Below are 112,570 nucleotides of genomic sequence, written 5' to 3'. Positions count from 1 at the left end.
GTCGGCGGGGTGCGGGGCGATCATGCCCTGCTTCGTCCTGGTCGCGCACAGCTCGGCCAGCCGCTCGTACGCGGCCGCGCCGATCAGGGCGGTCAGCTCCGGCCCGTACGACAGGTACATCGGCTCGGTGCCGACGTGCGCGTCCGTCGAGGAGGTGCACCACCAGTCCAGGTCGTGCCCGCCGGCTCCCCAGCCCCGCCTGTCGAACTCGGACAGCGTGGAGACCAGCACCTTGCTGTTGTCCGGCCGCTTCACCCAGTCCTGATCTCGGCGGATCGGCAGCTGCCAGCAGACGTCCGGCTTGTACTCCAATGGGTGCACCCCGTCGCGCAGTGCCTGGGCGTGCAGCGCGCAGCCGCCCCCGCCGGCGAAGTCGGCGTCGTTGAGGAAGACGCACGGACCGTCGGCGCCCTGGGTGGCGGTGCGGCGGGCCGGGTTCTTGCCGTCGATGGTGTCCTCGTCGGTCCAGTTCTTGAACCCGCGCCGGAAGTGCTGCCAGGTCGACGGGGTGAGCCGCCGGACGGCGTTGCGGACCCGCTTCTCGTCGTCCGAGTCGGTGAAGAACGCCCCGTGCGAGCAGCAACCGTCGGCGGCCCGGCCGGCGATGATGCCGTGGCAGCCCTTGCCGAAGATGCAGGTCCAGCGGGAGAGCAACCAGGTCAGGTCGGCCCGGATCAGGTGCGTCTCGTCGGCCGGGTCGGTGAACTCGATCCACTCCCGAGGGAAGTCCAGAGGCACCTCGCGGCTGCGCGGGTCACCCGGGTCGTCCACCAGCACACGGAGCTCCATCGTCACCCGGCCCAGCGTACGCGCGGTGTCGTCCGCAGGCCGGTGAGCCGCGCAAACGTGTTGCGCCTAGGGTCTTCATCATGCGACTGGGTGTCCTCGACGTCGGATCCAACACGGTGCACCTCCTTGTGGTGGACGCGCACCACGGCGCGCACCCGTGGCCGGCGCACTCCGAGAAGGTGGTGCTCCGGCTGGCCGAGCAGATCGGCCCCGACGGCGCGCTGACCGAGGCGGGCGCGGACGGCCTGGTCAAGGCGGTCGGCATGGCCAAGGCGGCGGCCGCCGGGCTGGAGGCCGACGACCTGATCGCGTTCGCCACGTCCGCGGTGCGCGACGCCACCAACGCGGCCGAGGTGCTGGCCCGGGTCCGGGACGAGACAGGCGTACGCCTGGCGGTGCTCTCCGGGGCGGACGAGGCGCGGTCGACGTTCCTGGCCGTACGGCGGTGGTTCGGCTGGTCGGCGGGCCGGCTGCTGGTGCTGGACATCGGTGGCGGCTCGTTGGAGATCGCCGCCGGCATCGACGAGGACCCGGACGTCGCGGTCTCCCTCCCGCTCGGTGCCGGTCGGCTGACCCGGGAGCGGCTGCGGATTGACCCGGCGAGCGCGGCACCGCCGTCGATGGAGGCCGTCGAGAAGCTCCGGGAGTACGTGGACGGCCGGCTGGACAAGGTCGTCGACCAGATCACCCAGGTCGGCTGGGACCGGACGGTGGCCACGTCGAAGACGTTCCGCACCCTGGCCCGGCTGGCCGGGGCGGCCCCGTCCGGTGCCGGACTGTGGGCGCGACGCAGCCTCACCCGGGCCGGCCTGCGGCAGGTCATCGGCTTCATCCGGCACATCCCACCGGCACAGTTGATGGAGCTGGAGGGGGTCAGCACGGGCCGGGCCCACCAGTTGCTGGCCGGTGCCGTGGTCGCCGAGGCGGTGATGCGCCGCCTGGACCTGGACTCGCTGGACATCTGCCCGTGGGCGCTGCGGGAGGGCGTCATCCTCCGCCGGCTCGATCAACTCGAACCGATCTGACCCGGCGGTCGTTTTCGGTCGGTTTGCCGGCGCTCGTCACGATGCCCCCGGCGCTGCCGGGCTACGCTGGCTGATGTGACTTCCCGCGTTCCCGTGCTCCTGTCCAGCTCGTCAGTCTTCCCCGAGCCGACAGCGGCGGCGTTCCAACTGGCCGCGGCGCTCGGCTACGACGGCGTCGAGGTGATGGTCTGGACCGACGTGGTCAGCCAGGACGCGGGCGCGCTGCGCGGCCTCTCCACGCACTACGACGTGCCGGTCCTCTCGGTGCACGCGCCCTGCCTGCTGGTCACCCAGCGGGTGTGGAGCCCGGACCCGTGGGAGCGCCTGCGCAAGGCCGCCGAGCTGGCCGAGACCCTTGGGGCGCCGACCGTCGTGGTGCACCCACCGTTCACCTGGCAGCGCGACTACGCGCGCAACTTCGCCGAGGGTCTGGCCACCGTCGCGGACCGGTTCACCGGGCTGCGCTTCGCGGTGGAGAACATGTATCCGGTGCGGATGGCTGGTCGGCAGTTCGTCCCGTACGTGCCCGGCTGGGATCCCACCGACGCCGGCTACCCGTCGTACACCCTGGATCTGTCGCACTGCGCCGCCTCGCACAGCGACCCGCTGGAGATGGCCGACCGGATGGGCGCCGGGCTGGCGCACGTGCACCTCGGTGACGGCACCGGCGAGGGCCGCGACGAGCACCTGGTGCCCGGGCGCGGCACCCAGCCCTGCGGGGAGCTGCTCTCCTCGCTGGCCGGCAGGGGTTTCACCGGGGCGGTGGCGGTGGAGGTCGCCACCCGGGGCGCGAAGAGCCGCGCGGTGCGCGAGGCGGACCTGCGCGCCGCGCTGGAGTTCGCCCGCCAGCATCTGACCGCGTCGTCACCCGTCGACGCCTGAGCCGCCGCCCACGCCGGGGCGGTGGCGGCGTCAGCTGACCGGTGAGAGCGAGTCGGTGGCGGAGGTCGGCTGCGGGGCGACCGTCACCTGCTCGCCGACCGCCGCCCGCTTGCGGGCCCGGTGCGCCGCGACGTGCGAGCGGGTCGCGCAGCGCTCCGAGCAGAACCGCCGGCAGCAGTTGGACGACGTGTCCAGGTAGACGTTGCCGCACCGCTCGTCGGCGCAGACCCCGAACCGGGCGCTGCCGTACTCGCAGAGCCAGACCGACAGCCCCCAGACCGCGCCGGCCAGGTATTCGGCGCTGACCGAGGCACCCCGGCTCGTCACGTGCATGTGCCAGTCGCTGGAGTCGTGCCCGGAGATGCGCGGCTGCACCGGGAACGCCTCAAGCAGCGCGTTCAGCTCGGTGACCGCCTGGGCGTCCCGCCCCGAGGTGCCGTACTCGAAGACGTCGCGCAACCGTTTCTGCGCCCGGCGGAAGATGGCGACGTCCCGGTCCGCGACCTCGTCGCGCATCCAGGCGTTGTCGTCGGGGAAGAGGGCCCGCAGGTCGTCGAGGTCGTCCAGGCGGGCGTTGACCAGGTCAACGCCGGTCCGGGCGTACGCGTCGAAGTTCACGCCCCAACGGTAGACGACTCAGGGGGTGCGCGGCGCGTCGATGTAGTGCGGCAGGAACCGCGCGTAGCCGTCGGTGATCAGACTCGCGCTCTCCCGCACGCCCACGCCTGCCGATTCGCCGTCGACGACCCAGCTGCCCAGCACCGTGTGGTTGCCGGCGAACTGCGGCAGCGCCCGGAACTCCTGGTAGCACCAGCCCTCGTCGCCGTAGATCCCCGGGTTGGTGATTTCCGCATCGGCGGTGACGATGCGTACCGATCCGCCCTCGCGGCCGAGCAGTGGCTTGGCGACGTACTCCGGCATGCCGCGCGGCGAGTCGAGGTACGCGGGGAGCAGGTAGTCGTGACCGGGGTACAGCTCCCAGAGGACCGCGAGCAGCGCCTTGTTGGAGAGCAGCAGTTTCCAGGCCGGCTCGATCCAGGTGGTCGGGGTGCCGGGGGCCAGGGCCGCCGGCCCGTACGGCTCGGCCACCATCCACTCCCAGGGGTAGAGCTTGAAGCAGGTGGTCACCGGGCGGTCGTCGGCGTCGACGAAGCGTCGACCGTCCCAGCCGATTTCCTGAATGGGCTGGAGCGCGACGTCCAGGCCGGCCTGCCGGGCGGTCTCGGCGAGGTAACCGGCGGTCATGTGGTCCTCGCCGGACTCCTCCTCGTTCGACCAGAGCACGTGCACCCGGGGCTCGTGCAGCCCGGCGCCGATCTTGGCCCACGCGCCGACCAGCCGCTCGTGCAGGCTGTTCCACTGGTCCCGGTCCGGCCGGGTCTGCTCCAACCAGTACCACTGGATGATGCTCGCCTCGACGAGCGCGGTGGGGGTGTCCGCGTTGTACTCCAGCATCTTCGGGGGCCAGGTGCCGTCGTACGCGAGGTCGAAGCGCCCGTAGAGGGTCGGCGGCGCTTCCCGCAGCGACCGGGCCACCGCCTCGGCCGCCCACTCCGGGATGCCGAACTCGGCGTACCGGCGCTGCGCCACCACGTGCTCGGCGGCGGCCACCGACATCCGGTGCAACTCCTCGGTGGCCTCTTCCAGCCGCAGCACCTCATCGAGGTCGAAGGCGTACGCGGCGGTCTCGTCCCAGTACGACATGATCCCGCCGTCGGGCAGCTCGGTGTCGACGTAGACCAGCCCCTGCGACCGGATGGTGGCGTCCCAGTCGGGGCGTGGCGTGACCGTCTCGCGGCGCACGTCAGCCGCCGCAGGCGGCGAGGTGGGTGCCGAATCCGCCCCGCTCGGGCAGGGCCGCGGTGGTCGGCTCGGGGGCGGCGCGACCGGCGGACGGGTCGCTCACCCGCATCGCCAGCGCGACAGTCTCGCCACCGCCGACCGGCCCGAGGGCGCAGTCGTCGTCATCGTCGTCGTCCGAGGTCATGTTGCAGCCGGAGAGGGCGAGCGCGAGAGCGGTGAGCGCGCCGAGCTGCACGGAGGCCGACCGGAGCCGGCGGCGGGGGCGTTGGTCCACGGCATCGTTGTAGCCGATCGACGCCACCGCCGCCGCCCCGCCCCCAGGTCGAGGTGGCCCGGCCGCCCCTCGGCGAGGGCCCTGGCAGGGGCGTTACGCTCGGCTCATGCTCCGTTCCGTCATCCTCGCCGCCTCCCGGTCATCCCAGGTCGAGCGGCTCGTCGCGACAGCCCCGTACACCCGGGACGTCGTACGCCGGTTCGTCGCCGGCGCCGCCACCGACGACGCGTTGCGCGCGACCCGCGCGCTCGTCGACGACGGCCTCACGGTCACCCTCGACCACCTCGGTGAGGACACCGTCCGCCCCGAGCAGGCCACCGCCACCCGGGACGAATACCTGAGACTGCTGAAGATGCTCGCCGCCGCGGGGCTCACCCCGGCCGCCGAGGTGAGCGTGAAGCTCTCCGCCCTCGGCCAGATGTTCGACGAGCAGTTGGCGTACGACAACGCGCGGGCGATCTGCGCGGCGGCCGACGCGGCGGGCACCACTGTCACCCTGGACATGGAGGACCACACCACCACTGACTCGACGCTGGAGGTGCTGAGCCGGCTGCGCAAGGACTTCCCGTCGACAGGTGCGGTGCTCCAGGCGTACCTGCGCCGGACCGAGTCGGACTGCCGGGAGCTCTCCTCGGCCGGGTCGCGGGTGCGGCTGTGCAAGGGCGCCTACAAGGAGCCGGAGTCGGTGGCGTACCAGTCGGCCCGTGAGGTGGACAAGTCGTACGTACGCTGCATGAACATCCTGATGTCCGGCGACGGGTACCCGATGCTGGCCACCCACGACCCCCGGATGATCGCCATCGGTGAGGACCGGGCCCGGTGGTTCGACCGGGGGCCGGAGCGCTTCGAGTTCCAGATGCTCTACGGCATCCGCCCCGAGGAGCAGGCCCGGCTGGTCGGCGAGGGCTACACCGTGCGCACCTACGTCCCGTACGGCGACGAGTGGTACGGCTACCTGATGCGTCGGCTCGCCGAGCGCCCCGCCAACCTGGTCTTCTTCGGCCGTGCCCTGATCTCCAAGAAGTAACCTCTCCGCTTCGGCCGACGGGCCGGTGGGCGACCCTCGGGTCACCGCCGGCCCGTTTCGTGTTTCCGACTTGCCAAGCTTGGCTAAGTGCCTTAGCTTTAAGGCTATGACAACTAGCCAGGTGCGGCGGGACGGCGGACACATCGCGTACGAGGCGCAGGGCGAGGGGCCGCTTGTCGTCCTCGCGCACGGCATGGGCGAGAACAGGGCGAGCTTCCGGCACCTCGCGCCCCTGCTGGTGGCCGCCGGCCACCGGGTCGCCTCGGTCGACGTCCGGGGGCACGGCGAGTCCAGCACCGGCTGGCCCACGTACGCCCCGGCCGAGGTCGGCGCGGACCTGCTGGCCGTGGTCCGCGACCTCGACGCCGGCCCGGCCGTGCTGGTCGGCAGTTCGTCCGCCGCAGCGGCGGTGGTCTTCGCCGCCACCGACGCGCCCGAGCTGGTCACCGGCATCGTGCAGATCGGCGCGTTCGTCGGCCAGCCGAAGCTCAACCCGCTGCTGCGGATGGCGATGTGGTCAGTGCTGCACAGCCCCAGACTCTTCGGGATGTTCCACAAGACCCTGTTTCCGGTGCACCGGCCCGCCGACGACGCGGCGTACCGCCGCTCGATGGTGGCCAACCTGCGCGAGCCCGGCCGGATGGCCGCGACGCGCGGCGTGATCGCACCGGCCGAGCCGCACTGGACCGCCCGCGCCCCGCAGGTGCGGCAGCCGGTGTTGGTGCTGATGGGCTCCAAGGACCCGGACTTCCCCGACCCGGGAGCCGAGGCGCGGGCCGCCCGGCGTCTCTTCGGCACCGCCGAGGCCCGCATGATCGAGGAGTCCGGCCACTACCCGCACGCCGACCAGCCGCAGCGCACCGCCGAGGAGCTGCTCGGCTTCCTGGCGGTGTGCACCGGTGCCTAGGGTCGGCCTCAACCAGCAGACCGTCGTACGGGAGGCGGCCCGGCTGGCCGACGAGGTCGGCTTCCAACAGCTCACCCTCGCCGCGCTCGCCAGCCGGCTCGGGGTCGCGTTGCCCAGCCTCTACAAGCACGTGCGGGGGGCGGACGCCCTGGCCCAGAAGCTTGCCGCCCTGGCCACCGCCGAGCTGGCCACCGAGATGACCACCGCCGCCGTCGGCCGCTCCGGTGGCGACGCGCTGCGGGCGATGGCGGACGCCTACCGTGACTACGCCCACCGGCACCCCGGCCGCTACCCGGCCACGCAGCGGGTGCCCGACCCGGCCGACCCGGGGCACGTCGAGGCGGGCGACCGTGCCGTCGGCGCCATCTTCGCGGTGCTGCGCGGGTACGGGCTCACCGGCGACGACGCGGTGGACGCGACCCGCGCGCTGCGCAGCGCCCTGCACGGCTTCGTGACCCTGGAGGCCGCGGGCGGCTTCGGCCTGCCCCGCGACGTCGACCGCTCGTACCACCAGTTGGTCGCGAGCATGGACATCTCGTTCCGGTCCTGGCCGAGCACCGGCGGGTGAGCGAGCGGCCCGGCGATCGAGCCGGGGCGGCCTCGCCGCACCCAGCCAGTGGTCGTACCCTTCGGCGGGTGACTGACGAGGTGCAGCAGCCAGCACCACGGCGGCTCTGGCCGCTGTGGACGGTGCTCGTGGTGGTCGTCCTGCTGCTGGGCTGCGGCCTGCCGGCGGCGCTCGTCGTCGGCGTGATCCGGGAGACAGGCGCGCGCCCCACGGTCAGCCGGGTCGGTGCCTCGACGGCCGACGACCCGGCCACCGCCGTGGCCCGTGGGCTGTCCGACCGGATCACCGCCCAGCTCCACAGGCAGTCCGCGGCGCTCCTCGGTGGCGACCGCGCCGGGTTCCTCGCCGTCGCCGATCCCGCCGCCCACAAGGACCTGCGCCGACGCTTCGCCGCACTACGCGAGCTCAAGGTGACCGGCTGGCGGGCCGAGCCGAGTGGTCTGCCCGTACCGATAATCGGCAAGCCCGGCGAGTGGCGGCTGCTGGTGCGCTTCCAGTACTGCTTCGTCACGCCGAACTGCCGGCCCAGCCCGGTGCTGATCGGCACCCGGTGGCGGGAGAACGGTGACCAGCCCCTGATGGTCGCCATGGAGGAATCCAGGTCGGTGGAGACCGGCACCCGACCGTGGGAGATCAGCGACCTGGTGGTCGCCATCGGCGCGCGGACCATCGTGGCCACCACCCCGGTGCTGCGCGGCAAACTGCCCGGCCTGCTCGCGCAGGCCGAGGCGGCGGCGAAGGTCGCCGACGGGTACGCGGTGACCGGATCACCGCCGGACCGGTACCGGGTCTTCTACGCCGGGCGCGCCGAGTGGCAGCGCTGGTACGGCGGGGAGCGCCCGGAGTGGACCGGCGGCTACGCGGTGACAGTGGGCGGCGGCCACCACGAGGTGGTGCTCAACGCCGACGGGCTCTCCAACAGTGGCGCGGACGACCTGCTCCGGCACGAGCTGACCCACGCGGCGTCGTTGCCGGAGCGCGGCTACCCGGGCAAGACCACCTGGTGGTTGGTGGAGGGGCTGGCCGAGTTCGCCGGTGCGGGCGGTCAGGCGGTCGACAGGTACGAGGGCATCGCCGACGTGCGCAAGATGGTCCGGGGCGGCTGGGACGGCAGGTTGGAGGGCGTCAACCCCGCCGACGACGCCTCCGCCGAACGGGTCGCGGCCAGCTACGGCATCGGCTACCTGGCCATTCGGCACCTCGTCGACAGGTACGGGCCGCTGCGACTGCTCAGCTTCTTCAAGACAGTGGTGCACGACCGCAGGACCATCGAGGAGGCCTCCGAGAAGGCGTTCGGTGAGCAGTGGTCGACGCTGCACGACGAGTGCGTGGCGTACGTCCGCGCCACCGCCTCCTGACGCAGCTCGGGGGTGGTGCGGCGGTGCGCCGTACCATCGATGGGTGCGCCGCCCTCAGTCGTCACGGCCCGCCAGCACCACGCGGCCCCGCCTGCTCATCGCCCTGACCGCCGTCGTCGTCCTCACCGCCACCACCGCTGCCTCCTGCGGCGACGATGATCCCGACCTCGCGCTGGCGTCGGCCGTCCGCAACCCGGTCACCGAGGTGATCGACGCTCCGGCCACGGTGACGGCCCGCGCCGCCGCCACCCTCACCGCTCCCGCCGACGGCACCCTCGCGAGCCTGCGCGTCCAGCCTGGACAGCGGGTCAAGCGTGGTCAGGTGCTGGCCGTGGTCGACGCGCCGAACGCGCAACAGCGTCTCCGGCAGGCGAAGGAGGCGCTCACCGCCGCGAAGCGCGCTGGCCGGGGCGTCGGATCGGGCAGCCTGACCAGCAGCCGGCGCGGCACCGACAAGGCGGCCGACGAGGCGTTCGACGCGGCCCGTAAGGCCGCCGAGAAGATCGCCGACCCGCAGCTGCGGGACGCGCTGCTGACCCAGGTGACGTCCGCGCAACGCCAGTACACGGCCGCCGCGCGCAGCGCCGACCAGGCGGTGCGCGCGGTGCAGCGGGGAATCAACGGGTTGAGCTCCGCCGTCGGCGCGCTCTCCGCCGCGCAGCGGCTCCAGGCGCAACAGGCGTACGACCTGGCGAAGGCGACTGTCGACGCGCTCACCCTGCGCGCCCCGATCGCCGGGGTCGTGCAGCCGGGTGGCACCCGGGCCGGCGGTGGCGCGAACGCCGGTCTGGCCGGCCTGTTGGAGCAGGCCGGTGGCGCGCAGGCGGCCGGCCTCGACCCGTCCGTACTGGCCCCCGGCCAGGGTGGGCCGCCGGCCGGCGTGGACGACGCGGTAGCGGTCGGCGGTCAGGTCACCGCCGGCACGCCGGTGCTGACGGTGGTGGACACCGGGCAGCTGGGCCTGCTCGCCGAGGTGGACGAGACCGACGTGCTGCTGGTCAAGGCAGGCGTGACGGCCACTGTCGAGTTGGACGCCATCACCGGCGCCAGCTACGACGCCACCGTCCGGTCGGTCGACGTGCTGCCCACCAGCTCCGCACAGGGCGGGGTCACCTATCGGGTACGCCTCGCGCTGGGCGCCGGGAAGCTGGCCGAGGACGAGCCGGCTCCGACGCCCCGCCCCGGCATGAACGCGATCGTGCACCTGCGGGTACGTGAGGCCGTCGACGCGGTGACCGTCCCCGCCTCGGCGGTGTTCTCCGCCGACGGTAAGGACGCGGTCTGGGTGGTCCGGGACGGTAGGGCGGACCGGGCGGCGGTGACAGTGGGCGTCCAGGGGTCCGACCTGGTGCAGATCCTCAACGGCGTGCAGCCCGGCGACCGGATCGTGGTGCGCGGCGCCGACCAGGTCCGCGACGGCCAGGAAGTCCGGTGACCGGAGCTGCCGTGGCGGATCCGGGCGGCGACCGGCCGGCAGGGGAGCGGGTCCCGGCCATCGAGGCGGTGAACGTGTCCCGGACGTACCAGCTCGACGGGGTGTCGGTGGAGGCGCTGCGCGGGGTGTCGCTCACCGTGCAGCCGGGGGACTACGTGGCCCTGGTCGGTCCGTCCGGCTCGGGCAAGTCCACCCTCATGCACCTCCTCGGTGGGCTGGACCGGCCCACCGGCGGCCGCCTGGTGATCGGCGGGCGGGACGTCAACGCCCTCGCCCCGCCGGAGATGGCGACCCTGCGCAACGAGACGATCGGCTTCGTCTTCCAGGCGTTCCACCTGCTGCCGCGTACCTCGGCCGTGGAGAACGTGGCGTTGCCGCTGGTCTACCGGGGGGTGTCGGCCCGGCAGCGGCGGGAGCGGGCGGCGGCGATGCTGGGCCGGGTCGGCCTCGGGCACCGGCTGGACCACCGGCCCAACCAGATGTCCGGCGGCGAGCAGCAGCGGGTGGCGATCGCCCGCGCGTTGGTCACCGAGCCGACGGTGCTGCTTGCCGACGAACCCACTGGCAACCTGGACAGCGTCACCGGCGCCGCCGTGCTGGAGCTGTTGGAGCAGTTGAACGCGGAGTCCGGGGTGGCGCTGGTGATGGTCACCCACGACCAGGAGGTGGCGGCCCGGGCCCAGCGGCGGATCACCATGCGCGACGGAGTGGTGGTGGCGGACAGCGCCGCGAGCGCACACCCGTCCAGCGCGGACACCGACGACCCGCGCTCCACCCATGATCGACCGCCATCCGTTGATCACGGTCGACCTGCGACACTGGTCCCCGCTCCCAGCGCGGAGCCCCGGTCCGCGTCCGGAAGCGGCCCGGGGCACCCGTCCGGTGGCTCCGGTGGCGCCGCCGGAGCCACCGGGCGCCTTCCGCGCGAGGTCGAGCAGCCCGGAGGTACGCCGTGAGGGTCGCCGAGGCGTGGCGGGTGGCGTTGGACGCCCTGCGGGCCAACCGGCTGCGCAGCGCGCTGACCATGCTCGGGGTGATCATCGGGGTGGCCTCGGTGGTCCTGCTGGTGGCCATCGGCACCGGCACCAAACAGAAGGTCGAGCAACAGGTCGAGGGCCTCGGCTCCAACCTGTTGCTCGTCGTGCCCGGCCGCATCGAGGTGGGCAACGCGCCTGTCGTCTCGCCGTTGACCCTGAAGGACGTGGACGCGGTGACCCGGGTGGTCGGCGACCCCGATCGGGTGGCGGTCACCGTCGCCTCCGGGGCGACCGCACGGGCCGGCGCCCGTTCCGACTTCACCACAGTGCAGGGCGTCCTGGAGACGACCCCGGCGGTGTTCACCAGATCGCTGGCGCGGGGGCGCTACCTCACCGGCACCGACGTGGACACCAGCCGGCGGGTGGCGGTGCTCGGCGACTCGGTCGCCCGTGCGCTATTCCCCGACCGGGACCCGCTCGGCCAGCAGGTGGCGCTGGCCGGGGTGCGGTTCCGGGTGATCGGTGTCTTCACACCCCTCGGGCAGAGCCTCGGCGTCGACCGCGACGACGAGGTGCACGTCCCGGTGACCGCCGCGCAGCGACTCTGGGGCACCCAGCGGGTCGACGGCATCGCGGTGAAGGCGCCGGACCGGGAGCGGATCGACGAGCTGGGCGAACGGATCGTCGCCGAGCTGAACCGCCGCCACCCGGACACCGAGTTCAGCGCGGTCACCCAGCAGCAGATCCTCGGTGTGCTCGGCGACATCCTCGGTGTCCTCACCGGGGTGCTGGCGGCGATCGCCGGCATTTCGCTGCTCGTCGGCGGCGTCGGCGTCTCCAACATCATGCTGGTCAGCGTCCGGGAGCGGACCCGGGAGATCGGGCTGCGGAAGGCGGTCGGCGCGCGGCCCCGCGACATCGGCGTGCAGTTCCTGCTGGAAGCGGTGCTGCTCACCACGATCGGCGGGCTCACCGGCATGGCGCTGGGCGTGGGCACCGCCCTGCTCGTCGACGCGCTGTCGCCGATCCCGGCCGCGATCACCTGGTGGTCGTTGGCGCTCGCCTTCGGCGTGTCGGCGGTGGTGGGCATCGTCTTCGGGGTGGTCCCCGCGCAGCGCGCCGGCCGTCTCGACCCGGTGGTCGCGTTGCGCACCGAATGAGCAGCGGCGCAACAACCGGACGGCGGACGCGGACGGGCGGATACCGGGAGCACGGATCGGGTGAACCGGCCACCGAAACATGATCAGTTGCAGGAAGGGATCGCGCCGGTCACAACCGCCCCGCTACCGTACTGGTAACACGCGCGTCGTCGGCCCGGCCCGGAGCATCCGTCGGGTTGGCACGCGCCGGGCATGGGATGGGTCGGTGAGCCATGGCCGGGTCACAGTCCGACGGACGGCTGTCGGAGGTCAAGTTCCTGACCGTCGCGGAGGTGGCGACGGTCATGCGGGTGTCAAAGATGACTGTCTATCGCCTGGTGCACAGCGGTGAGCTCACCGCCGTCCGGGTCGGCCGGTCATTCCGGGTGCCTGAGCATGCGGTGCACGAATATCTCCGGGGTGCTTTTCAGGAGACCGCCTGAGCCACCGTCTGGCCCTCCGATCGCCGGTTGACAGGCATCGGTGGGCGTGCGGAGTGAGCTTTCGGGCCCCGCAGTCGCGCGCCGTCGAGTGCCGCGACGGGGGCGCGTTGGTCCGGCTGACGCCCTGCGGCTACCCTGGAGCCCGACCGAGACCCCACCGGTGCGCCCCGCCGCCCAGACTGGTCCGGTCCGTTGTCCGCAAGCGGTCGCCGTCGCCACCTGCGTGGTGTCATCCGGTCCGCCCCGCACGTTGTATCGAAAGGCTGTCGTATGGGCTCGGTGGTCAAGAAGCGCCGTAAGCGCATGGCTAAGAAGAAGCACCGCAAGCTGCTGCGCAAGACCCGCGTCCAGCGTCGCCGTCTCGGCAAGTGATCGCCGCCGGGCTCAGCGCCCGGCGTTCGGCATCACTTGCCAAACTGTCGACCTCCGGAGGCTCAGGTGATCAGGCCGTGGTCGTCCCGGCTCGGTCCATCCTGCCGGGGTAGGTGTGTCAGATGACCCCCGGTGGCACCTCAGGTGCTCCGGGGGTCGTCGTCGTCACCGGAGTGGGTCGTTACCTGGGTGCCCACGTGGCGGCCCGACTGGCCGCCGACCCGCGCATCGAACGGGTCATCGGGGTCGACGCACCGGACTCCGGCACCGAGTTCCCCGACCTGCTGGACCGGGTCGAACGGATCCGCGTCGACAGCGGTTCCCTCGGTGGCCTCCTCGCCGACCTGGATGTCGACGCGGTGGTGCACCTCGCGCTGGTCACGTCACCCGACCCGCAGCATGGTGGCCGGTCCGGGATGAAGGACCAGAACGTCATCGGCAGCATGCAGATGCTCGCCGCCTGCCAGCGGGCACCCCGGTTGCGCAAGCTCGTGGTCCGGTCGTCGACCGCCGCGTACGGGGTGTCGTTCCGGGATCCGGCGGTCTTCACCGAGGAGACCGAGCCCCGCGAGGTGCCGCGCGGCGGTTTCGGCCGCGACATCCTCGACCTCGAGGGGTACGTCCGCGGCTTCCGTCGCCGCCGGTCCGACGTCACCGCCACGGTGCTGCGCTTCGCCCCGTTCATCGGCTCGACCGCCGACACCACGTTGACCCGCTACTTCTCGCAGCCGTTCGTGCCGACAGTCTTCGGCCGTGACCCCCGCCTGCAGTTCCTGCACTTCGACGACGCGTTGGAGGTCCTGCACCTGTCGATCGTGGAGGACCATCCCGGCACGTACAACGTCGCCGGCCCGGGGGTGCTGTCGCTGTCCCAGGCGATCAGGCGCGCCGGCCGGGTGGCCGTGCCGGTGCTGGAGCCGGGTCTCTCCGGGGCCGCCGCGCTGGCCCGCACCATGGGCTTCGGCCGCTACGGCCTGGACCAGGTCGACCTCTTCGTGCACGGCCGCGTGGTCGACACCAGCCGGCTCGAGCAGGAGTACGGCTTCACACCCCGGTCGACGGCCGAGGCCTTCGAGGACTTCATCCGGGCCCATCACGGTGGTGTGGTGGTCACGCGGGATCAGCTGGCCGCTGCCGAGCAACTCGTCCTGGACGGCATCCGGCAGGTCCGTTCAGCGGTACGGGACCGGACGTCGTGAGCGCGAGGAGTGAGCCGGTCTTGCGAGCCCCGCAGTCGCGAACCCAGGTGACGCTGTGAGCGGGCCGGAGGAGGGGCGCGACCCGCAGTCGGTCGGGCGTTTCGACGTACCTGAGCAGGTGCCCGCGCCGGACGCGGAGCCGGCCCGGCGCAACGGACATCGCCCGACCGCGCCTGTCGCGCCGACGCCGACCCCGACCGCGACGCCCACCCCGACCCCGGCCGACCAGGTCGACGTCGGGATGCCGGGTGGCACCGAGCCGGCCGTGTCGGACCGGCCCGGTGACCACTGGGACCGCAAGGTCGCGAACGGGTTGGCGTTCCTCCGCCGACGGCTCTCCGGCGACTACGAGGTGGACGAGTTCGGCTTCGACTCGGAGCTGACCGACGCGGTCTTCCACCCGCTGCTGCGGCTGCTCTACCGGGACTGGTTCCGCACCGAGGTCAGCGGGGTGGAGCACGTGCCCGTGGACGGGCCCGCCCTGGTGGTCGGCAACCACTCCGGGACTGTCGCACTGGACGCCCTGATCCTCTCGGCGGCGCTGCACGACAAGCATCCCGCCCACCGCTACCTGCGGCTGCTCGGCGCCGACCTGGTCTTCCGGATGCCTGTGGTCTCCGAGCTGGCCCGCAAGACCGGTGGCACGGTGGCCTGCAACCCGGACGCCGAGCGGCTGCTCGGCGGCGGCGATCTGGTCGGCGTGTTCCCCGAGGGCTTCAAGGGCATCGGCAAGCTCTACGCCGACCGCTACAAGCTGCAACGCTTCGGGCGGGGCGGGTTCGTCTCGGCGGCGCTGCGCACCGGCACCCCGATCGTGCCCGTCGCTATCGTCGGCGGCGAGGAGATCTACCCGATGCTCGCCGACATCAAGCCCCTGGCGCGGCTGCTCAAGCTGCCCTACTTCCCGGTCACGCCGACGTTCCCGCTGCTCGGCCCGCTGGGCATGGTGCCGTTGCCCAGCAAGTGGCTCATCGAGTTCTGCCCGCCGATCCCCACCGCACACCTGACCGACTCGGCGGACGACCCGCTCGTGGTCTTCAACCTCGCCGACCAGGTGCGGGAGACCATCCAGCAGACGCTGCACACGCTGCTGGAGCGACGGCCCGACCCGTTCGGCCCCTAGACGAGCAGGTCCCTCAGCCGGCGCGTCGGCGGCGCTGCAGGGCCAGGCCGGCGGTGACCGCGCCGGCGACCAGCCCGGCCGCAGCGGTCGACGGTACGGCGATCTTGACCGCTCGCCGGCCACTGCGAAAGTCCCGCACCTCCCAGCCGTGCTGGCGGGCCTGCCGCAGCAGAGCGCCGTCCGGGTTCACGGCCACCGCCCGGCCCACCGCGCAGAGCAGCGGCAGGTCGTTCGCCGAGTCGCTGTAGGCCGCGCAGCGGGCCAGGTCGAGCCCTTCCACGGCGGCGAGCTGGGTGACCGCCTCGGCCTTGGCCGGCCCGTGCATCAGGTCACCCACCAACCGCCCGGTGTACGCCCCGTCCACCACCTCGGCCACCGTGCCGATGGCACCGGTCAGGCCCAGCCGGGCGGCGATCACCCGGCCGATCTCGACGGGGGCGGCGCTGACCAGCCAGACCCGCTGACCGGCGTCCAGGTGACGCTGCGCGAGCTGGTGGGTGCCGGCCCAGATCCGGGGGGCCATCATCTCGTCGAAGATCTCCTCGGCGAGATGCTCGACCTCGTTGACCCGCCAGCCCTCGACGAAGGCCAGCGCCGCCTCCTTGGCCAGCGACATGTCACCGGCGTGCTCCCGGGCCAGCAGCCGGAAGCGGAGCTGCTGCCAGGCGAATCGGGCCAGGTCAGCGGTGGTCACGTAGTTCCGGGAGGCGAGCCCACGCGCGAACCAGTAGATCGACGCGCCCTGCATCATCGTGTTGTCCACGTCGAAGAACGCCGCGGCGGTCGGGTCGGGTGCGCTGACCGGGGCCAGGTCGGTCTCCGCCCAGGCTGCGGTGTGCCCCTCGGCGTCGGTGCTGACCGTCACCTTACGGCTACGCGCCACGCGATTCCCTTCCTCACCGGTACGACTGATGCTCCCTCGCGAGGGTATCCGCCGCAGACGGTCGACCGGCCGGGCACACAACGAACTGTGGCGCGGCCGGTCGGACGTGCGGTATAGGGGCCGGGTCAGCGAGCGCCGGGGCAGGCGCTCGGGTTCGGGCCGAGCGCGTCGCTGGCGGTCGGTGCCGGCAGGCCGCAGGCGATCGCCGCCCGCAGGTCGTCCGAGCGTTCCCGGATGCTGTCCAGCAGCAGCAGCGACCGCTGGGTCCGTTCCCGGTCGACGCGGGTGCTCCCGTCGAGCAGACCGCGTACGGCCCGGCGCTGGCTCGTCACGAAGGTGTTGAGGGTGTCCAGGCTGCCCGGCTCGGCCCGCTGCACGGCGGCCGAGGTCAACAGGCGAACTCCCTGCCGGCTGTCGGCGTCCATGTCGTCGAGGACCGCGCTGTAGCCGATCCGGTCACCGCGCAGCTTGGCGGCTTCGCCAACTCTGGTCCGGGCGAAGTCCAGGAAGAGCTGACCTCGGCTGATGTCGGAGCTGGCCAGGGCGAGTTGAGCCCGTTCGGTCGAGCGCTTCATCCCGTACAGCGCGTCACCGGGCACCGCGTTCTCGCTGGCGGCGGAGATCCCGGAGACGGCGATGGCCCCGGCGGCGATGCCGATCAGGATCGCGCCCCGGGCTCGGGCCCGCCGGGCGGTGACCGCCGGCAGTAGCCGCCCGCGGGTGGTCGTGGCTGCCGGCTCGCTGACCGCCGCCGGTGTGGTGCCCAGCCCTTCCCGCTCGGCGGTTGCGAGCAGCATCGCCCGCAGGCCGGTACGGAAGTCCTGGTCCACCTCGACAGCCGGGGGGTCGACGCTGAGCCGCTGACCCACTGCGACGAGCGGTGCGAGTTGACCGTCCACACGGGACCGCACGTGGTGTCGCCGAGCGCCGTTGGCCTCGTCGAGAAGCTGCGCGAAGCGCTCCGCGCGCCGGCGGGAGAAGAGGGTGTTGTCCACCGCAGGCACCTCCTCTCGCTGGTCACGGCCGGTCGGCCGCCGTCGTTGCCAGCGACCGGGCGGCAGTGTGACACCACGGAGGTGAGGTGCCGCCGGCGTGCCGGTCGGACCTCGGTGACCCGGGCCTGCCGGGACATCCACCGGTCGCACCCGGAGAAACGCGGCGGACCGGGCACGGGTTACGGGCCTGGCGGAGCGGAAATTACAGAAAGTGATGGTCATCACCGGGCGGGACCGACCCTGAGCTGCGCGGACGTTGATCGACGTCCGTCGGTCCCGCCGAAACGAACTACGGCTGGAAGCCGTCGGGCAGCAGCCGGGCCAGGGCGCGGACGGCGCGGTACTGGAGGGCCTTGATGGCCCCCTCGTTCTTGCCCATCGCGCGGGCCGTCTCGGCGACCGAGAAGCCCTGGAGGAAGCGGAGCACGATGCACTCCTGCTGCTCCGGGTTGAGCTGCTTCACGGCGGTGAGGAGTGCGACGTTGGTGATGTGCTCCACCACCGCCGCCTCCGGGCTGCCCTCCGGGCCCCGGTCCTCCCGGTCGGCGTCGAGCACGTCGCCGGTGGTGACCTCCAGCCGGTACCGGCCCGACTTGAAGTGGTCCGCGACGAGGTTGCGGGCGATCGTCACCAACCAGGCGCCGAGGTCGCGGCCCTGCCAGGTGAAGCTGCCGATCCGCTTGAGCGCGCGCAGGAAGGTGTCCGAGGTGAGGTCCTCGGCGAGTTGCCGGTTGCCGACCCGGAAGTAGACGAACCGGAAGACGGTGTCCACGTACCGGTCGTAGATCAGGCCGAACGCCTCGGACTCGCCGGCCTGGGCCCGCTCGATGAGCGTCCAGACCTCGGTTGCCGGGTCGGACGGGTCCGGGCGGCTCGGGAAGCCGGTCGGGGTGGTGGCGGTGGTGGCCGGCACCGCCGGGATCACCGCTGTCTCACCCGCTGCCGGGTCGGTGGTGACCGCCGGTGTGTCGCTTATCCGACGCCCCTGCACGGGCATGGTGGGTCGGGCCGGTACGGCGACCCGGCCGCCGGCCGGCTTCGCGTTTCCACCGGGCACCGCGGGCCGCGGCGGTGGCTCGTTGTGGTGTGGCCGGCTGCGGATCCGCTGCGCCGCGCCGTCACCCCGCACGACGCCGCCGTGCTGCTCGTCCATGGGAGCGCGGGCTGCTGGCCGTTCGTTGACGTGGGAGCGGGCCGGCTGGCCGGTCAGGCCGACCGGGCGTTCCGCGTAACCGAAGGTGGTCACCGTGTTGCCCCCGTCCCGTCGGTCGCCGGGCGGGCCGGTCTGGGTCTCGTCGGGGCGGACCGACCGGGTGATCGGTCGGGCAGGACGGTCGCGGGGGTTGCCGACGGGCGGCAATTCCCCTGGAGGTGCTGGTCCAATGCGCTCACAGGCACGGGGGCCTCCTCGGGCTGAGGGGTGTCGACTCACGGCAAATGGGGTGACCCGACCCGAGTGATGATAGGGCCAACGTCACCCGCGCGTGGCAAGTCCGTTACACAAGGCGGAAGTATTTCCCGCTCCCTCGCACCGGCGGCGGACCGGTTGTCCGTCGTGTGCGATTGACTTTCCGCCGACACGGTGATCCAGGATGGATGCCCAGGTCGGAGGCATCCCGGCCGTTCGGTCGACCCGGCGCGCCGGCCGGTCGGACGGGGCGGCCGAACTGCCCGTGAACGACGTCGCACGTCCCATCGACAGGACCTGATCGGATCGCCGATGGCACAGCGGACAGTCCCGTACATGGGACTGTCGCGCGGCCGTCCTCGGCGCGTGGCCGCGACCGTCGGGCGTGGCCCGTCGCCGTCCGCTGTGCCAGACTCGATCACCGTGCAGGACGACTCGGAAAGCCCCGCGCCGAACCTCGCCGACCGGGTCCGCCGGGCGGCTCTCGACAGCGCCGACCGGCCCGCGCTGCACTGGCGTGAGCACACCCTCAGCTGGTCCGAACTGGACGCCGCGGTGGACGCCGCCGCCCGCGGCCTGGCCGCCGTCGCGCCACCCACCGACCCCGGCGGTACGCCGCCACGCGTCGCCATCGCACTGCCCAACACGCCGGACTTCGTGATCGCCTGGCTGGGCGCCCTCCGTGCCGGGCTGGTCACCGTGCCGGTCAACCCCGGCTTCACCGCCCCGGAGTTACGGCACGTGCTGGCCGACTCCGGCGCGTCGGTGCTCATCGCCGGCGACCGCGTTCGGGCACTGGTCGCCGACGTGGCCGCCGAGCTGCCCGCGCTCGCCTCCGTGTACGGCACGCCACCGACCGCCGAGGCGCCCGGACCGGCACCCCGCCCCCGACGAGGCGGTGCCGACCTGGCTGTACTGCTCTACACCTCCGGCACCGAGGGGCGGCCCAAGGGAGCGATGCTCTCGCACCAGGCGCTGCTCGCCAACCACGAACAGGTAGCGGAGATCGAGCCGCCGGTCGTCGGGTCGACGGACACCGTTCTCCTCGCGTTGCCGCTGTTCCACGCGTACGGGCTCAACTCGGGGCTCGGCGCGGTCGTGCACCACGGCGCGACAGGCGTGCTGCTCGACGAGCCGGGCCCGACGGCGGGGCTGGACGAGATCGCGCGGCACCGGGTCAGCGTGCTTGTCGGCGTACCGTCGATGTTCCTGACCTGGGCCGGTGCTACCACGGCCCGCGCGGCGACCGCGTCGGTGCGGGTCGCGGTCTGCGGCGCGGCGCCGCTCGAACCCGCGGTCGCGGCGCGCTTCACCGAGGTCACCGGGCATCAGGTGCACATCGGGTACGGCCTCACCGAGACCGCGCCGGTGCTCACCTCCACCCTGGTCGGCGGTGTGGCCAAGCCGGGTTCGATCGGCCGGCCGCTGCCCGGTGTGCGGCTGCGCCTGGTCGGCGCCGACGGGGTGGACCTGTGGCGCGACGGGCTGGCCGTCCCCGACGACGACCCGGATGACCTGGACATCTCCGACGTGGCGCCGGGCACCGACCCGGGGCAGATCGTCGTGTGCGGCCCCAACGTCTTCACCGGCTACTGGCCCGACGGTCGGGGCGGCCCGGACGCCGACGGTTGGTGGGGCACCGGCGACATCGCGTACGCCGACGAGGACGGCGACCTCTTCCTGGTCGACAGGCTCGGCGAGTTGATCCTGGTCAACGGGTTCAACGTCTATCCGCACGAGGTCGAGCTGGTGCTCGCCGGGCACCCCGGGGTGGTCGAGTCGGCGGTACTGGGTGTGCCGCACCCGCGGACCGGCGAGACTGTGCGGGCGTACGTGGTGCCGGTGCAGGGCCGAACGGTGACCAGCGAGGAGTTGCTCGCCCACTGCGCACGGAACCTGGCCCGGTTCAAGTGCCCGACCGCCGTCGAGTTCGTCGACGCCCTGCCGCACTCGGCGATCGGCAAGGTACGCAAGACCCAGCTCCGGTCGGCGACGCCGGCCGACCGCACGGAGGTAACAGATGTCCACTGACGCCCGGCTCGCCCTGATCACCCGACCCGGCTGCCACCTGTGCGACGACGCCAAGGCGGCGCTCGACCGGGTGGTGGCGGTCACCGGCGACAAGTGGGTCGAGTGGGACGTCACCGGCGACGAGGGGCTGGAGCGGGAGTACGGGGACCGGCTGCCGGTGGTGATGCTCGACGGCAAGGAGCACGGCTACTGGCGGGTCGAGGAGGACCGGCTGCTGCGGGACCTGACCACGCCGCAGCTCTGAGCGGTGCCTAAGGTGCTCTGATGACCTCTGCGCCCCCGCACCTCGTCTGGGACTGGAACGGCACCCTGCTCAACGACCTCAGCCTTGTGGTGTCCGCCACCAACGTGGTGTTCGCGAGCCTGGGCGGGCCGACTGTCACCCCGGACGAGCACCGGTCGCGGTTCCGCAGGCCGATCGCCGAGTACTACGCCGAGGTGCTCGGGCAGGCCGTGGACGACGACGAGTTCGGCCGACTGGACAAGATCTTCCACGACGCGTACCGGACCGGGTTGACCACCTGTGAGCTGGCCGCCGACGCGCGTGACGCGATGGCCGCCTGGCCGGGCAGCCAGAGCCTGCTGTCCATGTGGTTCCACGAGGAGCTGGTCCCGACCGTGCACACGTACGGGTTGACCGGCCACTTCACCCGCGTCGACGGGCTGCGGGCAACGGTCGGCGGCGATCGCAAGGCCGAGTCGCTTCGGCAGCACCTGGCCGAGCTGGGCGTGGACGGCGCCTCGGTGGTGCTGATCGGCGACTCCATCGACGACGCGGACGCGGCGCTCGCGGTGGGCGGCCGTCCCGTGCTCTACACCGGCGGGTTCACCGACCCGGCCCGGCTGCGCGCCTCCGGTCACCCGGTGGCCGACACCCTCACCGACGCGGTGGCCCTGGCCCGGGAGGTCAGTTCCGCAGGTAGGTGAGGACGGCCAGCACCCGCCGGTGCTGTTCGGTGTCCGGAGGCAGGGTGAGCTTGGTGAAGATGTTGCGCACGTGCTTCTCCACCGCCCCGTCGCTGACCACGAGGGCGCGCGCGATGGCGGTGTTCGAGCGCCCCTCGGCCATCAGGGCGAGCACCTCGCGCTCGCGGGGGGTCAGCTCGCGCAGCGGGTCGTCCCGGCGACGCCTGGCGAAGAGCTGACCGACCACCTCGGGGTCGAGAACAGTGCCGCCGCCGGCCACCCGGCGCAGCGCGTCCAGGAACTCGTCGATCGCGGCCACCCGGTCCTTGAGCAGGTAGCCGATCCCGCCGCCGGCGCCGCCGGTGGTGGCGAGCAGATCATCGGCGTACGAGACCTCGACGTACTGGGAGAGCACCAGGATCGGGGTACGCGGCACCAGCCGGCGTGCCTCCACCGCGGCCCGCAGCCCCTCGTCGGTGTGCGACGGCGGCATCCGGACGTCGACGATCGACACGTCGGGCCGGTGCTCGACCACCGCCTCGACCAGGGCGTCACCGTCCCCGACGGCGGCCACCACCTGGTGCCCGCTCTCGGTCAGCAGCCGGACCAGCCCCTCCCGGAGCAGGACGGCGTCGTCGGCGATCACGATGCGCATGGCTGTGTTGTCTACCACGTCCGGCCCGTCGTGCGGGCTCGGCGCGGTGCCGGAGCGCTCACAGTGGCAACTCGGCGCGGATCTCGGTGGGGCCGCCGGTCGGGCTGACCACCACCAGTTCGCCACCGGCGGCCCGGACCCGGTCGGCGATGCCGGCCAGCCCGTGCCCCTTCGCCAGGTGCGCGCCCCCTTGCCCGTCGTCGCCCACCCGGACCTGGAGGTGGGTGCCCTGCCGGGCCACGGCCACGGTGGCCTCGGTGGCCCGGCTGTGCTTGGCGACGTTCGTCAGCGCCTCGGACACCACGAAGTACGCGGTGTTCTCCACCGCCGGGTCGAGCCGCCCGGCCGGCGTGCCGAGCTGCGGGTCCACCTGAAGCTCGATCGGGATCAGCCCACGGCCGGCGATCGCGGCCAGGGCGCTGGGTAGACCCCGGTCGACCAGGATCGGCGGGGCGATGCCCCGGGACAGCGCCCGCAGCTCGGCCAGGGTGTCCCGGGTCTGGGTGACCGCCTCGTCGATGGTGCGGCCGGCCGCCTCCGGGTCAGAGGAGAGCTGCATCCGGGCCCGGCTGAGGTCCATCGCCAGCCGGACCAGGCGCTGCTGGGGGCCGTCGTGGATGTCACGTTCCAACCGGCGTAGCGCGGAGGCCTCGGCGGATACGGCGGCCCGCTTCTGCTCCTCCAGCACGGTGATCCGGTCGCGCATCTCGGCCACCCCGGTCAGCATGGCCTTGGCGAAGCTGGCCTGGAGCAGTGCGCAGCCCCGCACCACGATCGGCAGCGTGATCAGGAAGAACACTCCGAGCGCGGTGTAGAGGCCGATCCGGGCGGTGGTCGAGTCGCCCAGGCCGAGCAACTGCGCCAGGTCCTGGTCACCCTCGCCGTCGGCCCGGGGCAGGGCCCAGTCGTACGCCCAGTAGAGCGAGCCGGTGATCGCCGCGGCCCACCAGGACAGCGTCACCACGAAGGTGCCCGCCGCCGCGATCAGTCGCAGGATGCCGTGCGCCAGGTCGAGCCAGGACTGGGCGTCCCGCATCGGCACGAAGATCCGCCGCCAGGCGTTCGCGCCCGCCTCGGGCAGCCGGTAGTGCGGCCGGATCCGGGGTTGGTGGAGCACCGCGGGCAGCCGCAGCCGCTCGACGTCGGCCAGCCCACGGGCGGCGTACAGGGTGCCGCTGAGGATCGGCAGGCCGATCACCGTGACCACCAGGCCGATGCCGACAGCGAGGCCGACGATGAGGACGACGAAGCTGGCCAGCGCCAGGGGCAGGCCGAGCACCACGTACCCGGAGTCGACGAAAAGCTGGCGGGGGATGCTCGGTGCCAGCGTCGGTCGGTCGCTGGTGGCGGCAACGGCGGTCATGCCCAAAGGCTAGGCATCTGGGCTCGGTGTCCCCATCCCGAAACCCCGCCTCTCCTCCGTAGTGCTGCCCCTACCTCCAACCCCGCCCCCACCCCCAACCGCGTCGATCTTGCACTTGCTGTTGTGGGTTTGCCCCATTACAGGCGGAAGGCGGGGACAGCAAGCGCAAGATCGCGGAGCGTGGCGATGGCCCGGCGCGGGATTGGTCAGAGAAGTCGGGATTGAGCAATAATCGCCCGGGGCCGTGGGTGGACCTGGGCGTTCAATCGATCTTGTGGAATGGAGGTGCTGGTGAGGTCGCGCCACGCAGCGGCAAGATCGCGATTTGTGCACGTCTTCACAAGCGCCTACGCTGTGACTCCGACGCGCCCTGCTAGCACAGCCGGCAACCTCGGTCGCCAGCGGGAGTCCACAAACGGCCGACCAGCGGAGTTGGCCGAGGATCGCACCGCACGGAGTCTCATGAGTCAGCACCGTCACCCAGGCGCGCCCGGCCGCGCCGGTGCCGTACCGGCGCTCCCGGATCTGCCCGAGGCGACCGTCGCTCGGCTCCCGGAGTACCTGCGCGCGCTGCACAACCTCGCCGACGCCGGGCACGAGACGGTCTCCAGCGAGGGCCTCTCCGCCGCCGCCGGGGTCAACTCCGCCAAGCTCCGCAAGGACCTCTCGCACCTCGGCTCGTACGGCACCCGGGGCGTCGGCTACGACGTCGCGCTGCTGATCGAGCAGATCGAGTATGTGCTCGGGCTCACCCAACGCAGGGCGGTCGCCCTGGTCGGCGTGGGTAATCTCGGTCACGCTCTGGCCGGTTACGACGGCTTCGCCAGCCGGGGCTTCCGGATCGCCGCACTGCTCGACGCCGATCCCTCCCGGGTCGGTGAGGAGATCAACGGCCTGGTAGTCAGGCATGTCGACGACCTGCCGACTGTCGCCGCGGAGGAATCCCTCGCGATCGGCGTGATCGCCACCCCGGCCGCCGCCGCCCAGCAGGTCGCCGACCAACTGGTCGCCGTCGGCGTGACGAGCATCCTCAACTTCGCGCCGTGCGTACTCTCGGTTCCGGAGGGGGTCGACGTGCGCAAGGTCGACCTCGCCATCGAGCTGCAGATTCTGTCCTTCCACGAGCACCGCAAGGCGTCGCTGACCGCGCTGCCCGCCACCGGCGGGTCCGCTCTCACCGCCCTGCCGGGCGGGTTCGCGGCCACCGATACCCAGGAGGCGATCGGCACGTGAAACTGCTCGTCGTCGGCGCGTCCTACCGGACCGCCCCGGTCGCCACGCTGGAGCAGCTGGCCGTGCCCCCCGCCGACCTGACCCGCACACTTGACCGCCTGGTCGCCCAGCCGTACGTGGCCGAGGCGGTGATCGTCTCCACCTGCAACCGGGTGGAGGTCTACGCCGCCGTGTCCGGTTTCCACGGCGGGCTCGGTGACGTCTGCGCCGTGCTGGCCGAGCAGGCCGGCAGTTCGCCGACGGCGCTCGCCAGCCACCTGTACGTGCACTACGACACCGCCGCCGTGGACCACGTCTTCCGGGTCGCCACCGGTCTGGACTCGATGGTGGTGGGCGAGGCGCAGATCCTCGGCCAGCTGCGCGACGCGTACCACTGGGCCACCGGCGCCGACTCGGCCGGCCGCCTGCTGCACGAGCTGATGCAGCAGGCGTTGCGGGTCGGCAAGCGGGCCCACGCCGAGACCGGCATCGACCGGGCCGGCCAGAGCGTCGTCACCGCGGCGCTGGAGCTGGCCGCCGGGCACCTCGACGGTGACCTCGTCGGCCACCCGGCCCTGGTGGTCGGCGCCGGTGCGATGGGTTCGCTCGGGGTGGCCACGCTGTCCCGGCTGGGCGCCGGGCCACTCACCGTCAGTAACCGGGGCGCCGACCGGGCCGTCCGGCTCGCCGAGTCGTACGGGGCGAGTGCCGCGCCGATGACCGAGCTGGCCGACACCCTCTCCACAGTGGACATCGTAGTGGCCGCCACCGCGTCCACCGAGCCGGTCCTCACCCGGGCGGTGGTCACCACGGCGCTGGCCGAGCGCGACCCGGCCCGGGGCCCACTGGTCCTGCTCGACCTGGCCGTCCCGCGCGACGTCGAGGAGGGTGTCGCCGAGCTGCCCGGCGTCGAGGTGATCGACATCGACCGGATGGCGGCGCTGCTCGCCGACGGTCCGGCGGCCGCCGACGCCGCAGCCGTCGAACGCATCGTGCTCGGCGAGGTGGAGGGCTTCCTCACCTGGCTGCGCGGCGCCGACGTGGCACCCACCGTGGCCGCGCTGCGTGGCCGGGCCGACGACGTGGTCACCGCCGAGCTGCGCCGGCTGGCCCAGCGTCGCCCCGACCTCGGTGACGAGCTGCGGGCAGAGGTGGCCCGCACCGTGCACCGGGTCGTGCAGCGGCTGCTGCACCAGCCCACCGTCAAGGTCCGCCAGTTGGCTGCGGAGCCCGGCGGCGACCAGTACGCGGCACTGCTGCGCGAGCTGTTCGACCTTGAGGTGCCGCAGACCTCGCCGGTGGACACCGTCCCGGACGTGCTGACCCCCGACCTCGGCATGGCGCTCCCCGGCACCGACCCGGTGTCCGGAGCCGACGCCGCCGAGCCGACCCCACCCACCGGAGGTGCGCGATGACCGCCCCCCTGCGCCTCGGCACCAGGGGCAGCGCCCTGGCGATGGCCCAGTCGGGCCAGATCGCCGAGGCAGTGACCGCCGCCACCGGCCGTCCCGTCGAGCTGGTCGAGGTGGTCACCGCGGGCGACCGCTCCAGCGCGCCCGTGCACCGGCTCGGTGTCGGGGTGTTCGTCTCCGCCCTGCGCGACGCGCTGACCGCCGGGACGATCGACTTCGCTGTGCACTCGTACAAGGACCTGCCCACGGCTGCCGCCGGCGGGCTGCACATCGCCGCGGTGCCGGCCCGGCAGGACCCGCGCGACGCGCTGATCGCCCGCGACGGCCGGACGCTCGCCGAGCTGCCCCCCGGGGCGACAGTGGGCACCGGCGCGCTGCGCCGGATCGCCCAGTTGCACGCCCTCGGCCTGCAACTGGAGGTCACCCCGGTCCGCGGCAACGTCGACACCCGCCTGGCGCGGGTGCTCGGCCCCGAGGCCGACCTCGACGCCGTCGTCCTGGCTCGGGCCGGTCTGGCCCGACTCGGCCGGGTCGACGTGATCACCGAGACGCTGGACCCGATGCTCATGCTGCCCGCGCCCGCCCAGGGTGCGTTGGCAGTGGAGTGCCGGGTCGACGACCAGGACCTGGTCGAGCTGCTGGCGGTGCTCGACCACGCACCGTCGCGTGCCGCGGTCATCGCCGAACGCGCGTTTCTGGCAACCCTGGAGGCCGGGTGCAGCGCACCCGTCGCCGCCTATGCCGAGCTCGCCGAAGGCGAGACCGGCGATGAGATCTACCTGCGCGGGGCGGTGATCAGCCCGGACGGCACTCGTGACCTCCGGCTGTCCCGCACCGGAACGCCCGCCGACGCGGCGGAGATCGGTAAGGCACTCGCCGCCGAACTCCTCGACCTCGGCGCCGACTCGATCCTCGGCCACGAAGGACACACCGGCCCGGGGACCCAGCAATTTGGGAGCACAGAATGACCCGCACCCGTAAGCCCGTCGGCCGTATCGCGTTCGTCGGGGCTGGCCCCGGTGACCCGGGCCTGCTGACCCGTCGGGCCCACGACGCCCTGGTCGACGCCGACCAGGTGATCTACGACCGGGGAGTCCCGGAGTCGTTGCTCGCCGTCGTTCGCGCCGAGGCCAGGGACGATGCCGAGTTCACCCCGGCCGAGGGCGCGCCGGGGGACGTGGCGAAGGTGCTGATCTCCGCGGCCCGCTCCGGGCTGAACGCGGTGCACCTGGTTGCCGGCGACCCGTTCGGGCACGACTCGGTGGTCAAGGAGGTGCAGGCCGTGGCCCGCACCGCCGCCCACTTCGAGGTGGTGCCCGGCGTCGGCCAGGCCGAGGGCGTGGCCACCTACGCCGGGGTCCCGCTGCCGGGTGTGCGTACGGCCGCCGACGTCGAGGACGTCAGCGCACTGGACTTCGAGGCGCTGGCCACGGCTGTCGGCCGGGGTTCGCTCGCGCTCGCCGTGGACGCCGGTGACCTCGCCGCCGTCCGGGACGGGCTGCTCGCCGCCGGGGTCGACGGCACCACGGGCGTCGGAGTGACCGGCGACGGCACCGGCGAGACCCAGTACACGACCACGTCGACCGTGGACAGCTTCGTGGCCGCGGCGCTCGGCTTCACCGGCCGGGTGGTGCTCACCGTCGGTGTCGGCGTGGGGCAGCGCGACAAGCTGAGCTGGTGGGAGAACCGCCCGCTGTACGGCTGGAAGGTGCTCGTACCCCGCACCAAGGAGCAGGCCGGCGCGATGAGCGCCCGACTGCGCGCGTACGGGGCGATCCCGTGCGAGGTGCCGACCATCGCGGTCGAGCCGCCGCGTACGCCGGCGCAGATGGAGCGGGCCGTCAAGGGCCTGGTCGACGGCCGGTACGCCTGGGTGATCTTCACGTCGGTGAACGCGGTCCGCGCGGTCTGGGAGAAGTTCGCCGAGCACGGCCTCGACGCCCGGCACTTCGGCGGCGTCAAGATCGCCTGCATCGGTGAGGCCACTGCGGACGCGGTCCGCGCGTTCGGCATCCAGCCGGAGCTGATCCCCGCCGGGGAGCAGTCCTCCGAGGGTCTGCTGGCCGAGTTCTCGCCGCACGACGAGATCCTCGACCCGGTGGGCCGGGTGCTGCTGCCGCGCGCCGACATCGCCACCGAGACGCTCGCCGCCGGGCTCACCGAGCGCGGCTGGGAGGTCGACGACGTGACCGCGTACCGGACGGTGCGGGCCGCGCCGCCGCCCGCCGAGATCCGCGACGCGATCAAGTCGGGCGGGTTCGACGCGGTGCTCTTCACCTCGTCCTCCACCGTGCGCAATCTGGTCGGCATCGCCGGGAAGCCGCACGCCCGGACAGTTGTTGCCGTCATTGGGCCCAAGACGGCGGAGACCGCGACGGAGTTCGGCCTGCGGGTCGACGTCCAGCCGCCGCACGCCTCGGTGCCCGACCTGGTGGAGGCGCTCGCCGCCTACGCCGTCGAGCTGCGCGAGAAGCTGGCCGCCATGCCGGCCAAGCAGCGCCGTGGCTCGAAGGTGCAGGGGCCGACCGCCCTGCGCTTCCGGTAGTCGTTCGAGGAGGGCCTGCCATGTCGTACCCCGAGATCCGGCCCCGCCGGCTGCGCCGCAACCCGGCGGTCCGCCGGCTGGTGTCCGAGACCCGGGTCGACCCGGCCGAGCTGGTCGTGCCGATGTTCGTCAAGGAGGGGCTGACCGAGCCCCGTGCCATCGCGTCGCTCCCGGGGGTGCTCCAGCACTCCCGGGACTCGCTGCGCAAGGCGGCGGCCGAGGCGGTCCAGGCCGGTGTCGGCGGGATCATGCTCTTCGGCGTGCCGGAACAGCGGGACCCGACCGGCTCCGGTGGCATCGACCCGAACGGCATCCTCAACGTCGCCATCCGCGACGTGGTGGCCGAGGTCGGCGACGCCACGGTGGTGATGAGCGACCTGTGCCTGGACGAGTTCACCTCGCACGGGCACTGCGGGCTGCTCACCCCCGACGGCGAGGTCGACAACGACTCCACCCTGGCCGCGTACGCCGAGATGGCGGTGGCCCAGGCCGCCGCCGGGGTCGGCATGGTCGGGCCGTCCGGGATGATGGACGGCCAGGTCGGCGTGGTACGCCGGGCGCTCGACGCCGCCGGGTACCAGGACGTCTCCGTGCTGGCGTACGCCGTGAAGTACGCCTCAGCGTTCTACGGCCCGTTCCGCGACGCGGTGGAGTCGGCGCTGGAGGGCGACCGGCGCACCTACCAGCAGGACCCGGCCAATCTGCGTGAGTCGCTGCGCGAGGTGGCGCTCGACGTCGCCGAGGGCGCCGACCTGGTGATGGTCAAGCCGGCGCTGCCGTACCTCGACGTGGTGTCGGCGGTGCGGGCAGCGGTGGACGTCCCGGTCGCCGCCTACCAGGTCTCCGGCGAGTACGCGATGGTCGAGGCGGCCGCCGCGAACGGCTGGATCGACCGGGAGCGGGTGATGCTGGAGACGCTCACCTCGATCAAGCGGGCCGGCGCGCAGGTCATCCTCACCTACTGGGCCGTCGAGGCCGCCAACCTGCTCCGCCAGCGCTACTGAGTAGCCCCGTACGCGCGCTCCGATCGCGCTGAAACAAGGAAATAGTGGCCTCTCTTGCCGAGAAGGCCACTATTTCCTGGTTCGAGCACGATCATGCGCGGCTGAGCCGCAACCCTCAGTCGTCGTTGGTGATCGTTCCGGTGGCGAGGGGGTCGGTCAGCCGCAGGCCGGGCACGCCGGCCACCAGCAGGGTCAGCTTCTCGTCCGACTCCCGCTTCCGGTCACCACGCACCGCCACCGGGAACGCCACCGACGTCTGCCCGGCGGCCAGCACCTTGCAGCCGGCGTACGGGTCGAAGTCCGAGCCCGCCTGCGCCGTGAGGCCGACGGTGGCGGCGCAGAGCAGCACCGGCTGGGACAGCGGCCGGGACACGGTGGCGCTGAAGGTGAGCTGCCGGGTGCCCTGGTTGCCCTCGGCCACCGTCACGTCGGCCACTGTCAACGACGCCCGGGACCGGAACCGCGCCACCTGCGGGTCGTGGTCACTGGAACCCCGTGACCCGTCACCGGCGAACTCCGCCGGCCAGTCGGCGTTGATGTGCGCCGCCCGCACCTGCACCAGGTCGCCGTAGAACGCGTCATTGACGAACAGGTGGTCGAGAGTCTGCGCCTGCCCCTCGAAACTGTACGAGTAGGCGGAGGCCGGCACGTCCGCGACGAGGTTGTCCCACAGGTTGTGCAGGCCCGCCTCGTAGAGCGGGGCGAGCTGGTCCGACGGCGTGGGCTGGTCGCCGGTGGCGATGGGGTCGTCCGGGCGGGGGAAGACGTTCAGGTCCCCGCCGTAGACCACCCGGGCGGTCTGGTCGGCAGCCTCGATCGCGGTGACGATCGCCGCGCCGTAGCGCGCCTGCTCCCGCCGCTGCCCGACCCGGCTGTCCGGGCCGGAGGAGTAGTGGTTGCTGAGCGCGTACAGGGTGAACCGCTCGGTCGAGCCGGGTGCCGCGGCCACGCTGAACTTGCCCAACTGCGGGGCACGGGTGAAGACGTTGTTGCCGTCCCGACCGGTCGAGGTGTCCACGTCCGACGGCAACACCGCGTTGAGGGCCTTCGGGTTCTGCACGTCCGCGTTGGCCGGCAGCCCCGGAGCCCGGTACTCAACTGTCGGTGCCGAGCCCAGCAGGGGATCGGCCGCCGTCGCGGCCGCCAGCGACACCCGGTCGGTGCGGTACAGGAAGGCCGCGGTGATACCGCGCGCGTCCGCGCCGGTCCGGTCATAAGCAGCGGCGTACGCGGGCCCACCGGCCGCCGCCACCGTGAGCGCCAGCTCCTGGATGCTGTCCGGAGCGCCATCGGCGTTGTTGGTGTCACCGCAGCTCAGCGCCGCCCCGGAGACCGTGCAGATGTCCTGGTCCTCGGCCTCCTGCACCAGGATCAGGTCCGGTGCGTGCAGGTCCTTGACGATCTGGTCGGCGAGCGCGGCCAACTGCTCGCGGTACTCCGCCTCGCTGCCCGGGACGTAGTCGAACGGCGGGTCGACGCCCACGCAGCCGGCGTTGCCGGCGAAGTCGCAGCCGTCGAACGGGTCGTCGCGGTAGTCGTACAGGTTCTCCACGTTGTAGGTGGCCACCGCCACCTCCTGCGACCGGTCGGCAGGCTTGGGCGGGTTGTTCTTCGACGGGTCGGCCCCGGCGGCGAACTCCGCCCGCTCGACCTGGACGCCGTACTTCTCGAACGAGTAGTAGACCCCGCCCACCGAGTCCGCCCGCAGCGTGTCGAAGGTGTGCGCCGGCGGGAGCAGCGCGGCGCTGTCCCCGGCGGTGGCCTTGACGCCCATACTGCCGAGCAGCGTCCGCTGGCCGTTGCCGTCGTCGAAGCGGCGGGTCGGGTCGTTGTCCAGCGGGTGCGAGTCACGGAAGACCCGCCGCGAGTACGGGTCGGCGCGGTCCAGCAGCGGGTCGTCGCGGTCGACCACCCACAGCTCCGCGTCGGCGGTGGAGGAGAAGACGTCCCGGCCGCTCACCGCGCCGCTGCCCGCTCGTACCCGCATCCGGGAACCCTCGTGCCGCTCCCAGAAACGCTGCGCGTCGGTGAACACGGCCGGCGGCACCGCGTCGGTCACCGCGACAGCGGTGTCCACGGCCAGGCCCCCGCCGATCCGGCGGACCAGCGACGCGCCGGAGAGCTGGGTGAAGTTGTAGTACTCCGACACCCGGGCCCGCAGCACGACCTCGTCGCCGACGGTCGGCACGTAGCCGCCGATCAGCGAGGTGAACGCGCCCATGAACACGAAGATGCCGTCGGAGCTGGTCGGGTCGCCGTCGGTGTTACCAACGCGGCTCTGCAGGAAGAACCCGTGCTGGTCCGCCCCGGCCGAGGTGCGGGCCAGCGTCAACTGGGTGATCACGCCGCGTACGTCGTACAGCGTGCTGCTCGTGCCGTTGCCGCTCGCCGGTGCGAGCGGCGACCTGTCGGTCGCACCGGACTCGGCGTCGGTGGTCGGGCCCTGCACCTCGCCGACTGTCAGCTCCCGGGTCACCTGTACGGCGAGCGCGCAGCTCGCGGTGCCGCCGCCCGCGTCGGTCGCGGTCAGCGTGACGGTGTACGCCCCGGCGGAGAGGTCGGCGCTCACGCCGACCGTGGCGCGGGCGGTGCCGCCCAACCCGTCGGCCGGTGTGAACGCGGTACGGGTGATCGAGCCGAAGGTCGGGCTCGGGCTGATCGCGGTCACCGACAGGTCGACGATCGTGTCGTCGGGGTCGGCGGCTGTCACCTCGCGGCTCGCGGCCGTGCCGGCGGCGGTGACCAGCGGCCCGCCACAGGTCAGCGTGGCCGGCACGTCGACCGGGCCGCCGCCGTCGACGGTGTGCGCGCCGAGCCCGTCGAAGGTGTCGACCGGGAGGCCGGCCCACTGCGCGGCCGGGTCGAACGCGTCCGACGGGTCCGTGTCGCCGGCGGCCACAGTCGGCAGCCGGCGCAGGGTGTTGTCGGCGGTGCTGGTCGTACCGGCCCCCCACTCGGTGCCCGGGTCGACGCCGACCTGGCCGATCGAGTCGAGCACCGTGGTGCCCCGGCGCAGCACGATCGCGTCGTCACCGTTGAAGAGGCTGGCCCCGGTGGTCTGGTCGGCCTGGGCGAGGATGGCGGCCCCGGCCGAGGCGCTGGCGAACACGAACGCGTCACCGGCAGCCACGCTGCCGGTCAGGGCGATCGTGGTGGCCGTGGTGGAGCCGTTGAAGTAGAGCTGCAACTGGTAGCCACCGGCCGTCAGGTCGACGGCTGCGCCAGTGCCGTTGAACAGCTCGATGGCCTTGTTGTTCGACGAACCCTCGACGTACTCCGAGATGAACAGGTCGGTGGGCGCGGCGCTGGCCGCGGTGGGTGCGACGCCGAGCGCCGTGACTGTCACGGCGGCGGTGGCGGTCGCGAGCGCGGCGATTGAGCGGCGCGGGCGCATAGGGCCTCCACGATGGGTGGATGGGGTCAACGCACGTTAAGGTGCGCGACTGTCCACCGTCCATCCCCTAATGGACAGTTTCGTGAATTCCTAGCGCGGTGGATCGAGACGGTGCACCAGCTCGGCGACGTCGACGCTGTATTCGCACCAGTCCCGGTCGGAGCGGTAGCCCAGCTCCGCGTTGACCTTCAGCATCGCCTCGTTGGCCTGCGCGTTCCAGGTCTGCACCTCGATCAGCTCCGGCTCGGCGGAGCGCAGCTCCAGCAGCATTCGGGCCTTGATCGCCCGATCGATGCCGTAGCCCCGGTGGTCCTGCGCCACGATCGTGTCGTACTGGTCGGCGCGGGTCGGGTGCTGTGCCGGCACCACCACCTCGGTCAGGCCGGCCACCTCGCCGCTCTGCTCGTGCCGGGCGAGCACGATGTACGGCTTCATGCCCCGCCGGTGCAGCGTGTCGAGGCTGTCGCGCAGCCGCTCCGGGTCGTAGGAGCTGGGTCGCAGCTCACCGTCGTCGACGTCGCGCACCTCGGCCTTGGCCCGCGCGTACGCCTCGATCAGGTCGTCCGGCGGCCCGCCCGGGAAGAACTCCAGCTGGTAGCCCGCCCCGATGCCGGTGGCCATCTCGGCCAGCTCGGCCCAGTCGACAGCGGTCAGATCGAGCACGCTGCGGGTCTCCACGTACTCGCGGGTGAAGCCGAGCGCCTCGTAGAACCCGACGGCGGGCGTGTCGCCGACGACCTCGACCCCGATCGACCGGAAGCCCTCCTGGTAGACCCGGCGCGCGGCGCGCATCACCAGGTCACGACCGAGGCCGCTGCGCCGGGCGGACGGGTGCACCAGCACCTCGAGCACGCCGATGTCACCCAGAAGGAGCACGTGCACCTGGCCGAGCACCGCGCCCGTGTCGCCCGGGGCGGTCGGCTCGGCCTGGGCGATCCAGGAGATCCGCCGCTCGCCCGGCATCACCTCGGCGAGGTATTCCCGCAGCGAAGTCTCCCGCCAGGGCGGGTCCTGCGGCAGATCGGCCGCCAGAACCGCGTTCAGCGTGGCCAGCAGCGACGCGATCTCGGCGGACGACGCGGTCCTGGGGTCCCACTCGCGCACCATCACCCGTCTAGCTTGCCGCTAACAGAGGCCCGGGGGAAGTGTCCAGTTCTCCAACGTATCGAGACGATCACTTCACGACCGACTGGCCCGTCCGTACCGGTTCGCGGTGTCGTAGACGTCCTGGGCGTACCGCCGTACATCGTTGTAGGAGAGGATCGCGTTCCACCAGTCGCCCGGGATGCTCAGGTTCCGGCCGCCCTTGCAGAGGTAATTCCCCGCTGCCAGCGCGGCGTCGTCCAGGTCGTGGGGGTCCTTGCGGCCGTCGTTGTCGGCGTCCGCGCCGATTTCCTGCCAGGTGGTCGGGATGAACTGCATCGGCCCGATGGCGCGGTCGAGGGTCGCGTCCCCGTCGAGCGCCCCACGGTCGGTGTCGATGATCCGCATCCGACCTTCCTTCCCGTCCAGCGGCAGCCCGATGATGTTGGGCACCGCCTTGCCGTCCTGCCCCAACTGCGCGCGGTTGGCCGAGCCGTGCCCCGACTCGACCTGGCCGATCGCGGCCAGCGTGGTCCAGCTCAACGCGCAGCTGCGGTTGGTCTGGGCGAGCACCAGTTCGGCGTAGCCGTACGCCTGCATGGCGACTGCGGGGACACCGACCTTGGCGCCGACCTGCTGCGCCCAGCCGGCCAGGGCGTCCGACGGTCGACCACCGATCACCGACCCGGTCGGCAGCCCGTTGCCGGGCAACCCGCCGCTGGGCAGTGGGAGGGTCGGCAGCGGCCCGGTGGGCAGCGGGCCGGTGGGCAGGCCGGACGGCGCCCCCGGCGGTGCGACAGCGGTCGGCGCGGCCGAGGCGTCGACCGCGACCGGGCGCGGTGCGCGGATCGCCGCCGGTACGAGCAGCGCTCCCACCGCGGCGGTCGCCGCCACCAGCGCCAGCAGGAAGACGCCGGGCAGGGTCAGCCGACCACTCGGCCGGCGAGCCCACGCACGGGTCGCCCGCGCCGCGGAGGCCGCTGCCCGGCGCGGCGGCAGACGTACCGCGTGCGCGAACTGCACCCGCCGCCGACGGGCCGGGTCGGACGCCGGCACGACCGGCATCTCATCCACAGTGGTCTTCGCCGGATCCGCGGCACCGGTCTTCGCCTCGCCAGCCGGCGCGTCGGCGCTCGCCCCGTCGGTCGGCTTCGGCGCGCCCGGGTCACTGGCGCTGCCGTCCACCTTCGGGGCGTCGGGCTTCGGGGCGTCGGCCTTCGGGGCGTCGCCCTTCGGGTCCTCGGCCTTTGGAGCGTCGGCCTTCGTGTCCTCGGCCTTGGGGACGTCGGCCTCGGGGGTGTCGGTCTTCTTGTCTTCGGTCTTCGCGACCGCGGCCTCGGGCGCCTCGGCGGGCGCTGTGGCCGGTGGCGTGGTTGGCGCATCCGCCGGACGCCCGCTCAGCCAGGGGCGGCGGGGGCGGGGCACCTTCCGCACCGGATCGGGCGCGGCCCCCGAGCCTTCGAGCGGCCCGTCCAGCGGCGCGGCCGGTCGTAACGGTTGCACACGCGTGTCGTCCTCGCCGTCCACCACCTGTCGAGTATCACCCATGCTCCGCCAACCGCCAGATCCACGTACCCTGGTTGGCATGCCCCGGTACGAGTTCCGCTGCCGCGCCTGCGGCGACACTTTCGAGGTCAACCGTTCGATGGCGGCGGCCGGTGAGCCGGCCAGTTGCCCACAGGGACACGCCGACACGGTCAAGCTTCTTTCCGCGATAGCGGTCACCGGCAGGAGCGGCGCCGCCGGTGGTGCCCCAGCGCCGTCCGCTGGTGGCTGCTGCGGCGGTTCCTGCGGCTGCTGATCGGGCCAATTCGCGGCCGCCTGGTGGGCCAGCCTTGCCGGGAGCGGGTCCGAGTGGCACGTTGAGGCGGCACTTGCCCGGCCGTTCTCACGATGTGTGATCGTTCGGACTCAGGCAGCATGAACCCGACGTCACGGGCGGAGGTTCCTCGCATGTCGCCACGGATCCAGCTCCCGAGCGGTTGGGTGACCTTCGTGTTCACCGATATCGAGGGCTCGACCCGGCTGGCCCAGCTGCTCGGCCCGGACTACCGCCCGGTGCTCGCCGAGCATCGACGGTTGCTGCGCCGCACGCTGGCCAGCACGGGTGGCGCGGAGCTGCTGACCGAGGGCGACTCGTTCTTCCTGGCCTTCGAGGACGCGACGGCGGCGATGACCGCGTGCCTGACCGCCCAACGGGCACTGTCCAGCCACGACTGGCCCACCTCGGAAGCCGCGCCCCGGGTGCGGATGGGCCTGCACACCGGCTATGCCGAGCCACGCGACGGCGAGTACGCCAGCCCCGAGGTGCACCGCGCCGCCCGGGTGGCCGCCGCCGCGCACGGCGGGCAGGTGCTCTGCACGGCGTCCACCGCACGTCGGGCCGAGCCGTTGCCGCCCGGTGCGACCCTGCTCGACCTGGGCCTGCACCGCCTGCGCGGCTTCGACGACCGGGAACGATTGTTCCAACTGGTCGCCCCCGGTCTGGAACGGCAGTTCCCGCGGCCCCGCACCGCCGACGCGGTGGCGCACAACCTGCCCACCCAGGTGACCTCGTTCGTCGGCCGGCAGGCCGAGCGCATCGAGCTGGGCCTGCTGGTACGGCAGCACCGCCTGGTCACCGTGCTGGGCGCGGGCGGCGCGGGCAAGACCCGGCTCGCGGTGGAGTTGGCCAGCGGAGTTGTCGAGGCGTACCCGGACGGGGTCTGGTTCGTCGATATCGCCTCGGTGACCGACCCGGGGCTTGTGGCGTTCGCCATCGCCGCCGTGCTCGGCCTGCGCCCCGAGCCCGGCCGGCCGATGCTGGACACCCTCGTCGAGTACGCGGCCGGCCGCCGGATGCTTGTCGTACTGGACACCTGCGACACCCAACCGGCCGCCTGCGCGGAGGTGATCGCACGGTTGCTGTCCGGCGGAAGCGGCGTTCGGGTGCTGGCGACCAGTCGTGAGTCGTTCAGCCTGCCCGGTGAGGTGGTGTGGCGGATTCCGCCGCTCTCGGTCGACCCGCGCGCTGACGGTGCGGAGAGCGACGCGGTGGCGCTGCTGCTGGACCGCACGGCGGCTGCACGCGGTGGTCGGCAGCCGGACCCGGCCGAGTCCGCCGACCTGCGCCGGGTCGTGCAGCGGCTGGACGGCCTTCCGCTCGCCATCGAGTTGGCCGCCGCCCGGCTGCGGGTGCTCTCCGTCGGCCAACTCGCCGAGCGGCTGGACGACGTCCTCGGCACCCTGGACGCCGGCCGTGAGGACCCGGACCCGCCGCCGGTGGAGCGGGGCTGGTCCGGCAACCAGCAGGACACCGTGGACCTGGTCGCGGCGGCTGCCGGTGCGTCACCGCCGACCGCGGCGAGCCGGGCGGTGCAGCGCTCGGCCACCGAACGGCATCTGACCATGCAGGCCACCGTCACCTGGTCGTACCGGACGCTGGGGCCCCGGGCCGCCCGTCTGCTGCGGTGGCTGGCGGTCTTCGCCGGTCCGGTGGATCTGGAGACGGTGGAGTGGCTGCTGGGTGACGATCCGCTGGACCCGCTGTCGGTCCTGGTGGACAAGTCGATGGTGTTGGCCGAGCCGCGGGCCGCCGGCAGCACCTACCGGATGCTCGACCCGATCCGGGCGTACGCGGCGCGACGGCTGGCCGAGGCGGGCGAGGAGCAGGCCGCTCGGGACCGGCACGTGGCCTGGTCGGCGCACGCGTTGGACCGGGCCCACCTGGGCCAGGACGGCCGGCCGGTGACGCTGTCGTTGTACGCCCTCGATCCGCTGGCCGGGGAGCTGCGCGCCGCGCTGCGGTGGTGCGCCACCGGCGGCAGCGCCCGTGCCGGTCTCGGTCTGGCGGGCGGGCTGGACCAGTGGTGGCTGGAGCGGGGTCTGGCCCGGGAGGGGCGGCTGTGGCTGTTCCGGCTGTACGGGCGGATCGCCGAGACGGGGGAGCGGATCCCGGAGGGGGAGCTGGCGGCGGCGTACCACATGCATTCGCTGCATGCGAGCGCCGACGGTGAGTTCGCCGAGGAGTTGCGCTACTCGCAGCGGGCGGAGGCAGCCGCCCGGCAGGCCGGCGACGCCGGGTTGCTGGCCCGGGTGCTCGCCGGTAGGGCAGCGCCGCTGGTGGACATGGGGCAGTTCGTCGAGGCCGAGCGGGTGTGCCGGGAGGTCATCGACTGGGCACACGGGCAGGACGTGGTCGGCGAGGCGCTCTTCGCGGTGTTCAGCCTGGCCGAGCTGCTCTGGCGGCGGGGCGCCCTGGAGGAGGCGGCGGAGCTGCTGGGCGCGGTGCGTCCGGTGGAGGCGGCCCGGCCGGTGGAGCGGGGCCGGCGTTCGGTGGACATGCTGCTCGGCATGGTCGCGCTGGCCCGGGGCGACGTGATCGCCGCGCACGAGCATCTGCTGGTGGCGCTGCGCTCCCGGATGGGCCACGGCTACCACGGCCGGGCGTGCGACACCTTGAACGCGGTAGCGGTGCGCTGCGCGATCGGCGGGGAGCGGTTGACAGCCGCCCGGCTGTTCGGTGCGGCGCAGGCCACCCGGGCGAGCATGCGCGCCACCCCGGGCATCTACGGCGGCTACTGGGCCGAACAGCAGGCGGAGTTGCGCGCGGTGCTCGGCGACGCGGCCTTCGACGACGCGTACGGCGAGGGCGCCGAACTGGGGCTGGACGAGGCCGCGGCGCTGGCACTGGACGTGGAACACCCGGATCTGGCAGCGGACTCGACCCGCTTCAGCACCGGCCTGTCCCAACCAACCCCCCGCCGTCCCGCCGACCCCGACCGCCACCCGGCCACCCGAACCGAACGCGCCTAACCCCGCCCTCCCGCGCGCCCCCGCCCCCGCTGTCGATCATGAAGTTATTGCCGCGACACGCCGTGCCGACGGGCAATAACTTCATGATCAACGGGGCGGGGGCGGGGGCGGGGGGCGGGGGGGGTGGGGGACAGGGTGGGGGTGGGGGTTAGCGGGTTGCGGCCTTGGCTTCGGCTTCGGCCTTCATTCGGGCGGCGCGGTCGATGTCGGCCTGCTGGACGGCCGCTACCGAACCGAAGATGCTGACCGCCTGGTAGTAGGTCCAGGCCAGGCTGTAGCAGGCCGGCCGGACGACAGTGTTGTACGTGGCGCAGACGCGCTTCAGGTCCTCGTAGAAGGCGCTGTCGAGGCGTGACTTGTTGGCGGGGAACTGGCCGACGGCCTTGTAGTTGCGGTAGCCGAAGTCGTGCCGGTAGCAGCCCAGGTTGAAGGTGAACCCGAGCGGGTTGTCCGGGCTGGACGAGCAGTAGTCGGTGGACCAGTTGAAGTTGTACTCGGCCCAGGGGGCCCGGTTGACCCGGGCGCTGTTCCACGAGTTGTAGCTGGACGCGCTGGTCTGGGTCCAACTGGACAGCACGGAGAGCCGTTGGGCGGGGGTGACGGCGGCGGCGGGGGAGGCGACGGTGAGGGTGGCGAGCAGCGCTAACGCGCCCGAGGCGAGCAGGGTGGCGAGACGTCGGGGCACGGTTTACCTCCGCGGGGGTGGGCGGGTGGGACGGAAGTTACCGGCGGGTTACCGGATGTTGATGAGTGTCGATTACCTGATCAACTAGGCGGTATGCGCATCGCCAACTATTGGTGACATACGTTGAAACAGACGAATGCCCCGGACGCGCGGGGCGTCCGGGGCATTCGGAGAAGCGGGTCAGCGCAGAACGAAGGCCGGCGGGCTCGCGGGGCTCTCGTTGGCCGACCGGTCCACGGCGGTCAGTTGGTAGGTGTAGCGCCGACCAGGCTCGGCCGAGGTGTCCACCCAGGACTGGCTGCCGCCGGGCGTGGCTCGGACGGTGTCGACAAGGTGCGCGGCGTCGGCCGTGGCGCAGCGACCGGGCAGTGCGGTGCCGTCGAACCGGTAGATCGCGTACGAGGTGGCGGTGCCGAGCGGGCCGACGCCGTCGGCGGGCTGCCGCCAGGTGAGCCGGACCCCGTCGGCCTGCCGGGTCGCCTTGGTGACCACCGGGAAGAGCAGCGGCCGGGCCGGCAGGTGGGGCATGGCCGGCACCAGCGCCGGGCGGGAGTAGTGCTCGGCCGCGTAGATGTCGGTGGCGCCGAGCCGGTTGGCCCGTACCTGCACCGCGGAGAAGTGCACGTTGCCCTGCACCTCCGGGTACGACCGGTTGAGCGTCAGGTGGTCGGACAGCTCACGCGGGTTCTGCCAGTACGGCCCGTACGCCGGGTCGCCGCTCTTGTAGTCGGCCTGGCCGATGTAGAGCTGCACGCGGGTGCCGCGCACCGTCTCGGCCCACCATGGCACGAGGCGCGCGTAGTCGGCCGCCGGGTACTGGCCGATGTACCAGTAGAGCTGCGGCACCACGTAGTCGATCCACTCCTGCTTGATCCACTTGCGGGTGTCGGCGGAGATGATGTCGTACGACTGGCTGCCGGTGGTGTCCGAGCCGAGCGGGTCGGCGGTCTTGTTGCGCCAGATGCCGAACGGGCTGACGCCGAACTTCACCCACGGCTTCGCCGCCTTGATCTTGCCGTTCATCTCCTGGATCAGCAGGTTGATGTTGTCCCGCCGCCAGTCGGCCCGGTCGGTGAAGCCCCGGTTGTGTGCCGCGAAGGTCGCGTCGTCCGGCACCTGGTACGTGCCGCTGGGGTAGGGGTAGAAGTAGTCGTCGAAGTGCACGCCGTCGATGTCGTACCGCTTGACCGCGTCCATCATGGCGGTCTGGACGAACTCGCGGACCTCGGGGATGCCCGGGTTGTAGTAGAGCCGGCTGCCGGCCACGCCCGCCGGTGGGTAGGCGAAGGTCCAGTCCGGGTGCTGCTGGGCCGGGTGGCCGGGGGCGAGTTGGGCGAGGTCGGCGCCCGCGCCGCCGGGGGCCGGCATGGACACACGGTACGGGTTGAACCAGGCGTGGAACTCCAGGTTCCGCTTGTGCGACTCGTCGACCAGGAAGGCCAGCGGGTCCCAGCCCGGGTCCTGGCCGCGTACGCCGGTCAGGTACTCCGACCAGGGCTCGTACGGCGAGGGCCAGAGCGCGTCGGCGGTGGGCCGGACCTGCACCACGACGGCGTTGTGGTGCAGTCGCCCGGCCAGGTCGAGCAGTTCGCGGTACTCGGCCTGCTGGGCCGCGATCCGGTCCGGGCTGGTCTGGGACGCCTTGCTGGGCCAGTCGATGTTGACCACCGACGAGATCCACATGGCCCGGAACTGCCGCTTCGGGGTGGCCGGGTCGGTGGCGCAGGTGGCGGTGGTGGTCTCGGCCGCGCTGGGCGCGGCGCTCGCGGGGGTGGCGCTGACAAACGTGCCGAGCAGGGCTGCGACCAGCCCGGCGACTCCGAGTCGGGTGGCTTTCATGCGGTGTGTCCCTTCGTTGGGGCTCCCGGATGGTCCGCGGGGCGCTCGGCAAGATTCGCCGCCGATGTCCGCGTTGCTGGTAGGAAATTTTCACAATCTGGCCATCGCCGCAAGGGTTCGTGGTTGACCAATCGCGCCGCTGGGTAGCAACGCCGGTCACCGGCCGCCACGGAGGTGGTCGCACGGTGGGAGGGGTGACCGGGTGTCCGTGCTGCGTACGAAACCAATCAAGGACGTGATAGCCCAAGGTGAGGCGGACGGGAGCGACGGCCAGCTCGGGCTGAAGAGACGGCTCGGCGCGGTCGACCTCACCGGCTTCGGCATCGGCATCGTGATCGGCACCGGCATCTTCACGCTCACCGGGATCGAGGCGCGGGACAGCGCCGGCCCCGGCGTGGTGATCTCCTTCGCCATCGCCGGCGTGGTGGCCCTGCTCGCCGCCCTCTGCTACGCCGAACTGGCCTCCAGCGTGCCGACCGCCGGCAGCGCCTACACCTACGCGTACGCCACGATGGGCGAGATCGTCGCCTGGATCATCGGCTGGGACCTGCTGCTGGAGTTCGCGCTCGGCGCCGCAGTGGTGGCCCGAGGCTGGTCCGGCTACCTCGCTGAACTGCTCGACCTGCCGACCCGCTGGTTCGGTGAGGAGGGCAGCACTGTCAACGTGGGTGCCATCGCCATCGTGCTGATCCTCGGCATCGTGGCGATCGTCGGCATCCGGGAGTCCGCCCGGATCACCAACCTGCTGGTGCTGGTCAAGGTGGCCATCTGCGTCTTCGTGGTGGTCGCCGGGCTGTTCTTCGTCAAGGCCGCCAACCTCACCCCGTTCATTCCGCCGGCCGAGCCCGCCGGGAGCGGCGACGACGGCATCAAGCAACCTGTCACGCAGGCGCTCTTCGGGCTGGAGCCCTCAGTCTTCGGCTTCGTCGGGGTGCTCAGCGCCGCCGCAGTGGTCTTCTTCGCGTACACCGGCTTCGAGGCCGTGGCGAACCTGGGCGAGGAGACGAGGAAGCCCAAGCGGGACCTCACCCTGGGCCTGCTCGGCACGCTGCTGATCTCCACCGTGCTCTACATCGGAGTCTCGCTGGTGGTGGTCGGAATGGTGCCGTACACCGAGATCGACCGGGGCGCCCCGATCGCGTCGGCCTTCGAGTCGGTCGGCGCGGGCTGGGCGGCCGTGCTGGTCTCCATCGCCGCGGTCGCGGGCCTGACCAGCGTCATCCTGGTCGACCTGGTGGCGATGGGCCGGATCGGCTTCGCCATCGCCCGGGACGGGTTGATCCCGCCCTCGATCGCGAAGGTGCATCCGCGCTGGGGCACCCCGTACCGGATCTCGGCGATCATGACGGTGGCGGTCGCGCTGCTGGCCGGCTTCCTGCCGCTGTCCGCCCTGGCCGACCTGGTCAGCATCGGCGCGCTCTGCGCCTTCGTGCTCGTGTCGGTGGCGGTGCCGATCCTGCGCCGCAAGCGCCCGGACCTGGAGCGCCCGTTCCGGGTGCCGTTCTCGCCGGTGCTGCCGATCGTCTCGGCGTTGGCCTGCTTCTACCTGATGCTCAACCTGTCGGTGGAGACCTGGCTGCGGTTCCTGGCCTGGATGCTGCTCGGCGCGTTGATCTACTTCGGTTACGGCTACCGCCGCAACCGGCTGGCCCGACACGAGCCCGCCGTGCAGGAGGGTCGCTGACGGTATGGTGCGCCCGTCACCTCGGGGAGGGTGCGGCGTGCGACACAGACTCAAGGACGTGGCCGAGCGGGCCGGCGTCTCCGTCAAGACCGTCTCCAACGTCGTGAACGGCCACGTGCACGTGCGACCGGACACCCGTGCCCGCGTCGAGGAGGCGATCGCCGAACTCAACTACCGGCCCAACCTCTCCGCCCGTCACCTCCGCAAGGGACGCACCGGCGTGATCGCGCTGGCCGTCCCGAAACTGGACGTCCCGTACGTCGCCGAACTGGCCCGCCACGTGGTCACCGCCGCAGCCGAGCGCGGCTGGACGGTGCTCATCGACCAGACCGGCGGTCGGCGTGAGCAGGAACGGGTGGTGGCCGCCGGTATCACCGACCACCTGATCGACGGGCTCATCCTCAGCCCGACGGCGCTCACCGCGGAGGACCTGGCCGGCCTGGACGGCATCCCGACGGTGCTGCTCGGCGAGCGGATCGCACACGGCCCGGCGGACCGCGTGGTGATCGACAACGTGGCGGCGGCCCGGGAGATCACCAGCCACCTGATCCAGCTCGGTCGCCGCCGGATCGCGGCCGTCGGCGCGCAGCCCACCGACGAGGGCGCCAGCGCCCGGCTGCGGCTGGCCGGCTACCGCGACGCGCTGCGCGCCGCCGGGCTCGACTACGACCAGGCCCTGGTGGCGTCCGCACCGGCCTGGCACCGCGCCGACGGCGCGGCCGCGATGAGCGGCCTGCTCACCTCCGGGGTACGCCCCGACGCCGTCTTCTGCTTCAACGACACGTTGGCCCTCGGTGCCCTGCGCGCACTGCACGAGGCCGGCGTGCGGGTGCCCGAGGACGTGGCGGTGGTCGGCTTCGACGACATCGAGGACGGCAGGTTCGCCATCCCGACCCTGAGCACCGTCGCCCCGGACAAGGAGCGGATCGCCCGACTGGCGGTCCAACTCCTTGCCGACCGCCTGGACGGCGACCGCACCGTCCCCGCGCGGGAACTCTCCGCCCCCTATCGCCTGCAACTCCGCGAGTCCACCCGGACCCGCTAGTCGAAGAAGCGGGCCAGGTGGGACCGGGGTGCCGGGTCGGCGTCCGGGGGGAGGGGGGTCAGGTCGGCGAAGATCGAGGCGCCGTCGCAGCCGGCGTGCAACGGGTACCAGCGCGGCGTGCCCGGTGGCCGGAGCTGGCAGATCCCCTTGAACGTCTGCACGTCCATCAGCCGGACGTGGGTCGGGTCGGCCACCGCGTTCACATGGCCCCACCAGGGGCTCATCACATGGAGGACACCGCCGGGGCGGAGCACCCGATGACACTCGTCGACGAGCGGCAGAAAGTCGATCAGGTGCTCCAGGATGTGCACCGCGAAGAGGACGTCCACCGAGTTGTCGGCGAGCGGCAGCGAGCCGGACAGGTCCGCGACGGCGTCCACACCGGGTGCCGGGTAGATGTCCAGCCCCAGGTTGCTCGACCACTGCTTGGACGGCCCACAACCGAGGTCCACGACCACCGGCGCCCGCCCGCCGATGCCGACCCGGCACCAGACGCCGTAGACACCGGCAAGCTGCCCCACCAGGTCCCGCACCAGCCGTAGCTGGGCGGGGTCGGCCACCTCACCGCTCAGGTGGGCCACCCCCCGGTCGAACCGCACCTCGACCGCCAGGTCCCGCAACCGGTCATCGTGGCGGACCTGGTCCGCCCACGCCTGAGCGAGGAAATCGTCGATCGCCCGCAGCCGGTCGGCCGAGGGCGGAGTCTGTGCCAAAGCGACCATTCGGGTCACCTCCCGCCGCGCGATACCCGCAATCGCGCCCGTTATGCCCCGCCCGCCCGCCTTGTCGGCCCGGCCCACGCTTCCGCGGGGTCGGCCCGCCCGGGTCAGCCGGAGAGGGTGCGGCGGCCCCCGCGGATCCGCTGGCGCGGCGGTGGGTCGGCGGGCTTCGGTCGCTTGAGGTGGTAGCGGTGCAGTTCGTGGTTGCCGGGCAGGGACGGGTCCTCGCTCATCGCGACCAACTCCCAGCCCTGGTCGCCGGCCCGGTTCAGGTGGGCCAGCGAGGTGTCGCCGTACGGCGTCACGTCGACCATCGAGCCGTCCGGGCCGTACCAGACGAAGACGACCTCCCAGCCGAGGTCGTTGGTCGCGGCCTGGCGGCGGCGGACCAGCAGGGCGTACTCCCACTTGAGCATGGCGTCATTCTCACCCCGCGCCGGCCCGTGGGCACGGATCAATCCTCGGCGATCCGCCCGGCGTCGACCCGCAGTCGTCGGTTGGTCTCGATCGCGGCGAGCATCCGCCGGTCGTGGGTGACCAGCAGCAGCGTTCCGGGGTAGCTGGCCAGCGCCGATTCGAGCTGCTCGATGGCGGGCAGATCCAGGTGGTTGGTGGGCTCGTCCAGCACCAGCAGGTTGACCCCACGGCCCTGGAGCAGGGCCAGCGCGGCCCGGGTCCGCTCACCGGGGGAGAGGGTGGCCGCCGGTCGGGGCACGTGCGCCGCACGCAGACCGAACTTGGCCAGCAGGGTCCGCGCGTCCGCCGGTGACAGATGGGGTACGGCCGCCTCGAACGCGTCGATCAGCGGCACGTCGCCGAGGAACAGCCCTCGCGCCTGGTCCACCTCGCCGATCACCACACCCGGCCCGAGCGAGGCGGTGCCGGCGTCCAGCGGCAGCCGGCCCAGCAGCGCGGCCAACAGGGTGGACTTGCCCGAGCCGTTCGCCCCGGTCACCGCGACCCGGTCCGCCCAGTCGATCTGGAGGTCGACCGGGCCGAGGGTGAAGCCACCCCGGCGTACCACAGCTCCGCGCAGCGTCGCCACGACGGCGCCGGCGCGGGGCGCGGCGGCGATCTCCATCCGCAGCTCCCACTCCTTGCGGGGCTCCTCGACCACGTCGAGCCGTTCGATGAGCCGTTCGGTCTGCTTGGCCTTGGCGGCCTGCTTCTCGCTCGACTCGCTGCGGAACTTGCGGCCGATCTTGTCGTTGTCGGTGGCCTTGCGGCGGGCGTTCCGCACGCCTTTCTCCATCCACCCACGCTGGGTGCGGGCCCGCGCCTCCAGCCCAGCCTTGGTGTCGGCGTACTCCTCGAAGTCCGCGCGGGCGTGCCGGCGGGCCACCTCGCGCTCCTCCAGGTAGGCCGCGTAGCCGCCGCCAAAGTGGTTGACCTGCTGCTGCGGCAGGTCCAGCTCCAGTACCCGGGTGACCGTGCGGGTGAGGAACTCCCGGTCGTGGCTGACCAGCACCGTGCCGGCCCGCAGCCCGGTTACGAACTCCTCCAGCCGCTCCAACCCGGCCAGGTCCAGGTCGTTCGTCGGCTCGTCGAGCAGGAACACGTCGTACCGGCTGAGCAGCAGCGACGCGAGCCCGGCGCGGGCCGCCTGGCCGCCGGACAGCCCCGTCGTCGGGTGGTCCAGGTCGACCGCGAGCCCCAGGTCGGCGCTCACCTGCTCCGCGCGTTCGTCCAGGTCCGCACCGCCGAGGGCGAGCCAGCGCTCCAGCGCGTCGCCGTACGCGTCGTCGGCGCCCGCCGCCCCGGCGGTCAGCGCCTCGGTCGCCGCGTCCAACGCCACCTGCGCGGCGGTCACCCCGGTTCGGCGGGCCAGGAAGTCGCGTACCGTCTCGCCAGGTCGCCGTTCCGGCTCCTGCGGCAGGTGTCCGACGCTCGCGGTGGGCGGGCTGAGCCGCACGCTGCCGGCTTCGACAGGCAACAACCCGGCGAGGGTACGCAGCAGCGTCGACTTGCCGGCCCCGTTCGGCCCGACCAGCCCGACCACGTCGCCGGGGGCGACCACCAGGTCCAATCCGGCGAAGAGCGGGCGGTCGCCGTGCCCGGCGGCCAGGTCCTTGACGATCATCGTGGCGCTCATCAGGACGGCAGCCTATCCGGCCCGCCGCATAGGACCGGCCGGCAGCGGGCAGACTCAACGACGTGGTGACCACACTGGCGATCGACTGTGGCGGCGGAGGCATCAAGGCGTCCGTGCTCGACGAGGCGGGAACGATGCGGGCCCGGCCGTTGCGGGTGCCGACCCCGTACCCGTTGCCGCCCGCGTTGTTTGTCCGGACCCTGCTGGATCTGGGCGGGCGCCTGCCGACGGCGGACCGGCTCACGGTCGGCGTACCCGGGATGATCCGGCACGGAGTGGTCGTCAGCACGCCGCACTACGTGACCCGCAGCGGCCCCCGCAGCCGGGTCGACCCGGACCTGGTCGCCGAGTGGTCCGGCTGGGACGCCCGGGGTGCCCTGGCCGACGCGTTCGGGGTGCCGGCGCTGGTGCTCAACGACGCCGAGGTGCACGGTGCCGGAGTGGTCGCCGGCACCGGCTGCGAGCTGGTGCTGACCCTGGGGACGGGGCTGGGCAGCGCGCTCTTCGACGGCGGGGTGCTCGCACCGCACCTGGAGCTGTCGCACGCGCCGGTGCGCTGGGGCACCACCTACGACACGTACGTCGGCGAGCCGGAACGCCGACGGCTCGGCGACGCCTTCTGGTCCCGTCGGATCCGGCAGGTGGTGGACGGGCTCCGCCCGGTTTTCCGCTGGGACCGGCTCTACCTGGGCGGGGGCAACTCCCGACTGATCCGGCCCGAGCAACTGGCCCGGATGGGCGACGATGTCGTGGTGGTGCCGAACACCGCCGGAATCGTCGGCGGTGTCCGGGCCTGGGAGCTCTCCGCCGGCCGCCGGGACGCCCGCACCTGACCGGATCTCGTCTGATCTCGACTCCGGGAACAGTCGCCAAACGCGCGGTGTTGTGCCAGCGTCGGAACAGGTGACGGTGCGACCCGAGGAGGTGGCAGATGGATCTTCTGGCGGACTACCGGCGGGCGACCATGTTCTTCGAAACCGGTGACCCCAGCGGGGCGGCCCGACTGCTGGAGCCGATCATCGACGCCGAACCCGGCAACGCGGCGGTCCGGCAGTTGCTGGCCCGGGCGTACTTCCAGTCGGCCCAGCTCAACCGGGCCGAGGAGCACCTGCGCGAGTTGGTCGAGCGGGACCCGAGCGACCACTACGCGCACCACGTGCTCGGTCGGACGCTGGAGCGGCTGAACCGGCACACCGACGCGCTGCGGCACCTGCGGATCGCCGCAGCGATGTACGCGGCCAACGACGACTACCGGACCGCGCTGGAGCGGGTGGAGACCCGACTGGGCGGCCGGCGCTGAACGTGGCCCGTAACGTGACGGGGGCGGTCCTTCGGGGCCGCCCCTTCGTCGTCGGGCAACCTGCTGGACGTGCCTAGGATGGCGGACATGGGACCTGACCGGCCGGGGGCTGCGGCATGAAGCTCAAGCTGGACCTGCACGAGATCTTCAACAAGGGCCAGGACATCGACCGCGCGCTGCGCGGGATCATGGACGAGGCGGTGGCGAAGAAGGCCACCCTCGTCGAGATCATCCCCGGCAAGGGGTCCGGCCAGCTCAAGAAGCGCGTGCTGCGGTTCCTCGACCAGAAGGACGTCAAGCAGCTCTACCACCGCGTGGAGAAGGACTCGAAGAACTTCGGCCGCCTCTTCGTCCACTTCCGCTGGAAGTAGCGCCGAACGGCCAGTGTTCTGAGGCGACCGGCCCACGCGGCCATCGACCCTTGGTTTAGGTAGATCGCGTCGAAGTTAGATTCCATCTAGCTTCGGAGGGATCGGTTCGGTTTGGCGTCGAATGGATCTTCGTCGTGAGGTGCGGCGATGCGTCTGCGCCAGTGGTCGGATACTGGGCGGGTGACGGAGGAGCAGGCTGCCGAGCCGACGCGGTGGAGTGGCCATGAGCAAGGCGATCAGCAGACCGGCTCCGAGCGCTACGTTGCCACCGACTCGACTCGATCCACTGCGGCTGTACAGGGGATCCAAGCGGCACACCATAGTGAGGCGGATGAGCCCAGAGTGCCCCTGCAGAGGCGGGCCTTTGCTGCGAACGTGTCCGCTGCGATGCGATCGAAAGAGTCGCCTCCAGCACACAGCGCCGTGATCTATTTGGAAGGCGGGTTGGCGACGTACACGCCCTTGCCCTGCCGCCCGTCGATCAAGCCCTCGGCTTTGAGTAAGAGCATGGAGGCGCGGATCACCGTGTTGCTGACGTCGTAGTGCTCGCACAGGGCGGCGAAGGACGGCAGCTTGTCGCCCGGCTTCAACTGGCCGGAGCTGATCTGCTCGCGGATATCTCGGGCGACCTGTAGGTACGCGGCTTCAGACATAGGTGGTGCTCCCAGCTTGGCGGCTGGTGCAAGCAGACCACATCTTCGGCTCGACTTACAACGCTATGTGTCGTAGCTGTTGACCCTGCGTACATTGCGTCCTAAGTTGCTTGTGGGGCTACCCAGCTTGGCGGCCGGGTCGTCCTGCCGTGGGTGCCCTGTCTCCGTGCACGGGTGGCCGGGTGCCCACGGAACCCCAGGCATCGGCGGGAGGCACTGTGACCAGACCGAACGATGCTGCCTCATCCGGACGCTTCGCCCGTGCGGCTGGGGATCTCGGCGATCGGCAGCGAAGGGCGGAGAACAACCAGCATCGGGTGTCCTACGACGAGTACGTCATCGCAGTGGCGCTCACCCTCGCGCGCCGCCATCGGCCCCACTGGTCGTGGCGGCACTGGCGACGCATCTGTCGCTGCGGCGCCGACCTGCCATGCAGAAGCCGCCATCGCATCCCGATCAGTCGCCGTCACTGGCCGAGTCAGGACGAAACGCAATGACGAGCCATCTCGCGATTACCCCGACCTGGATCTGCGCCGGGTGTGGTGCTGACTGGCCCTGCTGCACCCGCCGTCGGGAGTTGCAAGCGGAGTACGACGGGGCCCCAGTGTCACTCGCCCTCTACCTGGCCGCCCAACTGATTGACGCGGCCCAGGACTTGGTCCATGTTCCCGCCGGCCATCTGCACTTTCGCTTCCTTGGTTGGACCCGGTGAGCATCCTTCGTGCGGGTGACGAGAAGTTCCACTACAGCGACGGCTCCCACAAGTGGATCCCGCCGGACCCCGACTACGACCAAGACGTCTGGGACGAGCAGATTCGTCAGCACAAACATGGCCACCTGCGAAACGAGCGCCCGAAAGTCCGCATCCAGCGGCTGATCTGATGCGAGTAGCGGCGGTCAGAGGCTGGCCATGAGGAGTCCGCACACGGCCAGCGGAAGCACCGTGGACAGCCTGCCCAGCGCGGCCGACGAGCCGATCCGGGTACGGGCGACGAGGACCGCGAGCATTGCCAGGCTGGCCAGCAGTGGCGCGGGCCAGGTCAGCTCTGTGGGCGCTGCGCCCAGAAGAGGGCGTGCCCGCTGCTGCCTTCCGGGACGAAATCCTCGGCGACGATCGTCAGCCCCGCCTGTTGCAGCCATGAGCGGTAACTGGAGGCGTCGGCATGGCTCCACCACATGGTGGCGCGGCCATCGAGCCAGTTGTCATCGGTGCCTGTCCAGGCGGTGTTGCCGACGGTGGTGAGCAGCCAGCCGCCGGGGCGTAACCAGGTGGCGATGCTCTTGATGAGCTGCGGCTGGTCGGCCAAGGGCATGTGGATGAAGGCGTACAGGCACACCACGGCGTCGAACGAGGCCGGCGGCAGGTCGAGCCGGGTGGCGTCGGCGCGGAGAAAGGTGCCGGTGGGCACCAGGCGGCGCGCCCGCTCAATCTGCACGTCGCTGATGTCAACGCCGGTGACGTGGTGTCCGGCGTCGGCGAGGAAGCGGGCGACCGGCACCCCGCAGCCGCATCCGAGGTCGAGGACTGCCGCTGAGGCAGGTAGGCGCTGGTGCAGGTCGGCCAGCCAGGGACCGTACTGGCCGTCGTCAGCGTCGTTTGATCGATAGTGGTAGGAGAGTGCGTCGTACCCGCGTCGGACCACGTCGCGCTCGTCGCTCCTGCTCATTCCGGGAACGCTACGAGGCTCGGTGCCACTTTGCCGATCCATTCATCGCGGTACGGCTTCGTCCTGCCAGCGGTAGAGGTCGCGCAGCAGGGAGATCTCGGCGCCGTGATGGATCAGCTCCCGGTTGACGTGCAGGACGATGCCCTCCATGGGGAACCGCTCGGGACCCACCGTGGGTGGATTCTCCAGGTCGGCGTCCGAGAGTTCGCGGACCCCCGCGTTCCATCTTGCGTACATCTCATCGAGCTGTTTCAGCGCCTCGTCTGCGGTGCCCGCGTAGGCGAAGGTCTGGGAGTCGACGTCCTGGCCGCCGAAGTGCCACCCGACCCGATAACCCAGGCAGGAGACGATGATGTGCGCCAGCCGCCAGGCAATTGTGGTGACCGGCGCCGGCACCGGATCAGGGGACGCGGAGTCCATCGCCCATTCCCCCGAACCTACCGACATCGGTGCGGCCGACGTGCCCTGTGGGCGGATGCTCCAGCAGCCACGCACCGGCTCCCAGAAGTACTCCTCATCGGCAAGACCGTGCAGCCGCGGACGCAGGTTCTTCTGCCAGTGCCGGTCCAGTTGGTCCGCGATTCGCTCGCTCCTTGTCATTTCCGCACGCTACAGAGAGCGGAGGACGGCAGTGGCCGGCGGGAGCGGTCAGCGTGCGGAGGTGCACACGACCGTCGCGGGCGTCGACGGCGGTCGTTGACCCCTAGGGTGTCCTGATGTCGACGGTTAACCTGCGGCGATCGGCGCGTGCGGTCGTCGTCGACGAAGACGACCGTGTTCTGCTGCTCCGACTCGCCATTCCCGATCCGGCCGGCACCATCGTTGTGTGGATTACTCCCGCGGGTGGCGTCGAAGACGGTGAGACGCCACTGGTCGCCCTGCGGCGAGAGCTGCGCGAAGAGGTTGGTCTTGCTCTCCATGTCGACCCGCCTCAGGTCTGGCGGCAGGAGATAGTCGCCTCCGGGCACGCACCCGGCCACGATGGCGTCGTAAACGACTACTTCCTCGTTCGGACCGCGTCGTTCGTGCCGCGCGGCTCGATGACCGATGAGGAACTCGCCGCCGAGCACGTCGTCGGCTGGCGTTGGTGGTCGCTGTCCGAATTCAGGGAACACCGCGGCCCGGAGCTGTTCTCGCCCCGCGACCTCGCCACCCCGTTGGCCGCATTGCTCGCTGACGGAGTGCCACCCCGGCCCGTCCCGCTCGGCCTCTAGGTGACCGGATTAGGTGAAGAGGGTGGTCCGGCGGGAACTACCGCCGGGCCACCCCTTTCGGTCAGATGGGATAGGTACGGGCGACCGCCAGCATCTCCGAGCTGTGCGACCCGACGACGCCGACGGCCGACGGCCGGGGGCGGAAGCCGGGCAGCGCGTCCAACCCGTCACTGGCGTCCATCGCCCGCAGCGCAACCTGCCCGGCGATCGGTCGCAGGGTCAGCGTGACCTCGACGCCCTCCGTCGGCGGGGCGTGGAACACCAGCCCGAAGCCCCACTTCCCGGCCCGGGGCTCCACCGGCACCGACCGCCCCGCCACCTCGGCGCGCAGCACGGTGGCTGTCGACGTGTCGACGTGCAGGGTGGCGAGCCGGGCTGCCCGCTGCGGGATGAGCCGCAGCCGCAGCGTGCGCTCGCCACCCGAGGTGGCGTCGGCCACCACCTCCAGCTTCGGGGCCGGCAGGTTCGCCGACTGCGCCGGGCCGGTCCGCAGCTCGCCGTCGCCGAGCCCGGGGAAGTCGTCGCCGACGTCGGTCACCCCGTCCACGTAGCCGTCCGTCCACGGCTGCGGGTCGCTCTCGTGGCTGAGCCAACGGGCCTGGCCGGTGCCGGCGTCCATGGCGTACATCAGATGGGTGGGCGCGGGGTGGGCCGCGTCGAAGCGGTCCACACCCAGGCCGACCCCGGCGAGCACCACAGCCGCCACGGCCGCAGCGCCGGCCGGCAGCACCGCGAGCCGCCGGGCCCGTAGCGCGAGCAGGCCGCGCTGGCCGCCGGCCTGCGGGTGCAGCAGGTCCACCACCGGCAGGGCGACCAGGCCGAGCAGCACCGCGACAAGTGCGGCCACCCCGCCCATGGCCATCCCCAGCGCCGGAAAGAGCAGCACCACTGTGGGCAGCAGGATGACCACACCCACGGCCGCGGCGGCCGTCACCGCCACCACCGGCCACGGTCCGGTCTGCCGGGTACGCAACGCGACCAGCCCGCCGAGGGCCCCGGCCAACGCCGGCACTGTGGTGAGGTACGCCCCGCCCGGCACCGCCACGGCGAGGAGCACCCCGAGCAGGGCCAGCCAGGCCAGCCCGCCGACGGCGAGCGCGGCTGGGCCGATCCGGCGGCGGGTCAGCGCGTACCAGGTGAACAGGATGGCGGTGGCGAGCGCCAGGACGGCCAGCCGGTACCAGGTCGGCCGGTACGGGTCGAGCAGCTCCGCGTACCCCGGTCGGATCGTGGTGATCGCGAGCCAGAGCAGTTGGGCGGCGACCGGCCCGGCGACGATGGGCACCAGGGCCAGCGCGAAGCCGGCGGCCATCCGGCCGGCGCTGGCCCGGCCGCTGCGGCGGGTCAGCCAGCCCAGGGCGGCCACCGCGGCCACCGCGAGCAGGGCCAGCGGCAGGGTGAGCCAGCCGGGGTAGCGGACCAGCCCACCGGGGACGGGGAAGTAGGTGGCGTCGTGCCCGGAGCGCAGGTCGGTCAGGTCGGTGCCACCGAACTCCCGGGCCAGGCCCAACGCGTTGTCGCCGTGCTGCTGGAGGCTGCCCCGGTCCATGGCGGCCGGAGTGTCCAACGGCGTGTGGTAGATCGCGCCGCCGTCGATGTACGCCGAGTTCAGCCCGACGAACTTCTGATCGAGGAAGGCGGTGAAGTCGGTGTCGTTGGGCAGCGCGCGGTAGATCTCCACAGCGAACGAGGTGCCGACCGGGTGCGGGGCGGCCCGACCGAAGATGTCCACGAGCTTCGCGTTGTTCCGGGACGTCTCGAACATGATCACCGGCCCGGTGGAGCCCCGCGCCTCCAGGTTGAGAACCACACCGCCGTCGGCGGCCAGCGGGTGACTGGCGGCGAACGCGGACGCGCCGCAGAGGCACGCCTCCTCGGCGTCGGTCAGCACGAAGACGATGTCGTTGCGGGGCCGGGGGCCGGTGGTCAGCGCGCGGGCCACCTCCAGGATCGTCGACGTGCCGGCCGCGTCGTCGTTGCCACCCGGCCCGGTCTGTACCGAGTCGTAGTGGGCGACCAGGAAGACCCGTCCCGTCGAGTCGGTGCCGGGCAGCCGGGCCACCACGTTGCGGACCCGGGCCAGGGTCGCCCCACCCGCCGCCCCGCTGAGCTGACCGGCCTCCGGTGCCACGGTGTCCTGCACCTCGGTCTCCAGGCCCAGCCCCCGCAACTGCTCCTCGAGGTGCGCGCGGACCTGCTCGTTGGCCGGGCTGCCGGCGACGTGCGTCCGGGCGGCGATCACCTTCACGTCCTCGTACGCCCGGCCGGCACTGAACGCGCCAGCCGGCGCGTCGGCCGGCTTCGGGGCCGGGGTGCGCAGGTCGAGCAGACTGCCGGCGCCGACCGCGGCCAGCGCGACCAGAGCCGCCGCGGCGGCCACGAGCCGCCGACGCGGCCGGGTCAGCGCGCGGTTGGCAGGGAGTACGCCCGGAATCGGACGGGGCGGCTTGCCCGTCGTGGCCGGGGTGGCGGGTGCGCCCACGGGAACTCCTCGGGGGTGGTGGGGCCTGGGGTGGGATCATCCTGCCCGTCAGCGGCTGCGGATGGGATGGCCGGTCCGTCAGGCATCACCAGCCGCCCGGTTTGTCATCGGACGGGCAGTGATGCGGCCCATCCCCGCCCGCGCCGGAGGCATCGTGTTGTGTGCGACCGTTGTCTAATACAGGATCAGCAGGGCACTCGGAAGGAGCCCGACATCACCAGCGAACTCCCGCGTCTCGCGGCGGTGACCCGGCCGCACCGGGGGGCCGGCCTGGCCGGTTCCCCAGTTGTGCCGTACCCGCACGGTGGCCTGGCGCGGCACGCCAACCTTCCGCCGGGTGAGCGGTTGCGGGTGCTGTTGGTGGAGGACGACGAGGGCGACGCCTTCCTGGTCGGTGAGCTGCTCGCCGAGACCAACTCGATGATCGACCTGCTGGTCGCCACGAGCCTGCGGGAGGCGCGGCAGCGGATCGGCGACGTGGACTGCGTCCTGCTCGACCTGGGCCTGCCCGACGCGCAGGGGCTGGACGGGCTGCGCCAGGTGCTGGAGATGTCCAGCGGCGCCGCGGTCTGCGTGCTGACCGGCCGCACGGACGAGCATCTCGGCGTCGTGGCGGTCGCCGAGGGTGCCCAGGACTACCTGGTCAAGGGTCAGGTCGACGGGGTGCTGCTGACCCGGGCGCTGCGCTACGCCGTGGAGCGGAAGCGCGCCGACGAGAACGCCCGCCGGTTGCGCGAGGTCGAGCTGCGCCAGGCCGAGTCGGCCCGACTCGAACGCGGCCTGCTGCCCCAACCGCTGATGACGACCGACCAGGTGGCGGTGCACACCTTCTACCGGCCCGGCCGGCACGCCGCGTTGATCGGCGGGGACTTCTTCGACGTGGTGCAGACCCACCCGGACCGTCTCGACCTGATCGTCGGCGACGTCTGCGGGCACGGGGTGGACGAGGCCGCGCTCGGGGTCGAGTTGCGGGTGGCCTGGCGGGCCCTGGTGCTCGCCCGAGTGCCTGACGACGAGGTGCTGCCCGCCCTGGAGCAGGTGCTGATGAGTGAGCGCCGCCTCCAGGAGATCTTCGCGACGGTGGCCACCATCAGATTGGACCTGGACGCCAACCGGGCCACCGTCCGACTGGCCGGGCACCCGCCACCGCTGCTGCTCTCCGGCGGCCAGGTCACCCCCGTGCCCGCACCCGGCGGCCTGCTGCTGGGCGTACGACCTCGCCGGCCGATCGCCTACGACCTGGAGTTCGACACCGATGACTGGTCCCTGCTGATGTACACCGACGGCCTGATCGAGGGGCGGGTGGGTGCCGGCAACGAACGGCTCGACGTGCCGGGCCTCAGTGGGTTGCTGGACGAGCCGGACAACCGTTCGGTGTCGCTGCCCGAGCTGCCCGCCTGGCTGGTCGGTCGGGCCGAGCGGCTCAACGGTGGTCCGCTCGCCGACGACGTGGCCATGCTGCTGGTCAGCCGGGGCGGTGGCCGGTGAAGCCGGTGGTCGGCGGCTGGAGTCTGCGCCGCCGGGTGATCACCCTGCTCACCGTCGTGGGTGTGTTGCTGATCGGCCTGGCCACCGCCGAGGCGGCCATGGCGGCCCGCAACCGCACCCAGATCGACGCCATCCTGAACCAGACCGGCCCGTTGCGGGTGCAGTCGCAGGAGCTGCTCAACGCATTGCTCGACCAGGAGACGGCGGTCCGGGGGTACGCGGTCAGTGGTGACCTGGCCGACCTGAACCCCTACCGGGAGGGGCTGGAGCGGGAGAAGAGCGTCGTCGCCTCGATGCGGGCGCTGCTCGAGGACTATCCGCAGATCGGCCAGGAGCTGCTGATCGTCGAGGAGCAGACGGCGCAGTGGCGGCAGTCGGTGGCGGAGCCGGTGATCACCACCACCGAGCAGAGCGGCACCAGCGCCGGCCAGGCGTTGGTCACCGAACGGGCCCGGCAACAGTTCGACCAGGTGCGATCGGCGGTGAACGACCTCCAGGAGGAGATCCTGGTCGCCCGGGAGCAGGCCGCCGCCAACGTGCGCACCAGCAGCAACGTGCTGGTCGTCCTCCTGATCGTCGCCGCGCTCGTGGTGGCCGCCGCCGGGGCGCTGCTGCTGCTCTCCCTGGACCGGATGGTCATCCGTCCCCTGATCGGGCTGGCCGACCAGGTCCGGGAGGTCGCCGAGGGTGACTACCAGCACGGCATCGCCACCACCGGCCCGCCGGAGTTCATCCGGCTCGGTGAGGACGTGGACGCGATGCGGCAGAAGATCGCTGCCGACCTGGCCGAAGTTCGGGCCGCCCGCGAGCGCATCGAGTGGGTGAACACCCAACTTCAGAAGCAGGCCGAGGAGCTGACCCGGTCCAACCGTGACCTGGAGCAGTTCGCGTACGTGGCCTCGCACGATCTGCAGGAGCCGCTGCGCAAGGTCGCCAGCTTCTGCCAGCTGCTCCAGCGCCGTTACGCAGGGCAGCTCGACGAGCGGGCCGACCAGTACATCGCCTTCGCGGTGGACGGCGCGCAACGGATGCAGCGCCTGATCAACGACCTGCTCGCGTTCTCCCGGATCGGGCGGCTCACCACCGGCTTCGTCGAGGTCGACCTCAACAAGGTGATGGGCGACGTGGCCGGCCAGACCGAGGCCGCCCGGCAGTACGCGGACGCCGAGCTGACCTGGACCGACCTGCCGGTGATCTCGGGTGAGGAGCCGCTGCTCACCAATCTGCTGGCCAACCTGGTCAGCAACTCGATCAAGTTCCGCCGTCCGGACGTGACGTCGAAGGTGCATGTCTCGGCCCGGTTGGTGGGTGCCGAGTGGGAGATCACCTGCCAGGACAACGGCATCGGGATCGAGCCGGAGTTCGCCGACAAGATCTTTGTGATCTTCCAGCGGCTGCACTCGAAGGACGCGTACCCGGGCACCGGCATCGGGTTGGCGATCGTCAAGAAGATCGTCGAGTACCACGGCGGCCGCGTCTGGGTGGACACCGACGTGCCGGAGGGCACCGCGATCCGGTTCACCCTGCCGGCACGTCCCGAGGACGTCGAGGCGGCTGCGGCTGCCGATTCTGCGGAGCCGCGTGCTCTCGGCGCGGACGACACGCCGCGCTCGACCGAGGCTCCGGCAGCGCTGGCGGAGCAGGCTGGCGGGTCGGACCAGCCGGACCGGGCCGACGAGGGGCCGGAAAGCGGTAGAACAGGTGACATGAAGGAGACGGTGGGATGACCGCGCCGGCGGATGGCAAGAGCCCGATCGAGGTCCTGCTCGTGGAGGACGACCCGGGTGACGTGCTGATGACCCAGGAGGCGTTCGAGGAGCACAAGCTGCGGAACCGGCTGACCGTCGTCTCCGACGGCGCCGAGGCGCTCGCCTACCTGCGACGGGAGGGCCAGTACGCCGACGCGGTGGCGCCCGATCTGATCCTGCTCGACCTGAACCTGCCCCGGCGCGACGGCCGGGAGGTGCTGGAAGAGATCAAGAAGGACGAGGAACTGCGTCGGATCCCGGTGGTGGTGCTCACCACCTCACAGGCCGACGAGGACATCCTGCGCAGCTACCAGCTGCACGCCAACGCCTACGTGACCAAGCCGGTGGACTTCGAGCGCTTCATCTCGGTGGTCCGTCAGATCGACGAGTTCTTCGTCAGCGTGGTCAAGCTGCCGCCGCGTGGCTGACACTCTGCTGGACGACGTGAGCGGCCTGCTCTGGGAGGCCGCCGACCAGGTCGTGCTGCCACTGTTCCGCAAGCTCGACGACGATGACGTGTCGGAGAAGGCGCCCGGTGAGGTGGTCACCGTCGCCGACCGCCGGGCCGAGGAGTTGCTCTCGGCGGGGTTGCGCCGGCTGCGGCCAGGCTCGATGGTGGTCGGCGAGGAGGGTGTCGCCGACGATCCGGGGTTGCTGCGGCACCTGCGCGACGGTGGGGACGTCTGGCTTGTCGACCCGGTCGACGGCACCGCCAACTTCGCCGCCGGTCGCCGGCCGTTCGCCCTGATGGTGTCGCTGCTGAGCGACGGGCGGCCGACCGCCGGCTGGATCCTCGACCCGCTCGCCGACACTCTCGCCGCCGGTTCGGCGGACGAGGGCACCCTGCTCAACGGTCGGCCGGTGGACGGCAGCGGCTCGGTGCCGCCGCTCGGCGAGCTGCGCGGCGCGGCGATGACCAAGTTCCTGCCACCGGAGACCCGCGACCGGGTCCGCGCCGGCGGTCGGCGGCTCGGTGAGCTGCTGCCCGGCCAGCACTGCGCCGGTCGGGAGTACCTGGACATCCTCACCGGCGAGCAGCAGTTCGCCCTCTTCTGGCGCACCCTGCCGTGGGACCATGCCCCGGGCACCCTGCTGGTCCGTGCCGCCGGGGGCGTCGCCCGCCGGTTCGACGGCGTCGACTACCACCCCGCCGATGACGGCCACGGTCTGCTCGTCGCGGCCAACGAGCAGGTCTGGGCCGAGGTGCGCGACGCTCTCCTCAGCACCTGATCCGTGCCCTGCGCAACCGCGTTGGCACGCTCCGTCGACATCGAGACAGCTCAAGGGGTAGAGGGCTGGTCAGCGGCCCACAGTCCGGTATCGTGACCGGCGGTCTCCGCCAGCAGGCCGCCGACCGGCGCCGCCGTGCAGTGTTCATCGGGGGCCGGCGGTCGACGGAAGGACGCTTTCGTGCCCAGGACCAGGCTCAGCCCGCGGCTCGGTCGCCGCACTCTGTTCGCAGTGCTCGCCGCCGTCGCGCTGGTGCTCGGCGGTGCCGCTGTGCCGGCGTACGCGGAGCCTGGCGAGGGGGGCAGCAAGAAGCTGCAGGACGCGCTGGAGCTGACCGCCAAGGGCCACATTGAGGCCAAGGCCAAACTGGACAACTCCAAGCGTCGCCAGACGGCGCTGACCGGTGAGCTGACGACGCTCGAGGGGCGGATGGTCGGGCTCACCAGCCAGGTGGGCGAGGTGGCTGCCCAGTCGTACCGCGTGGGTCGGCTGAGCGCGGTCTCGATGCTGCTCAACACCGCCACGCCGGAGGCGTTCCTGCAACGCGCGGGCGACCTCGACCTGATGGCCCAGCGGGACAGCAAGCGGCTGCGTGACCTCACCGACGCCCGGCAGCAGGCGCAGCAGGCCAAGGTCGCCATCGACGCCGAGGTCCGCGAGCAGCAGAAGCAACTCGCCGTGATGGCGAAGAAGAAGAAGGAAGCCGAGGAGGCGCTCGCCGAGGTCAGCTCCGGCGGCAGCAACGGTTTCAGCGGTGGCAGCTCCGCCTCGGCGAAGCCGGCGCCGCGCAACTCCGACGGCTCCTGGCCGTCGGAGTCCTGCTCGGTGAAGGACCCGACCACCTCGGGATGCATCACCCCGCGCACCCTGAACGCGCTCAAGCAGACCCAGGCGGCCGGCTACAAGCGGCACGTGTCCTGCAAGCGCAGCGGTGGCGGCGGTGAGCACCCGAAGGGACGGGCCTGCGACTTCTCGGCCGCCACGAACGGCTTCGAGGACAAGAACGCGACAGGCGGCGACAAGTCGTACGGGGACAGCCTGGCCGCCTGGCACGTACGCAACGCCGACCGCCTGGGCGTGCTCTACGTGATCTGGTACCGGCAGATCTGGCATCCCGGCACCGGGTGGCGCTCGTACAGTGGGAGTGGCAGTCCAGCGGCCTCCCACACGAACCATGTTCATCTCTCGATGTACTGACCCGGAGCACCAGCTTCGCTGCGTACCATCGCGACGATGAGTTCCCCACCGTCCGACGTAACGGCCCCGCCAGCTTCCCTGGCCCCGCCCGTGCCGGTCACCGGCCGGGCGCTGCCCAACGGCCTGGCCGCCTTCCTCGTCTTCTTCTCCAGCGGTGCCGTGCTGGTGCTGGAGACCGTCGCGCTGCGCCTGGTCGGCCCGTACGTCGGGGTGACCCTCCAGGTGACCAGCTCGGTGATCGGCATCGCGCTGGCCGCTATCGCGTACGGGGCGTGGTCCGGCGGTTGGCTGGCCGACCGGCGCAACCCGCGGGGCCTGCTCGCGCCGGCGTTGGTGCTGGCCGGCATCGCCACAGCGGTCACCCTGCCCGTCGTCCGGTACGCCGGTGAGGTGCTGCGCGGTGGTGCGGCCAGCGGCATCCTGCTGCTCGTCGCGCTGGCGGTGTTCGTGCCAGCCGCGCTGTTGGCCGCGGTCACCCCGTTGGTCGTGAAACTCCAGCTCGCCGACCTGCGACGCACCGGCCAGGTGGTCGGTCGACTCTCCGGGATCGGCACCCTGGGTGGCATCACCGCGACCCTGCTCACCGGATTCGTGCTTGTCGCCGCCCTGCGCAGCACAGTCATCCTGCTGGCACTGGCGCTCGCGCTCGGGCTGGTCGGTATCGGTCTCGGCTGGTACCTGCGCCGGCAGGAGCCCACCGAGCTTCCCGGTCCGGCTCGGGCCCGGGCCGCGCTGGCCGTCCTCGGCCTGGTCGGGGCGGGGCTGTCGACAGTGGCCCCCAACCCGTGCGACATCGAGACGGCGTACCACTGCGCCCGGGTCACCTCGGACCCGTCCCGGCCAAGCGGGCGGACGTTGCTGCTCAACTCGGCCCAGCACTCGTACGTGGACCTTGCCGACCCGAAGCACCTGGAGTACGCGTACACGAAGTGGATCGGCGCGGTCGCCGACGTGGCGGGGCCGTCCGGTCAGCGCCTGGACGCGCTGCACCTGGGCGGCGGTGGCTTCACCGTGCCGGGCTACCTGACCGCCACCCGACCGGGCACCGACAACCTGGTGTTCGAGATCGACGGCGGGCTGGTCGAGCTGGGCGAGCAGGAGCTGGGCGTACGGCCGGGGCCGGAGCTGCGGGCGGTGGTGGGTGACGCCCGGATGCTTGTCGCAGGCGAGCCGACCGACAGCCGTGACCTGGTGGTCGGTGACGCGTTCGGGCATCTGGTGGTGCCCTGGCACCTGGCCACCCGGGAGATGGCCGCCGACGTCCGGCGGGTGACACGCCCCGGCGGCGTGTACGTGCAGAACGTGATCGACTACCCGCCGCTGCGGTTCATCCGGGCCGAGCTGGCCACGGTGGCCGCCGAGTTCCGGCACGTCGCGTTGATCGCCCCGCCGGAGGCGCTCGCCGAGGAGCAGGGCTCCAACTTCCTCATCGTCGGCTCCGACGCGCCGCTGCCGCTGGAAGCCCTCCGGGCCCGGCTGGCCGAGGTGGACCCGAAGGTCAGCCTGCTCTCCGGCGCGGCGCTGACGGACTTCGTCGGCGAGGCGATGGTGTTGACCGACGACTACGCCCCGGTGGACCAACTGCTGGCCACCGCCTGAACGGGTGACAATCCTGACCGATTCCGATACTCCAGGTGTAGGCGGGCAGTTCCTGGGCAACAACGCTCACCATGGGTGGTGGGGACCGGAACGGCGCGCAACTGCTCGATGAGCGGTACCGGCTGATCGAGCAGCTCGGCGCGGGCGGGATGTCGGTGGTCTGGCGTGGCTACGACGAGGTGCTGGGCCGCCAGGTCGCGGTGAAGGTGCTGGCGTCCCGGTTGGCCAGCGACCGGGCCTTCCGCCACCGCATCCGGATCGAGGCGCAGGCCGCCGCGCGGCTCTGCCACCCCAACATCACCAACGTGTACGACTATGGCGAGTCCGAGCAGGTCGGCCTGACCATGCCGTACGTGGTGATGGAGTTGGTCGACGGCGCTTCGCTGGCCAGCCGGTTGGGTCGGGAGAGCCGGCTGCCGTGGCGTGAGGCGGTGACCATCGGCGCCGAGGTCAGCTCCGCGCTGGCCACCGCGCACGCCCGAGGTGTCGTGCACCGCGACGTCACCCCGGGCAACGTCATGCTCACGTCGACCGGGGTCAAGGTGGTCGACTTCGGGATCTCCGCGCTCGTCGGGGAGAGCGAGAAGGGGCCGGACGGCGCGCTGTTGGGCACTCCCGCGTACCTCGCCCCGGAGCGGCTGGACAACGGCCAGGTCTCCCCGGCCACCGACGTGTACGCCGTGGGACTGCTGCTCTACCGGATGCTCACCGGCAGGCTGCCGTGGCGGGCCAGCACGACCACCCAGATGCTGCGCGCCCACATGTACAACGACCCGGAGCCGATGCCCACCGTCGAGGGGCTGCCCGACGGGGTGGCCGAGCTGGTCGGACGCTGCCTGGCCAAGCGGCCAGCGGACCGACCGGTCACCGCCGAGCTGACCCGGACGCTCGCCGACGCGGCCGGCATGCTCGCGGCGGTCCCGGTCTCCCCGGCCGGCGGGCCGCTGGACGAAGCCATGCTCGGTAGTGCGCGTACCACGATCCTGCCCTGGTCGGCGGCGACCGACGCGTTGCCGTTCTCGCGGACCCGCAACCGTCGGACGCGGCAGCGGGTGACCCGGCGTCGGCGGGTGGAGGCCGGCGTGGCGGCCGTCGGGCTGATCGCGGTCACCGGGGCGATGTGGGGGTTCACGTCGCGCAGCCCGGCCAGCGGCGGGGACCGGCCGACGACCGAGGCCCGGATGGGTCTGCCGGCGGCGGCCCCCTGCGAGGTGGCGTACGCGCTGCGCGCCGACTCCGGGACCGAGTTCGCCGCAGAGCTGACCCTTACCAACACCGGTGGCCGTGAGCTGCGGGACTGGACGATGAGCTTCACCTTCCCCGGGCAGCAGAAGGTGACGAAGGCGGAGCCCGCACCAGTGCACCAGCAGGGGAGCACGGTGCTGATCCGGCCGGCGGCCCAGCGCGCCACGCTGGCCCCGGGTGCGGCCGAGAAGGTGACCCTCACAGGTAAGTACAGCGGGGCGAACCCGTTGCCTGTCGAGTTCCGGCTCGGCGAGGCGACCTGCGGGGTCCGGGTGTCCGGGGTCGCCGGCAGCGTGCCGTCCACGGCCCCGCCGAGCAAGGCCGCCGCGACGAAGGCCCCGCCGAAGGCTGCGACGGTGCGTAGCGGCTCCGGTTCGGGCGGCGGTGCCACGAAGGCCAAGCCGCCGAAGGCCCCCAAGGTTCCCGCGAAGCCGAAGGCCGCGGGTGGTGGTCCGGGAAAAGCGGAAAGGTGACCAAGGGGCCGGGTGGTCACCGGAAGTGACTGGGCCACGCAGTGTCGACACGTGTCAGGGCCGTCAGACCATGTGGTCTGACGGCCCTGGTCGGTCCCGCCCCGCGCTCGTGCCGTTCAGAGGCTGCGGGCGGTGATGTCGCCGTACGCGGTGGTGGCGTGGATGGTCAGCTCGGCGGTGCCGTCGGTGTTCCTGAGCGCGTTGTGGATCCGGCCGTAGCTGGTGCCGGCGTCCAGCGAGGCCGAGACGCCGTGGGCGGCGCCGACCGACACCGCTCCGGCGTCGGTCCGCAGGACCACCGAGCCGCGCACGGCCTCGGTGATCTGGATGTCGCCCTTTTGGGTGGTGATCTCCGCGGGGCCGTTGAGGCGACCGACCGAGATGTCGCCGGCGGTGGTGGTGATTCGGACGCTGGCAGCCTCGTCGAGCTTGATCTGCCCCTGTGCGCCGTCGAAGGTGACGTCGCCGAGTCGGCCGACGGCCCGGAGTTCCGCGCTGGCGGCCTTGGCCTGCACCCGGGAACCGGCGGGCAGTTGGACAGTCACCTCGAGGGAGCCGGAGCTTCCGAAGAGCTGGTTCTTCGCCGAGGTCTCGATCCGTAGGACGCCGTCGCGGTAGTCGACGGTGGTCCGCTCGGCGACCTTCACGTCGCGGCCGTTGGTGGCGTCGGCGGGGTGGATCTCGACGACGGTGTCGACGCGGTCGGCGGCGATGAACCGCACCCGCCCGGCGGGGATGTCGAGGATGGCGGAGATCGGGGTCGGGCTGTCGAACTGCTGCATCATGCTCTCCTTGTGGCCTGTCGTTTCGAACAACGGAAACGCTACGTAGCTTTCCAATATTCTTCAACTAGACCGTTGCTCTGCAAGGGCATTTGCGCAGCTCATGACCCTGAAATCATTGCAACCGACATGGGATCAACGCAACTTTTCGAGCCTGCCTCGTTGCGATGAGTTGCACTGAACGCTCCGCGGGTCGGGTGGCGCACACCAGGTCAGCGCATCCCCGCGAACCGCTGCACCTGGTCGATCCCGCCCTCGACGATGAGCACCCCACCCTGGGGAAGCGCGGTGTCGTCGGACGTGTACCGGAAGCGTTCGCCGGGCAGCTTGGCGCCGACCACGCGTACCCCGTAACGCTCCTCCGGCTTCAGGTCGAGCAGGGTGCGCCCGACCAGGGACTCCGGCACCCGGACGGTGGCGATGGCGAAGTCGTCGTCGAACTCGATGAAGTCGAGCAACCGGCTCACGATCAGGTGCGCGACCCGGTCCCCGGTCTCCGCCTCCGGGAAGATCACGTGGTGCGCGCCCACCGACGCCAGGATCTTGGCGTGCTTCTGCGAGGTGGCCCGAGCCCAGATCTGGGGCACACCCAGCTCGACCAGCGCCAACACGGTGAGCACACTCGCCTCCACCGAGGCCCCGATGGCCACCACCGCCCGTCCGAAACTGGTGATGCCCAGCTGTCGCAGCGCCCCCTCCTCGGTCGCGTCCGCCTGAACCACCCGGTCGAGCTCCGCCGACCAGCGCTGCACCTTCGCCGGGCTGCGGTCGATGGCCAACACCTCGCGGTTCATCCGGGTCAGCGACCCGGCCAGGTGGCAGCCGAATCGACCCAGCCCGATCACCACGATGCCGCCGCTGTCCGCCCGTCTAGCCGACACCTCGGCCCTCCTCCCTGCTAGCCGACAATGGGTTGCTCCTGGGGGTAGCGGTAGAGCCGGCGTCGGGTGTTCAGGGCAATCGCCGACCCCAGGGTCAGCGTCCCGACCCGGCCGATGAACATCAGCACGGTCAGCGCCAGTTGGCCGCCGGCCGGTAGTTCGGCGGCCAGGCCGACGGTCAGACCTGTGGTGCTGAACGCTGAGGTGATCTCGAACAGGGCCGCGACGAAGCGGACGCCCTCGGTGAGCAGCAGCAACAACATGGTTCCGGCCATCACCAACGCGACGCTGAGCAGCGCCACGGTAACCGCCTGCCGCTGGCTCGCGGTGGCCACCCGGCGGTGCCCGATCGTCACGTCGGGCTCGCCCCGCAGCTCCGCCCGGATGGTGAACGCCAGCAGGAAGAACGTGGAGACCTTGATGCCACCGGCCGTGCTGGCGCTGCCGCCGCCGATGAACATCAACACGATGAGCAGGGGATAGCTCTCCTCCTGCAGGTCGGCGATGTTCAGGACACTGAAGCCGCCGGTGCGGCTCAGCGCGATCTGGGTGAACGACGCGAGGATCTTGCCGGGTACGTCGTACTGGCCGATCGTGCCCGCGTTGGTCCACTCGGCGGCGAGCAGACCGGCGAAGCCGACAAGCAGCAGCACCACGCTGCCCCAGATGGTCAACTTCGTCGCCACCGCCCAGTGCGCCGGCTGACGCCACTCGCGGACCGCCTCGAACAGCGCGGGAAACCCGAGACCGCCGATGATCGCGCCGATCGCCAGCGGCAGCGACACCCACGGGTCACGGCTGAAGGCCAACAGGCCGTCCGAGTAGAGCGCGAAGCCACCGTTGTTGAACGCCTGCACGGCGTGGAAGACGCCCGACCAGAGGGCCTGCCCGAACGGGTAGTCGTAGGTCAGCCAGAGCCGACCGGCGACCAGCACTGTCATCACCGCCTCGCAGGCGAAGACGGTCAGCGCGATCCGGCGGAGCAACCGGCCCACGTCACCGATGCCGAACTCGGCGGTCTCGGCCTGCACGAGCAACCGGTTGCGCAGCCCGAGCTGACTGGAGACCACCAGGATGACCAGTGCCGCGACGGTGAGGATGCCCAGGCCGCCGAGCTGGGTGAGCAGGGTGATCACCAGCAGTCCCCAGCCGGACCAGTAGTTCGGCGTGTCGGTGATCGCCATGCCGGTGACCGACACGGCCGAGGTGGCGGTGAAGAGCGCGGTGACCACTGATGGACGTTCGTGTTCGGCGGTCGCCCAGCGCGCCATGAGCAACCCGGTACCGAACAGGATCGGCACCAGGAACGCGAACGGCACCAGCCGCACGGGATTGCGGAAAAACCGGCGCACCAGACAATCTTCCTGTCCGCCCGCGACCCTGGAGCGGGAACGGCCATTCCGGAGATTCATCTGCCGGTCAGCCATCGACCAACTCCTGGCAAATCACGAACGGTCTGCTTACCCGGACCATCGATGACAGGAGACGGCGTTGCGACGTACCCTCTCGACCCTCGGCGTGGCCAGCGCTCTGCTCGCCGCCGCCGTGGCCCTGCCGACCATCGCCGAGGCCGAACCGGCCGCGAACGCCGAGCGTTCCCGGGCGAACGACCGACCAATCGTGATCGGTCACCGTGGCGCCAGCGGCTACCGGCCGGAGCACACGCTGGAGGCGTACCGGTTGGCGATCCGGATGGGTGCCGACTACATCGAGCCGGACCTGGTCTCCACCTCCGACGGCGTGCTGGTCGCCCGGCACGAGAACGAGATCTCCGGCACCACCGACGTGTCGACCCGACCGGAGTTCGCGGCCCGGAAGGCGACGAAGACCATCGACGGCGTCGCGGTGACCGGCTGGTTCACCGAGGACTTCACCCTCGCCGAGCTGAAGACGCTGCGTGCCAAGGAGCGGCTGCCGCAGGTACGCGTGGCGAACACCGCCTTCGACGGCCGTTTCGAGGTGCCCACCCTCCAGGAAGTCATCGACCTGGCCCGGACCGAGGGGCGGGCACGGGGCCGCACCATCGGCATCTACCCGGAGACCAAGCACCCGAGTTACTTTTCCTCGATCAAACTGCCGTTGGAGGAGCCGCTGCTCCGCGTGCTGCGGCAGAACAAGCTGGACCGGAAGAACTCGCCTGTCTTCATCCAGTCGTTCGAGACGGCCAACCTGCGTCGCCTGAGCCGGCTGACCGACGTGAAGCTGGTCCAACTGCTCGACGCGACCGGCCGCCCGTACGACTTCACCGCCGCCGGTGACGCCCGCACCTACCAGGATCTGGCCACGTCGGCCGGGCTGAAGTGGATCGCCGGGTACGCCGACGGCATCGGCGCGAACAAGAACCTGATCGTCCCCCGGAACGCCGCCGGCGCCCTGCTCGCCCCGACCAACGTGGTACGCGACGCGCACCGGGAGCACCTGCTCGTGCACTCCTGGACGTTCCGCGCCGAGAACCAGTTCCTCCCGGTGGACTTCCGGATCGGCACCGACCCGAACGCGCGCGGCGACATCACCGCCGAGTACGAACTCTTCCTCGGCCTGGGCCTCGACGGTGTCTTCAGCGACCACCCGGACACCGCCGTCGCCGCCCGCGCCGGCCTCTGACCCGAAACTCGGTGCAGGCAGCCCCACCGAGCTGACTTCGGCCCGGAGCCGATCCGCTCCGAGCCGACCACCGGGCCGACACGCCCGGCCCACACGCTGGCCCGTCGTCCGCCACCCGGACGACGGGCCAGCGGCACATCCAGGGCTGCCGCCCAAGAAGGAGCGAGATGCTCGTCCGCCCGCCAGGAGTAGTTCATGGCGGCAACTTCACTGATGTTGCTGCCTCGACTCGCCCCGAGGCAACAACATCAGGGAAGTTGCGGCGATCTTGGCCGCTACGGGCGGGCGGGCAGGCGAGTGCTAACGGCCGGGGTGTTCGGCGACATAGGTGCCGCGGCCAGGCTGACCGGTGATCAGCTCGCGGTCGTGCAGCAGGGAAAGCGCCCGCGAGGCCGTGTTCATGTGTACGGCGTAGGTCTCGGCGAGTTCCCGGGTGGAAGGAAGCTTGTCGCCCGGCTGCAGCTCGCCGCTCTTGATCTTCGCGGCGATCTCGTTGGCGATGCGACGATATGGGGCTTCTGCTGTTGGCATGGTGAGGACTCCGGTCGGTTCGGCGTCTTCGATCATGCCGGCCTACACCAGTTACTGCAACAGGCTGTGGTGTCGCTACTTCGGAGGGTCGACCTACACAAGTATTTGGGGTAGGTTGCCTGTGTCCGGCTCCGGTTGGTTCGGCAAACCCTCGGGGGCGGGCGTGAGGTGGGCTCCGCGTTCATACCGCCGCCGACGAGGCTGCGGGCGTGGGGCCGGGCGGTCCGGTGGGCGTCCCCTACCCGCGCACCGGACCGCCCATCAGGTCGACGAGTCGAGAGTGATGGCTGTGCGCATGGAGAGAGAGCGGTTCGTGGTGCACCTGCCGGTGGTCGCGGCAGACCTGACGGGGGCGCTGCGGTTCGCGCGGGTGATCACCCGAGCGCTGGGTTTCCTGGCCGACATCGATCGAGCCGAGACGACGGTGTCCGAGGAGGACGCTCAGTGCGTACGTCATCGGGTCTTCTGCGACAGCTTGGTCGACGGTCGCCGGCGCTGCCCGCGCGCGGCGGCCCACGACGGGCCCTGCGGCTGACCGATCCGGGCGAATGGTGCGGGGCGACACACGGTTCGGGTGGTCCGTGGGGGTTCGGGCCATCGAGGGAGTGGGCTCCCGGCTGGTAGTGCGGCCCGTTGTAACCCTCGGCCACCTCATTCCTGTTACTTGTGTGTTTCCGCCACATAGCTCGTGGGTGACGTCACTTCTAGCGTGAGCCGTCACGAAGAAGTTCTCTCCCTCTGAGTCCTCATGTGGAGTCGCAATGACGGTCCGGACGACGCGGCGGGCGTTCCTCTCCGCCGCCACGATGATGGCCGCGGCGTTGGCCGCCACGGCCTGTGGCAGCCCGCAGGACACCGCCACCGGCGGCGGCGACAGTGCCGCACCGGTCAAGGTCGGCCTGGTGTACTCCCAGTCGGGAGCCCTGGCCAGCTACGGAAAGCAGTACATCGAGGGGTTCAAGGCGGGGCTTGACTTCGCCACCCAGGGCACCGGCAAGGTCGGTGACCGGAAGATCGAGCTGACCGAGGTCGACGACGCGGGCGATCCGGCCAAGGCGGTCTCCGCGGCGAAGGACCTGATCGGCAAGGGTACGAAGATCATCGCCGGCTCCACCGCCTCCGGTGTGGCGCTCCAGGTCGCGCCGATCGCGGCGCAGAACAAGGTCCTGTTCATCTCCGGCCCGGCCGCCACGGACGCGGTGACCGGCGCGAACAAGTACACCTTCCGCTCCGGTCGGCAGTCCTACCAGGATGTGGTGACCGCCAAGTCGTTCATCGGTGACCCGGCCGGTAAGAAGGTCGTGGTCTTCGCGCAGGACGGCGCGTTCGGCGACGCCAACGAGGCGGCCGTCAAGGCCGTCATCGGCAGCGCGGGCGCGACCGTGAGCAGTGTCCGGGCCCCGGCCAGTGCCACCGAGTTCACCCCGTTCGCCAGCCAGATCAAGGCCGCCAAGCCGGACCTGCTCTTCGTGGCGTGGGCGGGCACGACCGCCCCGGCCATGTGGCAGACCCTCGACCAGCAGGGCGTCCTCTCGTCCACCACTGTCGTCACCGGCCTTGACATCCGCGCCTCGTGGCCGACCTTCGGTGCCGCCGGCGCGAAGATCTCCTTCCTGTCGCACTACTTCGACGGTGCCAGCGACACCGAGGCCAGCAAGGCGCTGAAGGCAAAGGTCAGCACCATCGACCTGTTCCACCCGGACGGCTTCGCCGCCGCGCAGATGGTGGTCCGTGCCGCGCAGGAGGGCGGAGACGACGTCGACAAGATGGTCACCGCGCTGGAGGGCTGGAGCTTCGACGGAGTCAAGGGCAAGATGACCATCCGGGCCGCCGACCACGCGCTGCTCCAGCCGATGTTCCAGGCCAAGCTGACCGGCAGCGGCACCGCGTTCACCGCGAGCGCGCAGAAGAGCCTCACCGGTGACGAGACCGCGCCGCCGGCCGTGGCCATGAAGGGCTGACCATGCTCGCCACCCGCGGTCTGACCTGGCGGATCGGTGAGGTCGCCATCGTCGACAGCGTCTACCTCGACCTGGCGCCCGGGGAGTTCCTGGGCGTCATCGGGCCGAACGGCGCCGGTAAGACCTCACTGTTCAACCTGATCACCGGTCTGCGCCGGGCCACGGAGGGCCGGGTCGTTCTGGACGGGCAGGACATCGGGGCGCTCCCGCCGCACCGGCGGGCCCGCCTCGGCCTGGGCCGTACCTTCCAGGCGTCCTCGGTCTTCGGCTCGCTGAGCGTGCGGGAGAACGTCCGGCTCGCCGTGCAGGCGCACCGCGGGGGCTCGATGGCGCTGTGGCGGCGGGCGGCGGCCGACCGGGAGGTCGCCACCGCCGCCGACGCGGCGCTCGACCGGGTCGGCCTCGCCCACCGGGGTACGGCCCTCGCCGGCACCCTGGCCCACGGCGAGAAGCGCAAGCTGGAGATCGCCCTGCTGCTCGCCGGTGAACCGCGGGTGATGCTGCTGGACGAGCCGATGGCCGGGGTCAGCGCCGAGGACGTGCCGGAGCTGGTCGCCGTCATCAAGTCGTTGACCGGTGACAGCGGCCGGGCGGTGCTGATGGTGGAACACCACATGGACGTCATCCTGGAACTTGCCGACCGCATCGCCGTCATGCACCACGGCGCGCTGCTGGCCTGCGACACCCCGGAGACGGTGATGGCCAACCCCACAGTGCAAGAGGCCTACCTGGGGGAGTCGCTCTGATGGAACCCATTCTCACCGTGGAGGAGCTGTCGGTCCGGATCTCCGGCCTGCACATCCTCCAGGGGGTGTCCTTCACCGTCGCCCCCACCGGCGTGACAGTGCTGCTCGGTCGCAACGGTGTCGGCAAGACCACCACGCTGCGCGCGATCGTCGGCCTCACCCCGCCCGCCGGGGAGGTCCGCGGCACCATCCGGATGGGCGCGCAGAGTCTGCTGGCCCGGCCGACGCACCGGCTGGTCCGGGGCGGGCTCGGCTACGTACCCGAGGACCGCTGCGTGTTCGCCGGGCTCACCGTCGCCGAGAACCTGCGGCTCGCCGAGCGGCGCGGCACCAGCCCGGCGTACGACAAGGTCTTCGCGCTCTTTCCGGAGCTGGACCGGCGCGGACGGCAACGGGCCGGTTCGCTCTCCGGCGGGCAGCAGCAGATGCTCGCCATCGGTCGGGTGCTGCTCAACGACAACAGGCTGCTGCTCGTCGACGAGCCGACCAAGGGGTTGGCGCCGAAGGTGGTGACCGAGGTGGCCGAGGTGTTGGAACGGGTCGCGGAGTCGGTGCCGGTGCTGCTCGTCGAGCAGAACCTCGCCGTCGTACGCCGGCTGGCCCGCGACGCGGTCGTGCTGGCCGCCGGCAAGGTGGCCTGGACCGGCGACGCCAGTGAACTGCTGCTGGAGACCGCGCTGACCAAGTCACTGCTCGGCGTGGGCACCGGCGAGGCACACCGCCCGGCCGGGTCGGACCGGACTCCGGTGGCCGGGAAGGACGCGCACTGATGGGGACCGTGATCCTGTTGGCGTTGACCGGGCTCGGCCTGGCGGCGCTGTACTTCCTTGTCGCCTCCGGCCTGTCCCTGGTCTTCGGCCTGGCCGACGTGCTCAACTTCGCGCACGGGCTGTTCCTCGGCGTCGGCGCGTACGGCACCTGGTGGGCGGCGGGCAACCTGCCGGGCGCCGGCCCGGACGGGTTCGGTTTCGTGTTCGCTGTCGCCTTCGGGGTGGCCGCCGGCACGCTCGTCGCGATCCTGGTCGAGCTGGTGCTGATCCGCCCGCTGTACTCCCGCACCATCGAGCAGGTGCTGGTCACCGTCGGGCTGTCGCTGGCCGGGGTGGCGTTGCTCCAGGCCACCTGGGGTGCGGACGCCCGTCCGTTCCCGCGTCCGGACTGGACCCGGCAGGTGACCGGGATCCTCGGCGCGCAGGTGCCCAACGGCGGCCTGCTGCTGATCATCGCGGCGGTGCTGGTGCTCGGCGCGATCCTGGCGTTCCTGCGCTGGACGCGGTACGGCCTGGTGATCCGGGCCGGGGTGGAGAACCGGGAGATGGTGACCGCGCTGGGCATCGACGTGCGCAAGGCGTTCACCCTGGTCTTCGCGATCGGTGGGGCGGCCGCCGCGCTCGCCGGGGCGCTCGGCGGGGTCTACTTCGGCACCGTCTCGCCCGGGCAGGGCGGCTCGCTGCTGATCTTCGCGTTCATCGTGGTGGTGATCGGCGGGATGGGCTCGGTGGTCGGCTCCGCGTACGCGGCGGTCGTGGTCGGGCTGGTGCAGCAGTTCGTCAACTACTACGGCACGTCCGGGCTGGGCGACATCTGCGTGGTCGGGCTGCTGGCCGTGGTGCTGCTGCTGCGCCCGCAGGGCATCGCCGGAAAGGTGGCAACGGCATGACGGTGATCGACGCGCCCCGCGCGCAGGTGCCCGACGAACTGAGCCCGCAGCGGGGGCGGTGGCACCGGGTCCGCCCGTTCCTGCCGCTTGTCGCGCTTGTCGTGCTGGCGATCCTGCCGTACTCGACGATCTCCCTGCCGGGGATCTTCGAGGGGCCGGTCAACTCGCCCGGCACCCTGCAACTGCTCGCCATCTGCCTGATCTTCGGCGGCCTGGCGGCCGGGTACGACCTGCTGTTCGGTCGGACCGGGATGCTCTCCTTCGGGCACGCGCTGTACTTCGCCGCCGGTGTCTACGGCACCGACATCCTCGTCACCCGGGCCGGCCTGCCGCTGTGGCAGGCGGCGCTGTTGACGATCACCGGCGGCACCATCCTCGCGGCGCTGCTCGGCGCGGTGGCGCTGCGGACTGTCGGCATCGCGTTCGCCATGGTCACGTTGGCGTTCGCCCAGGTGGGCGCGATCCTGGTGGCACGGGACTTCGGCGGGCTCACAGGTGGCGAGGAGGGGCTGCCGCTGGACGTGTCCGGGCTGCCCGCCGGGCTGGTGGGGGTGACCAACACGGTCAACCTGTACTGGTTGGCGCTGGCGTACCTGACGCTCGTGGTCTTCGTGGTGCACCGGGTGAGCGGGTCGCCGACCGGGCGGGTGCTCGCCGGGCTGCGCGACGACGAGCGGCGGATCGGCGTGCTCGGGCTGGACCCGTACCGCTACAAGCTTGTGGCGTTCACCCTGGCCGGCGGCCTGGCGTCGGCGGGCGGGGTGGTCTACGTCCTGATCGTCGGCGGGGCGTCACCGCACATCACGTCCTCCGAGCTGACCCTGTCGCTGCTGGTCATGGTGGTGCTCGGCGGGCCGGGCACCCGGTGGGGGCCGGTGCTCGGCGGTGTCCTCTACATGTACCTGGATCACCGGCTCACCGCCTTCGGCACGAGCGACGCGGTGGACAACCTGCCGGCCGTCCTCAGCCGTCCGCTGAGCCAGCCGCTGTTCGTCCTGGGGACGGTCTTCATCCTGGCCGTCTACTTCTTCCCCGGCGGCCTGACCAGCCTGGCCCCCCGCCTGTCCCACCTGACCCGCTCCCTCCGCCCCCGCCGATAACCTCGTTGATCAAGAGGTTTGCGTCAGAATCCACCCGAAGGATGACGCAAACCTCTTGATCAACAGGGGCCTGACGCACGGCGCTGGTAGAAATGCCGGGTGGAGACAGTCGAGCGGGCAGCGGTACGGGAGCGGGCCGAGGCGGTGCTGCGCCGGCTGGCCGGTGACCACGCCCGGCTGCGCGAGGATCAGTGGCGGGCCATCGAGGCACTTGTCGTCGACCGGCGACGGGTGCTCTGCGTCCAGCGCACCGGTTGGGGCAAGTCGGCCGTCTACTTCGTGGCCACCGCCCTTCTCCGCGACAGCGGGCAGGGCGACCAGGCCGGGCCGACGGTCATCGTCTCGCCGCTGCTGGCGTTGATGCGTAACCAGGTCGAGGCGGCCGCACGGGCCGGCATCCGGGCCCGCACGATCAACTCGGCGAACCTCGACGAGTGGGACGAGATCACCGCCGAGATCCAGACCGGCGCGGTGGACGTGCTGCTGATCAGCCCGGAACGGCTCAACAACCCGGACTTCCGCGACGGCGTCCTGCCGAAGCTGGCCGCGACCACCGGCCTGCTGGTGGTCGACGAGGCGCACTGCGTCTCCGACTGGGGGCACGACTTCCGCCCGGACTACCGGCGGCTGCGGACGTTCCTCGCCGAGCTGCCCGAGCGCACCCCCGTGCTGGCGACCACCGCCACCGCCAACGCCCGGGTCACCCAGGACGTGGCCGAGCAGCTCGGCGACGCCCTCATCCTGCGCGGCACCCTGGACCGCGAGTCGCTGCGCCTCGGGGTGCTCGACCTGCCCAGCCCGGCGCACCGGCTGGCCTGGCTCGCCGACCACCTGGACCAGCTGCCCGGCTCCGGCATCGTCTACACGCTGACCGTGGCGGCAGCGGGGGAGACTGCCGAATTCCTGCGCTCCCGGGGCTACCCGGTCGCCTCGTACAGCGGGCAGTCCGACGACGCCGACCGGCGGGCCGCCGAGCAGGACCTGCTCGACAACAAGATCAAGGCGTTGGTCGCCACCAGCGCCCTCGGCATGGGGTTCGACAAGCCCGACCTGGGCTTCGTCGTCCACCTCGGCGCGCCGCCCTCGCCGATCGCGTACTACCAGCAGGTCGGCCGCGCCGGCCGCGCCGTCGAGCACGCCGAGGTGCTGCTGCTGCCCGGCGTCGAGGACGCGGCGATCTGGCGCTACTTCGCCTCGCTGGCGTTCCCCCCGGAGCAGCAGGTCCGGGCCGTGCTGGCCGCCCTGCACAGCGACCGCCCGCTCTCCACCCAGGCCCTCGAACCCCTCGTCGACCTGCGCCGGGCCCGGTTGGAGCTGATGCTCAAGGTGCTCGACGTGGACGGCGCGGTCCGCCGGGTGCGCGGTGGGTGGCTCGCCACCGGCGAGCCGTGGGTCTACGACGAGGCCCGGTTGCGCCGCGTCGCCGAGGCGCGCACCGTCGAGCAACAGGCCATGCGGGAGTACGCGACCACGTCCGACTGCCGGATGCGGTATCTACGGGAACGCCTGGACGACACCGAGGCGGCCGACTGCGGCCGGTGCGACAGGTGCGCCGACCCACTCTTCGCCGCCGAGGTGTCGACGGCCGCGCTCGCCGCCGCGCAGACCTTCCTGGGCCGACCCGGTGTGGAGATCGCGCCGAAGAAGCTCTGGCCGACCGGGCTCGACGCGGTGGGCGTACCCCTCAAGGGCCGGATCGCCCCCGCGGAGCAGGCCCTGCCGGGCCGGGCCGTCGGGCGTCTCTCCGACCTGGGCTGGGGTGGCCGGTTGCGTGATCTCGTCGGTCCGGAAGCGCCGGACGCGCCGGTGCCCGACGACGTCGCCGGCGCGGTCGTGGAGGTGCTGAAGGCGTGGGCGCACGGCGACGACCCGTGGCCCCGCAGGCCGGTGGCGGTGGTCGCTGTCGGTTCCCGGCGGCGGCCCCGGCTGCTCGGCTCGCTCGCCGAGCGGATCGCCACCGTGGGCCGGCTGCCGTTGCTCGGCGAGGTCACCGCGGCCGGCACCGGCGGCCCAGCCGGGCCGCGCGGCAACAGCGCCCAACGGGTACGCGCGCTGCACGACACCTTCACCGTGCCGACCGACCTGGCCGACGCGCTGGCCGGGCTGGACGGCCCGGTGCTGCTCGTCGACGACCTGATCGACTCGGGCTGGACGATGACGCTTGTGGCCCGGGCCCTGCGCCGGGCCGGCGCGACAGGCGTGCTCCCGCTCGCCCTCGCCGTGGCCGGCTGAACCCGCTGCCGGTCGCGGTGGCCGGGGCCGGCCGGCCGTGCTGCCCGCACCGGTGGCCCCGGTCTCGCCCGTCGGGCGGGAGAGTTCCCGGGCACCGCCGAATGCGACGGGCGCCACGCCGTCCGGGCGTCGGCCCGGACGAACCCGCTGCGGCGGTACCGTGGGCGGCATGACCGACCAGCACCCCGCCGCCGTGCCGGTGCTGTCTGACCAGGTCTCCGCCGCGCCGGACGAGCTGTCTGCCGTGCCGGCGGTGCCGGACGAGGTTGCTGCCGCGCCGGACCGGAGCACCATCCGGCTGGCGCTCGTGGTCGGTGGGCTGGTGCTGGCGGTGCTGCTCGGCTTCGGCCTCGGCCGGCTGAACGCCAACGGTGCAGCCACTGGCAGCCCGTCGTTGGCCGCCGAGCACACCGACCCACCGGGCGTCGCGCCGCACAGCCACGGCTCCGCCACGGGCACCGATCAGGGCACCCCCACCGAGCCGGGCGGTCTGGCGGTCAGCGCGGCCGGGTTCACTCTGGCCCCCCTGGCCACCGAGTTCGCGGCGGGTCGCCCCGGTCAGCTCCGCTTCCAGGTGCGCGACGCGCAGCGCCGGCCGGTCACCCGGTTCGCCATCGTGCACGACAAGCCGATGCACCTCATCGTCGTCCGACGGGACCTGACCGGTTACCAGCACCTGCACCCGACCATGGCGGCCGACGGCACCTGGTCGGTGCCGCTGACCCTCGCGCAGCCCGGCCTCTGGCGCGCGTACGCCGACTTCACAGTCGTTGCCGACGACGGTGCGCAGACCGCGGTGACCCTCGGCACGGACCTGGTCGCGCCCGGCGACTACCAGCCCCGGCCGCTGCCGGGGCCGGCCACCTCGACGACCGTGGACGGCTTCACCGTCGGCTACCAGGGCACCCCGCAGGCCGGGGCGACAGTGCCGCTGACCTTCCGGGTCGACGGCGCTGGCGGTGCCGCGCCGCTGGAGCGGTACCTCGGTGCGTACGGGCACCTGGTGGCGTTGCGCGAGGGCGACCTCGGCTACCTGCACGTGCACCCGGAGACCGAGCTGGTGGACGGTCAGGTCAAGTTCTGGTTGACCACCCCCGGCCCCGGCCGCTACCGCCTCTACCTCGACTTCCAGGTCAACGCCGAAGTCCGAACCGCCGAGTTCACCCTGACCGTCCCCTAAATCCCATCCCCCCGCACCCCTCCGCGCACCCCCTCCGCGGTGATCATGAAGTTATTGCCCTCCGCCTCGGCGTGTCGTGGCAATAACTTCATGATCAACGGCGCCAGGAGCGGGGGTGGGGTTAGCCGGCTCGGCGGATGGGGCGGCGGGCCAGGTAGCGGAGCAGGTCGCGGATGTGGTGCTTCTCTTCGGCGGGGACCGTGGGGTCGGCCAGCCGGTCCAGGATGGCCCGGACGTCGGCCTCGACCGGGCCGTCGTCGTGGCGTCGGCGGGGCGCGGGGCCGGCGTCGGGCAGCCCGAGCGCGCGGAACGCGGCGGCGACCGGCAGATCCAGTGCGGCGCAGAAGCCGCGCACCTTGGCCAACTCGGGATAGTCCTGCCAATCGCCGGCCAGCCAGCGGAACACCGTGGAGCGACCCACGCCCGTGTGCGAGGCAAGATCAGTCACGGTCCAGCCACGTTCGTCGCGAGCGTCATCGATGGCGCGCCGGACGAAGCGGGCGAAGGCCATCTGCGGTGATACGTCGGCTGATCCCATCCCTGTGTGTCTTCCCCTCCTGCCGGAGCACCGGGACGATGCGCCTTCCGAGGGTAGTACGCCCAGAGCCGGAAACAATTGACTGACCGCACAAACTGTCCCGTGGACGAGACTTTTCTCTGGAAGCGTGTGTGCAGAACGAAAATTGCATCGAGCGATCATCGTCGTTCTTCCATTAAGCTCGGTGCCCGTCCCGACCTGGCGTCCGTCGCCTGCCGCGTCCGACCGGACCATCGCCGAGGAGCACCATGGCCGAATCGAGCCGCCCCCAGCCGTACCAGCCCGGTGCGGTGAGCCTCTTCTTCGTCGCCAAGGCCGGCGTCTTCGCTGCCGCGTTCTGGATCTGGTTGCTGGTCCTGGTGCTCCGCACCGACTCCGCGACCGGTCTCCAGGTGCTGGCGGCCACCGGCACCATCACCACCACGCTGGTCGCGGTCCTGCTCGGCGCCCGGATGGCGTTGCAACACAACGCCGCCATCCGGCACGCCGAGGTGAAGAAGCTGCTCGTGGACATCTCCTGGAACGCCTTCGCGGCGGCCGGCAACGCCGAGACCGGGGGCAAGGTCGTGCCATTCCCGACCGCCCCGGGCGACGGCGAGTGGGCCGCCCAGCGGCCCGCTGCCGACCGGGTGTCGGTCCTCGACCTCGGTGCCAGCGAGCGCAACGGTGGCCGGGAACGCGGGGATCGGCGGCGTCAGCCACCCAGGAGTTAGGAGGCGGGCACCTCGTCGCCGGCCAGCAGGGTCTCCAGCCGGGGGGTGACCTGCCACTGGTCCACCAGCTCGCGGTACTCCGCGCGCTGCGGCTCGGTGGCTCCAGCACCGGTACGACGTGCGCGGATCAGCAGGTTACGTGGCGTGTGCTGCGAATCCACGAACTCCACCACCTCGGCCCGGTACCCGTGCACCCGCAGCAGCCCGGCGCGCAGGGCGTCGGTGAGCACGTCGGCGAAGCGCTCGCGCAGGATGCCCTGCCGGGTCAGCAGCTCGTACGGGGCCGGGGTGGGGTGGGCGCGCAGCTGCTTCGCCAGATCGTGGTGGCAGCACGGCGCGGCCAGCACCCAGCGGGCCTCCCAGCGCACAGCGCGGGCCAGCGCCTCGTCGGTGGCCGTGTCGCAGGCGTGCAGCGCCAGCACCAGGTCGGGGGCCGGGTCGACGACGGCTTCGGCGATCGTCCCGGCCACGAAGCTGACCTGGTCGGCCCAGCCCATCCGCTGCGCCAGCTCGGTGTTGCGCCGCCGCTGGTCCTCCCGGACGTCCACGCCGACGAGCTGGACGTCGAGCCCACGACTCGTCAGGTAGCGGTACGCGGCGAACGTCAGGTAGGCGTTGCCGCAGCCCAGGTCGACCACCCGCAGCGGACCGGTCAGATCGTCGGGCAGGGTGGCGGCCAGGGCACGCAGGAACGCGTCCACCTGGCGGCGCTTGGCCGCCGAGCCACCGATCTCGGCGAAGATCGGGTCACCGGGGTCGAGCAGGTACTCCTTGGCCCGGTCATTGCCGGTGGGCGTCGCCGCCGGGCGGGCCGTCGCGGCCCGGTGCACCTGCGCCTCGCCGGACTTGGTCACCCGTAGCTGGAGCGTCGCGTCGGCCGTCTCGACGTGCCAGTTGCCGAACGGCTCGGCCAGCAGTTCGTCGACCGCCGCAGCGGCCTCCGGACCGGAGACGAGGTTGCGGGTGTACGGGCGGACGCCGTCGGACGTGGTGATCTGCATCCGGGGCCCGGCCTTGAGCCGCACCGGCCGCAGCTCGGCCCGCTCAACGGTGGGGCGGCGACCGCGTCGACGTCCGGCGGCGACCGCCCGGGTCAGCGCGGGGTCGAGCAGCAGCGCCCGAACCTCGGTCAGTGCGGCGTCCAGTGGTTGCGGCATCGTTCCATTTTCAGCAGGTGGGGTGGGAGAAGGGAACATCCCCCGCACCGCGCGAGGCGGTGCGGGGGATGTCAGGTGTGGCTGGTGATCAGTCGGCGGTCGCCTCGGCCGGCGTACCCGCACCGGAACCGCCACCACGGCGGCGCCGGCGGCGACGCGGCTTGGACGACTCGCCGTCGGACGCGGTGGCCGGCTCGGCCGGACCGGCGTCGGCCGAGATCACCGCGGTCGCCTCGCCCGCGACCACCTCGCCGGCGCGGCGGCGACGCCGGCGGCGGGGGTACGGGAGCCTTCGTCGGCGGCGTCGGCAGCGTCGGCCGCTGGTGCCTCGGCGACGGCAGGCGTGCCGGCGTCGGAGCGGTCGCGGCGGCCATCGCCCCGACCACGGCGCTCGCCGCGACCTTCACCGCGACCCTCGCCACGGCTCTCACCGCGTCGGGGGCCCCGACCACCGCTGTCGCCCCGGCGGGAGCGCGTCGTCCCACCCAGGTCCTCTTCGATCTCGGCGGACAGCCCGGCCCTGGTGCGCTCGGCCGTGGGCAGCGTGCCGCTGACCTCGGTGGAGATGTGCAGGTCGGTGTAGAGGTGCGGCGACGTGTGGTACGTCTCCGGCGGCTCCGGCATCTCCAGACCGAGGGTCTTGTCGATGATCCGCCAGCGCGGCATGTCGTCCCAGTCGACGAAGGTCACCGCGACACCCGTGGCGCCGGCCCGGCCGGTACGACCGATCCGGTGGGTGTAGGTGTCCTGGTCTTCCGGGCAGTCGTAGTTGATGACGTGGGTGACGCCTGTGACGTCCAGCCCACGGGCCGCCACGTCGGTGGCGACCAGGATGTCGATCTTGCCGGCCCGGAAGGCCCGCAGCGCCCGCTCGCGGGCACCCTGGCCGAGGTCACCGTGCACCGCGGCGACCGCGAACCCGCGGAAGTCGAGGTCCTCGGCGACCCGGTCGGCAGCCCGCTTGGTACGCGTGAAGATCATGGTCAGCCCACGCCCCTCCGCCTGGAGGATGCGCGCCACCACCTCGACCTTGTTCATCGAGTGGGTGCGGTAGACCAGCTGCTGCGTCTGCGGCGACGGGCCGGTCTCGGCGGTGTGCCCGGCGTGGATCGTCATCGGCTGGCGCAGGAAGCGCCGCGACAGGGTGACGATCGGGTCCGGCATGGTGGCCGAGAAGAGCATCGTCTGCCGGTCTTCCGGGAGCATCGCCAGGATCTTCTCGACGTCGTCGAGGAAGCCCAGGTCGAGCATCCGGTCGGCCTCGTCGAGAACGAGTGCGTGCACCCGGTCCAGACGGAGGTGCTTCTGCTTCTGCAGGTCCATCAGACGGCCGGGCGTGCCGACCAGGATCTCGACGCCCTTGCGCAGCGCGTCGATCTGCGGCTCGTATGCCACGCCACCGTAGATCGGCAGCACCCGGACACCACGCGTCCGGCCGGCGGCGGCCAGGTCCTTGGCGACCTGGATGCCCAGCTCACGGGTGGGTACGACGACAAGCGCCTGAGGGACGCCGTCGCTGCCCTCGCCCGGGGCGAAGACCCGGTCGAGCAGCGGTACGCCGAAGCCGAGGGTCTTGCCGGTGCCGGTGGGGGCCTGACCGATCAGGTCGACGCCGCGCAGCGCGATCGGGATCGCGTACTCCTGGATGGCGAAGGCGCGGGTGATGCCGGCCGAGGCCAGGGCCTCGACGGTCTCGGCGCGGGCGCCGAGTGCGGCGAAAGTGGGGGCCTCCGGTCGAACCGGGGCGGTGGGGGCCAGTTCCTGGCCGTCCAGCAAATCTTGAGTCACGTCGCTCATGTGGATGTGGGGGTGCCCTCTCGTGGGTGCGCCCGTCATGTCCTCAGGGCGCGTTCGGTATGACGCGGGCCACACGGTCGGCGGCAGACTGCCGAGCCGGACCGGGCCGCACGCGCGCCGCGGGCTGAGCTTCGATCAGATCGGCGCCCACGGCAACTGCTCCATGTTACCTGAACAGGCAGGCCCCCGTCCCGATTCCCGGTCGGCCACCCGCCACGCGGGGCAAGTAAATGTGACACATGCCACACCAACTGCCGTCGATCATGGGGGGTGCGGGGGTCCGGAATTCGCGGGCACGCGCGTTGGTCGGCACGCGGTAGCCTGCCGCTCGTGTCTGATTTCGCCCTCGCTGACCTTCTGGGTCTCGTCGCCTTCGGGGAGCTGCTCGCCTTCGAGCGCATGGCCGGCGATGCCCGGCTCGCCCCTGACCTGCGCCGTCGGGCAGCGCTGAACGAGATGGCCGCGGCCGAGATCGCCAACTACCGGCGTCTCGCCGACCGGCTCACCGCGCTGGGCGTACCGCCCGAGGATGCGATGGCGCCCTACGTCGAGCCGTTGCAGGCGTACCACGACTCGACCGAGCCGCGGGACTGGGCGGAAGTGGTCACCAAGGCGTACGTCGGCGACGCGATCACCGACGACTTCGTTCGCGAGATCGCCGATGCGCTGGAGGAACCGGACCGGGCGCTGGTGCTGGATGTCCTGCACGACTCCCGGTACGCGGACTTCGCCGCGGCGGAGATCCGGGTGGCCGTCGCCGACGACCCCCGGGTGGCTGGTCGGCTCTCGATGTGGGCCCGGCGGTTGGTCGGCGAGGCGTTGTCCCAGGCCGGCCGCGTCGCCGCCGAGCGGGCCGCGCTCATCGCGCTGATCGCGCGGGACGGCCGGGTCGACGTGCCTGGGCTGTTCGGCAGGCTCACCACAGCGCACACCGCGCGGATGGCCGCCGCCGGGCTGAACAACTGACCAGCTTGCTGGTCGGGGCCGGCGCCGGCCTGCGGCAGGTGGGCCGATTGCCGACCTGCCGCGATGGCCGGACCGGTCAGCGGACGGTGAACCCGACCGCCCGGGGAGACGCCTCGGCGATCTCGACGTAGGCGACCTTCTCGACCGGAACGATGACCCGCCGGCCCTTCTCGTCGGTCAGGGAGAGCGTGCCGCCGTTGCCGGCGAAGGCGTCGGTCACGATCTGCTCGATCTCGGCCGGCGACTGCGCGCTGTCCACTACCAGCTCGCGCGGCGCGTACTGCACGCCGATCTTGACCTCCACTGTGCCTCCTCAACTGGGGCTAAAGAACCGCCAGGCGAAGGCTATCCGATCACGGGGTCGGCGGTCAGGCTGACTCACCTTGCAGCGGGAAGCTCGCGATGCCCCGCCACGACAGCGCGGCCACCAACGCCTCGGCCTCGGCCTTCGGCACCTGCCGGCCTCCGGCCAGCCAGAACTGCGCTGCCGTCTCCGCCGCGCCGACCAGCCCGGAGGCGAGCAACTCGGCGTGCGCCCGGCTCACTCCGGTGTCGGAGATGATGGTGTCGGTGATCGCCGCGATGCAGCCCTGCTCGACCCGCTCCACCCGCTGCCGAACCGCCGGATCGTTACGCAGATCCGACTCGAAGACGAGCCGGAACGCCTCGCTCTCGTGGTCGACGAAGTCGAAGTACGCCCGCACCGACGCGCCGACGCGTTCCTTGTTGTCACTGGTGCCGCGCATGGCATCTTGCACCTGAGCGACGATGGCGTCACAGTGCGTGTCGAGCAGCGCCAGGTAGAGATCCATCTTTCCGGGAAAGTGTTGGTAGAGCACCGGCTTCGAGACCCCGGCCCGCTCGGCGATGTCGTCCATCGCGGCGGCGTGGTAGCCCTGCGCGACGAACACCTCCTGCGCCGCAGCGAGAAGCTGCTTACGGCGCGCGGAGCGGGGCAGGCGGGTTGGCCGGCCAGCGGTCTGTGCACCGTTCCCCGCAGCGGTCATGGGATCCTCCGAGTTCTCCGTACGAGCCGGCATTTTCCCCCCAGACCGGGCGAGGCCCGTGACCTCCGTCGTGGAAATGGCCCGCCGCTGTAACTTATCGCCACTCTCGGCACACGGTAGCCTCAGCGGGGGCGACCAAGGAGCGCGCGGTGAGTGAAACAGGGCAACCCGGAGCCGCCACCCCGGGAGAGCACGGTGACGGAACGGGTCAGCACGACGACCCGAGCCGTTCCGTGAGCGGGTGGGCGCCTCCGGCGGCTGGGTGGCCTCGAGCCGCCGACCGCGAGGCCGCCCGGGACGAGGCGCCGCGCTGGCAGCCCGACCCCGCGTCGGGCTGGCGGACCTCGTCGACGCGACACGGCGACCTGCCATCGCCGCTGGTCGGGCGGTCGGGGGGCGACCCGGAGTCACCGGCCCGCACCAACGGCCACCACGTCAACGGCACGCACCCCCCGGCGGACGTCAACGGCGTCCAGCCCCCCGGTCTCGAACCGCCGGTGGGACGTCCCACACCGGTGAGCGCGCCGCCCGGGCTGCCCGCCGAGGGTCGCCCCGGGGCGGCCGGCGACCGGCTCGTCGTGCCCGCCCAACGTCCCGCGCCGCCGACGGAGCAGGGTGCCGCCGAGCCCGACACGGGCCCCGCCGCGCACTCCACCGTCGATCCGGCCGCAGCGCACCGCGCCCGCTGGGCCGAGCCCGGTCTGCCCACCTCGGCCCCGCCGGCCGTCCAGGTGCCGCCGGTCGGCACCGCCGCGTCGGGCTTCGAGGTGCCACCCGGCTTCCACGCGCCGACCGGCGAGCGGCTGGCCGCCGACGACGCTCCGGCCGCGCCCCGCGACTGGCGGGACCCGCTCGCACCGGAGCACGCGGCGACCTCGGGACGCACCCTGGCCCGGCCGGGCCCGCCGACGACGGCGAGCCAGGCCGCGCAACCGAGGGTCCCCGGCCGGCAGAGACCCATCGCGCCGGGGACGCGCACCGTCCCGGCGAGACGCACCGTGCCGGCGAGTCGCCGGCCATCGAGCCCGACTGGTCGGGGCCGAGCTGGAACCGTCCGAGTTGGGGTGGCGGCTGGGCGCCGCCCTGGTCCCGCCAGGACGACGAGCCGGCTGGCCCGCCAGCACGGGACGAGTCCGCGCCGGGCTGGGTCGCCGAGCCCAACCAGCCGTACGAGCCGGTGCGCGCCGAGGTGCCCCGCCCGTACGAGCCGGTGCGCGCCGAGCCGCCACGTGCGTACGAGCCCACCCGGGGCGAATCCGAGCCCACGCCGGAGCGCCCCGCCGAGCCGACCAGTGGTCCGCCGGCTGACCGGCCGTCCTGGGCTGGTGGTGCGTCGCCGACGAGTGGTCCGCCGGCTGACCGGCCGTCCTGGGCGGGTGGTGCGTCGCCGACCAGTGGTCCGCCTGCTGAGCGGCCGTCCTGGGCGGGTTCCGGGGCGACCAGCGGGCCCCGCGCCGACCGTCCGTCCTGGGCTGGCGGGGTCGACCCCGAGCCCACCAGCGCGCCGCCCGCGCGGCCCTCCTGGGCCGGGGGTCCGATCCGACGCCGACAAGCGTGCCGCCGGCGCGGCCGTCCTGGGCCGGCGGGTCCGAGACGGCGACAAGCGTCCCGCCGGTACGACCGTCCTGGGCTGGCGGGTCCGAACCGCCCGCGACGAGCGCGGCATCGACGCGACCGTCCTGGGCCGGGGGGCCCGATCCGGCAGCGGCCAGCTCCCCGTCGACGCGACCCTCCTGGGCCGCCAGTCCGTCCCCGGCCGAAACCCCGGTGTCGGCCGACCCGCCGCCCCCGGCACCCGCCGCACCGGCCCCGGCACCCGCCGCACCGCCCCTGGCACCGGCCGGGCCGCCACCGGCACCCGCCGGACCGCCTCCCACGCTCGCCGACGCGCCACCGGCTCCGGCGGGCCCGTCCCTGGTCGCCGAGCGCCCGTCCTGGACCAGCGCTTCGCCGACGGCGAGCAGTTCCCGGGTCGAGCGGCCCGACTGGTCCGAGGGCCGGATCCCCGCGACCCCTGTCGAGCGCCCGTCCTGGCCGGCCAGCCGGTCGGCCAGCACCGGTGGGGGCGACGGCGGCGAGACGCCCGGCCGGTCCCGGCCCGAAGTCCGGCCGACCGCACCGTTCCGGCTCCGGCCGGAGACGCCCGAGCCCGGTCCGTCACCCGTCGAGTCACCCCAACCGGCCAGCGACCCGGCATCGCGTGACGCCACCACGTCCTCCACCGCAGCGGTCCCGCCCGCCGTCACGAAGGGTTCCGGTCGCCGCGATCAGCCGGCGTCCGCCTCCGCCTACGCGGCGCGCCGATCCGCCCCCGACCCGACGTCGCCGGCCGACGCCGGCCTCCAGTCGGCTGCGAGTGGGGTCGTGCTGCCGCAACGCGTCCCCGCCGAACCTGACGTGCCCGTCGTGCCGGAGCCGCCAGCCGTGGAGCCACCCGCCGAAACGCCGGAACTCGCCCGCATCGCCACCCACCTGCGTCGGGACGACGAGCCAGCCCCACTGCGGGAGCGCCCCGAGGGGTTCGACGTCAACGCCATCCTGGACGCCGTCCGGGAGGTGGCAGGTGTCCGCGACGCGGCCCTGCGCCGTACGCCGGCCGGGGCGCACAGCCTGCGACTGGACCTGGCCGACGGCGCCGACCCGGCCGAGGTGAGCCGGCAGGTGGCCCGCCTCCTCCAGGAGCGGATGGGGTTGGCCGCGGCCCCACAGAACGTGCCCGGCCTGCCCACCACGCCACCTCCGCCGGTTCGCCGTCGCGCCGCCGAGCCCCGGCCCGCCGAGCGGCGTACCCCGGAGACCCGGAACGCGGCTTCGCGCGACCCCGGCGAGGTTCGGGCGGCCGAGTCGCCGACGGTCGCCCGGCCGCCGGGCGGTCGGGTCGAGGCCACGCCGGCGGGCCAGGAGCAGCGGCCCAGCACGGAATCGACGCGCCGTCGCCGGTCGAACGCCCCGCACCGCGGTCGCGCCACAGTGGAGGAGCCCGGGTCGGTCTCGGCCGCTCCGGCCGGTGCCGCTACCGGTAGCCCGGCGACGCTGGGTACGTCGTACTCAGGTGGTCAGGTGACCACGACGGAGTCGGCGCCGTCCCGGCCGCTGGAGACCGGCGACACGCCGGGGCCCCGAGTGGTGATCGACCACGTGCAGGTCAGCACCTTCGGCCTGGACGCGAACGTCGAGGTCCGGCTGCTGGCCGGGGAGGACAGCGCCTCCGGGTACGCGACCGGGCCGGCGGTGGACGGCTACGTGCTGCGGCTCTGCGCGGTGGCGGCTGCCGCCGCTGTGGACGAGCTGCTGCGCGGCACCGAGAATGCCGAGCGGGGGCGCTGCTTCGTCGAACACGCGGCGGTGGTGCCGTTCGGCAACTGCGAGGTGGCCACCGTGGTGGCGCTGCTGGTCTGTGAGGGCTGGGTCGAGCAGCTCGCCGGGTCGGCCCTGGTCGCTGGTGATCCCCGTCAGGCCGTGGTTCGGGCGACGCTGGCGGCGGTGAACCGTCGGCTGGAGGCGCTGCTGTCCTGAGTGGTCCGGGGCAGACTGGAGCAATGAGACGTGCCACCCTCTGGCCGGACCACCTGCTCCCCGACGACGGCGTTCCGCCGCCGCCGTGGCCGGGCCGGGAGGTACGCCTCGACGGCCTGGTCACCTACGTGCGGGACACCCCGGCCACCGCCGCTGGCGCGGAGCCGGCGCTGTACGTGCACGGGCTGGGCGGATCGTCGCAGAACTGGACCGACCTGGCCGGGCTGCTCGCCGACCGACTTGACGGTCAGGCCATCGACCTGCCCGGCTTCGGCCGTAGCGAGCCGGGTCCGCGTTACACGATTCCGGCCTTCGCGGATCTGGTCGTCCGCTGGATCGAGCACTCCGGCCGGGGTCCGGTGCACCTGTTCGGCAACTCGCTGGGCGGCGCGGTCGCGGTCCAGGTCGCCGGGCTCCGGCCGGACCTGGTCCGTACCCTCACGCTGATCTCCCCGGCGCTGCCGTTCCTGGATTTCCGGCGCTCGTTGCAGGGGCGGATGCTCCCGGTGCTCGCCATTCCGCGGGGTGAACGGCTGGTCGCCCGACGACTCACACAGCTCGCGCCCGAGGTGATGGCCCAGCAGGTGCTGGAGGCGTGCGTCGCCGACCTCAGCCGGATCTGCGATCAGCGCCGGGCCGAGGCGTTGGAGGAGATCCGGGTGCGGTACGAGGCCGAGCACTACGCCGCCGCGTACGTCCGGACGTTCCGTGGGTTGGTCTCCAGCTTCCTGCGGGCGTACCTGCCGGGGCCGGGGTCGCTGTGGCGTCTCGCCGAGGCGGTACGCGCACCGACCCTGGTGGTGGGCGGCCGACAGGACCGCCTGGTCGACGTGCGGGTCGCGCCGCAGACCGCCCGGGTCATTCCGGACAGCCGATTGATGATGCTCGACGGTGTCGGCCATGTGGCGCAGTTGGAGGTTCCCCGGCTGGTTGCCCGCGCGGTGGTCGGCCTGCTCACCGAAACGGAGGACGCCGCGGGGCGGTCTGATCTGGCAGGCTGACCCGGATGCCCAGCTCAGACCGCCACCCCGTGCGCCGTCGGCGACGTCTCGCGCTGCTCGCCCAACTGGTGGCGGTGGTGGTGGCCGTCGGCGCGGCGGTGACCGTGATCGCCGAGGGGCCGGGTGGGCACCCTGGCGCCGACCGGCTGGCCGCCGAAGAGATCGGCCCGCCGCCGCTGGTGGCCGGGCCGCTGCCGCCCGAGCCGTCGCCCTCGGACGCGGTCCCGTCCAGTCCGCCCCCGGTGTTGCGGATGCCCGGCGCGGTTCCGAGCGCCGGCACGGGGAGGTTCGGCTACGACGCGCGCTCCGGCCCGGTGCTGGGTCGCGCTGGTGAGGTGCGGCGTTACCGGGTCGCTGTGGAGTCGGGCAGTGCCGAGGACGCCGCCGAGTTCGCCGACGCGGTTCAGGCGGCGCTCGCCGGCCCGGGCAGTTGGGTCGACAGCGGCAGGCTGCGGCTGCAGCAGGTGCCCGGGGCCGCGCCTCGCGACTTCACCGTCTACCTGGCCACCGCCCGCACGGCGGGTCAGATGTGCGCAAGGGGTGGGGTGGACATCCGGATCAACGGCCGGCCGTACACGTCCTGTCGGGCGTCCGGCCAGGTGATCATCAACCTGGATCGCTGGCGGTTGTCAGTACCGCACTTCGTCTCGGCCGGCGTGCCGCTGACGGTCTATCGCACGTACGTGGTCAACCACGAGGTGGGTCACCAGCTCGGGCACCGGCACGAGCGCTGCCCCGGTGAGGGCCGGCCGGCGCCGGTGATGATGCAGCAGACGCTCTTCCTCAACGGGTGCCGGGTCAACCCGTGGCCGTACCTGAACGGGCGTCGTTACACAGGCCCCGCCCTCTGAGTCGGTCGGCCCGACACGCCGACCATTGAGTCCTCCATCAGGCGTCTTGCGGCAATAGCGATAAAAACGGAGAAATGCCCGAATAATCTGGCAGGCTTGACGCCATGACGCCGTCGTCCCCTCACGGCCCGCCCCGGCCGCCCGACCCCCGGTCGGCGTTCCGGGGTGTGCGTCCCGCACTCGTCCGGATGCACAGGCGTCGTCGCCGCAGCATGTTGCTCGGCCTGCTCGTACTCGCCGCCGCCATCGGCGTGACGGTGAGCCGGGGCGGCGAGCCGTCCGACGAGCCTCCGGCCACCACCCAGGGCGGAATGGGCCACGGCGGTGGGGTGGCCGCGCACCCGGCGCCCACCGGCTACCCGTCCGTCGGAGCGGGACGCTTCAGCGTGGCCGACGGCGAGACAGCCGTGCACGGCACGGACGGGCCGCTGCGCCGCTACCGGGTCGTCGTCGAACGCGGCGCCGGCCAGGACGCCGACGTGTTCGCCGCCAGGGTGGACGAGGTGCTGGCCGATCCGCGCAGTTGGATCGCGTCCGAGGAACTGCGGGTGCAGCGGGTGGCCGACGCCGGGGCCGCCGACTTCACCATCTACCTGGCCACCCCGGTCACGTCCGAGCAGATGTGCGCCGAGGGCGGGTTGACCACCGAGCGCTACACCTCCTGTCGCCTGCCCGGTCAGGTCATCATCAACCTGGCCCGCTGGATGGAGGCGGTCCCCGACTACGGCGCTCCGCTGGACACCTACCGGACCTACGTCATCAACCACGAGGTGGGCCACGAGTTCGGCGAGGACCACGAGGCGTGCCCCGGCCCGGGGGAGCCCGCCCCGGTGATGCAGCAGCAGACGTACGGCCTGCACGGCTGCGTCGCCAACGCCTGGCCCTACCTCGACGGCCGTCGCTACGCGGGGGACATCGTCCCCTGATCGACGGGCTCGTCGCTTATTCCCACTCCCGCATTCCGGACCACGTGTCGTCCCTCATGGCCGAGCGGGGCTCCCGCGAGCAACAATGGCGCGGTTCACACCGCCGATCCCGGGGAGTCCACCGTGTCGTTGCCCCCGCTCGTCGAGCCCGCCGCCGAGCTGACCGTAGACGAGATCCGCCGCTACTCGCGTCACCTGATCATTCCCGACGTCGGGGTGACCGGCCAGAAGCGGCTGAAGAACGCCCGCGTGCTCTGTGTCGGCGCCGGTGGCCTCGGGTCGCCCGCCCTGATGTACCTCGCCGCGGCCGGGGTCGGCACGCTCGGCATCATCGACTTCGACACCGTCGACGAGTCCAACCTCCAGCGCCAGATCATCCACGGCGTCTCCGACATCGGCCGGTCGAAGGCCGAGTCCGCCGCCGCGTCGATCCGCGAGATCAACCCCCTGGTCAACGTGGAGATCCACAACACCGCGCTGGACCGGGAGAACGTTCGCGAGATCTTCGCCCAGTACGACCTGATCGTCGACGGCACCGACAACTTCGCCACCCGCTACATGGTCAACGACGCGGCGGTGCTGCTCGGCAAGCCGTACGTCTGGGGCTCGATCTACCGCTTCGACGGCCAGGCGTCGGTGTTCTGGGCCGAACACGGCCCCTGCTACCGCTGCCTCTACCCGGAGCCGCCGCCGCCCGGCATGGTCCCCTCCTGCGCCGAGGGTGGCGTGCTCGGTGTCCTCTGCGCGTCGATCGGCTCGATCCAGGTGAACGAGGCGATCAAGCTGCTCACCGGCATCGGTGAGCCGCTGGTCGGCCGCCTGATGGTCTACGACGCCCTGGAGATGGAATACCGCAAGATCAAGGTCCGTAAGGATCCGAACTGCGCGCTCTGCGGCGACAACCCGACGGTCACCGACCTGCTGGAAGACTACGAGGACTTCTGCGGCGCGGTCTCCGAGGAGGCCCAGGAGGCGACGCTCGACGCGACCATCACCGCGCTGGAGCTCAAGGAGTGGCAGGACGCCGGCAAGGACATCTTCCTCGTCGACGTACGGGAGCCGGCCGAGTACGAGATCGTCCGGATCCCCGGCGCCACCCTGATCCCCAAGGGCGACATCCTCTCCGGTGAGGCCCTCGCGAAGCTGCCGCAGGACCGGCAGATCGTGCTGCACTGCAAGTCCGGCGTCCGCTCGGCGGAGGCACTCGCCGCGCTCAAGGCGGCCGGATTCAAGGACGCCGTACACGTGCAGGGCGGCGTGCTCTCCTGGATCAAGCAGATCGACCCGTCGCTGCCCGCGTACTGACCGATCGAGCCGGGGCGGCCGTGCGCGGCCGCCCCGGTCTGCACGGCCGCTCGGCAGGATCCAGCGCACTCCGCCGCGCCGGCCGGATCCACGTCGCCGCGCCGGCAAATCGACGCAGATGACGCCGAGCGGCCGTCCGGCCGGAGCGACGCAGCCATTCCGGGCTGGCCGATTCTCCGAGGCGGCATCGCGTCTGCGCAGGTAGCGTCTCCGCCGTGGTCGACTTGGAAGCCGCGATCGGGTTCGTCGTGGCGCATGGGGATGCGGTGGAACGCGCCCGCCTCTCCTGGCTCCGCAACGGCACCCCCGTGCCCGCCGAGTTGCTGGAGACGGCAGAGGTCGGCCAGTCACCCGACGGCGGTTGGCCGGCCACCTGGGGCGGCCCGATCGCCTCTATCGACGCCACCTGCTTCCGGCTCGCCGAGCTGGACGACCTCGGCGCGCTGGGCCGCCCCGCCGCCCGCCGCGCACTGGACTGGCTGGCGTCCCGGCAGCAGGCCGACGGCGGCTGGGAAGAGGACGCCTCGCTCGCCGACTCGGCGCCGGAGTGGGCCCGGCCCGGCGACCCGGAGGCGGGGTTCCTCGTGTCGGCCAACGCCGGTTTCTGGCTCACCGTGGCCGGCCTGGACGCCCGGGCCTCGGGTCCGCTCGACCATCGGGTCGGCGGGGCGTACGCCGGCGTGGTGCAGGCGGCGGCCCACTCGCTCGCCGCGCGGCTGCGCCCGGACGGTAGCTGGCCGTCGTTCCTCGCCGCGGGCTGGCTGAGCGCGGCAGTGCTGCACCGGCAGGAGATGTTCCAGGAGTCGGCGCGGATCCAGGTGGTGCTCGCCGAGCGGATGCCGAAGATGTCCCCGGGGGACGTGGCGTGGCTGGCTGCCACGCTGCGCCGCGCCGGCGTCGACCCACAGGACTGGATCATGGTGCGGGCTCTGCGCCGGCTGACCGAGACCCAGCGCAGCGACGGTGGCTGGGAGAGCGAAGACGGCCACCAGTTCGACGTCCACGCCACGCTGGCAGCGATCCGAGCCGCCCGCCCCGCCTGAGCGCCTGCCCTCCCGGTCGCGGGGCTAACGCAGGTGTCCGTCTCCCGTGACGACGTACTTTGTGCTGGTCAGCTCGGGAAGGCCCATCGGGCCGCGGGCGTGCAGCTTCTGGGTGGAGATGCCGATCTCCGCGCCGAAGCCGAACTCGCCACCGTCGGTGAACCGGGTCGAGGCGTTCACCATCACCGCCGCCGCGTCCACCCGGGCGACGAAGTCACGGGCCGCGCTCGCCGAGTCGGTGAGGATCGCCTCGGTGTGCCCGGTGCCGAAGCGCCGGATGTGCGCGACCGCCGCGTCCAGCGAGTCGACCACCGCCACCGAGATATCGGCGGACAGGTACTCGGTGGCGTAGTCCTCCTCGGTGGCCGGGACCACGGCGGCCGAGTGGGCGGCCACCTCGGGTGAGCCGTGCACTGTCACCCCCGCCTCGGCGAACGCGGCCAGCACCGGCGGCAGGAACGCGTCGGCGATGTCCGCGTGCACCAGCAGCGACTCGGCCGTGTTGCAGGTGGACAGGCGTTGCGTCTTGGCGTTCAGCGTCACCGCGACGGCCTTCGCCACGTCGGCGGCGGCGTCGACGTAGACGTGGCAGTTGCCCACCCCGGTCTCGATCACGGGCACCGTCGACTCCTCGACCACGGTGCGGATCAGCGACGCGCCACCGCGCGGAATGAGCACGTCGACGAGCCCTCGGGCACGCATCAGCTCCTTGACCGAGTCACGGGAGCCGGCGTCGAGCAACTGCACCGCGTCGGCGGGCAGACCGGCACCGGCGACCGCGTCGCGCAGCACCGCGACCAGCGCGGCGTTCGAGTGCGCGGCCGACGACGACCCGCGCAGCAGCGCCGCGTTGCCGGACTTGAGGCAGATCCCGGCGGCGTCCACTGTCACGTTGGGTCGCGCCTCGTAGATGATGCCGACCACCCCGAACGGCACCCGGATCTGGCGCAGCTCCAGGCCGTTGGGCAGGGTGGACCCGCGGACCACCTCACCCACCGGGTCGGGCAACGCGGCCATCTCACGCAGCGCGTCGGCGATGCCGGCCACCCGACCCGCGTCGAGCGCGAGCCGGTCCAGCACGGCCGCGCTCAGCCCGGCCTCGCGGCCGGCCGCCAGGTCCGCCTCGTTCGCGGTCAGGATCTCCGGGGTACGCGCCACCAGCGCGTCGGCCATCGCCACCAGCGCGGCGTCCTTGACCGTACGCGTGGCCACGGCCAGCGTCTCCGCCGCTACCCGAGCCCGTCGGGCCTGCTCAACGACGCTCATGCCAGCACTCCTCGATGGTGGTGGTGGGAAGGTCCCTGGTTCACAGCAGCACCAGGTCGTCGCGGTGGACGACCTCTCGTTCGTACGCCGGGCCGAGCGCCGCGGCGAGTTCGGACGTGGAGCGGCCGAGCAGCCCGGGCAGCTCCACCGCGTCGTAGTTGACGAGCCCTCGGGCGACCGATGCGCCTGCGGTGTCCACCAGGTCCACCGGGTCGCCGGCCGTGAACGTGCCGTCCACGGCGGTGATGCCGGCCGGGAGCAGCGACTTGCGCCGCCCGACGACGGCGGCGACCGCGCCCGGGTCGAGGTGCAGCCGGCCCCGGGGTGAGGTGGCGTGGGCCAGCCAGAACAGCCGGGCCGTCGGGCGTTGCCGCTGCGGGTGGAAGAGCGTGCCGACCGGTTCGCCGGCCAGCGCCTGCGTGGCCAGGTCGGCGGCGGTGAGCACCACGGGGATGCCGAAGCCGGTGGCGATCCGGGCGGCCTCGACCTTGGTCACCATGCCGCCGGTGCCGACGCCGGACCGGCCGGCCCCGCCGATGGTGATGCCGGCGAGGTCCGTGTCGTCGCGAACCTCGGCGATCCGGGTCGAGTGCGGGTTGGTGGGGTCGCCGGTCCAGAGCGCGTCCACGTCGGAGAGGAGCACCAGCAGGTCGGCGTGCACCAGCGCGGCCACCAGGGCGGCCAGCCGGTCGTTGTCGCCGAACCGGATCTCCTGGGTGGCCACCGTGTCGTTCTCGTTGACGATCGGCACCGCCCGCAGGTCGAGCAGCTTGCGCAACGTCCGGTACGCGTTGCGGTAGTGCGCCCGCCGGGTCACGTCGTCGACGGTGAGCAGCACCTGCCCGACGGTGCGACCGTGTCGGGCGAAGCTGGCCGCGTACCTGCCGATCAGCAGCCCCTGCCCGACGCTGGCGGCGGCCTGCTGGGTGGCCAGGTCGCGCGGGCGTCGGGACAGCCCGAGTGGGGCGAGCCCGGCGGCGATGGCGCCGGAGGACACCAGCACCACCTCGCGCCCTTCGGCGGTGAGCCGACCGAGGGTGTCGACGAGCGTGTCGACGCGCTCGTCGGCCAACCCGCCGGTGGCGGTGGTCAACGAGGATGATCCGATCTTGACGACGACCCGCCGGGCGGTCGTGACTGCGTCGCGCACCGGACCATTCTGCGTGGTCACGGCCGCACCGCCCGGCCGCGTTCCCATATGGTGGCGGATTGTGACTCCTGACGAGTACGTCGAGGCGGTGCTCGACCTGGTCGAGCGGATCCCGGAGGGCCGGGTCATGTCGTACGGCGGGGTGGCCGACGCCTTGTCCGAGCGCTCGGGGCGTGCCTCGGCCCGGTTGGTCGGCAACATCATGGCCCGGCACGGAGGCTCGGTGCCCTGGCACCGGGTGGTGACGGCGAGTGGTCGACTGCCGCCGGGGCACGAACGGGAGGCGCGGGCCCGACTGCGCTCCGAGGGGGTGCCCCTGCGCGGCGAGGGCGTGGACATCGCGGCGGCGGGCTGGTCGCCGGACGAGGGGATGTGACTGCCGGCGTACGCGACCTGGGGCGGCCCGGACTCGTCATCCACCGACGGTGCCCCGCCCCGGCAGGGGACGGGGCGGGGCACCGCGCGGCGTCGTTCAGAATCGCAGCGGGGACGGCACCTCGTTGTCGTTCCGTTTCAGGTCGGGCCACGAGCGGTCCTGCGCGTCGCAGTGAAAGACGCGGAATCGAGGGGTGATGGCGTCGGGTCCCGGTTTGCCCGGCACCAACTGGACGAACGTGTAGCGGCGCGATTCACCGACCGGCACCCCGGGCAGCAGGCACGACGGGTGATCGGCAGATGGCCCGGGTTCCGGGTCGCACCGGGACCAGTCTCCGCCGGCCCGCTCGCCGCCCTCGATGGAGTGGAACGCGACCTGGGCCGCGTCGACTGGCCCGGCGTTGGTGACCGTGAAGACCAATGTGAGCTTGCGTCGGGTGTCCGCTCCAGGGACGTCGACGAGCTTGTGGGTCATGGTCATCCGTAGGTCGGTGAGCCGCGGGTCCTTGCCGAAGGTCGTAGGGCCGTCCGTCTGGCTGAACCGCTGCCCGTCCCACCGGTACGTGCGTACCTGTTCCCGCTGCAGGTAGGCGGGGGTGCCGCAGCACGGCACGATGTCGGCCACCCGCACCTCGACCGACCCGTTCCGGTTGATGTCCACAGCGCGAATGTCGTCGAACCCGTCGCCGGTCCGGACCACCCTGCCGACCGTCACGATCCGACCGTCCAGGTCCCGGTCGAAGGCCACCACCTGCTTCGCCGACGCCTCGCCGTACCGGCAGGCGACGATGGCGATGGTCTCTGCGGCCTCGTCACCGTCGACGTCACCGTGCTCGAACGCGTCATCGGTCAGCATCGACACGTAGGTGTCCGTCGTGTCGGTCTGCAGCCGCACGTCCGAGGTGGTGCAGCCGCCCGCCGACATGCCCGACGGCCAGTTCGGCAGGTCGATCCGGGCGGCGAGCAGTTGGGCCCGACTGATTCGGCCGTCCGGGGCGGCCGGGGCGTTGGCGCTCGGCGTCGGTGTCGGCGATCCGGTCGGTGGTGGCGTCGGTGGTGCCGAGGTCGACGGAGCCGTTGGTTCGACGGACTCCGCCGGCACCGGCCTGTTCTGGTCACCGCGCAGTGCGGCGTTGGCGACGACGGGGGCCACCACCAGAACGACAGCCGCGGCGGCCACTGCCACCGCCGTCATCCGTCGGCGTCGGCGCAGGACGTGTCGGGCCTGGTCGGGGCCGGGGCCGGCGACCTGGGTGACCACGTCATTGCGGTACGCGGTGAGCCGTTCGCGCAGTCGCGGGTCGAGGTCAGACATCGCACACCCCCTCGGTGTTCTCGTCGAGCAGCCCGGCCAGGGCCGTCCGGCCCCGGTGCAACCATGACTTCACGGTGCCCTCGGCCACCCCTTCCTGGGCGGCGATCTGACTGACGGAGAGGTCGGCCAGGTAGTGCAGGATGACCGCTCGGCGATGGTTGGCGGGCAACTGCGCCAGCGCCGCGTCGATCGCCACCCGGTCGGGGGTCGGACCGGCTACCTCCGCCTCGGCGCGTCGTTGCCGCAGCAGATGGTTGCGGGCGGTACGCAAGCGTCGCCAGCGGCTCCGGGCCAGGTTCCAGGCGACCCGCCGGACCCACGCCACCGGGTCGTCGTACCGGACCAGGCGGTCCCAGCGGGCCAGCGCCCGGTAGAACGCCTCCTGGGCCAGGTCCTGCGCATGCCCCAGATCCCCGGTGTACGCGCACAGTTGGGCGGTCACGCTGCCGAAATGCGCGTGGTAGAAGTCATCGAAGGTGATCGTCGCCGCGACCACCTCATTCGCCGTCCGTGCCGCCGGTGGCTCATTGGCGCGGGCTCCCATCGTTGCTGTCACTGCCCCTCCCCCGTCACCGCCAGGCTGGTCTGCCCTGGGCACCGGTAACACTCCGACACAGTGACGGCGGTTGCGGGTCTGCTCTGCCGTCAACCTGACTGTTCGGCTGTGCGTAGCAGGGCCGGCAGGTTGGTCAGCCTCCGACATAACGTGAGTAACATTCGGGCCCATGAAAACGCCGCCGGCCGCCGGCTCGTCAGCCACCGGCTCGCTGCCCCGATCGGTGCACGCCGGCTACGCGCTCGGTTCACTGGCGACCGGAGCGTTCGGCACCGTGCCCGGTCTGCTGCTGCTGCCGTACCTGACCGACACCCTGGGCGTGGCCGCCGGGCTGGCCGCCCTGCTGGTGTTGCTGCCCAAGGCCTGGGACGTGCTGGTCAACCCGGTCGCCGGGCGGATCTCCGACCGCACCCGGTCGCGATGGGGTGCCCGCCGGCCGTACCTGCTCGTCGCCGGCCTCGCGCTCGCCGTCCTGTTCGCTGCGATCTTCGCCGCGCCCTTCGGTAACGGCACGGGCGCCGCCGCGTACGTGGCGTTCGCCTTCCTCGCCACCGCCACCGCGTTCGCCTTCTTCCAGGTGCCGTACGTGGCGATGCCGGCGGAGCTGACCGGCGACTACGCCGAGCGCACCCGGCTGATGACCTGGCGCATCGCGGTGCTGGCGCTGGCCATCCTGGTCTCCGGTGCGGTCGCGCCGCTGGTGGTGAGCGCCGGTGGTGACGGCGTGGCCGGGCACCGCTGGATGGGTCTGTTCGTGGCGGTGCTGATCGCCCTCGGCGCCCTCGGCGCGTTCCTGGGCACCCGGTCCGCGCCGACCGGCACGGTGGGCGAGAGCGAGCCGACCCTGCGCGCCCAGCTCGCCGTGGCCGGCGCCAACCGCCCGTTCCGGGCGCTGCTGATCTGCTTCGTGGTGCAGTCCGCCGGGGTGGCGACGATCCTGGCCGGGGTCAACTACTTCGCGGGGCAGATCCTGCGCGACGACAAGAGCGGGCCGACCCTGCTCTTCGTCTGCTTCGTCGGGCCGGCGCTGCTGGTGATGCCGATCTGGAGCCGGGTCGGTGCCCGGCTGGGCAAGCGGACCGCGCTGGTCGTCGCCTCGCTGATCCTCGCCGTCGGTGCGTTCGCCCTGGTCGCCGCGCCGGTGCTGCCGCCGGTCGCCGTCTACCTCGTGGTCGCGCTGCTCGGCGTGGGGTACGCCGGACAGCAGGTCTTCGCGCTGGCGATGTTGCCGGACTGCATCGCGCACGAGACGGCGCGTACCGGTCGACGGCAGGCGGGTGTCTTCACCGGGCTGTGGACGGCCGGAGAGACCTTCGGCCTGGCGCTCGGGCCGGGTATCTACGGACTGGTGCTCCAGCTCTCCGGCTACGTGTCCTCCGACACCGGCTCGGCGGCGGCCCAGTCCGACACGGCGAGACTGGGCGTCCTCCTCGGCTTCACGCTGATCCCGGCCCTGCTGATCGCCCCTCCGATCCTCCTGCTCCGCCAGTACACCCTCACCGCCCACAGCGACCTGGTCGACAACGGAGTTCTGTTGGGGACGAGAGCCGTTGACAGTCACGAGAAGGGCACCGTAACTCCATGATCGACGAGAACAGGGTTGAGGCCGGGGCGCTCTCCGCCACCGGGGTTCCTGCGGAACGGGTTCTTGAAGAGGTTCGCCGGTTGCGGGGCGCGGACCGGCCCACCCACGGGGGACGGCTGTTCGCGTACGTCTACGACCCGGCGGTGCCGGGGCTGGACGAGCTGGCCGCCGCCGCCCACCGGGAGAGCGCGCACGTCAACGGGTTGGACCCGACCGCCTTCCCGTCCCTGCTGGCCATGGAGAACGCGCTCGTCGGCGCCGCCGGCCGGGTGCTCGGCGCCGGCCCGGGCACCACCGCCCCGGACGTCGTCGGCAGCGTCACCAGCGGCGGCACCGAGTCGCTGATCCTCGCCGTCAAGACGGCCCGGGACGCCCACCCGGAGATCTCCGCACCCCGGATCGTGGTGCCGTCGAGCGCGCACGCGGCATTCGCCAAAGCGGCGCACTACCTGCGGGTGGCGCTGGACGTCGTGCCGGTCTCCCCGGAGACGCTGCGTCCCGACCCGGCCGCGATGGCCGCCGCGATCCGCCCGGAGACGGTGCTTGTCGCCTGCTCCGCGCCGTCGTACGCGCACGGCGTGGTGGACCCGGTCGCGGAGATCGCGGCCGCCGCCGCCGAGGCCGGGGTGCGCTGCCACGTGGACGCCTGCTTCGGCGGCTGGACCCTGCCGTACCTGCGGCGTCTCGGGGAGCCGGTGCCGGCGTTCGACTTCGCGGTGCCCGGGGTCACCTCCATCTCGGTCGACCTGCACAAGTACGCGTACGCGCCGAAGGGGGTGTCGGTGCTGCTGCACCGCGACGGCACTCTGCGTGCCCCGCAGTACTTCGCGTACGCCGACTGGCCCGGCTACACGATGATCAACCCGGTGATCGCGTCCACCCGCTCGGGCGGGCCGATCGCCGCCGCGTACGCCACAGTGCGGCACCTCGGTGATGACGGTTACCTGCGGCTGGCCGCCGTCACCCGGGACGCGGTAGCCGGCCTGGCCGACGCGGTCCGTGCCGTCGACGGGCTGCGGCTGATGACCGAGCCGGAGTCGACAGTTGTCTGCTTCACCGCCACCGACTCCGGCCCCGACCTGTTCGTCCTGGTCGACGAGCTGACCGCGCGGGGCTGGCACACCCAACCTCAGCTCTCGTACGCCGGTCTGCCCGCCAGCGTGCACCTCACGGTGACCGCCGCGGTCGCGCCCCGGGTCGCGGAGTTCGGGCCGGACCTGGCCGAGGCGGTGGCCGCGGCCAGGGCCGCCGGCCCGGTGCGGCTGCCCGCGGAGTTGGCAGCCCTGGTCGGTGCCCTGACCCCCGAGGCGCTGACCCCGGACCTGGTCGTCGGCCTGGCCGCCGGGCTCGGTCTGGGCGGCGAGCCGGGCTCGGACGCGGGGCCACTGCCGGAGCGGATGGCGCTGGTGAACACGCTGCTCGACGCCGCGCCATCGGCGCTGCGCGAGCGGTTGCTCGTGGAGTTCGTCAGCCTGCTTCAGCGCCCCACCTGGTGACGGGAGCGCCGGCCGCTTCGTACGCCCCCGTGGCGTACGACGCGGCCGGCGGCCCGGGTCGTCAGCGGTAGGTCATCTTCACCTGGTTGTCGGCGTCGTTGATGTCCAACAGGTAGTCGAACCCGCTGTCCATCGGCCGGACATCCACGTCAGCCTTCCCGGTGCCCAGTGCGATCCCCTCGGCCAACCGGAAGCTCAGGTCCAGCCGTATCTCCGCCCCCGCCGCCAGCCGACCCAGGGTGCAGGTCAGCGGATTTTTGGAGTTCTGGGGCTCGCCCGAACACGGGCCCCACCCGTCGACGTCCGGGCGCACGTCGGCGGGCAGGCCCAGCCGTAGGTCCACGTGGGCGACCGGTCCCGTGCCCCGGTTGCGGATCCGCACCGTGGCCGTGCCCGTTCGGGAGCCATCGTCGGCAGTGGTCAGCACGAGATCGGTGGCGGTCACCGAGATATCCGCCGAATGTGGGTTCTGACCGAAGCTCGTCGGCCCGGAGACCTGCGCGAAGGCCTCGCCCTTCCAGCGGTAGCCCCGCCACTGCCGCTGTGACCACTCGGCGGGCCAGCCGCCCCCGGGAGCGATGTCACCGACCTGTACGCGGACCGTGCCGTCGCTCACGACATCCAGCGCGAACAGCCACTGCGGCTTGTCGATGGTGGTCGCGACCACCCGGCCGAGCGTGCTCACCTTCCCTTCCTTGTCGCGGTCGAAGGCGACCACCTGCATCGGCCCGCCGGTGCCGAGCACGCACTGCACAAGCGCCACCGTCTCCACCGCGCCGTCCCCGTCGACGTCGCCGTGGTCGAGCGCCAGGAGCCAGTTCTCGCCCTCCCGGGCATCGGCGGTGAGCCGCGTCTGCGACGTCGGGCAGCCTCGTCCGGCCCGCCAGGCAGGCAGGGTCACCGATGCCCCCAGCAGCTGGGCCCGACTGAACCGGCCGTCCGGCACTGACGTGGTCGGGCTGGTGCTGGTCACGGCAGGGCTGGGGGTTGTGCTCGGCGGCAGCGTCGGCGACGCCGACACGCTCGGCGTCGGCTCGACCGGACCGGGCCGGTGGTCCGGGCCGCTCATCGCCGCGTAACCGACGGCCGACCCGCCGAACAGGGCGAGCGCCGTCGTGGCGGTGGCAGCCAGCCGGCGTCGGCCGCGGCCTCGAACGGTCCGCCGAACGGCGGCAGGTCCCGGCGCCTCGACCTCCGCCAGCGCGGTACGGCGGTATCGGGCGAACTCTTCGGCGAGGTCAAGAATCTCCTGCTCAGACATCCCGCACCTCCTCTTTGGTGTCGCGCAGGTGTGTGGCGAGTGCGGTCCGGCCCCGGTGCAGCCAGGACTTGACAGTCCCTTCGGCGACCTCTTCCTGAGCGGCGATCTCGGCGATCGTCAGGTCAGCGAGGTAGTGCAGGACGACGGCCCGCCGCTGCTTCGGCGGCAACTTCGCCAACGCGGCGTCGAGGGCGACCCGGTCAGGGCTCGGCTCCGCGACGTGTGTCTCCCGTTGCCTCAGCAGCCACTGCTGGGCGGTCCGCAGCCGCCGCCAGCGGTTGTGGCCGAGGTTCCAGGCGACCCGACGGACCCAGGCCAGCGGGTCCTCGTATCCGGCGAGCCGGTCCCAGCGGGCGTACGCCCGACAGAACGCCTCCTGAACCAGGTCCTGCGCCTGCCCGCGGTCACCCGTGTACGCGGTCAACTGCACCACCAGCCCGCGGAAGTGGGCGTGGTAAAAGTCGTCGAAGACCAGCTCGGCGGAGGCCGAGGTTGCGGTACCCGGCGGGTCCGGCGGGCGTCCACCCACCCGCACTTCTCGTGTCACAAGCACTCGTCCTCCCCGTGGCGACTGCGGGCGGTGTGTTCGCCAGCACCGGTCACACAAGCGAGCGCGGCGCCAGGTTGCGCGTCGATCGCCGCCGAATTCTGTCGGCTCGGGGACAACTGGTGGGGCGCTCAGGCCGCTCACCGCCGGACCGTACGGACACCGGCTGTGATTCACTGTCGAGGAGGAGAGGGGGCGCTCGTGCAGCTACCGGCAGTGCTCGGCGAGCCGATCCGGTTCGTGCTGAACTGGGGGCGCCGCTACTCGCTCTGGGTGTTCAACTTCGGTCTGGCCTGCTGTGCCATCGAGTTCATCGCCACCAGCATGGGTCGGCACGACTTCATCCGACTCGGCGTGATCCCGTTCGCCCACGGCCCTCGCCAGGCCGACCTGATGGTGGTCTCCGGCACGGTGACCGACAAGATGGCCCCGGCGATCAAGCGGCTCTACGACCAGATGCCCGAGCCGAAGTACGTCATCTCGTTCGGCGCCTGCTCCAACTGCGGCGGCCCCTACTGGGATTCGTACTCGGTGACCAAGGGCGTCGACCAGCTCATCCCGGTCGACGTGTACGTGCCCGGCTGCCCGCCCCGTCCGGAGGCGCTGCTGCACGGCATCCTGCGCCTACAGGAGAAGATCGCCGCCGAGCAGTCCGGCATCGGCGGTGTGCCGCAACGGGACGTGCTGGCCGCGCCACTGGACGCTCCGCCCCGCGAGGCCGCCGCCCCACGCTCGGTCGACTCGCTCACCGCGCCGCCGGTACGCCCACCCGCCGCGAACTGATCGCCGTTGTGGACCGGCCGCACTAACCTGCGCACTATGAGCAGCTCAGCGGACCAGCGCTCCGCCCACATCGTCGACGTGCTCACCGAGGAGTTCGGCGCGTCGATGGCGATCGACCCGGCCGCCTTCCGGCGCAAGTTCCGCAAGATGGCGGCTTCGCCGTTCGCCTTCTACCGGGGCAGCGCGGCGCTGTTCTACGCCGACCAGCTCGGCGACTTCGCCGACGACCGGTTCCTGAACGAGCAGACCAGCCGGGTGTGGATTCACGGCGACCTGCACGCGGAGAACTTCGGCACCTACATGAACGCCTCCGGGCAGTTGGTGTTCAACGTCAACGACTTCGACGAGGCGTACGTCGGGCCGTTCACCTGGGACCTGCGCCGGCTCGCGGCCAGCGTGGCGCTGCTCGGCTACGGCAAGGCGCTCTCCGACACGGCGATCGGGGAACTGGTGGCCGGGTTCGCCAGGTCGTACCTGACCGAGCTGCGGGCCATCGCCGCCGGCGGTGACGACGCGATCGGTTCGATCACCCTGGACAACGCCGACGGGGTGCTGCGCCGGGTGCTCCAGCGGGCCCGGCTCAACACCCGCGTCGACCTGCTCGCCGCGCAGACCACCATCGACAACTACGAGCGGCGCTTCTCCATCGGCGACGGGGTCTTCGAGATCGACGACGCCACCCGGGCCACTGTCAGCGCCGCCTTCCAGGACTACCTGGGCACCCTGCCGACCGCCTCGATGAAGCTCCGCCCGGTGGCGGCGCGGATCAAGGACGTGGTGCTGCGCAAGGGGGTGGGCATCGGCTCGGCCGGGCTGCCGTCGTACAACCTGCTGCTGGAGGGGCACACCCAGGCGCTGGAGAACGACGTCGTCATCTACATGAAGCAGGCGCAGGTGCCGGCCGTGGCGCGGTACGTCACCGACGAGTCGGTCCGCGGCTACTTCCAGCACCAGGGGCACCGGACCGCCGAGTCGCAGCGGGCGTTGCAGGCGCACGCCGACCCGTGGCTGGGCTTCACCGAGCTGAACGGGGCCGGTCAGCTCGTCGCCGAGGTCTCCCCGTACGCCGCCGACCTGGACTGGTCGGACGTGAACGAGCCGGAGGAGCTGACCGGGGTCCTCATCGACCTCGGCCGTGCGGTGGCCCGGATGCACTCGGTCGCCGACGACGAATCCAGTCACGACCTGGTGGACTACTCCACCGAGGAGGCGATCGTCGCGGTGGTGGACACCGACGCGGCTGGTTTCGTGGCCCACCTGGTGGACTTCGCGCACGCGTACGGGGTGCGTGCCCGCCAGGACCATCAGCTCTTCGTCGACCTGTTCCGCAACGGTCGACTGCCGGGCATCTGATCGGGCGCGGCGTCGCGTCGCTCAGGACGCGAACTCCAGCACCACCTTGATGTCGTCCGGCCCGGGGGTGTACGCGTCGGCGTACCGGTTAACCGGCACCCGCCGGGTGATCAGCGACTCGAGCCAGACCTGGTCGGCGCGGGCGAGTGCCTGCGCCGCCATGTTCCAGTGCCGCCGGTTGGCGTTCACCGAGCCGAACACCACGTTGTTCTCCAGCACCAGCGCCCGGTTGAGCGCCCCGGCGTCGAAGTCGATGCTCCGGCCACCGCTGGACACCCCGGCCAGGCAGACGATCCCGGTCGGGGCCGCCTTGCACATGACGTCGAGGACCACGGTGGGAGCGCCGGTGCACTCGATCACCACGTCCGGCTCGAAGGGCAGGTCGTTGACCGGCACCGTGTGGTAGGTGGCACCGAGCCCGGCGACCAGCTCCGGCTTCGGCCCCTCGGTGTTCCGGTCCAGCACGTGGACGGTGAGCCCGCGCTGGGTGCCGAGCAACGCGGCCAGCAGCCCGATCGGCCCGGCCCCGGTCACCAGGACGGTCTGTGGCTGCCACTCGGCCCGGTGCCCGATCCGCTCGATGTGGTCCCAGGCCTTCGCCACCACACTCGTCGGCTCCAGCAGCACGCCGACCTGGGCCAGCGCTGGATCGAGCCCGACCGCGAACCGCGGCTCGACCCGCCAGCGGTCCCGGGCGAACCCGGCCAGCGCCTTGATGCCGTGTTCGGTGTACTGACCGTTACGGCACATGTCCCACTCGCCGACCGCGCAGTTCGGGCAGGGCACCGGGTCGGGGTACCTGACGATCCCGGCCACCAGGTCACCTGGTTGCAGGGTGCCGCTCGAATCCTCGATCACCCGGCCCAGCGACTCGTGCCCGATGACCAGGCGATCCGCACCTGGTGGCGCCTCGCCGTACTCCCCGGCGATGATCTCGTGGTCGGTGCCGCAGATCCCCACCGCCAGCGCCTCGACCAGGACAGACCCCTCCTCGGCCGCCGGCTCCGGCTGATCCTCGACGAGGCTCAGCGAGTTGGCGACCCCAGGTCTCACCGTCACAGCGCGCACGCCCTCATCTTTCCCCGCCGAGACCTGCGCCGCGCCCAAAGCCGGCAGATCGCCGAGCATCGGCGGCCGCCAGGTGCGGGCCCGGCCGGCACTAGGATCAGCGGCATGACTCCCGAAGAGGTCGGCGCTCGACTGGTCGCGCTGCTCGCGCCGGTCGAGGCGACCCCGTCGGTCTCCGGCGGGCAACGGTTCGCCCGGGCCACAATCGACGTGCCGCCCGCGAGTTGGCTCACCGCGGTCTCCGCCGCCCGTGACGACACCGAGTTGGCCTGCGACTTCTTCGACTGGCTCTCCGCTGTCGACGAGTTGGCCGACGGCTTCGACGTGGTGGCGCACCTCTGGTCGACGCGACTGCGCCACGGCCTGCTGCTGCGTACCCGGTTGCCGCGCGGCGCGCCCACTGTCGCCTCGGTGGTCGACGTCTATCCGGGTGCCTCCTGGCACGAGCGGGAGACGCACGAGATGTTCGGCATCGACTTCGCCGGCCACGGGGAGCTGCTGCCGCTGCTGCTGCCCCCGGAGTTCGAGGGCCACCCGTTGCGTAAGGAGTTCGTGCTCGCGTCCCGGGTGGCCAAGCCCTGGCCGGGTGCGAAGGAGCCGGGCGAGTCCGAGGCCGGCGGCGGGCGTCGACCGATCCGCCCGCCGGGCGTTCCCGCCCCGGGCGAATGGGGGCCCACGCCCACCCCGGCTGGCGCCGGTGGTGTGGGGAGGGCCCGCGGGGCGGCACCCCGGCCAGACCGGCCCGTGAGCGCCCGGCGCGGCCCGCCCCGGAGGCCCGTCCGGCGCGTACACCCCGGCCTGCCGGCGCCGCCGACGCCCCGGCCCCCGCCGACCAGCCCGCGCCCGACGCGGGCCCGGCCACCGAGCCCGCGCCCGGCTCGGCCGCACCTGACAGGCCGGGCGCAGGCCCGGCGGCACCGGGCGTCGAGCCGATCGCGGACCCGCCGGGCCGCGACAACAGGGGCGACCACGACGGGGGTACGGCCTGATGCCGCTCTGGGTGGAGCTGGTGCTCCGGATCGGCGGCGTGGTGGTCGCGTTCCTCACCCTGCCGTTGCTCGTCGGCCAGGCCGAGCACAAGGTGATGGCGCACATGCAGGGCCGGCTCGGCCCGATGTACGCGGGCGGCTTCCACGGTTGGGCGCAGCTCGTGGCCGACGGGGTCAAGTTCGTGCAGAAGGAGGACATCACGCCGCGCGAGGCGGACCGGGCGGTGTTCCGGTTGGCGCCGGCGGTGGCCCTGGTGCCCTACCTGCTGGTGCTGCTGGTCATTCCGCTCGGCCCGAACGACCTGGTCGGGCAACCGTTGGACATCGGCCTCTTCTTCGTGCTGGCGGTGGTCGGCGTCGGGGTGGTGGCGGTGCTGATGTCGGCGTGGGCGTCGGCGAACAAGTACAGCCTGCTGGGTGGGCTGCGCGGGGCGGCACAGTTGCTCGGTTACGAGCTGCCGCTGGTGCTGGCCGCCGCCTCGGTGGCGATGGCGGCCGGGACGCTCAGCCTGTCCGGCATCGTCGAGGCGTGGCAGCCGTGGTGGCTGCTCTGGCAGGCGCCCGCAATGATCATCTTCTTCGTCGCCGGGCTGGCCGAGATCCGTCGGCCACCGTTCGACATGCCGGTGGCCGACTCGGAGCTGGTCTTCGGTTACATGACCGAATACACGGGTCTGCGGTTCGCGTTCTTCCTGCTCGCCGAGTACGTCGGCATCGTGGTGATCGCCGCGCTGACCACTGTGCTGTTCCTGGGCGGCTGGCAGGGCCCGTTCGCCGACGACCAGTTGGGCTGGCTCTGGACGCTGCTCAAGATCTTCGCGGTGTCCTTCGTGATCATCTGGCTCCGGGTGTCCTACCCCCGGCTGCGCGAGGACCAGCTCCAGCGCCTCTGCTGGCTGGTCCTGGTCCCCGCGTCCCTGGCCCAACTGGTCCTGACCACAGCGGTCCGCCTGGCCCTGTAGCCCCAATCCCCGCACCAGGGGGTGAGCGCGGGCGGGCGGGTCAGCGGAGCGGGGTGTGTGCGGGGTCCACCGGCTCGGCCGGGGGTGGGGGTGGGGTGCCGTCGCCGAAGGGGCGGCCGCCCAGTGCTTCCCGGTTGTGCGGGGTGAGCCAGTTGGACAGGTCGGGGCCGAGCGGCACGATCCCGGTCGGGTTGATGTCGCGGTGCACCTCGTAGTAGTGCCGCTTGATGTGGTCGAAGTCGATGGTGTCGCCGAAACCGGGGGTCTGGAACAGGTCCCGGGCGTACGCCCACAGCACCGGCATCTCGCTCAGCTTCTGCCTGTTGCACTTGAAGTGGCCGTGGTAGACCGGATCGAAGCGGACCAGCGTGGTGAACAGCCGCACGTCGGCCTCGGTGATGGTGTCGCCGACCAGGTACCGCTGGTCGGTCAACCGCTCGGTGAGCCAGTCCAGCCGGTCGAAGAGCTGGTGGTACGCCTTGTCGTACGCCTCCTGGCTGCCCGCGAACCCGCACCGGTAGACGCCGTTGTTGACGTCCCGGAACACCACGGCGTTGACCTCGTCGATCTGCTCCCGCAGGTGCTCGGGGTAGAGCTGCGGGGCGCCCTCGCGGTGGTACGCGCCCCACTGCGTGGACAGGTCCAGGCTCATCTGCGCGTAGTCGTTGGTCACCACCTGCCCGGTCGGCACGTCCACGATCGCCGGCACTGTGATGCCGCGTTCGTAGCCGGGGAAGCGCTTGAAGAACGCCTCCTGGAGGCGCTCGATGCCGAGCACCGGGTCCCGACCGCCCGGGTCGAGGTCGAAGGTCCAGCTCCGGGCGTCGTGGGTCGGCCCGGCCACCGCCATCGAGAGGGCGTCCTCCAGACCGAGCAACCGCCGCACGATGATCAGTCGGTTGGCCCAGGGGCAGGCCCGGCTGACCGCCAGCCGGTACCGGCCCGGCTCGACCGGGTATCCGTCGCGCCCGTCCTCGGTGATCCGGGTGGCGATGTACCGCTGGTCGCGGGTGAACTCGCCGCCCGGCTCGACGTACTTGCCGCCTTTTTCCTCGCCCACGTCGCCCTCCCGGTCTGGTCAGTGTCTCTACCCAATCCTCGCGGATCTACGGCGCACAGTGGTCCCGGATACCCTGCCGGCATGACGGATGTGGAGGCGGCGGCCCGGCGGTTCATCGCCGACGTGTGGAATGCCCGCCGGGAGGAGTCGGCGTACGAGCTGGTCGCCGAGGAGTGTCCGGGGCTGGGCGGCACCGGGCCGGAGGCGACGCTGGCGTGGCACCGTGAGCGCCGGGCGGCCTTCCCGGACCTGCGCTACAAGATCGTGGACGTGGTCGCGGCCGGTGAGCGGGTGGCCGTGCACTGGCGGGCCGCCGGCACCCACGTCGGGCATTTCGGGCCGGTGCCGCCGACCGGTCAGGTGGTCAGCTACTCGGGGGCGACGTTCCTGCGCTTCGACGCGGCGGGCCGGATCGTCGAGGTGTGGAGCTGCAACGAGCTGTTCCAGTTGCTGCAACAGCTCGGCGTCGAGATGCTCCCGCCGGCGGTCGTCAGCGGACCCGGGGCGTGATCCGGCTGATCGGCAGGTTGATCGGAAAGGGCTCGCCGGTGTCGACGAACTTCGTCCACCGCCCGGTCTCGGTGTAGACCTCGTTGACCGCGTCGATCCGGTAGGTCACGACCTCCAACTCGCCGCCCTCCGTCTCGATCCGCCAGTAGTAGGGGATGCCGGCCTGGGCGTACAGCGCCGGCTTCAACACCCGGTCGATCGAGCGGGTGCTCGGCGAGACGATCTCGATGGCGACGACCACCTCGTGCGGCTGGTACTTCGACGGCTCGCGCGCCGCCGCTGCTGCCGTGGTGATCAGCACGTCGGGGATGAAGGACCGGGTGCGGTTGATCCGCACCTCGACCGCCTGGGTCACGTCGTAGCCGTCGGGGCACTCTTCGTCGAGCGCGGCCATCAGGTGGCCAGCGATGGTCTGGTGGGTACGGGTGGGGGAGGGGGACATCAGCAGCACTCCGTCGAGCAGTTCCCGGCGGCGGCCATCCTCGGGCAGCGCATCCAGGTCGTCAGTCGTCCACTCGCTCTCGGGCGGGTAGTCGCTCTGCAGCGCGGCGGTCATGGCAGGTCCTTCCAGGTGCGCTCGTTCTCCCCGCGACCACGGTACCGCCCTGGACCTGTGGGTGGTGGTCGCGCGCGCCGTGGCCACAGGGCAGGATGGTCGACATGAGTGACCCCAGCGAGCGCGGCGACACCGGCGAACGCGGCATTCCCGGCGCGGGCCTGGTGAAAGGGCTGGCGGTCACCCTCAAGACGATGACCAGCCGTTCGACCACCCAGCAGTACCCGGACACGGCCCCCGACCTGCCGCCTCGCTCGCGTGGCGTGATCGCGCTGTCCGAGGAGAACTGCACGGTCTGCATGCTCTGCGCCCGTGAATGTCCGGACTGGTGCATCTACATCGACTCGCACAAGGAGGAGGTGGCGGTGCCCGGTGCCGCCCGCCCCCGGCAGCGCAACGTGCTCGACAAGTTCGACATCGACTTCTCGCTCTGCATGTACTGCGGCATCTGCATCGAGGTCTGCCCGTTCGACGCGCTCTACTGGTCACCTGAGTTCGAGTACGCCGAGTACGACATCAAGGACCTGCTGCACGACAAGGACCACCTGGGTCAGTGGATGGCAACCGTTCCGCCGCCGCCGGCGCACGACCCGAACGGCGAGCCGGCCAAGGAGGAGACGTCCGCGGCGCGCAAGGCGGCCGCCGCACGTCCCGCTCCGCCAGCGGTACGCTCCGACGCCGAGCAGGACCCGGCGTCGTGAGCGCCCGAGCCGGAAGGGCGGCCCGGTGACCGGCGCGGACGTGCTGCTGCTCGCCCTCGGCGCGGTGGCGGTCGGCGCCGGCGTGCTGGTGGTGACCACGAAGCACCTGGTCCGGGCCGGGCTCTACCTGGTGGTGTGCCTGGGCGCGTTGGCCGGTGACTTCCTGGTGCTCAGCGCCGAGTTGGTGGCCTGGGTGCAGGTGCTGATCTACGTGGGCGCCGTGGTGGTTCTGCTGCTGTTCGCGGTGATGCTGACCCGGGCTCCGATCGGCGCCTCCGACGACCTGGACCGGCCCGGCTGGCCGGCCGCTCTGATCGGTGGCGGTGCCGGGCTGGGGCTGACCGCCCTGCTCGTCGACGCGTACCGCTGGAGCACCGTCACGCTGCCCCACGCCGGCACCGCCGAGCGGCTGGGTGAGCAGATCTTCCAATCCTGGGTGCTGCCGTTCGAGGTGCTCTCGGTGCTGCTGCTCTCCGCCCTGGTGGGCGCGATCGTGCTGTCCCGGCCGGACATCGGCCGAGCGGGTCCGCACGGCGGCGGCCGGGCAGCCGATCTGGTCGACAGCGAGCCCGGGGGGCGCCGGTGAGGCCGGTCATCCCGTACGTCACCGCCGCGCTGCTGTTCGGCCTCGGCGTGTACGGCGTACTGCGCCGGCGCAACGCGGTGCTGGTGCTGATGTCCGTCGAGTTGATGCTCAACGCGGTCAACCTGATCCTGGTCACCGCGGACACGACCGCTCGCGCCGTGCTCCCGCACTCGGGGCAGGTCTTCGCGCTCTTCGTGATCGTCCTCGCCGCCGCCGAGATCGGGGTGGGGTTGGCGATCGTCCTCCAGCTCTACCGGCTGCGGGCGACAGTCGCCGTGGATGACGTGCCGCTCACCGAACCGTCGGAACCCGTCGGCGGGCGCGAGCCGGCCGTCCTGGACGCGGAGGCGGGCCGGTGACCGGGCTGCTCGGGGCGCTGCTGCCCGCCGTACCCCTGGTCGCCGGGCTGCTCGGCCTGCTGCTGCCACCGGCCCCCGGCGCGACGGCGCGACCGGCGGCGACCGGGCCCGGACGGCCGCCGTGACGCTCGGCGTCACCGGCGCAGCCGGAGCGTTGGCGTTGGCCGTCGCGCTGCTGCTCACCGTCGACGGGCCGACGGAGACGTCGACCACCTGGGTCGACTTCGGTGGGCTGGCGGTGACCCTCGGCGTACGGCTGGACGGCGCCGCCGCGCTGGTGGCGGTCGCGGTCACGGCGGTCGCCCTGGCCGTGCAGGTCTACTCGATCGGTTACCTGCGGCGCGGTCCCCACGACGACGTCGACGTGGACCACCGCTACCCGCCCTACGCCGCCCAGATCAGCCTCTTTACCGGTGCCATGCTGCTGGTGGTGGTAGCCGGCGACCTGATCATGCTGTTGGTCGGCTGGGAGGTGATGGGCCTCTGCTCGTACCTGCTCATCGCGCACGACCGCCGACTGGCCGCCGCCCCCGCCGCCGCCATGAAGGCGTTCCTGGTGACCCGGGTCGGTGACGTCGGGTTCCTGCTCGGTATCGCGCTGCTGGGCGTGTCGACGGGCAGCTTCCGGATCGCTGACGTGCTCGCCCACGACCACTCCGGCGCGACGTTGACCGCCGCCGGCCTGCTGCTGCTCGCCGGCGTGGCCGGCAAGAGCGCGCAGTTCCCGCTGCACACCTGGCTGCCGGACGCGATGGCCGGCCCGACCCCGATCTCCGCGCTGATCCACGCCGCGACGATGGTCGCCGCCGGGGTGTACGCCGTGGCCCGACTCTACCCGCTGTTCACGGCGGCGCCGGTGACGCTGACCGTGCTGGGGGTGCTCGGCGCGATCACGCTGCTGCTCGGCGCGCTCGCCGCCACCGCCCAGGACGACATCAAGCGCGTGCTGGCCTGGTCGACAGTGTCCCAGCTGGGCTACATGACCGGCGCGCTGGCGGTCGGCTCACCCTCGGCGGCACTGTTCCACCTGCTCACCCATGCCGCCTTCAAGGCGCTGCTGTTCCTCGCGGCCGGCGCGGTGATCCACGCCGTCGGCACCACCCTGATGTCGGAGATGGGCGGGCTGCGGCGCGGCATGCCTGTCACGTTCTGGTGCACCGTGGTGGGCCTGGGTGCGCTGGCCGGGGTGCCCCCGTTGGCCGGCTTCTGGAGCAAGGACGGCGTACTGGCGGTCGCCGAGTCGGCCGCCCTGGAGGGCACCGGCCCGGCCCCGTCCTGGGTGGGCTGGATCGTCTGGGTCGCCGGGCTGGTCGGCGTGGCGGTCACCGCCTGGTACGCCGGTCGGCTGCTGCTGCGTACCTTCTTCGGCGCTCCGCGCCTGCCCCTGCTCCGGCCGCACGACCCGCCGGCGGTGCTGCGCTGGCCGCTGCTGCTGCTGGCCGTGCCGGCCGCGCTGCTCGGTCTGGCCGGGTTCGTCGGGGCGTTCACCGACCGCCTGCGGTTCCCCACCGTCCCGGTGGCGGGCTCCGAGGACGGCCTCGTCCACGTGGGGCCGGGGCTGCTGCTGCCGCTCGCGTTCCTGCTGCTCGGTGCCGGGTTGGTGACGCTGGGCTGGCGGCGCGACCAGGCCGCCGACCCGGCGACCGCGCTGGGTCCGCTGCGGCCGGTCTTCGCCCGCGCGTTCCGGCTCGACGACGTCCAGCACACACTTGTCGTACGCCCCGTCCGCGCGCTGGCCCGCGCCGCGCGCACCGGCGACGAGGTGGTGGTGGACGGCGCGGTCGAGGGCAGCGGGCGAGCCGCGTCCGGCCTGGGCGCGGGGCTGGCCGCGCTGCACCGCGCGGCGTTGCCCCGAGCC

Annotated in this window: 103 protein-coding genes and 3 pseudogenes (2 of these 106 running past the window's edge); 66 read left to right on the top strand and 40 right to left on the bottom strand. The window is 72.2% G+C overall.

Annotation, left to right across the window (positions count from 1 at the left end; translation table 11 throughout):
* On the bottom strand, window positions 1–789 hold the 5' portion of the coding sequence (locus tag ACQP0U_RS29860; protein ID WP_433271483.1) for a hypothetical protein. Its footprint begins 9 nt before the window's first position; 789 of the gene's 798 nt are visible here — the first part of the coding sequence; its start codon is at window positions 787–789; its stop codon lies beyond the left edge, outside the window.
* Between the two features lie 80 nt (window positions 790–869).
* Here ACQP0U_RS29860 and ACQP0U_RS29855 point away from each other — a divergent pair, with 80 nt between their 5' ends.
* Both ACQP0U_RS29855 and ACQP0U_RS29850 read left to right on the top strand, forming a co-directional pair.
* On the top strand, window positions 870–1,814 hold the full coding sequence (locus ACQP0U_RS29855) for a Ppx/GppA phosphatase family protein (RefSeq protein ID WP_433313513.1): 945 nt from the start codon (window positions 870–872) through the stop codon (window positions 1,812–1,814).
* 75 nt (window positions 1,815–1,889) lie between these two features.
* A complete protein-coding gene (locus ACQP0U_RS29850; RefSeq protein ID WP_091402756.1) occupies window positions 1,890–2,696 on the top strand; it encodes a sugar phosphate isomerase/epimerase family protein in 807 nt (268 codons plus the stop codon).
* A 30-nt stretch (window positions 2,697–2,726) separates the two neighbouring features.
* Here the strand turns inward: ACQP0U_RS29850 and ACQP0U_RS29845 are convergent, their stop codons facing one another.
* The 3 genes from ACQP0U_RS29845 to ACQP0U_RS29835 are packed head-to-tail and all read right to left on the bottom strand — an operon-like array spanning window position 2,727 to window position 4,773.
* Window positions 2,727–3,314, bottom strand: a complete 588-nt coding sequence (locus ACQP0U_RS29845) for a CGNR zinc finger domain-containing protein (protein WP_433313510.1) — start codon at window positions 3,312–3,314, stop codon at window positions 2,727–2,729.
* 18 nt (window positions 3,315–3,332) lie between these two features.
* The gene (locus ACQP0U_RS29840; protein ID WP_433313507.1) at window positions 3,333–4,499 is read right to left on the bottom strand and encodes a glutathionylspermidine synthase family protein; all 1,167 of its coding nucleotides are present in this window, start codon (window positions 4,497–4,499) and stop codon (window positions 3,333–3,335) included.
* Between the two features lies 1 nt (window position 4,500).
* Window positions 4,501–4,773 carry a hypothetical protein gene (locus ACQP0U_RS29835; RefSeq protein ID WP_433313504.1) on the bottom strand — a complete coding sequence of 91 codons (273 nt, stop codon included), beginning with the start codon at window positions 4,771–4,773 and terminating at the stop codon, window positions 4,501–4,503.
* Between the two features lie 106 nt (window positions 4,774–4,879).
* Here ACQP0U_RS29835 and ACQP0U_RS29830 point away from each other — a divergent pair, with 106 nt between their 5' ends.
* The 11 genes from ACQP0U_RS29830 to ACQP0U_RS29780 all read left to right on the top strand — a co-directional run bounded on the left by ACQP0U_RS29830 (window position 4,880) and on the right by ACQP0U_RS29780 (window position 15,321).
* On the top strand, window positions 4,880–5,800 hold the full coding sequence (locus tag ACQP0U_RS29830) for a proline dehydrogenase family protein (protein WP_433313502.1): 921 nt from the start codon (window positions 4,880–4,882) through the stop codon (window positions 5,798–5,800).
* A gap of 106 nt (window positions 5,801–5,906) precedes the next feature.
* Entirely contained in the window at window positions 5,907–6,707 is an 801-nt protein-coding gene (locus tag ACQP0U_RS29825; protein ID WP_433313500.1) for an alpha/beta fold hydrolase, read from the top strand.
* Window positions 6,700–7,275, top strand: a complete 576-nt coding sequence (locus ACQP0U_RS29820; protein ID WP_433313497.1) for a TetR/AcrR family transcriptional regulator — start codon at window positions 6,700–6,702, stop codon at window positions 7,273–7,275. Before ACQP0U_RS29825 ends, ACQP0U_RS29820 begins: the two co-directional genes overlap by 8 nt.
* Before the next feature lie 68 nt (window positions 7,276–7,343).
* Window positions 7,344–8,633 carry a hypothetical protein gene (locus ACQP0U_RS29815; protein WP_433313495.1) on the top strand — a complete coding sequence of 430 codons (1,290 nt, stop codon included), beginning with the start codon at window positions 7,344–7,346 and terminating at the stop codon, window positions 8,631–8,633.
* Window positions 8,634–8,676: 43 nt separating this feature from the next.
* Window positions 8,677–10,068, top strand: a complete 1,392-nt coding sequence (locus ACQP0U_RS29810; RefSeq protein WP_433313493.1) for an efflux RND transporter periplasmic adaptor subunit — start codon at window positions 8,677–8,679, stop codon at window positions 10,066–10,068.
* Window positions 10,065–11,024, top strand: a complete 960-nt coding sequence (locus ACQP0U_RS29805) for an ABC transporter ATP-binding protein (protein WP_433313490.1) — start codon at window positions 10,065–10,067, stop codon at window positions 11,022–11,024. Before ACQP0U_RS29810 ends, ACQP0U_RS29805 begins: the two co-directional genes overlap by 4 nt.
* Window positions 11,021–12,205 carry an ABC transporter permease gene (locus ACQP0U_RS29800; RefSeq protein WP_238684530.1) on the top strand — a complete coding sequence of 395 codons (1,185 nt, stop codon included), beginning with the start codon at window positions 11,021–11,023 and terminating at the stop codon, window positions 12,203–12,205. The genes ACQP0U_RS29805 and ACQP0U_RS29800 overlap by 4 nt, the downstream gene beginning before the upstream one ends.
* A 212-nt stretch (window positions 12,206–12,417) precedes the next feature.
* Window positions 12,418–12,627 (top strand): helix-turn-helix domain-containing protein, encoded by a 210-nt coding sequence (locus tag ACQP0U_RS29795; protein WP_007465625.1) that lies wholly within the window; start codon window positions 12,418–12,420, stop codon window positions 12,625–12,627.
* 270 nt (window positions 12,628–12,897) lie between these two features.
* Window positions 12,898–12,999: a 30S ribosomal protein bS22 gene (locus ACQP0U_RS29790; RefSeq protein ID WP_007465623.1), complete on the top strand. Its 102-nt coding sequence runs from the start codon at window positions 12,898–12,900 to the stop codon at window positions 12,997–12,999.
* A gap of 122 nt (window positions 13,000–13,121) precedes the next feature.
* Window positions 13,122–14,198 carry an NAD-dependent epimerase/dehydratase family protein gene (locus ACQP0U_RS29785; protein WP_433313487.1) on the top strand — a complete coding sequence of 359 codons (1,077 nt, stop codon included), beginning with the start codon at window positions 13,122–13,124 and terminating at the stop codon, window positions 14,196–14,198.
* Between the two features lie 241 nt (window positions 14,199–14,439).
* Entirely contained in the window at window positions 14,440–15,321 is an 882-nt protein-coding gene (locus ACQP0U_RS29780) for a lysophospholipid acyltransferase family protein (RefSeq protein ID WP_112670362.1), read from the top strand.
* A gap of 13 nt (window positions 15,322–15,334) precedes the next feature.
* Here ACQP0U_RS29780 and ACQP0U_RS29775 read toward each other — a convergent pair whose 3' ends face one another.
* From ACQP0U_RS29775 to ACQP0U_RS29765, 3 genes are all read right to left on the bottom strand, one after another.
* Window positions 15,335–16,204, bottom strand: coding sequence for an HAD family hydrolase (locus tag ACQP0U_RS29775; RefSeq protein WP_433313484.1), 870 nt, complete (start codon window positions 16,202–16,204; stop codon window positions 15,335–15,337).
* Between the two features lie 125 nt (window positions 16,205–16,329).
* The gene (locus ACQP0U_RS29770) at window positions 16,330–17,199 is read right to left on the bottom strand and encodes a DUF5667 domain-containing protein (RefSeq protein ID WP_433313481.1); all 870 of its coding nucleotides are present in this window, start codon (window positions 17,197–17,199) and stop codon (window positions 16,330–16,332) included.
* Between the two features lie 289 nt (window positions 17,200–17,488).
* Window positions 17,489–18,445 carry an ECF subfamily RNA polymerase sigma factor, BldN family gene (locus tag ACQP0U_RS29765; protein WP_433313479.1) on the bottom strand — a complete coding sequence of 319 codons (957 nt, stop codon included), beginning with the start codon at window positions 18,443–18,445 and terminating at the stop codon, window positions 17,489–17,491.
* A gap of 585 nt (window positions 18,446–19,030) precedes the next feature.
* Here ACQP0U_RS29765 and ACQP0U_RS29760 point away from each other — a divergent pair.
* The 3 genes from ACQP0U_RS29760 to ACQP0U_RS29750 are packed head-to-tail and all read left to right on the top strand — an operon-like array spanning window position 19,031 to window position 21,565.
* Complete coding sequence (locus ACQP0U_RS29760; RefSeq protein WP_433313476.1) at window positions 19,031–20,638, top strand: AMP-binding protein; 1,608 nt, start codon at window positions 19,031–19,033, stop codon at window positions 20,636–20,638.
* Window positions 20,628–20,882 carry a glutaredoxin family protein gene (locus ACQP0U_RS29755; RefSeq protein WP_238658313.1) on the top strand — a complete coding sequence of 85 codons (255 nt, stop codon included), beginning with the start codon at window positions 20,628–20,630 and terminating at the stop codon, window positions 20,880–20,882. The genes ACQP0U_RS29760 and ACQP0U_RS29755 overlap by 11 nt, the downstream gene beginning before the upstream one ends.
* 20 nt (window positions 20,883–20,902) lie before the next feature.
* Entirely contained in the window at window positions 20,903–21,565 is a 663-nt protein-coding gene (locus ACQP0U_RS29750; protein WP_433313472.1) for an HAD family hydrolase, read from the top strand.
* On the opposite strand, the gene ACQP0U_RS29745 is transcribed toward ACQP0U_RS29750, so the two are convergent.
* Both ACQP0U_RS29745 and ACQP0U_RS29740 read right to left on the bottom strand, forming a co-directional pair.
* A complete protein-coding gene (locus ACQP0U_RS29745) occupies window positions 21,546–22,199 on the bottom strand; it encodes a response regulator transcription factor (RefSeq protein WP_030329744.1) in 654 nt (217 codons plus the stop codon). The two genes, ACQP0U_RS29750 and ACQP0U_RS29745, sit on opposite strands and share 20 nt — an antisense overlap.
* A 58-nt stretch (window positions 22,200–22,257) precedes the next feature.
* Window positions 22,258–23,562, bottom strand: a complete 1,305-nt coding sequence (locus ACQP0U_RS29740) for a sensor histidine kinase (RefSeq protein ID WP_433313469.1) — start codon at window positions 23,560–23,562, stop codon at window positions 22,258–22,260.
* 462 nt (window positions 23,563–24,024) lie between these two features.
* On the opposite strand from ACQP0U_RS29740, the gene ACQP0U_RS29735 reads away from it, so the two are divergent.
* From ACQP0U_RS29735 to hemB, 5 genes are read left to right on the top strand one after another with little or no spacing between them, the layout of a single operon-like run.
* Window positions 24,025–24,795 (top strand): redox-sensing transcriptional repressor Rex, encoded by a 771-nt coding sequence (locus tag ACQP0U_RS29735; RefSeq protein ID WP_124819092.1) that lies wholly within the window; start codon window positions 24,025–24,027, stop codon window positions 24,793–24,795.
* Complete coding sequence (locus tag ACQP0U_RS29730; protein ID WP_433313467.1) at window positions 24,792–26,189, top strand: glutamyl-tRNA reductase; 1,398 nt, start codon at window positions 24,792–24,794, stop codon at window positions 26,187–26,189. Before ACQP0U_RS29735 ends, ACQP0U_RS29730 begins: the two co-directional genes overlap by 4 nt.
* Window positions 26,186–27,154, top strand: a complete 969-nt coding sequence (gene hemC / locus ACQP0U_RS29725) for a hydroxymethylbilane synthase (protein WP_433313464.1) — start codon at window positions 26,186–26,188, stop codon at window positions 27,152–27,154. The genes ACQP0U_RS29730 and hemC overlap by 4 nt, the downstream gene beginning before the upstream one ends.
* The gene (locus ACQP0U_RS29720) at window positions 27,151–28,731 is read left to right on the top strand and encodes a uroporphyrinogen-III synthase (protein WP_124819086.1); all 1,581 of its coding nucleotides are present in this window, start codon (window positions 27,151–27,153) and stop codon (window positions 28,729–28,731) included. Before hemC ends, ACQP0U_RS29720 begins: the two co-directional genes overlap by 4 nt.
* A gap of 20 nt (window positions 28,732–28,751) precedes the next feature.
* Window positions 28,752–29,735: a porphobilinogen synthase gene (gene hemB / locus ACQP0U_RS29715; RefSeq protein ID WP_433313460.1), complete on the top strand. Its 984-nt coding sequence runs from the start codon at window positions 28,752–28,754 to the stop codon at window positions 29,733–29,735.
* Between the two features lie 115 nt (window positions 29,736–29,850).
* Here the strand turns inward: hemB and ACQP0U_RS29710 are convergent, their stop codons facing one another.
* The 3 genes from ACQP0U_RS29710 to ACQP0U_RS29700 form a co-directional block, all read right to left on the bottom strand.
* Window positions 29,851–33,129 carry a lamin tail domain-containing protein gene (locus tag ACQP0U_RS29710; RefSeq protein ID WP_433313457.1) on the bottom strand — a complete coding sequence of 1,093 codons (3,279 nt, stop codon included), beginning with the start codon at window positions 33,127–33,129 and terminating at the stop codon, window positions 29,851–29,853.
* Window positions 33,130–33,219: 90 nt separating this feature from the next.
* On the bottom strand, window positions 33,220–34,236 hold the full coding sequence (locus ACQP0U_RS29705; protein ID WP_433321264.1) for a GNAT family N-acetyltransferase: 1,017 nt from the start codon (window positions 34,234–34,236) through the stop codon (window positions 33,220–33,222).
* Window positions 34,237–34,308: 72 nt separating this feature from the next.
* Window positions 34,309–35,760: a lytic murein transglycosylase gene (locus ACQP0U_RS29700; protein ID WP_433313454.1), complete on the bottom strand. Its 1,452-nt coding sequence runs from the start codon at window positions 35,758–35,760 to the stop codon at window positions 34,309–34,311.
* A 37-nt stretch (window positions 35,761–35,797) separates the two neighbouring features.
* On the opposite strand from ACQP0U_RS29700, the gene ACQP0U_RS29695 reads away from it, so the two are divergent.
* Complete coding sequence (locus ACQP0U_RS29695; RefSeq protein WP_433313451.1) at window positions 35,798–36,013, top strand: FmdB family zinc ribbon protein; 216 nt, start codon at window positions 35,798–35,800, stop codon at window positions 36,011–36,013.
* Window positions 36,014–36,165: 152 nt separating this feature from the next.
* Window positions 36,166–39,006, top strand: coding sequence for an ATP-binding protein (locus tag ACQP0U_RS29690; RefSeq protein WP_433313448.1), 2,841 nt, complete (start codon window positions 36,166–36,168; stop codon window positions 39,004–39,006).
* Between the two features lie 148 nt (window positions 39,007–39,154).
* On the opposite strand, the gene ACQP0U_RS29685 is transcribed toward ACQP0U_RS29690, so the two are convergent.
* The gene (locus tag ACQP0U_RS29685) at window positions 39,155–39,691 is read right to left on the bottom strand and encodes a phospholipase (RefSeq protein WP_433313445.1); all 537 of its coding nucleotides are present in this window, start codon (window positions 39,689–39,691) and stop codon (window positions 39,155–39,157) included.
* A gap of 180 nt (window positions 39,692–39,871) precedes the next feature.
* Entirely contained in the window at window positions 39,872–41,530 is a 1,659-nt protein-coding gene (locus ACQP0U_RS29680; RefSeq protein ID WP_433313442.1) for a family 10 glycosylhydrolase, read from the bottom strand.
* Between the two features lie 235 nt (window positions 41,531–41,765).
* Here ACQP0U_RS29680 and ACQP0U_RS29675 point away from each other — a divergent pair, with 235 nt between their 5' ends.
* Window positions 41,766–43,214 carry an amino acid permease gene (locus tag ACQP0U_RS29675; protein ID WP_433313439.1) on the top strand — a complete coding sequence of 483 codons (1,449 nt, stop codon included), beginning with the start codon at window positions 41,766–41,768 and terminating at the stop codon, window positions 43,212–43,214.
* A gap of 37 nt (window positions 43,215–43,251) precedes the next feature.
* Entirely contained in the window at window positions 43,252–44,259 is a 1,008-nt protein-coding gene (locus ACQP0U_RS29670) for a LacI family DNA-binding transcriptional regulator (RefSeq protein ID WP_433313436.1), read from the top strand.
* Here ACQP0U_RS29670 and ACQP0U_RS29665 read toward each other — a convergent pair.
* From ACQP0U_RS29665 to ACQP0U_RS29655, 3 genes are all read right to left on the bottom strand, one after another.
* Window positions 44,256–44,981 (bottom strand): methyltransferase domain-containing protein, encoded by a 726-nt coding sequence (locus tag ACQP0U_RS29665; protein WP_433313433.1) that lies wholly within the window; start codon window positions 44,979–44,981, stop codon window positions 44,256–44,258. The genes ACQP0U_RS29670 and ACQP0U_RS29665 overlap by 4 nt on opposite strands.
* Window positions 44,982–45,085: 104 nt before the next feature.
* Window positions 45,086–45,394, bottom strand: a complete 309-nt coding sequence (locus ACQP0U_RS29660; RefSeq protein ID WP_433313431.1) for a hypothetical protein — start codon at window positions 45,392–45,394, stop codon at window positions 45,086–45,088.
* A 38-nt stretch (window positions 45,395–45,432) separates the two neighbouring features.
* A complete protein-coding gene (locus tag ACQP0U_RS29655) occupies window positions 45,433–47,070 on the bottom strand; it encodes an ABC-F family ATP-binding cassette domain-containing protein (protein WP_433313428.1) in 1,638 nt (545 codons plus the stop codon).
* 62 nt (window positions 47,071–47,132) lie between these two features.
* Here ACQP0U_RS29655 and ACQP0U_RS29650 point away from each other — a divergent pair, with 62 nt between their 5' ends.
* From ACQP0U_RS29650 to ACQP0U_RS29640, 3 genes are all read left to right on the top strand, one after another.
* Window positions 47,133–47,903: an ROK family protein gene (locus tag ACQP0U_RS29650; protein ID WP_433313425.1), complete on the top strand. Its 771-nt coding sequence runs from the start codon at window positions 47,133–47,135 to the stop codon at window positions 47,901–47,903.
* 98 nt (window positions 47,904–48,001) lie between these two features.
* Window positions 48,002–48,370 carry a tetratricopeptide repeat protein gene (locus tag ACQP0U_RS29645; RefSeq protein ID WP_112584722.1) on the top strand — a complete coding sequence of 123 codons (369 nt, stop codon included), beginning with the start codon at window positions 48,002–48,004 and terminating at the stop codon, window positions 48,368–48,370.
* Window positions 48,371–48,486: 116 nt separating this feature from the next.
* On the top strand, window positions 48,487–48,741 hold the full coding sequence (locus tag ACQP0U_RS29640; protein WP_007465523.1) for a Smr/MutS family protein: 255 nt from the start codon (window positions 48,487–48,489) through the stop codon (window positions 48,739–48,741).
* A 428-nt stretch (window positions 48,742–49,169) separates the two neighbouring features.
* Here the strand turns inward: ACQP0U_RS29640 and ACQP0U_RS29635 are convergent, their stop codons facing one another.
* Window positions 49,170–49,394 (bottom strand): winged helix-turn-helix domain-containing protein, encoded by a 225-nt coding sequence (locus tag ACQP0U_RS29635; protein WP_433313421.1) that lies wholly within the window; start codon window positions 49,392–49,394, stop codon window positions 49,170–49,172.
* A 708-nt stretch (window positions 49,395–50,102) separates the two neighbouring features.
* Here ACQP0U_RS29635 and ACQP0U_RS29630 point away from each other — a divergent pair.
* Window positions 50,103–50,276 carry a hypothetical protein gene (locus ACQP0U_RS29630; RefSeq protein WP_357196421.1) on the top strand — a complete coding sequence of 58 codons (174 nt, stop codon included), beginning with the start codon at window positions 50,103–50,105 and terminating at the stop codon, window positions 50,274–50,276.
* 158 nt (window positions 50,277–50,434) lie between these two features.
* Here the strand turns inward: ACQP0U_RS29630 and ACQP0U_RS29625 are convergent, their stop codons facing one another.
* Both ACQP0U_RS29625 and ACQP0U_RS29620 read right to left on the bottom strand, forming a co-directional pair.
* A complete protein-coding gene (locus ACQP0U_RS29625) occupies window positions 50,435–51,061 on the bottom strand; it encodes a class I SAM-dependent methyltransferase (RefSeq protein ID WP_433313419.1) in 627 nt (208 codons plus the stop codon).
* A 42-nt stretch (window positions 51,062–51,103) separates the two neighbouring features.
* Window positions 51,104–51,661, bottom strand: a complete 558-nt coding sequence (locus ACQP0U_RS29620) for a DinB family protein (protein WP_433313417.1) — start codon at window positions 51,659–51,661, stop codon at window positions 51,104–51,106.
* 116 nt (window positions 51,662–51,777) lie between these two features.
* On the opposite strand from ACQP0U_RS29620, the gene ACQP0U_RS29615 reads away from it, so the two are divergent.
* A complete protein-coding gene (locus ACQP0U_RS29615; RefSeq protein WP_433313414.1) occupies window positions 51,778–52,275 on the top strand; it encodes an NUDIX domain-containing protein in 498 nt (165 codons plus the stop codon).
* Window positions 52,276–52,336: 61 nt separating this feature from the next.
* On the opposite strand, the gene ACQP0U_RS29610 is transcribed toward ACQP0U_RS29615, so the two are convergent.
* Window positions 52,337–54,757: a M28 family peptidase gene (locus ACQP0U_RS29610; RefSeq protein WP_433313412.1), complete on the bottom strand. Its 2,421-nt coding sequence runs from the start codon at window positions 54,755–54,757 to the stop codon at window positions 52,337–52,339.
* A 243-nt stretch (window positions 54,758–55,000) separates the two neighbouring features.
* Here ACQP0U_RS29610 and ACQP0U_RS29605 point away from each other — a divergent pair, with 243 nt between their 5' ends.
* The 7 genes from ACQP0U_RS29605 (at window position 55,001) to ACQP0U_RS29575 (ending at window position 63,737) form a co-directional block, all read left to right on the top strand.
* Window positions 55,001–56,245, top strand: coding sequence for a PP2C family protein-serine/threonine phosphatase (locus ACQP0U_RS29605; protein ID WP_433313410.1), 1,245 nt, complete (start codon window positions 55,001–55,003; stop codon window positions 56,243–56,245).
* Window positions 56,242–57,972 carry a sensor histidine kinase gene (locus ACQP0U_RS29600; RefSeq protein WP_433313406.1) on the top strand — a complete coding sequence of 577 codons (1,731 nt, stop codon included), beginning with the start codon at window positions 56,242–56,244 and terminating at the stop codon, window positions 57,970–57,972. Before ACQP0U_RS29605 ends, ACQP0U_RS29600 begins: the two co-directional genes overlap by 4 nt.
* A complete protein-coding gene (locus ACQP0U_RS29595; protein ID WP_088950306.1) occupies window positions 57,969–58,421 on the top strand; it encodes a response regulator in 453 nt (150 codons plus the stop codon). Before ACQP0U_RS29600 ends, ACQP0U_RS29595 begins: the two co-directional genes overlap by 4 nt.
* Window positions 58,414–59,223 carry an inositol monophosphatase family protein gene (locus tag ACQP0U_RS29590; protein ID WP_433313402.1) on the top strand — a complete coding sequence of 270 codons (810 nt, stop codon included), beginning with the start codon at window positions 58,414–58,416 and terminating at the stop codon, window positions 59,221–59,223. The genes ACQP0U_RS29595 and ACQP0U_RS29590 overlap by 8 nt, the downstream gene beginning before the upstream one ends.
* A gap of 180 nt (window positions 59,224–59,403) precedes the next feature.
* The gene (locus tag ACQP0U_RS29585) at window positions 59,404–60,420 is read left to right on the top strand and encodes a coiled-coil domain-containing protein (protein ID WP_433313400.1); all 1,017 of its coding nucleotides are present in this window, start codon (window positions 59,404–59,406) and stop codon (window positions 60,418–60,420) included.
* Window positions 60,421–60,456: 36 nt separating this feature from the next.
* Complete coding sequence (locus tag ACQP0U_RS29580) at window positions 60,457–62,019, top strand: fused MFS/spermidine synthase (protein ID WP_433313397.1); 1,563 nt, start codon at window positions 60,457–60,459, stop codon at window positions 62,017–62,019.
* 71 nt (window positions 62,020–62,090) lie between these two features.
* Complete coding sequence (locus ACQP0U_RS29575; RefSeq protein ID WP_433313394.1) at window positions 62,091–63,737, top strand: protein kinase domain-containing protein; 1,647 nt, start codon at window positions 62,091–62,093, stop codon at window positions 63,735–63,737.
* Between the two features lie 116 nt (window positions 63,738–63,853).
* On the opposite strand, the gene ACQP0U_RS29570 is transcribed toward ACQP0U_RS29575, so the two are convergent.
* The 3 genes from ACQP0U_RS29570 to ACQP0U_RS29560 form a co-directional block, all read right to left on the bottom strand.
* Complete coding sequence (locus tag ACQP0U_RS29570) at window positions 63,854–64,519, bottom strand: DUF4097 family beta strand repeat-containing protein (RefSeq protein WP_433313391.1); 666 nt, start codon at window positions 64,517–64,519, stop codon at window positions 63,854–63,856.
* Between the two features lie 212 nt (window positions 64,520–64,731).
* A complete protein-coding gene (locus ACQP0U_RS29565) occupies window positions 64,732–65,400 on the bottom strand; it encodes a potassium channel family protein (RefSeq protein ID WP_433313389.1) in 669 nt (222 codons plus the stop codon).
* 17 nt (window positions 65,401–65,417) lie between these two features.
* Window positions 65,418–66,752 carry a TrkH family potassium uptake protein gene (locus tag ACQP0U_RS29560; protein ID WP_433313387.1) on the bottom strand — a complete coding sequence of 445 codons (1,335 nt, stop codon included), beginning with the start codon at window positions 66,750–66,752 and terminating at the stop codon, window positions 65,418–65,420.
* Between the two features lie 139 nt (window positions 66,753–66,891).
* On the opposite strand from ACQP0U_RS29560, the gene ACQP0U_RS29555 reads away from it, so the two are divergent.
* Window positions 66,892–68,004, top strand: coding sequence for a glycerophosphodiester phosphodiesterase (locus ACQP0U_RS29555; RefSeq protein WP_433313384.1), 1,113 nt, complete (start codon window positions 66,892–66,894; stop codon window positions 68,002–68,004).
* 300 nt (window positions 68,005–68,304) lie between these two features.
* Here ACQP0U_RS29555 and ACQP0U_RS29550 read toward each other — a convergent pair whose 3' ends face one another.
* Complete coding sequence (locus ACQP0U_RS29550) at window positions 68,305–68,571, bottom strand: GntR family transcriptional regulator (protein ID WP_433313382.1); 267 nt, start codon at window positions 68,569–68,571, stop codon at window positions 68,305–68,307.
* A 259-nt stretch (window positions 68,572–68,830) separates the two neighbouring features.
* Here ACQP0U_RS29550 and ACQP0U_RS29545 point away from each other — a divergent pair, with 259 nt between their 5' ends.
* From ACQP0U_RS29545 to ACQP0U_RS29510, 8 genes are all read left to right on the top strand, one after another.
* On the top strand, window positions 68,831–69,070 hold the full coding sequence (locus tag ACQP0U_RS29545) for a hypothetical protein (protein ID WP_433321262.1): 240 nt from the start codon (window positions 68,831–68,833) through the stop codon (window positions 69,068–69,070).
* 226 nt (window positions 69,071–69,296) lie between these two features.
* Entirely contained in the window at window positions 69,297–70,496 is a 1,200-nt protein-coding gene (locus ACQP0U_RS29540) for a substrate-binding domain-containing protein (protein ID WP_433313379.1), read from the top strand.
* 2 nt (window positions 70,497–70,498) lie between these two features.
* Window positions 70,499–71,242 (top strand): ABC transporter ATP-binding protein, encoded by a 744-nt coding sequence (locus ACQP0U_RS29535; RefSeq protein WP_433313376.1) that lies wholly within the window; start codon window positions 70,499–70,501, stop codon window positions 71,240–71,242.
* Window positions 71,242–72,012 carry an ABC transporter ATP-binding protein gene (locus ACQP0U_RS29530; protein ID WP_433313374.1) on the top strand — a complete coding sequence of 257 codons (771 nt, stop codon included), beginning with the start codon at window positions 71,242–71,244 and terminating at the stop codon, window positions 72,010–72,012. The genes ACQP0U_RS29535 and ACQP0U_RS29530 overlap by 1 nt, the downstream gene beginning before the upstream one ends.
* Window positions 72,012–72,902 (top strand): branched-chain amino acid ABC transporter permease, encoded by an 891-nt coding sequence (locus tag ACQP0U_RS29525; protein WP_124815814.1) that lies wholly within the window; start codon window positions 72,012–72,014, stop codon window positions 72,900–72,902. Before ACQP0U_RS29530 ends, ACQP0U_RS29525 begins: the two co-directional genes overlap by 1 nt.
* On the top strand, window positions 72,899–74,002 hold the full coding sequence (locus ACQP0U_RS29520; RefSeq protein WP_433313371.1) for a branched-chain amino acid ABC transporter permease: 1,104 nt from the start codon (window positions 72,899–72,901) through the stop codon (window positions 74,000–74,002). The genes ACQP0U_RS29525 and ACQP0U_RS29520 overlap by 4 nt, the downstream gene beginning before the upstream one ends.
* A 99-nt stretch (window positions 74,003–74,101) precedes the next feature.
* Window positions 74,102–76,234: a DEAD/DEAH box helicase gene (locus tag ACQP0U_RS29515; protein ID WP_433313368.1), complete on the top strand. Its 2,133-nt coding sequence runs from the start codon at window positions 74,102–74,104 to the stop codon at window positions 76,232–76,234.
* Window positions 76,235–76,403: 169 nt separating this feature from the next.
* Window positions 76,404–77,414, top strand: coding sequence for a hypothetical protein (locus ACQP0U_RS29510; RefSeq protein ID WP_433313365.1), 1,011 nt, complete (start codon window positions 76,404–76,406; stop codon window positions 77,412–77,414).
* A 121-nt stretch (window positions 77,415–77,535) separates the two neighbouring features.
* Here the strand turns inward: ACQP0U_RS29510 and ACQP0U_RS29505 are convergent, their stop codons facing one another.
* A complete protein-coding gene (locus ACQP0U_RS29505; protein WP_091402568.1) occupies window positions 77,536–77,952 on the bottom strand; it encodes a helix-turn-helix domain-containing protein in 417 nt (138 codons plus the stop codon).
* Between the two features lie 248 nt (window positions 77,953–78,200).
* Between ACQP0U_RS29505 and ACQP0U_RS29500 the strand changes: the two genes are divergently transcribed.
* Complete coding sequence (locus tag ACQP0U_RS29500; protein WP_433313361.1) at window positions 78,201–78,665, top strand: hypothetical protein; 465 nt, start codon at window positions 78,201–78,203, stop codon at window positions 78,663–78,665.
* Here the strand turns inward: ACQP0U_RS29500 and ACQP0U_RS29495 are convergent.
* Both ACQP0U_RS29495 and ACQP0U_RS29490 read right to left on the bottom strand, forming a co-directional pair.
* Window positions 78,662–79,822 carry a class I SAM-dependent methyltransferase gene (locus ACQP0U_RS29495; RefSeq protein WP_433313358.1) on the bottom strand — a complete coding sequence of 387 codons (1,161 nt, stop codon included), beginning with the start codon at window positions 79,820–79,822 and terminating at the stop codon, window positions 78,662–78,664. The genes ACQP0U_RS29500 and ACQP0U_RS29495 overlap by 4 nt on opposite strands.
* A gap of 88 nt (window positions 79,823–79,910) precedes the next feature.
* Window positions 79,911–81,619, bottom strand: a pseudogene (locus ACQP0U_RS29490) (DEAD/DEAH box helicase).
* A gap of 330 nt (window positions 81,620–81,949) precedes the next feature.
* Here ACQP0U_RS29490 and ACQP0U_RS29485 point away from each other — a divergent pair.
* A complete protein-coding gene (locus ACQP0U_RS29485; protein ID WP_433313355.1) occupies window positions 81,950–82,585 on the top strand; it encodes a ferritin-like fold-containing protein in 636 nt (211 codons plus the stop codon).
* Between the two features lie 76 nt (window positions 82,586–82,661).
* Here the strand turns inward: ACQP0U_RS29485 and ACQP0U_RS29480 are convergent, their stop codons facing one another.
* From ACQP0U_RS29480 to ACQP0U_RS29470, 3 genes are all read right to left on the bottom strand, one after another.
* Window positions 82,662–82,889 (bottom strand): DUF3107 domain-containing protein, encoded by a 228-nt coding sequence (locus ACQP0U_RS29480; protein ID WP_179781071.1) that lies wholly within the window; start codon window positions 82,887–82,889, stop codon window positions 82,662–82,664.
* A 64-nt stretch (window positions 82,890–82,953) separates the two neighbouring features.
* The gene (locus tag ACQP0U_RS29475) at window positions 82,954–83,592 is read right to left on the bottom strand and encodes a TetR/AcrR family transcriptional regulator (RefSeq protein WP_110563158.1); all 639 of its coding nucleotides are present in this window, start codon (window positions 83,590–83,592) and stop codon (window positions 82,954–82,956) included.
* A gap of 407 nt (window positions 83,593–83,999) precedes the next feature.
* Entirely contained in the window at window positions 84,000–84,377 is a 378-nt protein-coding gene (locus ACQP0U_RS29470; RefSeq protein WP_433313350.1) for a hypothetical protein, read from the bottom strand.
* Window positions 84,378–85,359: 982 nt separating this feature from the next.
* Here ACQP0U_RS29470 and ACQP0U_RS29465 point away from each other — a divergent pair.
* The 6 genes from ACQP0U_RS29465 (at window position 85,360) to ACQP0U_RS29440 (ending at window position 92,234) form a co-directional block, all read left to right on the top strand.
* Window positions 85,360–87,108: a hypothetical protein gene (locus ACQP0U_RS29465; RefSeq protein ID WP_433313348.1), complete on the top strand. Its 1,749-nt coding sequence runs from the start codon at window positions 85,360–85,362 to the stop codon at window positions 87,106–87,108.
* 23 nt (window positions 87,109–87,131) lie between these two features.
* The gene (locus ACQP0U_RS29460; protein ID WP_433313345.1) at window positions 87,132–88,109 is read left to right on the top strand and encodes an alpha/beta fold hydrolase; all 978 of its coding nucleotides are present in this window, start codon (window positions 87,132–87,134) and stop codon (window positions 88,107–88,109) included.
* Window positions 88,110–88,114: 5 nt separating this feature from the next.
* The gene (locus ACQP0U_RS29455; RefSeq protein ID WP_433313342.1) at window positions 88,115–88,960 is read left to right on the top strand and encodes a DUF3152 domain-containing protein; all 846 of its coding nucleotides are present in this window, start codon (window positions 88,115–88,117) and stop codon (window positions 88,958–88,960) included.
* Between the two features lie 188 nt (window positions 88,961–89,148).
* On the top strand, window positions 89,149–89,886 hold the full coding sequence (locus tag ACQP0U_RS29450) for a DUF3152 domain-containing protein (protein ID WP_433313339.1): 738 nt from the start codon (window positions 89,149–89,151) through the stop codon (window positions 89,884–89,886).
* A gap of 123 nt (window positions 89,887–90,009) precedes the next feature.
* Window positions 90,010–91,191, top strand: a complete 1,182-nt coding sequence (gene moeZ, locus ACQP0U_RS29445) for an adenylyltransferase/sulfurtransferase MoeZ (RefSeq protein ID WP_433313336.1) — start codon at window positions 90,010–90,012, stop codon at window positions 91,189–91,191.
* A 164-nt stretch (window positions 91,192–91,355) separates the two neighbouring features.
* Complete coding sequence (locus ACQP0U_RS29440) at window positions 91,356–92,234, top strand: prenyltransferase/squalene oxidase repeat-containing protein (protein ID WP_433321259.1); 879 nt, start codon at window positions 91,356–91,358, stop codon at window positions 92,232–92,234.
* A gap of 24 nt (window positions 92,235–92,258) precedes the next feature.
* Here the strand turns inward: ACQP0U_RS29440 and ACQP0U_RS29435 are convergent, their stop codons facing one another.
* Complete coding sequence (locus ACQP0U_RS29435) at window positions 92,259–93,500, bottom strand: glutamate-5-semialdehyde dehydrogenase (RefSeq protein WP_433313334.1); 1,242 nt, start codon at window positions 93,498–93,500, stop codon at window positions 92,259–92,261.
* A 40-nt stretch (window positions 93,501–93,540) separates the two neighbouring features.
* A complete protein-coding gene (gene proB, locus ACQP0U_RS29430; protein ID WP_433313331.1) occupies window positions 93,541–94,698 on the bottom strand; it encodes a glutamate 5-kinase in 1,158 nt (385 codons plus the stop codon).
* 13 nt (window positions 94,699–94,711) lie between these two features.
* On the opposite strand from proB, the gene ACQP0U_RS29425 reads away from it, so the two are divergent.
* The gene (locus ACQP0U_RS29425) at window positions 94,712–95,026 is read left to right on the top strand and encodes an MGMT family protein (protein WP_433313328.1); all 315 of its coding nucleotides are present in this window, start codon (window positions 94,712–94,714) and stop codon (window positions 95,024–95,026) included.
* A gap of 96 nt (window positions 95,027–95,122) precedes the next feature.
* Here ACQP0U_RS29425 and ACQP0U_RS29420 read toward each other — a convergent pair whose 3' ends face one another.
* On the bottom strand, window positions 95,123–96,340 hold the full coding sequence (locus ACQP0U_RS29420; RefSeq protein WP_433313326.1) for a hypothetical protein: 1,218 nt from the start codon (window positions 96,338–96,340) through the stop codon (window positions 95,123–95,125).
* Window positions 96,333–96,896 carry a SigE family RNA polymerase sigma factor gene (locus tag ACQP0U_RS29415; RefSeq protein WP_433313323.1) on the bottom strand — a complete coding sequence of 188 codons (564 nt, stop codon included), beginning with the start codon at window positions 96,894–96,896 and terminating at the stop codon, window positions 96,333–96,335. The genes ACQP0U_RS29420 and ACQP0U_RS29415 overlap by 8 nt, the downstream gene beginning before the upstream one ends.
* A gap of 169 nt (window positions 96,897–97,065) precedes the next feature.
* Here ACQP0U_RS29415 and ACQP0U_RS29410 point away from each other — a divergent pair, with 169 nt between their 5' ends.
* A complete protein-coding gene (locus tag ACQP0U_RS29410; RefSeq protein WP_433313321.1) occupies window positions 97,066–98,481 on the top strand; it encodes an MFS transporter in 1,416 nt (471 codons plus the stop codon).
* On the top strand, window positions 98,478–99,977 hold the full coding sequence (locus tag ACQP0U_RS29405) for a pyridoxal phosphate-dependent decarboxylase family protein (RefSeq protein WP_433313318.1): 1,500 nt from the start codon (window positions 98,478–98,480) through the stop codon (window positions 99,975–99,977). Before ACQP0U_RS29410 ends, ACQP0U_RS29405 begins: the two co-directional genes overlap by 4 nt.
* A gap of 61 nt (window positions 99,978–100,038) precedes the next feature.
* Here ACQP0U_RS29405 and ACQP0U_RS29400 read toward each other — a convergent pair whose 3' ends face one another.
* The gene (locus ACQP0U_RS29400; RefSeq protein WP_433313315.1) at window positions 100,039–101,238 is read right to left on the bottom strand and encodes a hypothetical protein; all 1,200 of its coding nucleotides are present in this window, start codon (window positions 101,236–101,238) and stop codon (window positions 100,039–100,041) included.
* Window positions 101,231–101,767 carry an RNA polymerase sigma factor gene (locus ACQP0U_RS29395; protein ID WP_433313312.1) on the bottom strand — a complete coding sequence of 179 codons (537 nt, stop codon included), beginning with the start codon at window positions 101,765–101,767 and terminating at the stop codon, window positions 101,231–101,233. The genes ACQP0U_RS29400 and ACQP0U_RS29395 overlap by 8 nt, the downstream gene beginning before the upstream one ends.
* Window positions 101,768–101,986: 219 nt before the next feature.
* Between ACQP0U_RS29395 and ACQP0U_RS29390 the strand changes: the two genes are divergently transcribed.
* Together ACQP0U_RS29390 and ACQP0U_RS29385 are read left to right on the top strand one after the other, a co-directional pair.
* The gene (locus ACQP0U_RS29390) at window positions 101,987–102,568 is read left to right on the top strand and encodes an NADH-quinone oxidoreductase subunit B (RefSeq protein WP_196929437.1); all 582 of its coding nucleotides are present in this window, start codon (window positions 101,987–101,989) and stop codon (window positions 102,566–102,568) included.
* A 36-nt stretch (window positions 102,569–102,604) separates the two neighbouring features.
* On the top strand, window positions 102,605–103,921 hold the full coding sequence (locus tag ACQP0U_RS29385) for a DUF2252 domain-containing protein (protein WP_433313309.1): 1,317 nt from the start codon (window positions 102,605–102,607) through the stop codon (window positions 103,919–103,921).
* Between the two features lie 21 nt (window positions 103,922–103,942).
* Here the strand turns inward: ACQP0U_RS29385 and ACQP0U_RS29380 are convergent, their stop codons facing one another.
* Window positions 103,943–104,989 carry a glucose 1-dehydrogenase gene (locus ACQP0U_RS29380; RefSeq protein ID WP_433313306.1) on the bottom strand — a complete coding sequence of 349 codons (1,047 nt, stop codon included), beginning with the start codon at window positions 104,987–104,989 and terminating at the stop codon, window positions 103,943–103,945.
* Window positions 104,990–105,094: 105 nt separating this feature from the next.
* On the opposite strand from ACQP0U_RS29380, the pseudogene ACQP0U_RS29375 reads away from it, so the two are divergent.
* A pseudogene (locus ACQP0U_RS29375) lies at window positions 105,095–105,691 on the top strand (NADH-quinone oxidoreductase subunit C); the annotation flags it as partial.
* Window positions 105,692–105,977: 286 nt separating this feature from the next.
* Complete coding sequence (locus tag ACQP0U_RS29370) at window positions 105,978–106,940, top strand: complex I subunit 1/NuoH family protein (RefSeq protein ID WP_433313303.1); 963 nt, start codon at window positions 105,978–105,980, stop codon at window positions 106,938–106,940.
* A 40-nt stretch (window positions 106,941–106,980) separates the two neighbouring features.
* Here the strand turns inward: ACQP0U_RS29370 and ACQP0U_RS29365 are convergent, their stop codons facing one another.
* Window positions 106,981–108,000 carry a glutathione S-transferase family protein gene (locus ACQP0U_RS29365; protein WP_433313301.1) on the bottom strand — a complete coding sequence of 340 codons (1,020 nt, stop codon included), beginning with the start codon at window positions 107,998–108,000 and terminating at the stop codon, window positions 106,981–106,983.
* 81 nt (window positions 108,001–108,081) lie between these two features.
* Here ACQP0U_RS29365 and ACQP0U_RS29360 point away from each other — a divergent pair, with 81 nt between their 5' ends.
* On the top strand, window positions 108,082–108,510 hold the full coding sequence (locus ACQP0U_RS29360; RefSeq protein WP_433313298.1) for an ester cyclase: 429 nt from the start codon (window positions 108,082–108,084) through the stop codon (window positions 108,508–108,510).
* Here the strand turns inward: ACQP0U_RS29360 and ACQP0U_RS29355 are convergent.
* The gene (locus ACQP0U_RS29355; protein WP_433313295.1) at window positions 108,491–109,066 is read right to left on the bottom strand and encodes a Uma2 family endonuclease; all 576 of its coding nucleotides are present in this window, start codon (window positions 109,064–109,066) and stop codon (window positions 108,491–108,493) included. The two genes, ACQP0U_RS29360 and ACQP0U_RS29355, sit on opposite strands and share 20 nt — an antisense overlap.
* Before the next feature lie 95 nt (window positions 109,067–109,161).
* Here ACQP0U_RS29355 and ACQP0U_RS29350 point away from each other — a divergent pair, with 95 nt between their 5' ends.
* The 4 genes and pseudogenes from ACQP0U_RS29350 to ACQP0U_RS29335 all read left to right on the top strand — a co-directional run.
* Complete coding sequence (locus ACQP0U_RS29350; RefSeq protein WP_433313293.1) at window positions 109,162–109,767, top strand: NuoI/complex I 23 kDa subunit family protein; 606 nt, start codon at window positions 109,162–109,164, stop codon at window positions 109,765–109,767.
* 25 nt (window positions 109,768–109,792) lie between these two features.
* Window positions 109,793–110,353 carry an NADH-quinone oxidoreductase subunit J family protein gene (locus ACQP0U_RS29345; RefSeq protein ID WP_433313290.1) on the top strand — a complete coding sequence of 187 codons (561 nt, stop codon included), beginning with the start codon at window positions 109,793–109,795 and terminating at the stop codon, window positions 110,351–110,353.
* Window positions 110,350–110,712 (top strand): NADH-quinone oxidoreductase subunit NuoK, encoded by a 363-nt coding sequence (nuoK, locus tag ACQP0U_RS29340; protein WP_433313287.1) that lies wholly within the window; start codon window positions 110,350–110,352, stop codon window positions 110,710–110,712. Before ACQP0U_RS29345 ends, nuoK begins: the two co-directional genes overlap by 4 nt.
* Window positions 110,709–112,570, top strand: a pseudogene (locus ACQP0U_RS29335) (NADH-quinone oxidoreductase subunit 5 family protein) (it continues 69 nt past the right edge of the window). Before nuoK ends, ACQP0U_RS29335 begins: the two are co-directional and overlap by 4 nt.

Source organism: Micromonospora sp. CA-269861, from assembly GCF_050948505.1.
Taxonomy (GTDB): Bacteria; Actinomycetota; Actinomycetes; order Mycobacteriales; family Micromonosporaceae; genus Micromonospora.
Note: the sequence above shows the minus strand (reverse complement) of the source record. Positions and strands in the feature narration are given on the sequence as shown.

Excerpts from the sequence above, each read along its gene's own strand:
- ACQP0U_RS29855 (WP_433313513.1), top strand. The coding sequence starts at position 870 with ATGCGACTGGGTGTCCTCGACGTCGGATCCAACACGGTGCACCTCCTT.
- ACQP0U_RS29830 (WP_433313502.1), top strand. The coding sequence starts at position 4,880 with ATGCTCCGTTCCGTCATCCTCGCCGCCTCCCGGTCATCCCAGGTCGAG.
- ACQP0U_RS29825 (WP_433313500.1), top strand. The coding sequence starts at position 5,907 with ATGACAACTAGCCAGGTGCGGCGGGACGGCGGACACATCGCGTACGAG.
- ACQP0U_RS29795 (WP_007465625.1), top strand. The coding sequence starts at position 12,418 with ATGGCCGGGTCACAGTCCGACGGACGGCTGTCGGAGGTCAAGTTCCTG.
- ACQP0U_RS29790 (WP_007465623.1), top strand. The coding sequence starts at position 12,898 with ATGGGCTCGGTGGTCAAGAAGCGCCGTAAGCGCATGGCTAAGAAGAAG.
- ACQP0U_RS29785 (WP_433313487.1), top strand. The coding sequence starts at position 13,122 with ATGACCCCCGGTGGCACCTCAGGTGCTCCGGGGGTCGTCGTCGTCACC.
- ACQP0U_RS29780 (WP_112670362.1), top strand. The coding sequence starts at position 14,440 with ATGCCGGGTGGCACCGAGCCGGCCGTGTCGGACCGGCCCGGTGACCAC.
- ACQP0U_RS29755 (WP_238658313.1), top strand. The coding sequence starts at position 20,628 with ATGTCCACTGACGCCCGGCTCGCCCTGATCACCCGACCCGGCTGCCAC.
- ACQP0U_RS29750 (WP_433313472.1), top strand. The coding sequence starts at position 20,903 with ATGACCTCTGCGCCCCCGCACCTCGTCTGGGACTGGAACGGCACCCTG.
- ACQP0U_RS29745 (WP_030329744.1), bottom strand. The coding sequence starts at position 22,199 with ATGCGCATCGTGATCGCCGACGACGCCGTCCTGCTCCGGGAGGGGCTG.
- ACQP0U_RS29740 (WP_433313469.1), bottom strand. The coding sequence starts at position 23,562 with ATGACCGCCGTTGCCGCCACCAGCGACCGACCGACGCTGGCACCGAGC.
- ACQP0U_RS29735 (WP_124819092.1), top strand. The coding sequence starts at position 24,025 with ATGAGTCAGCACCGTCACCCAGGCGCGCCCGGCCGCGCCGGTGCCGTA.
- hemC (WP_433313464.1), top strand. The coding sequence starts at position 26,186 with ATGACCGCCCCCCTGCGCCTCGGCACCAGGGGCAGCGCCCTGGCGATG.
- ACQP0U_RS29720 (WP_124819086.1), top strand. The coding sequence starts at position 27,151 with ATGACCCGCACCCGTAAGCCCGTCGGCCGTATCGCGTTCGTCGGGGCT.
- hemB (WP_433313460.1), top strand. The coding sequence starts at position 28,752 with ATGTCGTACCCCGAGATCCGGCCCCGCCGGCTGCGCCGCAACCCGGCG.
- ACQP0U_RS29710 (WP_433313457.1), bottom strand. The coding sequence starts at position 33,129 with ATGCGCCCGCGCCGCTCAATCGCCGCGCTCGCGACCGCCACCGCCGCC.
- ACQP0U_RS29705 (WP_433321264.1), bottom strand. The coding sequence starts at position 34,236 with ATGGTGCGCGAGTGGGACCCCAGGACCGCGTCGTCCGCCGAGATCGCG.
- ACQP0U_RS29700 (WP_433313454.1), bottom strand. The coding sequence starts at position 35,760 with ATGGGTGATACTCGACAGGTGGTGGACGGCGAGGACGACACGCGTGTG.
- ACQP0U_RS29695 (WP_433313451.1), top strand. The coding sequence starts at position 35,798 with ATGCCCCGGTACGAGTTCCGCTGCCGCGCCTGCGGCGACACTTTCGAG.
- ACQP0U_RS29690 (WP_433313448.1), top strand. The coding sequence starts at position 36,166 with ATGTCGCCACGGATCCAGCTCCCGAGCGGTTGGGTGACCTTCGTGTTC.
- ACQP0U_RS29680 (WP_433313442.1), bottom strand. The coding sequence starts at position 41,530 with ATGAAAGCCACCCGACTCGGAGTCGCCGGGCTGGTCGCAGCCCTGCTC.
- ACQP0U_RS29665 (WP_433313433.1), bottom strand. The coding sequence starts at position 44,981 with ATGGTCGCTTTGGCACAGACTCCGCCCTCGGCCGACCGGCTGCGGGCG.
- ACQP0U_RS29660 (WP_433313431.1), bottom strand. The coding sequence starts at position 45,394 with ATGCTCAAGTGGGAGTACGCCCTGCTGGTCCGCCGCCGCCAGGCCGCG.
- ACQP0U_RS29655 (WP_433313428.1), bottom strand. The coding sequence starts at position 47,070 with ATGAGCGCCACGATGATCGTCAAGGACCTGGCCGCCGGGCACGGCGAC.
- ACQP0U_RS29645 (WP_112584722.1), top strand. The coding sequence starts at position 48,002 with ATGGATCTTCTGGCGGACTACCGGCGGGCGACCATGTTCTTCGAAACC.
- ACQP0U_RS29640 (WP_007465523.1), top strand. The coding sequence starts at position 48,487 with ATGAAGCTCAAGCTGGACCTGCACGAGATCTTCAACAAGGGCCAGGAC.
- ACQP0U_RS29635 (WP_433313421.1), bottom strand. The coding sequence starts at position 49,394 with ATGTCTGAAGCCGCGTACCTACAGGTCGCCCGAGATATCCGCGAGCAG.
- ACQP0U_RS29625 (WP_433313419.1), bottom strand. The coding sequence starts at position 51,061 with ATGAGCAGGAGCGACGAGCGCGACGTGGTCCGACGCGGGTACGACGCA.
- ACQP0U_RS29620 (WP_433313417.1), bottom strand. The coding sequence starts at position 51,661 with ATGACAAGGAGCGAGCGAATCGCGGACCAACTGGACCGGCACTGGCAG.
- ACQP0U_RS29615 (WP_433313414.1), top strand. The coding sequence starts at position 51,778 with ATGTCGACGGTTAACCTGCGGCGATCGGCGCGTGCGGTCGTCGTCGAC.
- ACQP0U_RS29595 (WP_088950306.1), top strand. The coding sequence starts at position 57,969 with ATGACCGCGCCGGCGGATGGCAAGAGCCCGATCGAGGTCCTGCTCGTG.
- ACQP0U_RS29580 (WP_433313397.1), top strand. The coding sequence starts at position 60,457 with ATGAGTTCCCCACCGTCCGACGTAACGGCCCCGCCAGCTTCCCTGGCC.
- ACQP0U_RS29575 (WP_433313394.1), top strand. The coding sequence starts at position 62,091 with ATGGGTGGTGGGGACCGGAACGGCGCGCAACTGCTCGATGAGCGGTAC.
- ACQP0U_RS29570 (WP_433313391.1), bottom strand. The coding sequence starts at position 64,519 with ATGCAGCAGTTCGACAGCCCGACCCCGATCTCCGCCATCCTCGACATC.
- ACQP0U_RS29550 (WP_433313382.1), bottom strand. The coding sequence starts at position 68,571 with ATGATCGAAGACGCCGAACCGACCGGAGTCCTCACCATGCCAACAGCA.
- ACQP0U_RS29545 (WP_433321262.1), top strand. The coding sequence starts at position 68,831 with ATGGAGAGAGAGCGGTTCGTGGTGCACCTGCCGGTGGTCGCGGCAGAC.
- ACQP0U_RS29540 (WP_433313379.1), top strand. The coding sequence starts at position 69,297 with ATGACGGTCCGGACGACGCGGCGGGCGTTCCTCTCCGCCGCCACGATG.
- ACQP0U_RS29535 (WP_433313376.1), top strand. The coding sequence starts at position 70,499 with ATGCTCGCCACCCGCGGTCTGACCTGGCGGATCGGTGAGGTCGCCATC.
- ACQP0U_RS29530 (WP_433313374.1), top strand. The coding sequence starts at position 71,242 with ATGGAACCCATTCTCACCGTGGAGGAGCTGTCGGTCCGGATCTCCGGC.
- ACQP0U_RS29525 (WP_124815814.1), top strand. The coding sequence starts at position 72,012 with ATGGGGACCGTGATCCTGTTGGCGTTGACCGGGCTCGGCCTGGCGGCG.
- ACQP0U_RS29520 (WP_433313371.1), top strand. The coding sequence starts at position 72,899 with ATGACGGTGATCGACGCGCCCCGCGCGCAGGTGCCCGACGAACTGAGC.
- ACQP0U_RS29510 (WP_433313365.1), top strand. The coding sequence starts at position 76,404 with ATGACCGACCAGCACCCCGCCGCCGTGCCGGTGCTGTCTGACCAGGTC.
- ACQP0U_RS29505 (WP_091402568.1), bottom strand. The coding sequence starts at position 77,952 with ATGGGATCAGCCGACGTATCACCGCAGATGGCCTTCGCCCGCTTCGTC.
- ACQP0U_RS29500 (WP_433313361.1), top strand. The coding sequence starts at position 78,201 with ATGGCCGAATCGAGCCGCCCCCAGCCGTACCAGCCCGGTGCGGTGAGC.
- ACQP0U_RS29495 (WP_433313358.1), bottom strand. The coding sequence starts at position 79,822 with ATGCCGCAACCACTGGACGCCGCACTGACCGAGGTTCGGGCGCTGCTG.
- ACQP0U_RS29475 (WP_110563158.1), bottom strand. The coding sequence starts at position 83,592 with ATGACCGCTGCGGGGAACGGTGCACAGACCGCTGGCCGGCCAACCCGC.
- ACQP0U_RS29460 (WP_433313345.1), top strand. The coding sequence starts at position 87,132 with ATGAGACGTGCCACCCTCTGGCCGGACCACCTGCTCCCCGACGACGGC.
- ACQP0U_RS29455 (WP_433313342.1), top strand. The coding sequence starts at position 88,115 with ATGCCCAGCTCAGACCGCCACCCCGTGCGCCGTCGGCGACGTCTCGCG.
- ACQP0U_RS29450 (WP_433313339.1), top strand. The coding sequence starts at position 89,149 with ATGCACAGGCGTCGTCGCCGCAGCATGTTGCTCGGCCTGCTCGTACTC.
- ACQP0U_RS29435 (WP_433313334.1), bottom strand. The coding sequence starts at position 93,500 with ATGAGCGTCGTTGAGCAGGCCCGACGGGCTCGGGTAGCGGCGGAGACG.
- proB (WP_433313331.1), bottom strand. The coding sequence starts at position 94,698 with ATGGGAACGCGGCCGGGCGGTGCGGCCGTGACCACGCAGAATGGTCCG.
- ACQP0U_RS29420 (WP_433313326.1), bottom strand. The coding sequence starts at position 96,340 with ATGTCTGACCTCGACCCGCGACTGCGCGAACGGCTCACCGCGTACCGC.
- ACQP0U_RS29410 (WP_433313321.1), top strand. The coding sequence starts at position 97,066 with ATGAAAACGCCGCCGGCCGCCGGCTCGTCAGCCACCGGCTCGCTGCCC.
- ACQP0U_RS29405 (WP_433313318.1), top strand. The coding sequence starts at position 98,478 with ATGATCGACGAGAACAGGGTTGAGGCCGGGGCGCTCTCCGCCACCGGG.
- ACQP0U_RS29400 (WP_433313315.1), bottom strand. The coding sequence starts at position 101,238 with ATGTCTGAGCAGGAGATTCTTGACCTCGCCGAAGAGTTCGCCCGATAC.
- ACQP0U_RS29385 (WP_433313309.1), top strand. The coding sequence starts at position 102,605 with ATGAGCAGCTCAGCGGACCAGCGCTCCGCCCACATCGTCGACGTGCTC.
- ACQP0U_RS29370 (WP_433313303.1), top strand. The coding sequence starts at position 105,978 with ATGCCGCTCTGGGTGGAGCTGGTGCTCCGGATCGGCGGCGTGGTGGTC.
- ACQP0U_RS29360 (WP_433313298.1), top strand. The coding sequence starts at position 108,082 with ATGACGGATGTGGAGGCGGCGGCCCGGCGGTTCATCGCCGACGTGTGG.
- ACQP0U_RS29355 (WP_433313295.1), bottom strand. The coding sequence starts at position 109,066 with ATGACCGCCGCGCTGCAGAGCGACTACCCGCCCGAGAGCGAGTGGACG.
- ACQP0U_RS29350 (WP_433313293.1), top strand. The coding sequence starts at position 109,162 with ATGGTCGACATGAGTGACCCCAGCGAGCGCGGCGACACCGGCGAACGC.